Source organism: Bacillus vallismortis (genome assembly GCF_004116955.1).
Classification (GTDB): domain Bacteria; phylum Bacillota; class Bacilli; order Bacillales; family Bacillaceae; genus Bacillus; species Bacillus vallismortis.
Genome location: NZ_CP026362.1, coordinates 1439218 through 1554560 on the forward strand (window position 1 = coordinate 1439218; position 115343 = coordinate 1554560).

Below are 115343 nucleotides of genomic sequence, written 5' to 3' on the forward strand. Positions count from 1 at the left end.
CTCTTTATCCGGGTACGCAGAAACCAAGAGCGGAAAAACCCTTGTGTTCTCTATTCTTCTAAACGGATTGATTGATGAAGAGGAAGGAAAAGATATTGAGGACCAAATCGCTGTGATCTTGGCAAATCAATAAGCGCAGCAGACCTGTTTTCCAAGCCGAAAACAGGTTTTTTATGTCTGCCATCTTGACCTGACGCAACCGCACATTTGCACAAGCGAAAAAGTAGTGTGTAAGGCCTGACAAAAAACGATACTTTTATCACTTCCAGTTCAAAAAAATGATAAAAAAAGAAACGAAAACTAAAGAAATAATACTATATTCAAGAAAATGTTATAAAAATTTAATATTTTTTATTGTACTTTAAAAAATATCCGTTAATATAGTGCATATATGGATTATATAGTCATATAATTTCTTTTATCGTCATTTTTCTGCTTTTTTCTTATCCTCTTAATATGAGAACTGGAGGGAATCCGTTGAGCGAACATACTTATTCTTTAACCCATGCCCAAAAGAGAGTGTGGTTTACCGAACTGCTGGAGCCAGGCACCGGCATTTGCAATCTCACGGCCTGTGTGAAATTCAGAGGCAATATTGATCATGATGCTTTAGAAGAAGCGTTGAATCATTCCATCTCCCGCAATGACGCCATCAGGTTTCAGCTGCTAGAAGGAGAGGAGCTTGAACCGCGACTCTACCTTGCCGAATATCAATATACTTCACTTGAAACAACAGACTTTTCAAATGTTGAAATGATAGAAATAGAGCAATGGATACAAGACCAAGCAAGAATTCCATTTCAACTGTTCAACTCGCCCCTTTACCAATTTTCTCTCCTAAGAATCCACTCTCATGAGGTTTGGCTGTTTGCAAAATTCCATCATATCATTATGGACGGCATCTCCTTAAACGTAATGGGAAATCAATTGATAGATCTTTATCAAAAAATAAAAAAGCAAGATCCTTTACCCGATCAGCCTGAGCCTTCTTACTTGAGCTACATCGAAAAAGAAAGTCAGTATCTACAATCTTCACGTTTTGCAAAGGACCGTTTATTTTGGACTCAAACCTTTCAGCAGCCGCCGGATTATCACTCGTTAGCCGGCCAGACGTCCTTCCAAAAACAGAGCACATCCGCATCTAGAGATACCATCACACTTTCACCTCATCTAGGGCAAACGATTCGAATCTTTTGCGAAGAACAAAAGATCAATATCATTTCCTTATTCATGGCTTCATTTTACATATGCATCAGCCGGCTCACATCTAAAAAAGATCTTGCCATTGGCACCTACTATGGCAATAGAGGGTCAAAGGCTGAAAAAGAAATGCTCGGCATGTTTGTCAGTTCTCTCCCCATCAGAATAACAGTTGACCCTGACGCGGACTTCTTTTCCTTTGTCCGCAGAGTAGGCAGGGAACAGCTTTCCGTTATGCGTCACCAACGGTTTCCTTATAATTTACTGGTGAATGAATTAAGAAAAGACCAGAAAAAATTACACAACCTTATCGGTATTTCTATGCAGTATCAGCCGCTCCAATGGCATAATGCAGACGGTTTTGACTATGAAACGGCGCTTTATTTCAGCGGATACACCGCGAACGAGCTTTCTGTTCAAATACAGGAGCGTATAGACACTGGAACCATACAATTAAATTTCGACTATCAAAATATCTTGTTTTCTCTTGAGGATATTAAACGAATACAGCTCCATCTGCTTACGTTACTGGAAAACGCCGTTCAACATCCGTACAAATTTATAAAAAAATTAGATATGACTAATGTAAAAGAAAAACAAAAATTGTTGTATGGGTTTAACAAGACGGAAGCTGTTTTGCCTATAGCGCCAAGCCTTCACGGGCTGTTTGAACGACAGGCGGCTTTCACACCGGAACGGCCAGCCATACGCTTTTCCGGCGGTTCACTGACGTACGCTGAGCTTGACATGTATGCCAGCCGTCTGGCTGCCCGCCTCGCGGCACGCGGCGTTACGAAGGAAAGCGTCGTCGGTGTCCTGTCTGAGCGGTCACCTGACATGCTGATCGCTGTCCTTGCTGTCTTGAAGGCAGGCGGGGCGTATTTGCCGCTTGACCCTGCGTATCCAGGGGAGAGGCTGAGCTACATGCTGAAAGACAGCGGCGCAGCTCTCTTGCTGACACAGCCGGGATGCTCCGCGCCGAACTTTTCTGGCGAAACGCTTGAAGTTGACATGACATCTCTTGCGGGCGAAAAAGCAGAAAACCTTGTGTTTGCTCCTGCTGACAGCGATTCTCTCGCCTACGTCATCTATACGTCGGGCTCCACCGGGCAGCCAAAAGGAGTGGCCGTTGAGCACCGCCAAGCTGTTTCCTTTCTGACCGGCATGCAGCGCCAGTTTCCGCTTCAGGAAGATGACATTGTCATGGTGAAAACCTCTTTTTCCTTTGATGCATCTGTCTGGCAGCTGTTTTGGTGGGCGCTTTCCGGTGCTTCGGCGTATCTGCTTCCGCCCGGCTGGGAGAAAGATCCGGCATTGATCGTCAAAGCCATTCATCAGGAGCGTGTTACAACGGTTCATTTTATTCCGGCTATGCTGAACAGCTTTCTTGATCAAGCGGAAATCGAAAGGCTGAGTGACGGGACAAGCCTGAAGCGTGTATTCGCCGGAGGTGAACCGCTTGCGCCCCATATGGCAGCCCGTTTTGCTTCTGTATTGCCGCAAGTCTCGCTGATCCATGGATACGGGCCGACAGAAGCAACGGTAGACGCGGCATTTTACGAGTTAGACATAGAGCGGGACAGGGATCGCTTGCGGATTCCGATCGGAAGGCCCGTACCCGGTGCGCGTTTGTATGTGTTAGATCCGCAATTAGCCGTACAGCCTTGCTGTGTCGCCGGCGAACTGTACATTGCCGGCGCAGGTGTTGCCAGAGGCTATTTAAATCGGCCGTCCTTAACGGAGGAGCGTTTTCTTGAGGATCCGTTTTACCCGGGCGAACGCATGTATAAAACAGGGGATATGGCACGCTGGCTCCCTGACGGGAATATGGAATTCCTCGGCCGGTTGGATGATCAGGTCAAAATCCGCGGCTACCGGATTGAGCCGGGAGAAATTGAAGCGGCACTAAGAGGCATAGAAGGCATAAGGGAGGCAGCCGTGACCGTACGGACAGACAGCGGCGAGCCGGAATTATGCGCGTATATAGAAGGGCTCAGAAGAAACGAAGTGCGGGCGCAGCTTGAAACGCTTCTGCCCGGCTACATGATCCCATCCCATTTGATAGAGATGGAAGAGTGGCCGATTACGCCGAGCGGAAAGCTGGACCGAAACGCCCTGCCAGCTCCTGGCGGAGCTGCAGATGAAAAGGCCTACTCAGCGCCGAGAAATGTGACCGAGATGAAGCTCGCCCAGCTATGGGAGGACGTCCTGAAAAACGGCCCTGTCGGGATTCACGACAACTTTTTTGACCGCGGAGGACATTCTCTAAAAGCAACGGCGCTTGTGTCCCGGATTGCCAAAGCATTCGATGTACAGGTGCCGCTGAAAGATGTGTTTGCCCATCCGACGGTAGAAGGGCTGGCTTCCGTCATCCGTGAAGGAACGGACAGTCCATATGAAGCGATGAAACCGGCGGAACAGCGGGAGACCTATCCGGTTTCCTCTGCCCAAAAGCGGATTTATGTCCTTCAGCAACTGGAAGACGGAGGGACCGGCTACCATATGCCGGCTGTATTAGAACTGGAAGGGAAGCTTGACCCAGAAAGGCTGGACAGGGCTTTCAAAGAGCTGATCAAGCGCCACGAGTCGCTTCGGACATCCTTCGAACAGGACGAAGGAGGCGAGCCGGTTCAGCGCATCCATCCCGAGGTGCCGTTTACATTACAAACAGCAGTTCTCGGCGAACAAACCGAACAGGAAGCCGCAGCCGCGTTTATTAAACCGTTTGATTTCAGCCGAGCACCGCTGTTTCGTGCCCAAATTGTAAAGGCATCAGTGGAACGGCACCTGTTGCTGGTTGATATGCACCACATCATATCAGACGGTGTTTCCGTCAACATTTTGATTCGGGAATTCGGGGAGCTGTACAACAACCGGACCCTTCCGGCGCTTCCCATTCAATACAAAGACTACGCCGTATGGCAAGAAGGGTTTAAAAAAGGGGACGCATACCAGACGCAGGAGGCGTACTGGCTGAAGCAGCTCGAGGGCGAGCTGCCGGTGCTGGATCTCCCGGCTGATCATACCCGCCCGCCGGTGCGGAGCTTCGCGGGGGACAAGGTCTCGTTTACGCTTGATCAAAAGGCGGCATCAGGCCTTCATAAGCTGGCACGGGAGAATGGAAGCACACTGTACATGGTGCTTCTGGCAGCTTACACAGCGTTATTGTCACGCTTGAGCGGACAGGAAGAAATCATTGTCGGCTCGCCAATTGCCGGCCGGCCGCACAAGGATCTTGAGCCGATACTCGGCATGTTTGTGAACACGCTGGCGCTTCGGGCACGTCCGGAGGGCGGGAAGCCGTTTGTGCAGTATTTGCAGGAAGTGCGCGCCACTGCATTGGAAGCCTATGAGCATCAGAATTATCCGTTCGAAGAGCTTGTCGACAAGCTGCAATTAACGCGAGATATGAGCCGGAATCCAGTATTTGATTCGATGTTTATCCTTCAAAATGTGGAAAAGCAGGACGTAGAACTGGAAGAGATAAAAGTCCGGGATGCCCATTTCGCGCAACACATTTCTTTATTCGATATCACGTTAATAGCAACGGAAACAGATGGTGCCCTTTGCTGCGAATTGGAATTCAGTACAGAAATATTTCTGAAAGCTACGATTAAACGCTGGGCATTTCATTTTATCGAATTTCTGCATGCGGCCATTTCTAATCCTGAAACAAGACTTTCACAAATAAACATACTTAGTGAAAAAGAAAAACAAAACATACTCACTGAATTCAACAAAACTCAAGTTGAATTTTCTCAAAAAGATGTTGCATTTCATCGCATATTTGAAGCAAGAGCTGAAGAAACACCTGAACATATCGCTGTTATTGATGACAAAACACAAATTAGCTATCGGCTTCTAAACGAAAGAGCCAATCGCCTGGCACGGACATTGCAAAAAAGAGCAGGGACGAAGCCAACAGTGGCTGTTTTAGCCAAGCGCTCCATTGAGGCAATTGTTGGCGTACTGGCAGTGATGAAAGTCGGCGGAGTGTATATCCCAATCGATTCACACTATCCAAAAGCTCGCATTGAATACATTCTTCGTGATAGCGGTGCAGATATTCTTCTTTTACAACAGGAATTGAAGCATTTGATTTCAAACTCACCTGAATCTGAGATGTCTCACATCTGTCTTGAGGATGAAGCCTCATATGAAGAAAATAGCAGTAACCTTACCCTATCACCTGCTCTTGAAGACGCAGTATATATCATTTATACGTCAGGAACTACAGGTGCGCCTAAAGGTGTTATTGTCACCTATCGTAACTTTACTCATGCTGCTCTTGCGTGGCGTCAAATTTATGAACTGGATCAGAAGCCTGTCAGACTGCTTCAAATCGCAAGCTTTTCATTCGATGTCTTCTCAGGAGATTTGGCAAGAACATTGACCAACGGCGGGACTCTCATCGTTTGCCCAGAGGAAAAACGGCTGGAACCTGCTGAAATATATAAAATCATGAGCTCTAAAAGAATCACGATGATGGAGTCCACACCTGCTCTCATTATTCCAGTGATGGAGTATGTATACCGTAACCAGCTCAAGCTTCCTGACCTAGACATACTGATTCTTGGTTCTGACATGGTGAAAGCTCAAGATTTCAAAACATTAACAGAGCGCTTTGGCCAAAGCGTGCGCATCTTCAATAGCTATGGTGTCACAGAGGCAACGATTGATTCGAGCTTTTATGAAACAAGTACGGGAGAAGACTGGACGGGAGATAACGTACCAATCGGCAGCCCGCTGCCAAATGTACGCATGTACGTACTCAGCCAGACGGATCAAATTCAGCCGATTGGCGTTGCCGGCGAACTGTGCATCGGCGGGGCAGGTGTTGCGAAAGGCTATCATCATAAACCTGACTTAACACAGATGAAATTTACAGAAAATCCATTTGTCTCAGGAGAAAGACTGTACAGAACCGGTGATCGAGCCTGCTGGCTTCCAAACGGAACGATCCGGCTTCTTGGCCGAATGGATGATCAAGTGAAAATAAATGGATACAGAATTGAAACAGAAGAAATTGAAAGTGTTCTTCTTCAAACGGGGCTTGTCAGAGAAGCTGCTGTTACCGTTCAGCATGATAAGAATGGACATGCTGGTTTGGCAGCATATATTGTGCCTTCAGATGTCAATACAAATGCTCTCCGTGCTGCTTTAACAAAGGAGCTGCCGGCGTATATGGTTCCTGCGCATCTGATTCCTTTAGAAAACATGCCGCTGACCTTAAACGGAAAGCTGGACAAAAATGCATTGCCGGCTCCAAGTAATGTGTTGTCGCGCCCATATACCGCACCAGTTAACGACATACAAAAAACGATGGCGTCTATATGGGAAGATGTACTGAGCATGTCACAAGTCGGCATTCACGATTCCTTTTTTGAGCTTGGCGGAGACTCAATTAAAGCATTACAAGTGGCAGCGCGGCTGGCAGCTGAAGGTTGGAGCATGACAATACGCAACTTATTCCGTTATCCAACAATTCAGGAACTAAGCGGACATATCACACCATTGGCATCTCAAGCGGATCAGGGGCCTGTGGAAGGTGAAGCTGACCTCACCCCGGTTCAGCGAAGATTTTTCGGACAGGCTCATGCTTTTCAATGTCACTACAACCAGTCCGTCATGCTTTTCAGTAAAAAAGGATTTAATGCTAACGCGCTTCGTCTAGCACTACGTAAAATAATCGAGCATCATGACGCCATTCGCATGGTTTTTCAACAAGACCAGAGGGGCCATGTCATTCAGTATAATCGCGGAACAAATCATGAGGACCATGAACTGTTCAGCCTTCACCTCGCAGACTGGACAAAAGAGGCACAGGAAAGTACGCATCTTACTGAAAAACTAGCCGCTGAGGAGACCGTCATTCAAAGCAAAATGAATGTACAAAAAGGACCTCTGCTACAAGCGGGTTTGTTTCAAACGGCAGAAGGGGATCATCTTCTGATTGCACTTCACCACCTTGTGATAGATGGCGTTTCATGGAGAATTCTGCTTGAGGATTTAGCGGCAGCATACCAGCAGGCTTTAGAAAACCAAGAGATCCAATTGCCGCCAAAAACGGATTCTTATTTGTCCTACGCCAATGGTCTTGCACACATAGCTGAAAATAAACAATTGCTTGCAGAAAAACCGTATTGGCAAACGATTTTGGACGCTCATAATGCTTTTTTACCTAAGGACACGGAAAATATGCCGGACAGACTGCAATTGAACAGTGATAGCTCGATGTTTGCACTATCCGGAGACTCGACTGAAAAATTGCTGTTTGAAACTCAGCAAGCCTATGGCACTGATGCCAACGAACTTTTGCTTACGGCTTTAGGATTGGCGCTTTCTGAATGGACAGGGCACGATCAAATCGTGATCAGCACTGAGGGACACGGAAGAGAAGGGCATCTTCCAAATATTGATATTTCACGTACGGTTGGCTGGTTTACTTCCATTTATCCTATTCTGCTGGACATGAGTATTCCCGAGCTTTTCGAAGATCAGCTCGCTTACCGAATTAAGACGACAAAAGATATGCTGAGAAGAGTGCCGAACAAAGGAACCGGCTACGGATTGTTAACACAAATAGGAGAACTGCGGCATAAAGATCCTGAGGTCAGCTTTAATTATCTCGGCCAATTCAGCGAAGAGAAGGAAGCTGAAACATTTCAATTATCATGCTACCAGCCTCGTTGCGAAATAGCGGGTGAGAGAGATCGAGAATATGAGCTGGACATCAATGCTCTCATTACAGACGGACGGCTTCAAGTAAAAGCGGTATACACCCAAGTGTTCAGCAAACACGCAATTGAGTGTTTTATGGATCGTTTTAACAGGCATCTTATCGAGATCATTGAACATTGTTCGCAGAAAAAAACACGCGAAAAAACGCTCAGCGATTTCAGCAATAAGGAATTAACGTTGTCTGCATTATCTAGCATTGAAAATCTTGTGAAAGATCTTTAACTTTGAAAAGGTGTGTGGAATTGATGGCACAATCGGCAAAGATTCAAGATATTTATCCGTTATCGCACATGCAGGAAGGAATGCTGTTTCATTCACTCATGGATTTCAGCTCAAAAGCCTATGTTGAACAGACCTCGTTTACCATTACGGGAAATCTATGTATCGACTCGTTTCAAAAGAGCTTAAACCTGCTTGTTTCCCGCTATGATATTTTCAGAACGATTTTTATTAAAGAAGTACCAGACCTTACAGGACCGCAGCAGGTGGTCTTATCAAACCGCGAATTGACAGTGCACAAAGAAGACTTTTCTCACCTGACCGATCATGAACAGCAGGCTCTGATCGATGCTTTTATGATCAAGGATCGGGAAAAAGGATTTGATTTGCAAAAAGATTCATTAATGCGGCTTGCCCTTTTTGATAGAGGAAACAGCCAATATACATGTGTCTGGACACATCACCATATCATCATGGATGGCTGGTGTCTCGGCATTATTCTTAAAGAGTTTTTCAGCATATATGATTCACTCAGCAATAACAGACCTGTGCAGCTTGGTAGCACGGTGCCGTACAGCCGTTATATCGAATGGCTTGGAGAACAAGACCAAGAAGAGACTGCCGCTTACTGGAGTCGATATTTGGAGGAATACGGCAATACCGCTTCTATTCCCCGGATAAAGAACCGCTCAGCGGACGCGGATTATATAGCCGCTCAGGTCCGCTTTTCTTTAGCGCCGGAAATGGTTGAGAAACTGACAGAGGCCGCCCAAAAATGGGGGGTCACATTAAATACGTTGTTTATGAGCATATGGGGCGTGCTTCTGCACCGATATAACGCAGCTGATGATGCAGTTTTTGGTTCCGTTATTTCAGGACGTCCGTCAGCGATTGACGGGATTGAATCAATGGTCGGCTTGTTTATTAATACGGTTCCAGTACGAATTCGATCTGCGGAGGGCATGACGTTTTCTTCTCTGGTCCAAGCCGTGCAGGAGGATGTTTTATCATCTGAACAGCATGGGTATTACCCGCTTTATGACATTCAAAACCATAGCCCATTGAAGCAAGGTTTGATCGATCATATTTTTGTCTTTGAAAATTATCCTATACAGCTTGATCAGGCATTACGCATGGAGAGCGAAAATGAGGAAAATGCGTTGAAGCTGGGTGATATTTCAATGTCGGAGCAAACCAATTACGACTTTAATATCGTTGTCGTTCCGGGAGAATCATTTTATATCAAATTCAGCTACAACGCAGCCGTTTACGAACAAGAGGAGATGCTGAGGATTCAGGGGCATCTAAAACAAGCGCTGGATTGCATTTTGGCGAATCCTGATATTGCCGTCAGTGACATTGGTATCGTCCCGCCGGAGGAACAAAAACTTATCCGATTGTTTAACAAAACAGAGTGTCTTTATGAGAACAAAACGACAGCTCGATTGTTCGAGGAACAAGCTCGCAAAACACCTGATGCTGCTGCATTGAAAATGGGGGATGAATGCTGGAGCTATCGCCAATTAAACATAAGAGCCAATCAAATAGCGCACGCCTTAGTAGAAAAGGGAGTTGGAGCCGGAGATATCGTGGCTGTGATGATGGGCCGGTCAATGGAATTGCCTGCAGCTCTGCTTGGAATTTGGAAAGCGGGCGCCGCTTATATGCCGCTGGATCCACATTTTCCAACAGAACGTCTTTCTTTCCTGCTGAAGGACAGTCAAGCGGCTCAATTGTTGATAGAAGAAGACCTTATGCCATTCATCCCGCCGCACTATGAAGGAAATTTGATAACGATAGAACATACAGAAAATCAGCAAACAGAAACTCCAGATGTTCCGCTTGGCGATCTCGCCTATTTGATCTATACATCGGGAACGACAGGGCGTCCTAAAGGTGTTCTGGTTGATCATCAAGGCGTTGCCAATACATTGCAATGGAGACGGGAAGAGTATGGAATGACTGAACAGGATCTTTCCCTCCATTTATTTTCATACGTGTTTGACGGTTGTGTGACGAGCCTGTTTACCCCGCTGTTATCCGGTGCGTGCGTACTGCTAACAACGGATGACGAAGCGAAGGATGCTCTAGCCCTTAAGCGGAAAATAGCCGGTTATAAGGTCAGTCATATGATCATTGTTCCTTCCCTGTACCGGGTGTTATTGGAAGTGATGACTGCTGACGATGCAGAAAGTCTTCGGATTGTGACATTTGCGGGTGAAGCGGTTACGCATGACCTGCTTGAGATGAGTAAAAGAATTTGTCCTTCTGCAGAACTGGCAAATGAATACGGGCCCACAGAAAACAGTGTGGCAACAACCATATTGCGTCATCTGAATGAAAAAGGCCGGATCACGATTGGACACCCGATTGCAAACACGAAAGTAGTTGTTTTACACGGAAATCAACTGCAGCCGATTGGCGCGGCGGGTGAATTGTGCATTTCCGGCACGGGGCTTGCCAGAGGATACTACAAACAGCCAGAGCTGACAGAGAAAGCATTTTCTGATCACCTATTCCTTGAAGGGGAGCGGATATACCGAACAGGTGACGCAGGCCGCTTTTTGCCGGATGGAACGATTGAATATATTGGACGTTTTGATGATCAAGTGAAAATGAGGGGTTACCGCATTGAACTGAGAGAGATAGAAACAGTTCTTCGGCAGGCACCGGGGGTAAAGGAAGCGGCGGTATTGACTCGTAATGCTTCTGCTGAGGACAAGGAGCTGATTGCTTATATCGTTCCGAAAAAGGGTAACAGTTTCACCGATTTGCACCGGCATCTTGCCGGGGCATTGCCGCCCTATATGATTCCAGCAACTATCATGACCATCAGCCGGATGCCATTAACATCCAGCGGAAAGCTTGATCGGGCAGCCCTTCCTGAACCAGAAAGCAATGCGAGCCTCACCTTTATGCCGCCCCGAACTTTAATGGAAGCTGACCTCGCACACATTTGGGAAAATGTGCTGAATAAACAGCGAATCGGTATTCGTGATGATTTCTTTCAGCTAGGCGGACATTCCTTAAAAGCGGCCGTACTCGTATCAAGGATACATAAAAAGTTTCATGTCGAGCTTCCGCTCAGTGAGGTTTTCTCTCACCCGACAATTGAAAGCATGGCAGTCAAATTGATGAGCTTAAAAGAACATGCTATTAATCAGATTGAGCCTGCGGATCAAAGAGATGTCTATCCACTGTCTTACTCGCAAAAACGTATATATGCTCTTCATCAGCTGGCAGATGACAGCACAGGCTATAACATGCCCGCTGTACTTGAATTACGCGGAAATCTGGATCGCCAGCGTTTAAGAAGCGTTCTCGCAGAACTTGTGAATCGGCATGAAGCATTGCGGACTGTTTTTTTGCTTGACAGTGGAGAGCCCGTGCAGATCATTTATCCAGAGATAGCTTTTGATTTGAGAGAGCTTGAAATGGAATCAGAACAAATGCTTGAGTCTGCAATCGAATCCTTTATCAAACCGTTTGATCTTTCGTCCGGCCCTCTATTTAGAGCATGTGTGATTACAATGGGCAATAAACGCGGTTTTTTCCTCCTCGATATGCACCATATCATTGCCGACGGTGTCTCGATGAGCACGCTAGTCCAAGAGTTTACTGACTTATATTGTGGAAAGAAGCTGCCAGTGTTAAACCTGCATTATAAGGATTTTGCTGTTTGGCAGCAAGAGAAGTTTCCGAGAGAGCTATACAAAAAACAGGAGGCCTACTGGCTCAATCAGCTAGGCGGGAGTCTTCCTGTATTAGATTTACCGCTTGATAAAACAAGGCCGCGACTCCCTGATTTCAGCGGCGGAACAATCGAAGTAACTATTGATAAAGACACGGCGGACGAGCTGCACCATTTAATGGCTGAAACGGGAACAACGTTGTACATGATCCTTCTGGCAGTGTATTCTATTTTGCTTTCCAAGCTAAGCGGGCAAGAAGATATTGTTGTCGGCTCGCCTGCTGCCGGAAGACCGCACACCGATTTGGAGGGCGTCATCGGGATGTTCGTCAATACATTAGCAATGCGCAGCCAGCCTGAGGGCAACAAAACGTTCAGCTCGTATTTGCAGGACATTCGCCACCTGGCTCTGACGGCTTATGAGCATCAGGATTATCCTTTTGAGGAGCTGGCAGATAAGCTCGATACACATCGAGAGGTAAACCGGAATCCGCTGTTCGATGCGATGCTCGTGCTTCAAAGCAGTGAAGATTTTCAGTTCGAAGTGCCAGGTTTATCGATTTCGTCTGTCACTCCAAAACATAATATATCTAAATTCGATTTGACATTTCACGCTGAGGAGCATTCGGGCGGAATTCGCTGCCGTTTTGAATACAGCTCTGCTCTTTTTGAAGAAGAGACCATTGCGCGTTGGGCATCCTATTTCATTGAGCTGTTAAAAAGGGTACTGGCGGATAACGAGATGAGAATTTCGGATATGCAATTGCTTCCTGCTGCAGAGCGGAATGTGCTCCTTGAAGAAATGGGACAGTATGCGGCGTTTCCGAGAAACGAAACCATTGTAAGCTTATTTGAAAAAAAAGCCGCTGAGTATCCAGAGCATCTCGCAGTGGTGTGCGGCAACTCTCAGCTTACCTATCGAGAGCTGAATGAAAAAGCGGAGCGGACAGCTGCTATGCTCATCAAACAAGGAGTCAGCACTGGAGATATCGTCGGTTTGCTGCTCGATCGGTCACCAGATATGATCATTGCCGTTTTATCGATTCTAAAAGCTGGAGGGGCCTACTTGCCGATTGATCCTGAATATCCACAGGAACGTATCAGCTTTATGCTTAATGACAGCGGGGCAGACCTATTGCTGACAGAGCGCGGTCAAATCAAACCTGCAGACTATAACGGTCATATGTTGTATATCGATGAAGGCGAAAACGACTCAATTCTAGCTGATTTAAACATTCAAGAAACCCTAGCGGATCAGCCGGCATACGTGATATACACATCCGGAACGACAGGCCAGCCAAAAGGTGTCGTTGTCGAGCACCGCAATGTAATCAGTCTGTTAAAGCATCAAAACCTGCCCTTTGAATTTGGCCACGAAGACGTCTGGTCGTTCTTTCATTCATACTGTTTTGATTTCTCTGTATGGGAAATGTTCGGTGCGTTATTGAACGGAAGTACACTAGTCGTGGTTTCTAAGGAAACAGCCCGTGATCCCAAGGCATTCCGATTATTGTTAAAAAAAGAACGCGTCACTGTACTCAATCAGACCCCGACAGCTTTTTACGGCCTGATGTATGAAGATCAAAACCATTCGGATCGTTTAAACATCCGATACGTCATTTTTGGCGGCGAAGCTTTACAGCCCGGCATGCTTCAAAGCTGGAATGATCAATATCCACATACTGATCTGATCAATATGTACGGTATTACAGAAACGACGGTGCATGTGACATTCAAAAAATTGTCCGCAGCTGACATTGCAAATAATAGAAGCAATATCGGGCGGACGCTTACAACTCTGCAGGCTTATGTAATGGATGCTTATATGAATCTGCAGCCAATCGGTGTTCCAGGGGAGCTTTATATAGGCGGTGAAGGTGTGGCACAGGGATATCTCAACAGAGATGACCTGACCGCTGACCGTTTTATGCCCAATCCTTATCTTCCGGGAGATAGATTATACCGGACTGGAGATCTTGCGAAGCGCCTGTCAAATGGCGAGTTGGAATATGTAGGCCGCATTGATGCTCAGGTTAAAGTCAGAGGGCACCGTATTGAGTTAGGCGAAATCCAAGCGGCGCTTCTTCAGCTTCCAATTGTTAAAGAGGCGGCTGTCATCACAAGAACAGATGAGCAAGGGCAAGCAGCTATATATGCTTACATGGTAACAAAAGATCAACAGGCCGCGAACGAATCAGACGTCCGGGCTTTTCTAAAAACCAAGCTGCCTGACTTTATGCTTCCCACCCGTTTCATACAGATTGATCGCATCCCGCTGACTGTTAACGGAAAACTCGATCAGAAAGCCCTGCCGGAACCTGAAAAAAACGCTTACCCTGCTGATGATATTAGCCCAAGAAATGAGATTGAAAAGGTGATGGCTGACATTTGGGAAGAACTTCTTGATGTGGATGAGCTGGGCGTAAGCGCCAATTTCTTTGAACTTGGCGGAGATTCTATTAAAGCGCTGCAAGTTTGTGCCAGGCTGAAGCAGCGTGGATTTGAAACGACTGTACGTGAGATGTTTGAACATCAGACTCTTGGTGTACTGTCCGCTCGGGTTCGAAAAGCCGTGCACGTCATTGACCAAGGACCGGTCGAGGGCGAGATCACTTGGACGCCTGTCCAGGAATGGTTTTTCTCTCAATCTTTGGAAATCCATCATTTTAACCAGTCCGTTATGCTTTACCGGACAGAACGATTTGATGAGATTGCAGTGAGAAAGGTGCTAAAAAGCCTGGTGATTCATCATGACGCACTGAGAATCGTCTGCCGGTATGAAGATGGCAGGTTGATACAGATGAACAGAGGGATAGATCTGCAAGATGAAGAGTTATATGCTCTTGAACTGTTTGATGTAAAGGGTAACTTAACAGAAACACGTAACACGATTGAGGAAGCGGCCAGCCAGATGCAGGAGCACTTTCGTTTAGAAACCGGGCCCTTGCTTCGCGCTGCATTGTTTAGAACCGAGAATGGTGACCATTTGTTTCTGACGATTCATCACTTGGTTATTGATGCAGTTTCATGGCGCATCTTGTTCGAGGATTTTTCAACAGCTTACAAACAGGCAGTCACAGGAGAATCTATTCAACTGCCGCACAAAACAGATTCATATTTAACGTATTCACAAAGAATAGCTGACTATTCTAAAAGCCGCCAGATGCAGCGTGAAGCAGCGTATTGGGATGAGCGTGAGAACCGTCACATTGAAGTGATTCCTAAAGACAATGAAACAGCGCCTAACACATTCAAAGACACAGAAGTGATTGATTTTGAGCTATCTCGCTATCACACTGAACGCTTGTTAACGGCTGTACATAAAGCGTACAGCACGGAGATGAATGATATCCTTCTGACAGCTTTAGGCCTTGCTTTGCAGCAATGGACGGACTCTGACCGGTTTAAAATCAGCATGGAGGGCCATGGAAGAGAAGCATATCTTGAGGACATTGATATTAGCAGAACTGTCGGCTGGTTCACCTCGATTTATCCGATATGGCTTGATATGAGCGATTCTGAACATAAGAACAAAGATGAACGGCTGGGCCACCTCATTAAACAGACAAAAGATATGCTGCACCGTATACCGCATAAAGGCGCCGGCTACGGTGTGCTGAAATATATCAGCAAAAGATGGGGCTCTGAGACAAACAGCCCGGAAATCAGCTTTAATTATTTAGGCCAGTTTGATCAGGATATTCAATCAAAAGCCTTTGAGGTTTCTGACATCAAGCCAGAAAATGAGATCAGCCCGAACTGGGAGCGGCCTTATACACTGGATATCAGCGGCGCCGTTTCTTCGGGGATTCTAAGCATGCACATCATCTATAGCAGCCTTCAATTCGAGGAGAAAACAATCCAAACATTTGGCGGGTATTTTAAACAGGCTCTGGAAAACATCATTGAGCATTGTACGGACAAAGAAAACCGAGAATGGAGCGCTTCTGATTTCACTGATGAAGATTTAACGCTTGATGAATTGAGTGAAATTATGGGAGCCGTCAACAAACTATAGGGAGAGGAGATTCACACTGATGCCGCAGCAACCCGAAATACAGGATATATATCCTTTGTCATTTATGCAGGAAGGGATGCTCTTTCACTCGCTGTATGATGAACAGTCAAGAGCATATTTTGAACAGGCTTCTTTTACGATCCATGGACAGCTTGATTTGGAGCGTTTCCAGAAAAGTATGGATGCTGTTTTTGACAGATATGAAATCTTCCGAACGGCGTTCATCTATAAAAATGTAGCCAAACCTCGTCAAGTCGTACTCAAGCATCGTCATTGCCATATTCATTTTGAAGATATTTCTCATCTCAATGAGAGAGATAAAGAACATTGTACCGAGGCATTCAAAGAGCAGGATAAATCAAAAGGCTTCGATCTCCAAACGGATGTACTGATGAGAATATCTATTTTAAAATGGGCGCCTGACCGGTATGTCTGCATCTGGAGCCATCATCATATTTTAATGGATGGCTGGTGTTTAGGCATCGTCATTAAGGATTTTCTTCACATTTATCAAGCACTGGATAAAGGCAGGCTTCCTGATATGCCTCCCGTACAGCCGTACGGGACGTATATTAAATGGCTGATGCAGCAAGATCGGGAAGAAGCGGCTGTGTATTGGAAAAAAAGGCTTCAGCATTTCGAAAAAGCTTCGCCTCTGCCAAAAAGAACAGATCAAATGCCAGATGGGACATTACAACAGATCACATTCACCATTCCTGAAAAAGAAACCTCCGAATTACAGAAAATCGCAGCAGCTTGTGGTGCGACACTCCCCACTGTTTTCCAAGCTCTATGGGGAATCATGCTCCAAAAGTTCAATTGCTGTGGCGATGCTGTGTTCGGATCAGTTATATCAGGCAGACCTTCTGAGCTAAACGATGTGGAAAACATTGTCGGACTGTTTATCAATACCATTCCTATCCGAGTCCAAAGTGATTCTCTTTCTTTTTCTGACTTAGTCAGCAGGATGCAAAGAGACATGACGGAAGCAGAAGCATATAGTTACTTCCCTTTATATGACATTCAGGCACAGAGCGCTCTTAAACAAGAACTGATCGATCATATTATCGTCTTTGAAAATACACCTGCTCAACAAGAGATTGAAGGGCTGAAACAGGCTGGATCATTTGATTTCTCCGTGGAAGATTTCGAGATGGAAGAACTGACCAACTATAGATGCAGTGTCAAAGTGATCCCAGGTCGGACCATGTACGTTCGGATTCATTTTCATACTGGCGCTTATCAGCCAAACATGATGTCCGAGATAAAAGATTATGTACAGCACATGATCTCTGACGTCATATCTGATCCATCTCTGCCTGTGTCAAAGATGACATTGCTAGATGAAAACAAAGCACGGGAAATGGTTTCTCAAAACAACAGGACAGTATCTATTTCGCCTGAATCCCTAACCCTGCACGGGCTGTTTGAACGACAGGCGGCTTTCACACCGGAACGGCCAGCCATACGCTTTTCCGGCGGTTCACTGACGTACGCTGAGCTTGACATGTATGCCAGCCGTCTGGCTGCCCGCCTCGCGGCACGCGGCGTCACGAAGGAAAGCATCGTCGGTGTCCTGTCTGAGCGGTCACCTGACATGCTGATCGCTGTCCTTGCTGTCTTGAAGGCAGGTGGGGCGTATTTGCCGCTTGACCCTGCGTATCCAGAGGAACGGCTGAGCTACATGCTGAAAGACAGCGGGGCAGCGCTCTTGCTGACACAGCCGGGATGCTCCGCGCCGAACTTTTCTGGCGAAACGCTTGAAGTTGATATGACATCTCTTGCGGGCGAAAAAGCAGAAAATCTTGTGTTTGCTCCTGCTGACAGCGATTCTCTCGCCTACGTCATCTATACGTCGGGCTCCACCGGGCAGCCAAAAGGAGTGGCCGTTGAGCACCGCCAAGCTGTTTCCTTTCTGACCGGCATGCAGCGCCAGTTTCCGCTTCAGGAAGATGACATTGTCATGGTGAAAACCTCTTTCTCCTTTGATGCATCTGTCTGGCAGCTGTTTTGGTGGTCGCTTTCCGGCTCTTCGGCTTATCTGCTCCCACCCGGCTGGGAAAAAGACCCCGCATTGATTGTAAAAGCCATTCATCAGGAAAAAGTGACAACGGTTCATTTTATTCCGGCTATGCTGAACAGTTTTCTCGATCAAGCGGAGATCGAAAGGCTGAGTGACGGGACAAGCCTGAAGCGTGTATTCGCCGGAGGTGAACCGCTTGCGCCGGGCACGGCAGCCCGTTTTGCTTCTTTATTGCCGCAAGTCTCGCTGATCCATGGATACGGGCCGACAGAAGCAACGGTAGACGCGGCATTTTATGTGTTGGACCCAGAGCGGGACAGGGATCGCTTGCGGATTCCGATCGGGAAGCCCGTACCCGGTGCGCGTTTGTATGTGTTAGATCCGCATTTAGCCGTACAGCCTTGCGGTGTCGCCGGCGAACTGCACATCGCCGGCGCGGGTGTTGCCAGAGGCTATTTGAATCGGCCGGCCTTAACGGAGGAGCGCTTTCTTGAAGACCCGTTTTACCGGGGTGAACGCATGTATAAAACAGGGGATATGGCACGCTGGCTCCCTGACGGGAATGTTGAATTCCTCGGCCGGTTGGATGATCAAGTGAAAATCCGCGGCTACCGGATTGAGCCCGGAGAAATTGAAGCGGCGCTTAGAAGCATAGAAGGCATAAGGGAGGCAGCCGTGACCGTACGGACAGACAGCGGGGAGCCGGAGCTATGCGCGTATATAGAAGGGCTCCGAAGAAACGAAGTGCGGGCGCAGCTTGAGAGACTGTTGCCGAGCTACATGATCCCAGCCCATATGATAGAGATGGAAGAGTGGCCGATTACGCCGAGCGGAAAGCTGGACCGAAACGCCCTGCCAGCTCCTGGCGGAGCTGCAGATGAAAAGGCCTACTCGGCGCCGAGAAATGTGACCGAGATGAAGCTTGCCCAGCTGTGGGAGGACGTGCTGAAAAACGGCCCGGTCGGGATTCACGACAACTTTTTTGACCGCGGAGGACATTCTTTAAAAGCAACGGCGCTTGTATCCCGAATCGCCAAAGCATTCGATGTACAGGTGCCGCTGAAAGAGGTGTTTGCCCATCCCACGGTAGAAGGGCTGGCTTCCGTCATCCGTGAAGGAACGGACAGTCCATATGAAGCGATGAAACCAGCGGAACAGCGGGAGACCTATCCGGTTTCCTCCGCCCAAAAGCGGATTTATGTCCTTCAGCAGCTGGAAGACGGAGGGACCGGCTACAATATGCCGGCTGTATTAGAACTGGAAGGGAAGCTTGACCCAGAAAGGCTGGACAGGGCTTTCAAAGAGCTGATCAAGCGCCACGAGTCGCTTCGGACATCCTTTGAACAGGATGAAGGCGGCGAGCCGGTGCAGCGCATCCATGACGAAGTGCCGTTTACATTACAGACAGCCGCCCTCGGCGAGCAAACCGAACAGGAAGCCGCAGCCGCGTTTATCAATCCGTTTGATCTCAGCCAAGCGCCGCTGTTCCGCGCACAAATCGTAAAGGCATCAGTGGAACGGCACCTGTTGCTGGTTGATATGCACCACATCATATCAGACGGTGTTTCCGTCAACATTTTGATTCGGGAATTCGGGGCGCTTTACAACAAACGGAATCTCCCGGCGCTTCACATTCAATACAAAGACTACGCCGTATGGCAAGAAGGTTTTAAAAAAGGAGACACGTACCAGAAGCAGGAGACGTACTGGCTGAAGCAGCTCGAGGGCGAGCTGCCGGTGCTGGATCTCCCGGCTGATCATACCCGCCCGCCGGTGCGGAGCTTCGCGGGGGACAAGGTCTCGTTTACGCTTGATCAAGAGGCGGCATCAGAGCTTCACAAGCTGGCACGGGAGAACGGAAGCACATTGTACATGGTGCTTATGGCAGCTTACACAGCGTTATTGTCACGCTTAAGCGGACAGGAAGAAATCATCGTCGGCTCGCCAATTGCCGGCCGGCCGCACAAGGATCTTGAGCCGATACTCGGCATGTTTGTGAACACGCTGGCGCTTCGGGCACGCCCGGAGGGCGGGAAGCCGTTTGTACAGTATTTGCGGGAAGTGCGCGCCACTGCATTGGAAGCCTATGAGCATCAGGATTATCCGTTCGAAGAGCTTGTCGACAAGCTGCAATTAACGCGAGATATGAGCCGGAATCCGCTGTTTGACGTGATGTTTGTTCTTCAAAATATGGACCAGGAATCGATACGGCTAGATGAACTTCGTCTCAAACCTGCAGCAAACAATGGGCATCAAACGTCAAAATTTGATTTAACCCTGTATGCTCACGAACAGCCCCAGGGTTTGCTGACGTTCCAAATGGAATTTAGTACGGACTTATATAAGAAAAAAACGATAGAAAAGTGGCTTCACTATTTTATCAATATGTTACTCTCCATCATCCAAGACAACAAAGCCGCTCTCGGATCAATAAATATACTGAATGAGGATGAGACCCATTACCTTATCCATGAGCTGAATCGTACAAAAATAGAATATCCAAGAAATGAAACCATCAGCAGACTCTTTGAAATGCAGGCGGAACAAACGCCTAATGCCATAGCAATTGTCAGCGATACACAAGAGTTAACTTACGCGGATCTGAACAGCTGGGCAAATCAAATTGCTTTACTTCTACGGAGAAAGGGAGTCGGTCCTGATCGAGTCGTAGCCTTGCTGACAGGACGAACGCCAGAACTCATAGCCGGAATGCTGGGTATTCTGAAAGCCGGAGGAGCCTATTTGCCTATCGCTTCTGATCTGCCTGTTGAGCGAATAGCTTACATCCTGTCAGACAGCGGAGCGACATTCCTTCTTCAATCTGAAAAAGTCGACAAACGGCTATTAGACATTGAATGCGAACAAATCATAATCGAAGACATTCAAAAGCAAGGAGAAACAAAGAACATTGAATCTTCAGCAGGGCCGCATTCGCTCGCTTATACCATTTATACCTCTGGATCAACCGGTAAACCAAAGGGTGTCATGATTGAGCAGCGAAGTGTCATTCGCCTTGTTAAAAACAGCAATTATATTGCATTTACACCTGCAGACCGTCTTCTCATGACATCATCTATCGGTTTTGATGGTACGACATTTGAAATATTTGGACCGCTGCTAAATGGGGCAGCTTTGCATCTGTCCGAGAAACAGGCATTTCTCGATCCCCATCAGCTTAAGAGATACATAGAACATCACGGGATCACAACGATGTGGCTGACATCTTCTCTATTCAATCATTTGACAGAGCAAAATGAGACAACATTTTCACAGCTGAACCATCTGATTATAGGCGGAGAAGCTTTGTCGGTGAGCCACATCAATCGAATTAAAAATGTGTGCCCGGAAGTATCAATATGGAACGGATATGGGCCAACCGAAAATACGACTTTTTCGACGTGCTTTCCCATTCAAAAAACATATGAACTTTCCATTCCGATCGGGCGGCCGATTGGTCATTCCACCGCTTATATCTTAAATAAATGGGGAATGCTGCAGCCGATCGGAACTGTTGGCGAACTTTGTGTCGGCGGAGATGGCGTCGCCAGAGGATATTTGGGCCGTCCTGATTTAACGAGAGAGAAATTTATCCCAAATCCATTTGCGTCTGGCGATCGACTGTACCGCACAGGTGATCTGGCGCGCTGGCTTCCCGATGGCACAATTGAGTACGTTGGCCGTATTGATGATCAAGTAAAAGTCAGAGGCTACCGGGTGGAGCTTGGTGAGATCGAATCAGCGCTTCGCCAAATAGACGGGGTCAAAGAAGCCGCTGTGTTGGCACGTACAGGCCAGACAGGAAGCAAAGAGCTGTTTGGCTACATCAGTGTGAAAGCAGGCACGAATGCTGAACAAGTGCGTTCTCTTCTCGCGCGTTCACTGCCAAATTATATGATTCCGGCGTACATCATTGAAATGGAGACTCTTCCGCTCACATCAAACGGCAAATTGAACCGGAAAGCACTGCCTGAACCAGATGTTGCATCTAAACAAACGTACATCCCGCCTCGCAATGACCTTGAAGAGCAGCTGGCGTTGATCTGGCAGGAGGTTCTCGGCATCCAGAGGATCGGAATAGAGGATTCATTTTTTGAATTGGGCGGAGATTCAATCAAAGCGCTTCAAGTTTCCGCACGCCTTGGACGCCATGGGCTAAGCCTGCAGGTAAGTGATTTATTCCGTCATCCAAAGATAAAGGACCTATCACGATGTATTCGTAAGACAGAAAGAATCATCGAACAAGGACCCATTCAGGGAAATGTTCCATGGACACCTGTTCAGCGATGGTTTCTTTCACAAGAGATTGAAGAACGACATCATTTCAATCAGTCTGTCATGCTTTTCCACTCTGGTCGTTTGTCTGAAGACGCTCTTAGAGCATCCTTAAAGAAACTTGCGGAACATCATGATGCGCTTCGGATGGTTTATCGTAACGATGACGGGCAATGGATACAAATCAATCAAGGCATTCATGAATCACAACTATACAGTTTAAGAATAACTGATTTTTCACAGTCAGAAAGCGGTTGGGAAACCCAAATCAAACGAGAAATTGAAGATCTTCAGCAAAGCATCAATTTGCAGGAAGGACCGTTGCTACATGCCGCTTGGTTTCAAACAGTGACCGGAGATTACTTGTTCCTTGCGATCCATCATCTTGTCGTTGACGGTGTCTCATGGCGGATTTTGCTGGAGGATTTGTCAGCCGGATACCAACAAGCGTCTTCAGGCCAGGCGATCCAGCTTCCGCCTAAAACTGATTCCTTTCTGGAATACGCAAGACGGCTACAGGACTATGCCCAAAGCAGCAAGCTGATTCGCGAGGAGGCGTATTGGCGGAGTGTAGAGGAACAACAAGCTGCGGAACTGCCATATGAACTGCCGCATCATGAGAACAACGACTTCAGCAGGAGGGACACGGTAAGTTTTTCACTCACTGAAGCAAATACCGCCACCTTGCTGCAAAACGTCAACCATGCCTATGGGACAGATACACAAGATATTCTGTTAACCGCGGCATCTTTGGCGATTCGTGAGTGGACAGGCGGAAACAAAATCCGCATTGCACTGGAAGGACACGGGAGAGAACACGTGTTGCCGGAGTTCGATATCAACAGGACGGTTGGCTGGTTTACATCTATATACCCAGCTCTCATAAGCTTTGAACATCATGGGGATGAGCTCGGAACCGCAGTAAAAACCGTGAAAGATACACTGGGCCGGATACCAAACAAAGGGGTGGGTTACGGTATGCTGAAATACGTCACACACCCTGAAAACATAAGCATTGCGTTTTCAAAAATATCCGAAATCAGTTTCAACTATTTAGGCCAGTTTAACGACATAGAAAGACAAGGTAACTTCCGTCCATCAAGCCTTGGAAGCGGAAAGGACATCACTCACACATGGAAACGTGAACAAATCATCGAGATGAGTGCAATGGCAGCAGGGAACAAGCTTCATTTCAATCTCAGTTATCCGCCAACACGCTTTCATAGGAACACGATGAAGCAGCTCATCAACAGGATCGAACACTTTTTGCTGGACATCATGACACACTGCGCCGGTAAACAAAATACAGAAAAAACACTGAGCGATTTCAGCAGCGAATCATTAACGGCAGAGGATTTGGACAGTATATCCAGCTTGGTGGAAGAATTGTAGAAAATCGTGACAGGGAGACATGAACATGACAAAAGCGAATTCAATTCAGGATATTTATCCGCTGTCTTACATGCAGGAAGGGATGCTTTTCCATTCCCTCTTGCAAAAAGATTCACAAGCATATGTCGAGCAAGCTTCTTTTACAATAGAAGGGAAAGTCAACCCGAAGTTTTTTCAAAACAGCATTAACGCCCTTGTAGCAAGACACGATATTTTCAGAACGATTTTTATCAGCCAAAATGTTTCCTCTCCCCAACAGGTTGTCCTGAGAGAACGGAATGTCATCGTACAGGAAAAAGACATTACACATTTAAACGATGTGAGGCAACCACAATTTATTGAGCAATGGAAAGAAGAGGACCGTGCTCAAGGGTTTCACTTGCAAAAAGATATGCTCATGCGTATCACTCTGATTCAAACAGGAGAGGGCCAGTACACTTGTATTTGGACCTTTCACCACATCATGATGGACGGCTGGTGCCTCAGCATTGTGTTAAAGGAGTTTCTCCATATTTACGCATCTTATATATATGGATCTCCAATAGCATTGGAGCCGGTCCAGCCATACGGAACGTATATCAAATGGCTGATGGAACAAGACAAAGAGCAGGCAGTTTCTTATTGGGAACATTACCTATCTGGCCATGAACAGCAAACGATACTCCCGAAGCAGAAAAAAACAAAGGCGAGAAGCAGGCAGGAGCACGTTACGTTTTCATTCTCTAAGCAAGAAAGCAGCAGGCTTTCAGAGCTTGCGGCAAGAGAAGAAGTAACACTCAGTACGATTTTTCATACCATTTGGGGCATTCTGCTTCAAAAATACAATCATAATGATGATGCCGTATTTGGTTCTGTCATGTCAGGAAGGCCTGCAGAAATCGAAGGCATTGAACATATGGTCGGTCTTTTCATTAACACGATTCCAGTTCGGGTGCAGGGAACAAAAACGCCATTTCTTAAGCTCATAAAAGACATGCAAAAAGACCGTCTTGCCGCTGAAACATACAGCTATCACCCTTTATATGAAATTCAAGCCCGTTCGGCGATTAAGCAAGGATTAATCGATCATATTCTCGTATTTGAAAATTATCCGGTACAGCAAGAGATTCATATGCTGAACCAAGAGGAGCATGCTTCTGATCTTTTTCAAATTCATAACTTCACTGTGGCAGATGAAACCAACTACAGCTTTTACCTTATGGTGGCGCCAGGGGAAGAAATCCATATCAAAATGAGCTATGATGCGGAGCAGCATGATCGGTCTTTTGTGTTTTCTGTCAAGGAGCATCTTCTGAATGTTGTATCGCAAATTGTAACTAATCCCAATCTTCCGCCTGAAGAAATCGACATCACGACCGATATTGAAAAGCAGCAATTGGTTGGAAAAAACACAGATGAAACCCCAATTTACGAAACCATCCATGCTATGTTTGAAAAACAAGCGGAAAAGACACCGGATACTCAGGCAGTAATAGATCAAGTCTGCTCGTTAACGTACCAAGAATTGAACAACTCGGCAAACAGATTGGCGCGGCAATTGAGAATGAAGGGTGTTGCGAGACAGGAGCCTGTCGCGATCATGATGGAGCGATCTGCGGCGTTTATCACCGGTGTTCTTGGCATCTTGAAGGCAGGCGGCGCCATTGTTCCGATTGACCCGCATTATCCAGCTGACAGAATCCATTATATTCTAAATGACTGCGGCTGTTCGCATGTTGTTTCACAAGCCCATCTTTCCGCATCGCTAGAAAGCAATTACCTTATCACTCTTGTAGAAGAGATTGAAAGCAAGGAAGACGGCAGTAACATGAAGTCAGTCAACAATGCGGACGATCTGCTGTATATCATTTATACATCAGGTACAACAGGTAAACCAAAGGGCGTTCAATTTGAACATCGAAACATGGCGAACTTGCTGAAGTCCGAATATACTCGCTCTGGCATTGACTTTGAAGCAGATGTTCTGCAATTTGCGACTTCTGCCTTTGACGTGTGTTATCAAGAAATTTTTTCTGCGCTTTTGAAAGGCGGCACGCTGCACATCGTGCCAGAAGCCCTAAAAAGAGATGTGCCTCAGCTGTTTGCATTTATAAACGAGCATCAGACGAATATTGTGTTTCTCCCAACGGCTTTTATCAAAATGATTTTCAGCGAGCGGCAATTTGCGGACATGTTTCCTGATGGCGTCACACACCTGATTGCTGCTGGAGAACAATTAATCATTTCAAGCCTTTTCCAAGAAGTATTACGTAAACGCAGCATTCACCTGCACAATCATTACGGACCTGCAGAAACTCATGTGGTATCTACGTATACCATTCATCCGGGAGACCCTATTCCTGAGTTTCCTCCTATCGGTAAACCGATAGGCTATACTAATCTATATATTTTGAATCGTCAAAAACAGCTTCAGCCCTGCGGCGTACCAGGTGAACTCTATATTTCCGGCGCGAGTGTTTCCAGAGGGTATGTTAATCACGATAAACTGACACGCGACAAATTTTCACCCGACCCATTCAGGGCCGGTGCGGTCATGTACCGTACTGGTGATTTGGCCAGACGGCTTGAAGACGGCAACATCGAATATATCGGGCGGGCAGACAATCAAGTGAAAATCAGAGGGTATCGAATTGAGCCCCAAGAAATCGAAGTCACATTAATGAATCATCCAGACATTAAAGAAGCTGCCATTCTCGTCAGGCAAGAATCAAACGGTGATCATGAATTGTGCGCTTACTATTGCAGTGTACAAGGGGTGAATGCAGCAGATCTACGCCGCTATATGGCAAGTGAGCTTCCAGCATACATGATTCCGGCGAAATGGGTTTGGGTTGACAGCATACCTCTTACCCCAAACGGAAAAGTAGATCAATCAGCACTTCCAGAGCCAGATGCTTCAATCATCGGGACACCGTATACTGCCCCTCGTAATCTGGTAGAGGCAAAGCTTTCGCAGCTGTTTGCAGATGTGCTGAATAACAGTCATATAGGCATCCTTGACAACTTTTTTGACCTTGGCGGCCACTCATTAAAAGCAACGGTGCTTATGTCACGGATCACAAAGGAATTTCATGTACAAGTTCCGCTCAAGGACATCTTTGCCCATCCGACAGTAGAAGGATTGGCTTCAATCATTCGAGATGCAGAGGAAAATCCGTATGCAGCAATTGAACCAGCGGAAGCAAGGGAGACATATCCTGTATCTTCGGCTCAAAAAAGGATCTATGTGCTTCAGCAGCTTGATGAGGGTGTCGCCTACAACATGCCTGCGGTCTTAAATCTGGAAGGGGCACTGGATGTCGCTAAATTATCTGCTGTATGTAAACAGCTGATCCGTCGGCATGAGCCGCTTCGAACTTCCTTTGTATCTGGCGCCGATGGCGAGCCGGTTCAGCGGATCCATGACGAAGTGCCGTTTACATTAAGCCAAGAGGCCGCTATCGAGGGTTTTGTCCGTCCTTTTGATCTCAGTCAGGCGCCGTTATTTAGAGCGGGCCTTGTAAAAGTGGCAAACGAGAAGCATGTATTGCTGGTGGACATGCATCATATCATTTCAGATGGCGTATCCGTCCAGCTCTTAATCCGAGAATTCACCGATCTTTATGCAAATCGGCAACTTAAGCCTTTGCGAATCCAGTATAAAGATTATGCCGTTTGGCAACAGCAATTTAAACAAGGTGACTCGTACCAAAAGCAGGAAACTTACTGGCAGCAGCAGCTCAGCGGGAACCTTCCTGTCCTAGAGCTTCCGACCGATAAACGCCGCCCGGCAGAACAGCAATTCACAGGCGGAAAAGTAACTTTTCAGATGGATAAAAAGATTACAGCCAGGATAAAGCAGATCGCCCGTCAAAACAAAAGCACGCTTTATATGACGCTAGTCGCTTTATATTCAGCCTTTTTGTCTCGGGTAAGCGGTCAAGATGATATCGTGATCGGTTCGCCTATCGCCGGCCGGCCCCATGCCGATCTTGAAGCAGTTCTCGGAATGTTCGTCAATACATTGGCTCTCCGGACACGCCCGGCCGGCAATAAGACATTTGAAGAATGTCTGAAAGAAGTCAGGCAGACGGCACTGGAAGCATATGAGCATCAGGATTATCCGTTTGAAGAGCTCGTGGATAAAATCGGCGTACAGCGGGAAATGAGCCGGAATCCATTGTTTGACACAACGCTTGTCCTTCAGAATATGGAACAGCAAAAGTTGAAAATGAAAGAGGTAAAGCTTCATTGGAACGATATGCAGCATCCAATATCAAAGTTTGATATTTCCCTGTATGTGACAGAACACGATTCCGTGCTTTTCTGTCAGTTTGAATACAGCACAGCTTTGTTTGAGAAAGAAACGAGCCAAAGGTGGGCCAATCTTTTCACCACGCTTGTGGAACATATAACTGTCAGTCCTAAAACAGAATTGGACGATATAGCGATCCTAACAAAAGAAGAAGAGAAAGCCTTCATTGAATCATGCCATCCGTTTCAGGATACAGGCTATTCGGTGAATCGAACTCTCCATTATGCACTCGAAAAGCAAGCTGCAAAAACGCCTGATCAACCAGCCATTATCTTTGAAGATGGAGGAATGACCTATAAAGAATTGAACGAACAGGCTAACCGTATCGCCTGGGAGCTCATCGGACGAGGCGTGAAATCGGAAACAATCGTTGCCATTATAGGACGGCGTTCGCCTGAAATGGTGATTGGCATTTATGGCATTCTTAAAGCCGGCTGTGCTTATCTGCCCATTGACCCGGATTATCCGGAAGAACGAATCAGCTTTCTGTTGGAGGACAGCGGTACAAACATTCTCCTGCTTCAGCCTGCCGACCTGCCTGTTCCGGCATTTGCAGGAGAGATTGTTTATCTCAATCAGACAAATAACAGGCTGGAACATCATTTGGCCAATCCGAATGCGGACGTTCATCCGCAATCTTTAGCCTACGTCATCTATACATCCGGTTCTACCGGTAAACCAAAGGGTGTTGAAGTTGAACATCGATCAGCGGTGAATTTTTTGAATTCCCTTCAGTTCCGTTATCAACTGAACCAATCAGATGTGATTATGCATAAAACATCTTATTCATTTGATGCTTCAATATGGGAACTGTTTTGGTGGCCTTATGCCGGTGCCTCTGTTTATTTGCTTCCTCAGGGAGGCGAAAAAGAACCCGAAATGATCGCAAAGGCCATAGAAGAACAAAAGATCACAGCTATGCATTTTGTGCCTTCGATGCTCCATGCTTTTTTAGAACATACAAAACATCGTGCTGTACCGATGAAGACAAACGGACTCAAGCGGGTGTTTTCCGGGGGAGAACAGCTGGGGACCCATCTCGTCTCCCGATTTCGCGAGTTGCTTCCAAATGTTACATTAACCAATTCTTACGGACCAACGGAGGCAACCGTAGAAGCTGCGTTCTTTAATTGTCCGCAGCATGAAAAGCTTGAGCGGGTTCCAATAGGAAAACCTGTTCATCATGTCAGATTATATGTTCTTAATCAGAAGCAGCGGATGCTGCCAGCCGGATGTATCGGCGAATTGTACATCGCCGGCGCGGGTGTTGCCAGGGGCTATTTGAATCGGCCGGCCTTAACGGAGGAGCGCTTTCTTGAAGACCCGTTTTACCCGGGCGAACGCATGTATAAAACAGGGGATATGGCACGCTGGCTCCCTGACGGAAATATGGAATTCCTCGGCCGGTTGGATGATCAAGTGAAAATCCGTGGCTACCGGATTGAGCCCGGAGAAATTGAAGCGGCGCTTAGAAGCATAGAAGGCATAAGGGAGGCAGCAGTGACCGTACGGACAGACAGCGGCGAGCCGGAATTATGCGCGTATATAGAAGGGCTTCGGAGAAACGAAGTGAGGGCGCAGCTTGAAAGACTGCTGCCGAGCTACATGATCCCAGCCCATATGATAGAGATGGAAGAGTGGCCGATTACGCCGAGCGGAAAGCTGGACCGAAACGCCCTGCCAGCTCCTGGCGGAGCGGCAGATGCGGAGACATACACGGCGCCGAGAAATGTGACCGAGATGAAGCTTGCCCAGCTGTGGGAGGACGTGCTGAAAAACGGCCCGGTCGGGATTCACGACAACTTCTTTGACCGCGGAGGACATTCTTTAAAAGCAACGGCGCTTGTGTCCCGGATTGCCAAAGCATTCGATGTACAGGTGCCGCTGAAAGATGTGTTTGCCCATCCCACGGTAGAAGGGCTGGCTTCCGTCATCTGTCAAGGAACGGACAGTCCATATGAAGCGATGAAACCGGCGGAACAGCGGGAGACCTATCCGGTTTCATCCGCCCAAAAACGTATTTATGTCCTTCAACAGCTGGAGGACGGAGGGACCGGCTACAATATGCCGGCTGTATTAGAACTGGAAGGGAAGCTTGACCCTGAAAGGCTGAACAAGGCTTTCAAAGAGCTGATCAAGCGCCACGAATCGCTTCGGACATCCTTCGAACTGGACGAAGGAGGCGAGCCGGTGCAGCGCATCCATGACGAAGTGCCGTTTACATTACAGACAGCCGCCCTCGGCGAACAGACCGAACAGGAAGCCGCAGCCGCGTTTATCAAACCGTTTGATCTCAGCCGAGCACCGCTGTTCCGCGCCCAAATCGTAAAGGCATCAGATGAACGGCACCTGTTGCTGGTTGATATGCACCACATCATATCAGACGGTGTTTCCGTCAACATTTTGATTCAGGAATTCGGGGAGCTGTACAACAACCGGACCCTTCCAGCGCTTCCTATTCAATACAAAGACTACGCCGTATGGCAAGAAGGGTTTAAAAAAGGGGACGCATACCATACGCAGGAGGCGTACTGGCTGAAGCAGCTCGAGGGCGAGCTGCCGGTGCTGGATCTCCCGGCTGATCATACCCGCCCGCCGGTGCGAAGCTTCGCGGGTGACAAGGTCTCCTTTACGCTTGATCAAGAGGCCGCATCAGGCCTTCATAAGCTGGCACGGGAGAATGGAAGCACATTGTACATGGTGCTTATGGCAGCTTACACAGCGTTATTGTCACGCTTAAGCGGACAGGAAGAAATCATCGTCGGCTTGCCAATTGCCGGCCGGCCGCACAAGGATCTTGAGCCGATACTCGGCATGTTTGTGAACACGCTGGCGCTTCGGGCACGCCCGGAGGGCGGGAAGTCGTTTGTACAGTATTTGCAGGAAGTGCGCGCCACTGCATTGGAAGCCTATGAGCATCAGGATTATCCGTTCGAAGAGCTTGTCGATAAGCTTGGAGTGACGCGGGATATGAGCAGAAACCCGCTATTTGATACCATGTTAGTTGTCCAAAATAATGGTTACGAGCCATTGCATCTGCATGATTTGCAAATGAAGCCGGCAGAAGTTTCTCATCTCGTTTCAAAATTCGATTTGACACTACAAGCATCTGAGGGTGACGGGAACATTCATTTTCTTTTTGAATATTCAACCGCACTGTTTGAGAAAACCACCATGGAACGCTGGGCATCTCATTTGACAAATGTACTTCGCATCATCGGAAAAAAACCAGAGGTGACACTCAACCGTATCGACATCCTGACCCAAGAAGAGCGGAACCAGCTGCTCAATGAGTTTAACATCAGGAAAGCAAATCAATACGAAGAACAAACAATTAGTCAATTGTTTGAGCAGCAAGCTGCACGAACACCAAAAGCCTCTGCACTTGTCATCGGAGACAAAACACTCACATATCAGGAGCTTGACGAGTGGTCCAATGGAATCGCACACACATTGCGCAGCCGAGGTGTTAAACCGGACACACCAGTAGGCATCATGATGCCTCGTTCGTTCAGCATGGTAGCAGCCATACTTGGTGTGTGGAAAGCTGGCGGCTGCTATGTTCCTATTGATCCGGAATACCCGGCGGAACGGAAGCACTATATCCTCAGCGACAGCGGAACGAAACTGCTTATGACAATAAATGAAGCGGATCGGGGAACACTTGCTGACTTTAAGGGAAGGATATTAACCATACAGAACACGGAGGCCTACGACAAATCACCGCTACCGCAAGTATCATTTGCTCATCATTTGGCTTATATCATTTATACGTCAGGAACGACAGGCCGTCCAAAAGGGGTGATGGTCGAGCATAAAGGCGTTGCCAACACTCTTCAGTGGCGGCGAAATGCGTATACTTTCAACGAGACAGACACCATCCTGCAGCTCTTTTCCTTCTCGTTTGACGGCTTTTTAACAAGTATGTTCACACCGCTTTTGTCAGGTGCAAAAGCAGTTTTGCTTCATGAAGAGGAGGCGAAGGACATTCTGGCTATTAAGCATCAGCTGTCCCATCACCGGATAACACATATGATTATTGTGCCTGTTTTATATCGAGCGCTTTTGGACGTATTGCAGCCGGAAGATGTAAAGACGCTTAGAATCGTCACTCTGGCGGGAGAAGCAGCTGATCGGGAATTGATCGACCGCAGCATGGTCATATGCCCGCATACCGAACTCGCCAACGAATATGGGCCGACAGAAAACAGTGTGGCTACCACCGTCATGAGACATATGGAAAAGCAGAAACACATAAGCATCGGCCAGCCGATTGACGGGACCCAAGTGCTGATTTTAAATGGCAATCAACAGCTTCAGCCAATCGGTGTTACCGGTGAGCTTTGTATTGCGGGAACAGGTCTTGCAAGAGGGTATGTCAACCTTCCGGAACTGACAGAGAGGTCATTCGTCCAGAACCCATACCAACCCGAAACTCGAATGTACCGAACAGGAGACGCCGCCAGATGGATGGCCGACGGAACACTTCAATATCTGGGAAGAATTGATGAACAAGTCAAAATAAGAGGCTATCGTGTAGAAACGAAAGAAATTGAATCGGTCATTCGTTGTATAAATGGTGTAAAAGATACCGCAGTACTCGCTCATGTAGCAGCATCGGGACAAACCGAGTTAAGGGCTTATGTTGTGACAGAATCAGCGTTGAGCACAAATACGATACGCTTAGAATTACAAAACAAGCTGCCGGTGTTTATGATCCCTGTGTTTATTGAAAAACTGAGTTCACTTCCATTGTCACCAAACGGCAAGTTGGATCGTAAAGCACTTCCAAAACCTGAATCCAAGGGCGAAGCTGTACGTTCATTCCGATCACCAGCCAGTAAGATGGAACAAATACTGGCGGATTTATGGAAAGAAGTACTAGGGACAGAAAAAATCGGAACAGCTGATTCATTCTTTGAGCTTGGAGGAGATTCGATCAAAGCCTTACAGGTATCAGCACGGCTTCATCGGATAGGCAAGCAAATGGCAGTAAAAGATTTGTTTAACCATCCTACCATTCAAGAATTCGCAGCTTATATCCGGGATTCAAATACAAGTTCCAGCCAAGCCCCGGTTGACGGAGACGTACAATGGTCGCCTGTTCAGAGATGGTTTCTTTCTCAAGATATAAAAGAAAAACACCATTTTAATCAGTCCATTATGCTACATCGAGGAACCCCTATACAAGAGGACGCACTGCGTAAAACCTTAAAAGCAATAACGTGTCATCATGATGCGCTGCGGATGGTATTTTCACAGAATGAACAAGGATATTGGAATCAATATAATCGGCCGATCAGTCATTCGGACGATGCACTGTATGGCCTTCAGATGATTGATTTATCAGTTCCAGAAGACACGAACGGAAATAGAGCGTATGAGCCTATTATCAAACACCATGTACGTGATATTCAGCGGAAAATGGATCTGAAGAATGGTCCGCTGCTGCAAGCCGGTCTTTTCCGCACAACTGACGGGGATTTCTTATTTTTATCGGCTCATCACTTCGTCGTTGACGGCATTTCATGGCGGGTTCTGCTTGAAGATTTGTCTTTAGGGTATCGCCAAGCTGCTGGCGGGGAGGATATCAAACTGCCGCCTAAAACAAGCTCGTTTAAAGCGTACGCGAAAAAGCTTTCTGGCTATGCAGAAAGCCAGCAGCTTATAAAACAGCTCAAGTATTGGCGCGAAACCGAAGAATATCAAACAGAAGCACTGCCTTTTGATCAATTCGACGGACCCATAGCAAACGAGAGAAAACGATCCACCATTTCGTTTACATTAAATGATAAAGAGACAGCTGCGCTTTTAAAAGATGCCAACAGCGCATACAACACAGATACTCAGGATTTGCTTCTCGCTTCTGTCATTCTCGCGCTGCGCCATTGGACCAATCAATCCGCCTTCAAACTATCATTAGAAAGCCACGGGCGAGAGGATGTATTAGACGGGGTTGATGTGAGCCGTACGGTTGGATGGTTTACCGCCATTTATCCGTTATTGATTAACCTGAACGCAGACTTGCCAGATTCGACAGAAGGCATGGTTCATGTGTTAAAAACAACAAAAGATACACTGAGACGTGTACCGGACAAAGGATTCGGCTACGGTGTCATCAAATATTTGACGCCGCCTGACAAAAAAGACATCAATTTCACAGGCGCGCCAGAAATCAGCTTCAATTATTTGGGGCAATTTGAAAGCGGCAGCCCAGCTGAAGCACCTGAGGAGGACGCCTTCTCATTCTCTCCGTTTGGTGCCGGGGATGATATCAGCACAACATGGAATCGTGAACAGTCGCTGGATATCAGCGCAATCGCTGCAGAAGGAAAACTGACTGTCAATATGACCTATGACAATGCCCGCTTTCAGCGCAAAACCATCGAACAGCTTAGCGAAACATGCCGTCAATTTTTATCACAGCTGATCGAACACTGCCAGAACAAAAGCGAAACAGAAAAGACCATCAGTGATTTTGATGATCAAGAACTGACCGAGGACGCGCTGCAAGAGATTGCTGATATGCTCAGTTTTCACTAATGAATCCGTGAAGAAAGGTGCAGATACTATGGATATCATCAAAAAAATCAAGAACATTTATCCTCTGAGTCATATGCAGGAAGGAATGCTGTTTCATTCCTTCCTCCGTAAAGAGGAGGGGGCATACGTTGAGCAGTCGCTCTTCACCATTAAAGGGAGCCTCAGTTATGAATGGTTTCAGCGCAGCATTCAAACCATCATCGACCGCCATGATATTTTTAGAACCGTGTTTTTGCCGCACGTCCCGCATTTGTCGGGACCTCGGCAAGTCGTGATGACAGAACGCGAATTCCATTTGTACAGCGAAGACATTTCCCACCTGCCAATAAACGGCCAGAAAGAGTATATTGAATGCTTTAAGGAGAAGGACAAGCAAAAAGGCTTTGATTTGCAAAAAGACATGCTGATGCGGATTTATCTATTCAAAACAGCTGAAGAGGAGCATGTTTGCATCTGGAGCCACCATCACATTTTAATGGATGGCTGGTGCCTTGGCATCGTTCTTCAGGAATTTATGCGGATTTATCAATCGATCTATGCAGGAAAACCGCTTTCTTTAGACCCTGTCCGTCCGTACAGCACCTATATTTCCTGGCTGACAAACCGTGACAAAGAAACAGCGGCGAAGTACTGGGATTCCTATTTAAAAAACTACAGCACCCCATCACCGCTGCCTCGTGTGTCTGATGAAGAAACAAAAGAGGGTTATCAACGTGAAGATTTGATATTTTCATTAAATAAACCACTGACAGACAAGCTCAAAGAGACTGCTAAACAACATGGGGTCACGCTTGCCACCTTTATTCAGGCAGTTTGGGGTTTGATGCTGCAGCAATATAACCGCACTGACGACGTTGTATTTGGCGCGGTTGTCTCAGGCAGACCGTCAGAAATTCCGGGTGTGGAACAAATGATAGGATTGTTTATCAATACCATTCCGGTTCGCATTAAAACATTTCAAGGCGAAACGTTTCAGGAGCTGGTCAGACGATGCCAGAAAGAAATGCTGGAAGTTGAGCCGTTTACCTGCCAGCCTTTATTTGATATTCAGGCAAACACCGCTTTAAAACAGGAACTGATTGATCACATTATCGTTTTTGAAAACTACCCGATACAGCAGAAAATCGCCGATTCAGCCGATCAAACCGATTCACCGCTGCAAATCGATCAAGTGAAGGTATCTGAGCAATCAGGATATCACTTTAATCTTGTCGTTGCTCCCGGCGAAGAACTGATCATCAAATTCAGCTATAATGCGTTCATTTACGATGCTGCCTGGATCAGCTGTATCAAAAGACAATTTACACAAGCGCTAGACACAGCGGCGCATCACCCTGACATTCCCATTGCTGATTTTTCTTTTCTTGATGCAACAGAAAAAGAGTTGATTGTCACACAGTTCAACAATACAAAAACAGAATATCCAAAGAATCATACAATTATAGATTTATTTCGTGAACAAGCAGAAAAGACGCCAGACCATATCGCACTTGTGTGTGGGAATTTGACTTTTTCGTATAAAGAACTTGATCAACGCTCTAATTCACTAGCCAGAGCGTTATATAAAAAAGGGTTTCGGAAGAACGAGACAGCCGGCATATTGGCTGCTCATTCTCCTGAATTCATCATTAGTGTGCTTGCCGTTTTAAAAGCAGGGGGAGCATACCTCCCGCTTGATGCCGAGCTTCCGCCTGAACGTGTCAGCTTTATGCTTGAGGAAACGCAGGCAAAAATGCTGATTATTCAAAAGGGGCTGGAGCAAAACGCTGCGTTCTCAGGGACATGTATCATTTCAGATGCGCAGGCATTGACGGAAGAGAATGATATCCCAATCAATATCACCTCCAGCCCGGAGGATTTTGCATACATTATGTACACCTCAGGCTCCACAGGCCGGCCAAAAGGCGTCATGATCACCAATCGCAATGTCGTGTCCCTTGTCAAAAACAGCAATTACACGTCTGCGTCCGTTGATGACCGGTTTATTCTGACTGGATCTATCAGCTTTGACGCCGTCACCTTTGAAATGTTCGGGGCGCTTTTAAATGGCGCAAGCCTTCATATCATTGATAAATCAACAATGCTGTCACCTGATCGGTTTGGGGCGTATTTGCTTGAAAATGGCATCACAGTGCTCTTTTTAACAACGGCTCTTTTTAATCAGCTGGCTCAAGCTCAAGCAGACATGTTTCGCGGGCTCCATACGTTTTATGTCGGCGGAGAAGCACTCTCGCCCGCCCTTATCAATGCTGTCAGACACGCCTGTCCAGATCTGGCACTTCATAATATTTACGGGCCTACGGAAAACACGACATTTTCAACATTTTTTAAGATAAAAAGAGACTATGCAGGGCCGATTCCGATCGGAAAACCAATCAGCAATAGCACCGCATTCATCTTAGATACACAAGGACGCCTTATGCCAATAGGTGTTCCCGGCGAGCTTTGTCTCGGAGGTGATGGGGTTGCAAAAGGCTATTTGAACAGAGAAGACCTGACAAATGCTGTTTTTTCTCCTCACCCTTTCTTGTCTGGAGAAACAATCTATCGAACCGGTGATTTGGCGCGCTGGCTGCCCGATGGAAATGTAGAATACATCGGCAGGATTGACAGGCAGGTGAAAATCCGCGGAAAACGAATCGAGCCCGCCGAAATTGAAGCGCGGCTTTTAGAAATAGAAGGCGTGCAGGAAGCGGCAGTGACATTGAGAGAAAAAGATGGAGAGGCAGAGCTGTACACTCATTACGTCAGCGATGGCAAACGAACAGAAAAGGTGATCCGTTCCGATTTGGCCCGAGTGCTCCCAGACTATATGATCCCGCAGCACTGGGTGCGTGTGGACCAGATGCCGCTCACCGGAAACGGAAAAATAGACCGCAGTGCCCTTACTATTCCAAAAACCAAACCTGACAAACGCCAGAACATCACACTGCCCAGAAACTTAGTTGAGAAAGAGTTGGCGAACATTTGGAAACATGTTCTCGATGTCCAGACCATCAGTATTGATGATGACTTCTTTGCTCTTGGCGGACATTCACTAAAAGCACTGCAAGTCATACACAAATTGAAGCATCAGCAGCAAATAGACATACCGATAGATCTCTTGTTCGAATATCCGACAATTGCTCAGCTTGCCGAAAAACTTTATTCCAAACAGCTGACAGCGGCAGATGAACAACATGTGATCAAATTAAATCAGCAAGGCGCGCAAAACCTTTTCTGCTTTCCGCCGATATCTGGATTTGGCATTTATTTTAAAGATCTTGCATTATTGCTGAATGACAAGGCGTCCGTATACGGCTTTCACTTTATTGAAGATGACACCCGCATTGAACATTATGTCAATAGCATCACAGACATACAGCCTGAAGGCCCTTACGTTTTATTAGGCTACTCCGCGGGCGGAAATCTGGCTTTTGAAGTGGTACAGGCAATGGAGCGCAGAGGATTGGAAGTCAGTGACTTCATGATCGTGGACGCTTATCTAAAAGAACAGCCTATCCCTATCGATGCTGGAAATGACGAATCTGCATCATACTTGCCTGAAGCGGTCAGAGAAAAGGTGATGAAGAAAAAAAGAAACTATCAAGCATATTGGGCCCAGCTACTGAATGAAGGGCACATCAAAGCAAACATTCATTTCATTGAAGCTGGAATTCAAACCGAAACCGGGCATACAGGCTTAACGAAATGGAAACGCGCCGCCTGCGGAAACTACAGCGAATACACTGGTTTTGGCGCTCACAAAGACATGCTGGAAGGCACATATGCTGAAAAGAACGCTGACATTATCCTCGACATTTTAGACAAGATCACTTCAAATAAAGCACTGCTGCACAAACGATAAAGCGATTTAGCGGACAGAGGCATTCTCTGTCCGTCTTTCTTTTTACATCAAGAATGGATAAAGAACACTAGGGAATGATAACATCATCCTTTTTCTTGGAGGCTTGTCATGGATCGTCTTTCTTTGCTTACTTTTATCATGCTGATACTAGCCAGTTACAGGCTGACACATTTAATTGTATTCGATAAAATCACGGAATTTATCCGAAAACCTTTTATGAAAAAGAAAAGGATCGTTGATCAAAATGGTCATATAGATGAAAAAAGCGTGCCGGCTTCTAATTTTGGATACATGCTCAATTGCTACTGGTGTGCCGGCGTTTGGTGTGCGATCTTGATCGGATTGGGCTATCTCTTTTTGCCTCGTATTGCAGTTCCAGTCATCTTTATTTTAGCCATCGCAGGAGCACAAGCGATTCTTGAAACAGCTGTCGGTGTCGGCGTAAAACTCGTTGATGTGTTAAAGAGCCTGCAAACCATGATAAATGATAAAAAGTCCTAAAGCAGAGCAAATATGCTTCAGGACTTTTTTCGTTTATCTGGTGATATAGACGTAAATCCTGATTTCTTCAAACCGATTAAGCACCCTTTTGCAGCCCGGGAATACCGTAATAGCGAAAAGTGAAAGTGATGTAATGGGGGAGAAGAAACAGAATGAAGGTTCGCCAAAAGCCGATTGTCCGTTTCCTTGTCAGCTTGATCATCGGAACGTTTGTCATCTCCGTTCCGTTTATGGCCAATGCGCATCCTGACAGGGAACTAAGAGCCGTATGGATTGCTTCCGTTTTAAACCTTGATTGGCCGTCAAAGAAAGGTTTAACAACGGAAGAACAAAAACAAGAGTATATCAAACTGCTTGACGATGTACAGACAATGGGAATGAATGCCGTTATTGTTCAGATTAAACCGACGGCAGATGCCTTTTATCCGTCCGCTTACGGACCTTGGTCTGAGTACTTAACCGGTGTCCAAGGCAAAGACCCGGGCTATGATCCGCTAGCATTTTTGATTGAAGAAACCCATAAACGAAATTTGGAATTTCACGCATGGTTTAATCCTTACCGTATTACGATGAATCATACGGATCTCGATAAATTGTCTAAGGATCATCCGGCACGAAAGCATCCAGAATGGGTTGCCGCTTATGGAAACCAGCTTTATTACCATCCGGGCATTCCTGAAGCGAGAGATTTTATCGTGAAAAGCATTGAGGAAGTCGTAAAACATTATGATATCGATGCTGTTCATATGGATGATTATTTTTATCCCTATAAAATAGCGGGGCAGGAGTTTCCTGATCAAGGACAATATGAACAATATGGAAAAGACATGTTTTCCAATATTGATGACTGGCGGCGTGATAATGTGAACCAGCTAGTCAAACAAATCAACCAAACGATCAAGGCCGCGAAACCCTACGTCAAATTCGGCATCAGTCCATTTGGTGTATGGAGAAACGCTGCAGATGACCCGACCGGATCAAATACCAAAGCAGGCGTCAGGAACTATGACGACCTATACGCCGACACAAGACATTGGATTCAAGAAGGAGACATCGATTATATTGCGCCGCAAATCTATTGGAGCATCGGCTTTAACGCAGCGGCTTACGACGTGCTGGCTGATTGGTGGAGCAATGAAGTCAACAATAGGCCTGTTCATTTATATATTGGGCAGGCAGCTTATAAAATCAACAACAACTTTGATCCGCCATGGTCCGACCCTGAGGAGTACGTAAGACAAATCACCTTAAACCGTCAGCTTGAGCTTGTAAAAGGAAGCATGCACTTCAGTCTCAAAGACCTCAACAAAAATCCGCTTGGCATTAAAGACAGGCTCATCACCGAGCTTTACAGCAAACCGGCATTGGTTCCGCAAATGCCTTGGCTTGACAGTGCCGCACCAAAAAAACCAAAGCTTACGAAGGTCACCAAAGACAAAAACGGAAACCTGCTGCTCATTCAAGACCACCCGTCAAATCAAAAAACGAAAGAAACTACCTATTATGCGATATACAGAGCCGAAGGGGAATCGACCAAAACATTGCTGGGAACCGTGAGAAAAACAAATGGGCAGCAAACCTTCTTAGATGAAACAGCAGACCCAAACAAGAAGTATACGTATTATGTCACTTCAGCAGACCGGCTCCATAACGAAAGCAAGGCTTCCAAACGAAAGACAAAATAAGAAGTGAGAAGGACGGCTTTCAAAGTCGTCTTTTTTTAAAAAGTGATGTTGGAGACAGGATTCTTATGATAAGCCGCTGAATTTGTTAAAGAAAAAAAGCAAGGGGAGACTCACATGAATATGGAAGCGGTTTTTGGACATTTCCCAGTATTGGAATCTGAGAATCTAGTTTTAAGTAAAATTGAAGAGATGCACGTACAGGATGTATTTTCGATCTATGATAATGTCAAAGTATTTGAATACTGTGGGATCATCCCAAAACATAACTTACAAAACAGTACATAAAATGATTGGCCATTTTGATCGGGATTACAAGAAAAAAAGCAGGATCAAGTGGGGAATTTTTCCGAAGAGCCAAGAGAATGCACTGGTTGGGATTATAGAAGCGATGGATTTTAACCAGAAAGCAAACATGGTAATAATTGGATACTACTTAGCTGAAGCATACTGGGGGAAGGGCTTTGCTACAGAGTCCGTCCGCATGCTTGCAGCTTTTTTATTTAAAAACGTCAATGTAAACAGAATTCAAGCTGAAGTCATGCCTGAAAATGAAGCTTCAAAAAACGTCCTCTTAAAAAAACAATTTTACAAAAGAAGGATTGCTCAGACAGGCTACCTATTGGTCAGGGAAAGGAGTTGTTGATGTAGAGATATACGGCCTTCTTAAGAATGACTACATATAAGTCTTTCTTTTTCAAATACGATTCGAATATCAATGTCTGACAGAGGAGCTCACTCAATTGCGGGGTGAATTCTGGTTTAGGCGCTGCACTATTTTTTGTCCAGTCTCAAAATATTAATCGGTTACAGTACGCTGTGATATAGCTCGGTTTATGAGAACAGCCGTCGGTTGATTGATTGACACGTTCCCACTTGGAATCACCCTATCATCTCTTTCCGGACACTGCTGAACAGGCAAATCAATGCGTTTGCGATATGATGATGTCCGCCTAAATTTGATCAACCCGTTGATATTTTCACATAAAAATGATTTGGTTTTTAATTTTCAGACTTCTTCTCTCAGGGAATGATTACAGAACTCGCCTAATAGGATGTTACAAAGATGTGAAGGAGGAAACCATGTGAATTTTGAGCTGACAAAAGAACAGCAAATGGTACGTGAAATGGTAAAGGATTTTGCGAAAAAAGAAATCGCTCCTCACGCTGAACATGTAGATCAAACAGGCGAGTTCCCGATCCAAACATTCAAAAAAATGGGTGACATCGGACTGATGGGCATTCCATTTCCGGAAGAATACGGCGGATCAGGGGGCGACACGATTTCATATGCCGTAGCTGTTGAAGAGATCGGAAAAGCCTGCGGCAGTACTGGATTGAGCTATGCAGCGGCGGTCTCGCTCGGCGCAAGCCCGCTTTATTACTTCGGAACAGAAGAACAAAAACAGGCGCATTTGACTCCGCTGGCTTCGGGTAAAGCACTCGGGTCATTTGGCTTAACGGAACCAAATGCAGGCTCAGATGCAGGAGGCACTCAAACGAAAGCCATGACAAAAGGAGACGATTATGTCATCAACGGCGAAAAATGCTGGATCACGAATGCAAGCTACGCACGCACGGTGATTGTAACCGCAGTAACAGGCAAAAACAAAGACGGAAAAAACATCATTTCCGCTTTGATCGTGCCCACTGACACACCCGGACTTACGATTACCAGCCCGTACGATAAAATGGGCGTTCGCGGTTCAAACACAGCAGAAATTTTGCTTGAGGATGTCAGAGTGCCTGCGGGCAACTTACTCGGCGACCCAACAAAAGGGTTTAAGCAGTTTCTATACACGCTGGACGGCGGGCGGATCTCCATTGCTGCTCTTGCAGTCGGCATCGCTCAAGCGGCACTTGAAGCCTCATTGGCATATGCGAAAGAACGGAAGCAGTTCGGAAAGCCGATTTCTTCCTTTCAGGCGATTCAATTTAAGCTTGCTGACATGGCGATGGAAATTGACCTTGCCAGACAAATGGTGTTAAAAGCCGCTTGGCTGAAAGACCATCACCGCCCGTTCACAAAAGAAGCGGCGTACGCCAAGCTGTTTGCATCTGAAATGGCGACAAGAGCATGCAATCAAGCCATTCAAATCCACGGAGGTTCAGGCTACATGAAGGAATATGGGGTGGAACGGATGCTGCGGGACGCAAAATTAATGGAAATCGGTGAAGGCACATCTGAAATTCAGCGTATCGTGATCGCCAGACAGCTTTTAACATAAAAATGTAAACGCTTTCTCATTGCGTAGAAAGGTGGAAAAGTGCATGGCAGAACTCATCCATTCCACAATCGGCAGACTGCTTGAACAAACCGCTGCAACCTATCCCGACCACGAAGCGGTTGTTTATCCAGACAGACGTATCCGCTATACGTACGCCCAATTTGACTGTCTGTGCCGTCAAACTGCTAAAGGACTCATGCGGATGGGGATCGAAAAAGGAGACCACGTAGCCATATGGGCTTCGAATATTCCCGAATGGCTTGCCGTTCAGTTCGCCACCGCAAAAATCGGGGCCGTGCTCGTGACTGTCAATACCAATTACCAAGCACACGAGCTCGATTACTTGTTAAAACAATCGGATGCCGCGGCGCTTATTGTTATGGATTCCTACCGGGGCACTTCTTACACAGACATCTTAAACAGCCTTATTCCAGAGCTGCAAACCGCTGAGCCCGGCAAGCTGACATCAGAACGCTATCCCTTTTTAAAAACGCTGATCTATATTGGCGAAAAACGTTTGCCGGGCATGTATCATTGGGACGATACAGAGATACTGGCGAAAACAGTGACGGATGCTGAGCTGGAATCTAGAATGAACAGCCTTGAAAAAGATGATGTGATTAACATGCAATACACTTCAGGAACGACAGGCTTTCCTAAAGGAGTGATGCTGACCCATTTTAATGTCATCAATAACGCTTCTAATATCGCTGAATGTATGGCATTAACCTCTCAAGACCGCCTGTGCATTCCGGTCCCGTTTTTTCACTGCTTCGGATGCGTGCTTGGGGTTTTGGCGTGTGTGTCCGTTGGGGCAGCCATGATACCTGTACAAGAATTCGATCCCGTTACCGTCCTTAAGACAGTCGAAAAAGAGAAATGCACAGCGCTTCACGGCGTGCCGACCATGTTTATCGCCGAGCTGCATCATCCGGATTTTCATGCATATGATTTATCGATGCTTCGAACAGGCATCATGGCAGGCTCTCCCTGCCCAAGCGAAGTGATGAAAGCTGTTATTGAAAAGATGGGCATGAAAGACATTACGATCGCCTATGGACAAACCGAAGCTTCACCAGTCATTACGCAAACGAGGGCAAATGATTCCTTCTTAAGGAGAGTCGAAACAACCGGCCGCGCCCTGCCGCATGCAGAAGTGAAAATTGTAGAACCCGGGACATGTCAAGAAGTTCAAAGAGGCGTGCAGGGAGAGCTTTGCACCCGCGGCTATCACGTTATGAAAGGCTATTATAAAGACGAAGAAGCGACCAGAAAAGCAATCAATCCCGATGGATGGCTGTTTACCGGAGATCTTGCTGTCATGGATGAAGACGGGTACTGCCGCATCACCGGAAGATTAAAAGACATGCTCATCAGAGGCGGTGAAAACATTTATCCGCGGGAGATCGAAGAATTTTTATACCGGCATCCCGCTATTTTAGATGTACAGGTCGTTGGTGTGCCTGATACTAAATTCGGAGAGGAGGCCGCAGCCTGGATTAAACTGATAGACGGGAAAACCGCTTCACCTGAAGAAATTAAGGACTATTGCAAAGGGAAAATCGCCCGCCACAAAATTCCGCGTTATGTGATTTTTACAGACGAGTACCCGATGACGGCTTCAGGCAAGATTCAAAAATATAAACTGCGTGAAAAAACAATTGAAATGTTCAACTTATCATGTCAATGAGGTGAAGTCATGTTTACAAAAGTACTGATCGCTAATCGCGGAGAAATCGCAATGAGAATTATCCGAACGTGCAGCCGTCTCGGCATCAAAACGGTCGCGGTTTATTCAGAAGCAGACAAAGACGCCCCCCATACAAAGGCGGCCACAGAGGCTTATTTCATCGGGGAATCAAGAGTCAGTGAAAGTTATTTAAATAGAGAGAGAATCATAGAAACAGCGAAAAAAGCAAACGCCGATGCCATCCACCCGGGATACGGGTTATTATCAGAAAACAGCCGATTTGCTGAACGCTGCAAACAAGAAAACATCGTGTTTATCGGCCCTGCACCCGATATCATCGCAAAGATGGGCAGCAAAATTGAAGCCCGTAAAGCAATGGAAGCGGCAGGTGTCCCTGTCGTTCCCGGTGTTTCCGAATCCCTCGGAGACATTCAGGCAGCCTGCCGCACTGCAAGCCAACTCGGCTATCCTGTCATGCTGAAAGCTTCAGCGGGCGGGGGAGGCATCGGAATGCAGCTTGTTCAAAACGAGGAAGGATTAGTAAAGGCGTACGAGGGAAACAAAAAGCGCGCCGCAACTTTTTTCGGCGATGGGTCAATGTATATGGAGAAAGTCATTGAGCATGCCCGCCACATCGAAGTTCAGCTTTTGGCCGATCAGCATGGCCATACAGTACACCTGTTTGAACGCGATTGCTCAGTTCAAAGACGGCATCAAAAGGTCATTGAAGAAGCGCCGTCTCCATTTGTAGACGATGAACTGAGAATGAAGATTGGGCAAACAGCCGTAAAGGCAGCAAAAGCGATCGGTTATACGAACGCAGGCACCATCGAATTTTTAGTTGACCAGAATCAAAACTTTTATTTTCTCGAAATGAATACGAGATTGCAAGTTGAACACCCCGTGACTGAAGAAATAACAGGCCTGGACTTAGTGGAGCAGCAGTTACGGATTGCCGCAGGCCATACTCTTACACTCTCCCAAAAAGAGATCAAACGAAACGGGCATGCGATAGAGGTCAGAATATACGCGGAAGATCCGAAGACCTTCTATCCGTCACCAGGTACGATCACTGCGTTTTCACTCCCTGACCAAAAAGGGGTGAGACACGAATGCGCGGTAGCAATAGACAGCACCGTTACCCCTTTTTATGACCCGATGATCGCCAAAATGATTGTCAAAGGCCAAACCAGAGCGGAAGCCATTGCAAAGCTGGAGTCAGCGCTCCGCGACTATCGGATAGAAGGAATCAAAACAAATCTACCTCTTCTCATACAGGCTGCAGGATCAAAAGCATTTAAGGAAGGGGATATCACGACTGACTTTTTGAAACAGCACCTATAAAGGAGGCAGTTGCTATGACGGTTATGATACAAATGGCGGGAAACCTGTGGAAAGTCCACGTTAAAGCCGGCGATCAAATTGAAAAAGGCCAGGAAGTTGCCATTTTGGAATCAATGAAAATGGAAATCCCGATCGTTGCAGACAGAAGCGGAACCGTAAAAGAGGTCAAAAAACAAGAGGGGGATTTTGTAAATGAAGGAGATGTGCTGCTCGAACTAAGTGATTCCATTTAATGTTGGGGAGGCAGACCATGTCATATCCTAAAAAAGTGACCATCAAAGAAGTCGGCCCGCGTGACGGCTTACAAAACGAGCCCATATGGATACAAACAGAAGATAAAATCGCTTGGATCAACCAGCTATCCAAGTCAGGGCTTACTTACATCGAAATCACATCCTTCGTTCACCCGAAATGGATTCCCGCGCTTCGAGATGCGATAGACGTCGCAAAAGGCATCGACCGTGTAAAGGAGGTAACGTACGCGGCACTTGTTCCGAATCAAAAGGGACTGGAGAACGCGCTTGAAGGAGGCATTGACGAAGCTTGCGTCTTTATGTCCGCCAGCGAGACGCACAATAGAAAAAACATCAACAAGTCCACTTCTGATACTCTTCACATTCTCAAACAAGTAAACGATGACGCAATACAAGCAAACCTCACAACAAGAGCCTACCTCTCAACCGTTTTCGGCTGTCCGTATGAAAAAGATGTTCCCATTGAACAAGTGATTCGCCTTTCTGAAGCCCTATTTGAATTTGGAATTTCTGAACTGTCGCTTGGAGATACAATCGGAGCGGCAAATCCCGCCCAAGTTGAAACCGTGCTTGAAGCTCTTTTGCCACGATTCCCCGCCAATCAATTGGCCCTGCATTTTCATGATACGAGAGGAACCGCTCTGGCCAACATGGTCACAGCGCTCCAAATGGGCATCACTGTGTTCGACGGCTCGGCAGGCGGGCTTGGAGGCTGTCCATATGCCCCAGGGTCATCAGGAAACGCCGCAACTGAGGATATCGTATACATGCTTGAACAGATGGACATCAACACAAATGTCAATCTTGATAAACTGCTATCCGCAGCCAAATGGATAGAAGAAAAAATGGGCAAACAGCTGCCAAGCCGAAATTTACAGGTATTTAAATCATCTTCATAAAAGAGAGGGCAAATACAATGGGAGAATCGATTCTTTTTACTGTCCAACATGAACATATTGCGTTGATCACCTTAAACAGGCCTGAGGCGGCAAATGCTCTTTCAGCGGAAATGCTTCGAAACCTGCAATTGATTCTTCAGGAAATTGAATTCAACGCAAACATCCGCTGCGTCATCCTCACAGGTACCGGCGAAAAAGCGTTTTGCGCGGGGGCAGACTTAAAAGAACGGCTAAAGCTGAAAGAAGATCAGGTTCTTGAAAGTGTATCTCTCATTCAAAGAACCGCGGCTTTGCTTGAAGCCCTGCCGCAGCCGGTTATAGCTGCGATAAACGGAAGCGCATTGGGCGGCGGTCTTGAATTGTCATTGGCATGCGACCTTCGAATCGCAACTGAATCTGCCGTGCTGGGCCTTCCGGAAACAGGGTTAGCCATTATCCCAGGCGCTGGAGGAACCCAAAGGCTCCCGCGGCTGATCGGCAGAGGAAAAGCAAAAGAATTAATTTATACAGGCAGACGCGTAACTGCACACGAAGCAAAGGAGATAGGCCTTGTAGAGCATGTCACGGCACCCTGTGACCTCATGCCAAAAGCAGAGGAACTGGCCGCAGCCATTTCTGCCAACGGGCCGATCGCCGTCCGCCAAGCTAAATTCGCGATCAATAAAGGGATGGAGACAGAGCTTGCTACAGGTCTCGCGATTGAACAAAAAGCATATGAACATACCATTCCGACAAAAGACAGAAGAGAAGGGCTTGAAGCGTTTCAAGAAAAAAGACGGGCCGTATATAAGGGCATATAAAGGAGGCAATGTTCATGGATTATGAAAAGGAACGAACAGAACGGGCCGATCGGATACGACAAGGCGGGGCGGAAAAGTATCATCAGAGCAACCAAGAAAAAGGCAAGCTCTTTGTCAGAGAGCGGCTTGCTCTTTTGTTTGACGATGACATCGAGCTTGAAGACGCTTTTTTTGCGGAATGCATGTCAGACGGGCTTCCCGCTGACGGAGTCATTACAGCCATCGGAAAAATCGGCGGCGAAACCGTTTGCGCCATGGCCAATGACTCAACGGTAAAAGCAGGCTCATGGGGAGCAAAAACCGTTGAAAAAATCATCAGAATTCAAGAAACAGCGGAAAAATTAAACTGTCCGCTCCTTTATTTAGTCGATTCAGCAGGCGCCAGAATCACCGACCAAATCAATGTATTTCCAGGGCGGAGAGGTGCGGGAAGGATTTTTTACAATCAAGTCAAATTATCAGGACGCATTCCGCAAATCTGCCTGCTTTTCGGGCCATCTGCGGCAGGGGGCGCTTATATCCCGGCCTTCTGTGACATTGTCGTCATGGTAGACGGTAACGCCTCCATGTATTTAGGCTCACCGCGGATGGCGGAAATGGTTATCGGCGAAAAAGTGACTCTCGAAGAAATGGGCGGCGCCCGTATGCATTGCTCAATTTCCGGCTGCGGAGATATTCTAGCAGAAACAGAGAAAGAAGCCATACGTCTGGCACGGACTTATTTGTCTTACTTCCCGGCAAATTATCAAGAAAAAGCACCTATGCAAGAGAAACGCCCGCCAAAACACTTCGACTCCCAGCTTGCCGACATCATTCCGCAAAACCAAAATGCGCCTTTTGATATGTATGAGCTCATAGAGCGGGTCATTGATGAAGGGTCTTTTTTTGAAATCAAAGCTTTATTCGCACCTGAATTAATAACGGGCCTCGCACGAATTCACGGGCAGCCTGTCGGCATTGTTGCCAATCAGCCGAACATAAAAGGCGGTGTCTTATTCCACGATTCGGCAGACAAAGCGGCTAAGTTTATTACCTTATGTGACGCGTTTCATATCCCATTGCTGTTCCTAGCGGATATACCCGGCTTTATGATCGGCACAAAGGTAGAGCAAGCGGGCATTATCAGGCACGGCGCTAAAATGATTTCAGCGATGTCAGAGGCAACTGTTCCTAAGCTCTCTGTCATCGTCCGAAAAGCATACGGAGCGGGGTTGTATGCAATGGCAGGGCCGGCATTTGAACCGGATTGCTGCCTGGCGCTCCCAACCGCCCAAATCGCCGTCATGGGCCCAGAAGCAGCTGTAAACGCCGTCTATGCAAAAAAAATTTCCGAGCTGCCGAAAGAAGAGAGGGCGCCGTTTATCAGCAGCAAACGGGAGGAATACAAAGAGGACATCAATATATACCGCCTGGCTTCAGAAATGATCATCGATGCCGTGATCCCGGCCAATTCGCTGCGCGATGAACTGGCCAAACGGCTCAAAGCATACATGACAAAGGAAATGACATTTACGAATCGAAAGCATCCGGTTTATCCGGTATAAAAAAGCAAGGACTTTAGGGAGCGCAAAAAAGCGTTCCTTTTATATATTAACAATAATAACATTATGTTAACTAACTAACTTTGCATAAAACGCGATGTTTTTTAGAATAGTAAATAAAGGCTGCCGCTTCTCTAGCGGCAATTGTCAGTTCATCATAAAAAGGGGCCTACATGATGTATCATTTATATTCACATAACGACTTAGACGGAGTAGGGTGCGGAATCGTAGCAAAATTGGCATTCGCAAAAGATGTTGAGGTCCGGTATAACTCTATCAACGGCTTAAACGCTCAAGTGCAGTACTTTTTAGAAAAAGCGAAAGAGAACAAGAGACAAGACGCATTATTCATCACTGATCTCGCCGTCAACGAAGAAAACGAAGAGAGATTAAATGAGTATGTTCATGCGGGCGGAAAAGTAAAGCTGATTGACCATCATAAAACAGCGCTTCATTTGAATGAGCATGAATGGGGATTTGTCCAAGTGGAATACGATGATGGAAGGCTCTCATCGGCCACATCGCTTTTATATGGCTATCTCGTTGAGAATGGTTTCATGAAACCGACAAATGCCTTAGATCAATTTACAGAGCTCGTCCGCCAATATGATACATGGGAGTGGGAGCGGTATGATCAAAAACAAGCGAAGCGGCTTAATGATCTTTTCTTCCTGCTGTCAATTGATGAATTTGAACAAAAAATGATTGAGCGTCTTTCTGCGCATGATGAATTTTTCTTTGATGATTTCGAAGAGAAACTGCTTGATTTAGAAGATGCAAAAATCGAGCGCTACCTACGCAGGAAGAAAAGGGAAATGGTGCAAACGTTTGTTCACGAACACTGTGTGGGCATCGTTCACGCAGAATCTTATCATTCTGAGCTTGGTAACAGGCTTGGAAAAGAAAATCCGCATCTTGATTACATTGCGATTTTAAGCATGGGATCAAAGCGGGTCAGCCTGCGCACCATCCATGATGACATCGATGTGTCAGAAATCGCCGGCCGATACGGAGGCGGCGGGCATGCTAAGGCGTCCGGCTGTTCCATCACCGATGAAGTATACGAATTGTTCGTTGCTGAAGCATTCCGAATCGATCCTGTCCGACCAGATGCTTTCCGTAATATCTATAATCTAAAGGGATCGGCGAACGGATCACTGTATGAAAATCGCGCACAAATGAGACTTTTTCTGTTTCCTTTAGACAACGAGTGGAATATCCAGATTAACGGGGAAACACAGGAAGAAACATTCGCATCTTTTGAAGAAGCAGAATGGTTTATCAAAAGAAATTATGCGGCATCACTCGTGCGTGATGAAGGATTTGTCGCATTTTTAGCGGAGCATTTGAAGCTGGCAAATCAGCATCGCCGATAAAAAAATATGCATAGGGAATCAACCATCCCTATGCATATCAGCTAGCTATCGTTTAAAGATAACTGCACGTTTTTTAATCACAAAGTAAAGGGCAATCACGACAATAGCCAGTATCATAATCGGCGTTGTATAAGTGCCCGCAATGTTCTCAACGTCATCCCACTGGCTTCCGAGCTGAATGCCTAAATAAACAAACAGAATAGACCACGGAATGATCGCAAGTACAGTCAATACGACAAATTTGAGAAACGGCATTTTCGCAATGCCTGCGGGAATGGATATCGCATGTCTGACAACTGGGATAAAACGTGCCGAGAAGACAACCCCCGTGCCGTATTTTTGAAACCAGTTTTCTGACATGTCAATATGATGCTTTTTAATCAATAGGTACTTCCCGTATTTGTCCAAAAACGGTCTGCCGCCATAGCGCCCGATCCAATAAATAAAGATTTGGGCAATGGTGCCGCCGATAACACCCGCAATAATGGCGCCAATAAATCCAATCGTGCCCTCCGATACCATGTAGCCGCCATAGGCCAATACAATTTCACTCGGAATGATTTCAATCATTAAGCCAATCGCAATGCCCGCATATCCCATATTCGTCAGCCATGCTAACATTTCGCTTATCAAACTGCCCACATTCTTCACAACCTGTCCTAATCTTTTTCACTATTATATGACTGATGAACGAATAAGATGGTTACATTTTTTTTAACGCAGCATGTCTTTCGTTTCCCGTTTGATCACATCTTCTAAATAAGCCAAAAGTTGAGATCGCATATCGGGGCGCATTAAACCGATTTCAGTGCTCGCTTTAAAACAGCCCAGCTTATCGCCAATGTCATATCGATTTCCTTCCAGCCAGCAGCCGGGCATGGATCGGCTGCTTACAGCAAACCTCACGAAGCGCATCTGTAAGCTGAATTTCATTTCCCACGCCTCTGCCAATTGACTTCAAAACGGGGAAGATTGATGAATTCAGCACATAACGTCCCATTACGGCGATTTCGGAAGGCGCTTCATCAAGTGAAGGCTTTTCTACTACATCCTTGACCTCATACACATGCCCATGAGTTCCAGATGTATTTATAATACCATATTTGCTGACATCCTCAGGGAGAACCGACTGGACACCGATAACTTCTGTGCCGTAAGCATTGTATACATCCATTAGTTGCCGAAGAGCTGTTTTTTCAGACACCATAATATCATCGCCTAAGAGAACGGCAAAAGGCTCATCGCCGATAAAATGCTCCGCACCCAGCACCGCATGGCCTAATCCGAGCTGTTCTTTCTGGCGGATGTAATGAATGTTGGCCAAATCGGCAATCTGCTGCATTTCTTTAAGCGTCTCCGTCTTGCCTTTTTCCCGCAGATTGAATTCCAAATCCGCCGACCGGTCAAAATGATCTTCAATCGAGCGTTTGTTTCTCCCTGTAATAATCAGTATGTCTTCAATTCCTGATTCTACGGCCTCTTCAACAATGTATTGGATTGCTGGTTTATCGACGATCGGGAGCATTTCTTTCGGCTGCGCCTTTGTCGCCGGCAGAAATCTTGTTCCTAAACCCGCTGCGGGAATGACCGCTTTTCTCACTTTTTTTCTCATTCATCTTCACTCCTGATCCTGTATGTTTTTCAGCGAATCTCCAAATACCCAGATTCGGTTTCCGATAAAATTCACCATCATTCCGCCGATAGTGGCGGCGAGCTTACTCACCAAAAGCGTACAACCGCCTTTTTGAAACAAATAAAGCAGCAAAAAGGTGATCCCCGACGCGGCGATATTCATCATGAGAAAGCGCACGATCTCTTTCCCGCCGGCCTTACGTTTTACACGAAACGTCCAACTCCGGTTCCACACATAGCTGTTGATGATACCTGCAGAATAGGAGCAGATCTGCGCCGGCAGATAAGGGACATGACAAGCGGTGAGAAGAAAGAAGACACCAAAATCTATCAGCGTATTGCCGACGCCCACGGTGCAAAAACGGCCTAATGTCTTTATTTTTTCTTTCAGCATAACGGCACCCGGCTTTACCTCCCTTCACAAAAGATGCGGATGGCTGTCATATTTGTTGATATGGAGTACTCTACCGGACAGTGTTGAATAAACAATTACTAAAATATGAACAAAACATGAAAAAGCAAGCATACCGCTCAATAGTTCTTATACTCTTTTAAAAACAGATGCATTGAACGGCTGTTTTTTTGGTGCCTGCCTGTTATATAAGGGGGAGAAAATAGAAGAGTTCCGAAGGGGGGAGGGCGGAATGATAAGAAGTGTCTGACAAAGAAGAAAACAATGTTAACAACATCAGGAGAAAAAGCAGCCGGAATTCGTTTCAAGCCTTGATTCCCTATCAGCAGAGATGTCTATTACGTCAATAGCTCTAAAACAACGAAAATCAAGGGAACGGCGTCGGTAACAGCCGTCTATGTCAGCCCCATCTTATCAATGAATAAATGTATCCAGTTCCTTTGTAGAACCGAACACGAATTCCTCCAAAAGTATTCTATACACAATATTTTTCATGATGTAGGATGTTAGATAAAGGGATATTTTGGATAAATATGCATCTCTATTCAACGGAAGTAGAGGGGGCTCATGAACAATCCTGCCATTTTATTTTCTGGACAATGGTCGCTAGGCATGGGGGAAATTTTCTAGATTGATCATGTAGAAATAAGCGGTGCGATCTTCATGACCTGTTGTTAGCAAATTCCAAAAGAACTCCCCATTTTAAGGAAAAAGGAGGATGTGAAGTGATGTTTAAAAAGTGTAGCGTATGCTTATGGGTTCTTGCTTTACTATTGTGCTGCTTCTCTGCGAAGTCTGCGTATGCTGCCACCAGTACTACAATTGCAAAACATATAGGGAATTCAAACCCGCTGATCGATCATCATTTGGGAGCAGATCCGGTTGCGCTGACCTATAACGGAAGAGTCTACATTTATATGTCAAGTGATGACTATGAATATAATAGCAACGGAACGATTAAAGATAATTCATTTGCCAATTTGAATAAAGTATTCGTCATATCTTCAGCGGATATGGTGAACTGGACAGACCACGGAGCCATTCCGGTAGCAGGTGCCAATGGAGCTAATGGAGGCCGTGGAATTGCAAAATGGGCAGGTGCGTCCTGGGCCCCGTCAATCGCAGTTAAAAAAATCAATGGCAAGGATAAATTCTTTCTCTATTTCGCAAACAGCGGCGGAGGTATCGGCCTTCTCACCGCAGACAGCCCGATTGGTCCATGGACCGACCCAATCGGAAAAGCGCTCGTCACGCCAAGTACACCAGGAATGGCTGGTGTTGTATGGCTTTTTGATCCGGCAGCATTTGTAGATGATGATGGCACAGGTTACCTGTATGCCGGAGGAGGCGTTCCTGGCGGTTCAAATCCAACACAGGGACAATGGGCCAATCCTAAAACGGCAAGAGTCATAAAATTGGGGCCTGATATGACGAGTGTTGAGGGAAGTGCATCTACAATTGATGCGCCTTTCATGTTTGAAGATTCGGGATTGCACAAGTATAACGGAACATATTACTATTCCTATTGCATCAATTTCGGCGGCACACACCCGGCCGATAAACCCCCAGGTGAAATCGGCTACATGACCAGTTCAAATCCCATGGGTCCCTTTACATATAGAGGGCACTTCCTGAAAAATCCGGGTGCATTTTTCGGAGGTGGCGGAAACAACCATCATGCTGTTTTCAAATTTAAAAATGAGTGGTATGTAGTGTACCATACTCAAACTGTCAGTTCCGCTTTGTTCGGAGCTGGCAAAGGATACCGTTCTCCCCATATTAATAAGCTGGTGCATCATGCAGATGGCTCCATTCAAGAGGTTGCGGCAAATTATGCAGGTGTAACACAGCTTTCCAATTTGAATCCATATAACAGGGTAGAAGCTGAAACGTTTGCCTGGAACGGACGCATTTTGACCGAGGAATCATCTGCACCCGGCGGGCCGGTCAATAATCAACATGTCACAAGCATTCATAACGGAGACTGGATTGCTGTAGGAAATGCAGATTTCGGGGCGGGCGGTGCCAAGACGTTTAAAGCACATGTAGCATCGGCTATAAGCGGGAAAATAGAAGTGCGTCTCGATAGTCCAAACGGTAAGCTTGCAGGAACCCTGAATGTACCTTCAACAGGTGGAGTGCAAACCTGGAGAGAAATAGAAACTGCGGTAAGCGGCGCAACCGGTGTGCACAACGTTTTCTTTGTATTTACCGGAACTGGTTCAGGAAATTTGTTTAATTTTGATTACTGGCAGTTTACGCAAAGGTAGGAGAAAACCTTTCATTTGCAATATAAAAAGAGACAGTACCGTAAAAACCATATAAGGGAGAGGGGAAAAATGGTTTCATGCGTAAAAAAAACAATTTGTGTATTAATGGTATGTTTCACTGCGCTGTCAGTCATGTTTACCGGGCCAGGCGCTACTGAAGTTTTGGCAGCAAGTGATATAACAGTTAATGTATCTGCTGAAAAACAAGTGATTCGCGGTTTTGGAGGAATGAACCACCCAGCTTGGATTGGAGATTTGACAGCAGCTCAAAGAGAAACCGCTTTTGGAAATGGGCAAAATCAGTTAGGTTTTTCAATGTTAAGAATTCATGTGGACGAAAATAGAAATAATTGGTACAAAGAAGTAGAGACGGCAAAAAGTGCGATCAAACATGGGGCGATCGTTTTTGCTTCCCCCTGGAATCCGCCAAGCGATATGGTTGAAACCTTCAATCGTAATGGTGACACATCCGCTAAACGGCTGAGATACGATAAATACGCCGCATACGCGCAGCATCTTAACGATTTTGTTACCTACATGAAGAATCATGGCGTGAATCTTTATGCGATTTCTGTTCAAAACGAGCCTGATTACGCACACGAATGGACATGGTGGACGCCACAAGAAATACTTCGTTTCATGAGAGAAAATGCCGGTTCTATTAACGCACGTGTCATTGCACCAGAATCATTTCAATACTTTAAAAATATATCGGACCCGATTTTGAACGATCCGCAGCCGCTTAGGAACATGGATATTCTCGGCACTCACCTGTACGGTACTCAGGTCAGTCAGTTTCCTTATCCTCTTTTCAAACAAAAAGGAGCAGGGAAAGAGCTATGGATGACAGAAGTATACTACCCGAACAGTGACAATAACTCTGCGGATCGCTGGCCCGAGGCATTAGGCGTTTCAGAGCATATTCACCATTCAATGGTAGAGGGAGATTTTCAAGCTTATGTTTGGTGGTACATCCGCAGATCATACGGTCCTATGAAAGAAGACGGTACAATCAGCAAACGCGGTTACAACATGGCTCATTTCTCGAAGTTTGTGCGTCCCGGCTATGTAAGGGTTGATGCAACGAAAAATCCTAATCCGAACGTTTACGTATCAGCTTATAAAGGTGACAACAAGGTTGTGATTGTTGCCATTAACAAAAGCAACACAGGGGTCAACCAAAACTTTGTTTTGCAGAATGGATCTGCTTCCCGCGTATCTAGATGGATCACGAGCAGCAACAGCAATCTTCAACCTGGAACGAATCTTAATGTAACGGGCAATCATTTTTGGGCGCATCTTCCAGCTCAAAGTGTGACAACATTTGTCGTAAATCGTTAAAGGCACCTAAGGCAAGCGTACCGCGTTGAAATTGAGCGATTTTTCCGATCGGAAAAATCGCTTTTTTGTCTGAAGCACGCCGCATAAAGGCTGAATGGTCAAAAGGGAAGATGACAAATGATGTGTACTGAATGATGTCGTTCGATTTCTTAGTTTACATAATATATATTCTAGGAAGTAAATGAAATTAATAAATTCCTGTCTCAATATCAAAGTATACTTAAGTTAGTGAGACAGAAATGAGAATTTTACTGCTGGAGGTTTAATCAAAAAAATGGCGTAGTCAATTCATCATAAACTGCTTCTAAATCTTCGAGCGTCAAATCGCCATATGCACATTTGATAACTGAGTCAGCAAATACATCGTAGTCATAATCCGTAGAAAAACGTTGCTGCAGCTTTGTTTCGTAAGATTCGAGCTGTTCTTTTTGATGTTGAATATCTGTTTCCTTCTCTGGATAGTCCGGACCATTTATCGCATTATTTATTTTTTTGAATAGCATCATATATTGCTTCAGTGTTTCATCCACAACCTAAACCTCCTTGTTTTCCTTTTGAGATGATGAAAACGGACATCATTGCTGATGCCCGCCAAAAGCTAAACTATTTGGGTTCTGTTCCCCAAATCAGTTTTCCGTGATTATATAATGTGATTTTTTTCGTTGGTTTAAACGTATTTGTTTGGAAAAAGGAATAATCCCCGCCTTGCGCATAATTGCTCCAGTCATCATTGTGAAGACGAATCTGAATCTCCCCTGTGCTTGCTCCCGGTGACAGCGTTCCGTTTTTAAACCCTACTTGCAGATAGGTATCTGCGCCTTTCTTAGGTTTATGTAGCGCCGTAAACTTGTGGGTCACATTTTCGCATCCGATCTGCGCGTAGTCACAGTCAAAGTTTTGGCCTTTGTTTTTCGCGTTATACCAGTAACGCACAGTGACATCTTGTAAATCAACCGCAGTGTTGCCATTATTTTTGATGTGAAGCTGCGGGCGGATTTGGTTGCCATTCACACTTCCATCCCCTGCTCTGTATTGCACAGAGAGGCTCTTTTCCTGTAACGGTTGATCTTGAATCGGCGTTTCAGGTCTGTCCTTCACCGAATCTTTGCTGCCGAGAATATTTTCTCTTACAAATGTTCCTGAAGCGGATAAATCTGACAACGGCCAGCCGCCTGTTTTAGATGCTCCCGGCTTTAATGCTGAAGATGATTCCTGCTTATCAGAAAGATTCCAGTTGACCCAGCTGATGTACTTGCTGTCGAGATAATTCAGCCATTCCCGGGACTGGTCTAGAAATACTCCGCCATTTCCCGAAGCATCGCTTGTCCCCCATTCCGTTACAAAAATAGGCGCTCCTTTGCTGAGGGCATAGTTTGCTTTATCACGTAAAAACTGGCCGTGTGTGCCGGCATAAAAATGAAGTGCGTACATGGTATTCTGATCCGCAAGCTGATCATCGGCAGCATCATTCACATCCTGGCTCCATGTACCTGTTCCGACAATGATGATGTTATCGGGATCGTTTTTACGGATGACGGAAATGACTTCTTCCGCATACGGTTTAATATCACGCTTCCAGTTCACATCGCCGTTTGGTTCGTTCGCAATTTCATAAATGACGTTTGGTGTGTTTCCATAAAGGCTTGACATTTCATTAAAGAATTCTTTTGCTTTCTCTTTATTTTGATTTGGGTTGCCGTCATTTAAGATATGCCAGTCAATGATGACATATATCCCAAGCTCTTTTGCCGCTTCAACCGCTTCTTTCACTTTGTTTTTCACAGACGGATTATCGATATAGCCGCCGTCTGCCGTATACATCGCCGCTCGGAAAACCGTAATGCCCCAATCGTCCCTCAGCCATTTTAAGCTGTCTTTATTGACAAAATCGCCAAACCATTGCAATCCGTGTGAACTGATCCCCTTCAGCTGCACCGTTTTGCCGTCTTGATTGACTAGCTGCGTGCCTTTTATGCTTAGCTGGCCATTGATTGATACTGGCGTTTTTGCCCCTGCGGCAGATGCTTTTGGAGCTGTTAAGCCGCCTGTTGCTAGTAATGTAATAAATAAACATACAATGAAGATAGAGACTGAACGTTTCATATCAGACATTTTTTCCTCCTTCAATCGTTATGTAAAAACAATGCCTAGTATCTTACCGCTCTCCTCCCTTCGCTTTTGTACCACGGACTCATTGTAAAAAGCTTTCTCATGTTTGTCTATCAACCTAATTTCTTGTTTTTAGCCAGCTTAAAAGCCTGTCTATTTGCTCTTTTCGAGTTATGTCAGATACTGCTGACACATGAGGGAACAAAGATAAAAGCATATAATCAGGACTTTACACATGATTATTTTATCAAATCAAAATATTCCGCTTCTTTCAGGCAAATAAAAAGCTGCATTCATTGAAGTGAATGCAGCTTTGTTTTTATGCTTCTTGTCTCTCATCTTCCCATGTTTCAGCGTTTTTCAGACCTGGGATGTTCTTCGATTTGAATACAGGATCAAGTCCTTGTTTACGCTGACTCGCATAATCTTTATACACTTTATAAGCTACGTTGGACAAGAGCGTAATCACAACTAAGTTAATCAGCGCCATAATTCCCATAAAGAGATCCGCCATGTCCCACACAATCTGGAACCCTGCTACACACCCAAAGACAACCATTGCAACAACCGCGATACGGTAAATGTTCAGCCATGTTTTGCTTGTTTTAATAAATTCAATATTTGTCTCACCATAATAGTAGTTTCCGACAACTGAACTAAAGGCGAACAAGAACATTGCGATGGCTATGAAACTAGGAGCCCAGCCTCCAATATGGTGGCTCAGAGCAGCCTGTGTAACCTGGATGCCGTCACCCTTTGGTGTTACACTGTACAGTAAAATGATAAACGCAGTAGACGTACATACGATAAATGTATCGAAAAACACGCCTAATGTCTGAATAAAGCCTTGTTTTGCCGGATGCGAAACATGAGCTGTCGCAGCAGCATTTGGCGCGCTACCCATTCCTGCTTCGTTAGAGAAAAGTCCGCGCTGTGCACCAATGACGATGATAGCTCCCAGTCCTCCGCCGACAACTTGATCAATTCCTAAAGCGTTTTTAACAATAATCGCAATAACACTTGGGAATGCAGAAATATTTGCAAATACAACATATAGCGCAATTAAAATATAAAGTCCAGCCATGACCGGAACAATCAATTGTGTCACAGCGACAACACGTTTTAAACCGCCAAAAATAATAAAGGCTGTTAAAACAGCAAGAACAATGGCGACAACAGTTTTATTCACATGAAAAGCGCCTTCTAACGCTCCTGCAATTGTATTGGATTGAACAGCGTTAAAAATTAATCCGAATGATACGGTAATTAAGACAGCGAATACGATCCCAAGCCATCTGACTCCAAGGCCTTTTTGAATATAGTAGGCCGGACCGCCGCGGAAATCGTCTCCGTCCTTCACTTTATAAAGCTGTGCCAACGTACTCTCAACGAAGCTTGAAGCCATGCCTACAGCAGCTACAACCCACATCCAAAAGACAGCCCCTGGGCCGCCCGTCGCAATGGCTAAGGCTACACCTGTCAAATTCCCTGTACCGACTCGGGATGCCGCCGAGATAAAAAACGCCTGCATAGATGAGACGCCTTTATTTCCATCAGGCTTCTCTCCTACTATTCTGAACATTTCAATAAAGTAACGGAATTGGATAAAACCAAAACGAAGTGTGAAAAATAACCCAAGCCCTACTAAAATATAAAACAAATATTTCCAAATAAAAGCACTTGGAATATTGATTAAGCTATAGAATAAAGACTCCATATTGCCCTCCCGTTTCATCAATTCTTAGTAAATTCAATTTTGATGTTAGATTTTTTAACATGCTGAGTCTTATTATATCACAATATGTCGAATTAGGAAGTTTTTTCGCGAAGATTATTGTCTAGATTGATACTTACTCCTTCGTTCCGCCTTTCTATTATTTTCCTATAAATAAAAAATTTAAGATAAACTTGCATGGAAAAAGTGTTCTCTATTAAAAAGTAAGAATGTTATCTTGGCACTTTTATAAATAAAGTGATAAATCCTAAACACCGAACATATCATTTAAAATGTGTTTTTATTCACATCTCAGAGCGGGTATACATACACTAATAAAAGCAATTTCTCTTTCAAAAGTAAGCAAAAAGATATATACTTAACAAAGTGAAATTTATTTTTAAATTTAAAAAATCAGGTTTACTTTCAGATTGGATTAGGGTATTATTATAAGAATATTCAGTATATTAAAGGGGGGAGATCATTTGAAAAAAGTAACGATACTGAAAGCGTCCATCTTATTCTTGGCGATTGCCAGTTTTCATTTGTTCTCAATTCCCCACGCCTTTGATATCGGCCATCATTATAAAGCTGTAGCCGACCAGCAGGAAATGCATGAGATGAAAACCGGCCAAAATGCTGATGATGAGAAGAAATCCATCACAGGAGCAATTGCGCTTATCGCTTTATGGGCAATGGCTGTTCTGCTTCTGACCGCTGAAAGCAAAGATACGGGTGACTCCCGCAGGCGCCAGCGGAAAAAAAGCTTTATCCTGGCTAAATTTTATCAATCATCTTATTTCGGCAAACTTCATGTTCAACATCACCCGATTATATAACGAAAATATGAGGAGGCTGTTAAACATGTTGTTTATCTTAAGAATGGTGATTTTAGGCTTATTTTCTTTCACAGCGCTGAATTTATTTGTATGGCAAGGAATTGAATTTATTCATGCCTTTACAGATCTTTTCACAAGCCATGAAAGCTGATTGAAAACAAACGAAACCCGCTCGCATCATGTGAGCGGGTTTTTTGATGATTTATTCTGTTTGAAGGCGCCAAACAGCTGTGACCCTGCCTGATTCCTCTTCATCAATAAAGAAAGAGCCATTGCTGTATCTGTCGTTTGTCCGCAAGTCTTTTGCCTGAAGTTCCTTTCTGTCGCCTTTTTCCGTTTCCGCCATCAGCCGCTGATTCAAACCACAAGTGAATACTGATACGACACGGTGAGGGTTCTTCTTCAATTCCCTCAGCATCACAACACCGCGTTTTGCACGGGACGTTTTTTCAAACTCGGCAAGACTCATGCGTTTGACCGCTCCCCGTTGTGTGAACAATACGATGGAATCAGATTCCTGAAGGATCTCTCCGGAAACCACAAAGTCATCTTCTTTTAAGTTAATCCCTTTGACACCTGCCGCACGCGCGCCAACTACATTTACTTCATCTTCTCCAAACCATAGGCCGTACCCAAGCTGAGTGGCTATAAAGATCTGGCTTTCCCCATTTGTCACATGTACATTGATCAGTTCATCTTCACCCTTCAGATTTAACGCCACAAGCGCTTTAGAATAACGCTGTGCTTTATAATGGGTGAGTTCTGTCTTCTTCACCATGCCGTTTTTCGTAAAGAACAAAAGATACGCCGATGGATCAAATTCTTTTATCGGTATTGCTTTTACAATCGTTTCATCACCATCAATGCTAATCACATTTGAAAAATGCTGGCCCATGTCCTTCCATCTGATATCAGGCAGCTGGTGAACCGGACAGTAGATATAGCTGCCTTTGTTCGTAAAGAGCAGCAGTACATCCGTCGTATTCATTTCGAACTGATGCAGTATCCTATCCGTATCCTTCATTCCAAAATCCTGGCCATTGGAAGCGGCAAATGAGCGCTGACTCGTCCGTTTTAAGTACCCATCCTTCGTAACGGTCACATATACATCTTCAGACGCAACCATGACTTCAAGGTTAATTTTAATTTCCTCAATTTTCTCTTCAATCACAGAGCGCCGTGTGTCTGCATATTTCTTTTTCAGTGCTTTTAAGCTGTTTGTGATCACTTTTAAGAGCTTTTTATCATTGCTCAGAATGGATTCGAGCTCTTCAATTTTTTTATCTAGCTCTTCCGCCTCTTCCTTTAGCGCTGTGATATCTGTATTGGTTAAACGATACAACTGCAATGACACGATCGCTTCAGCCTGAGACTCTGTAAATTCATATTTCTCTATCAAATTGTTTTTAGCGTCACGTTTGTCGCTTGAAGAGCGGATTGTTGCAATGACCTCATCCAAAATGGATAATGCTTTCATAAGCCCTTCTACAATATGATGTCTGTCTTTTGCTTTTTGAAGCTCATAAACGGACCGGTTTGTAACAACTTCCTTTTGGTGGCCAATATATGCATCCAAAATAGCAGGCAGAGTCATCAGCATGGGACGGCGGTTATGAATGGCCACCATATTAAAGTTATAAGTGATCTGTAAATCGGTATTTTTATATAAGAAATTTAAAATGCCCTTGGCATCCGCTTCTTTTTTCAGTTCAATAACCACTCTCAGCCCTGTTCGGTCTGTTTCATCGCGAACCTCTGAAATGCCCTCAACCTTTTTATCAATGCGGAACTCGTCCATTTTCTTCACAAGGTTCGCTTTGTTTACTTCATATGGAATCTCGGTAATGATAATTTGTTCACGTCCGCCTCTGATTCCTTCTATTTCAGCTTTACCGCGGATAATGATTTTTCCTTTTCCGGTTTCGTAAGCTTTTCTTATTCCGTCAACACCTTGAATAATACCGCCTGTCGGAAAATCAGGCCCTTTTATGACTTCCATGAGTTCATCAACAGAACAAGATGGCATTTGGATGCGTTTTATAACAGCATCAATGACTTCTCCGAGATGATGAGGAGGAATGTCGGTCGCATATCCCGCTGAAATCCCGGTAGATCCGTTGACCAATAGGTTAGGAAACATCGCTGGAAGTACGACAGGCTCCTTGCTTGTATCATCGAAGTTCGGGACGAACTCAACCGTATTTTTGTCAATATCCCGAAGAAGCTCAGATGCTATCGGAGATAATCGTGCCTCTGTATAACGCATGGCTGCCGGGGGATCTCCGTCGATGCTTCCGTTGTTTCCATGCATTTCGATTAACACATTTCGCACTTTCCAATCCTGGCTCATCCGCACCATTGCTTCATAAACCGAACTGTCACCGTGCGGATGATAGTTACCGATGACGTTACCGACCGTTTTGGCCGCTTTTCTGAAGTTTTTATCAAACGTGTTTCCATCCGTATGCATCGCATACAAAATTCTGCGCTGTACCGGCTTTAAGCCATCTCTCGCATCCGGAAGCGCCCTGTCTTGAATAATATATTTACTATAGCGCCCAAACCGGTCGCCGATCACCTCTTCTAATGGTAAATCATGAAATAATTCTGGCTGTGACAATCATTAAACCTCCTCAGCGACCGATAAATTTTCATTTTCTAAAATATTGCTTTCTTCATCTAAGCCGAAAGCGACGTTTTTCTCAATCCACTTTCTGCGCGGTTCCACTTTGTCTCCCATTAACGTCGTCACACGTCTCTCTACGCGCGCCGCATCGTCGATTTTAACCCTTACAAGCGTGCGGGACTCAGGATTCATCGTCGTCTCCCACAGCTGGTCTGCGTTCATCTCTCCAAGACCCTTGTATCGCTGAATGGTATAGCCTTTGCCGACTTTTTTCAGGACATCATCCATCTCTTCATCAGACCATGCGTATTCAATGATTTCCTTTTTCCCGCTTCCTTTGCTGACCTTATATAAAGGAGGCAGCGCAATGAACACCTTGCCATGCTCAATAAGCGGCTTCATATAGCGATAGAAAAAGGTGAGAAGCAGCACTTGAATATGAGCGCCATCCGTATCAGCATCGGTCATAATGATGATTTTGTCGTAGTTGATGTCATCGATTGAGAAATCCGCTCCGACTCCGCCGCCGATCGCATGAATGATCGTATTGATCTCTTCATTTTTAAATATATCAGCAAGTTTTGCTTTTTCCGTATTAATGACTTTACCGCGCAAAGGCAGAACCGCTTGAAATCTGCGGTCTCTCCCCTGTTTGGCTGATCCGCCTGCAGAATCTCCCTCAACGAGATACAATTCATTTTTTGCCGGGTTTCTCGAACCAGCAGGCGTCAGCTTTCCGCTTAATGTCGCTTCAGACTTTTTGCGCTTTTTGCCGCTTCTTGCTTCTTCACGGGCTTTGCGTGCCGCTTCGCGTGCCTGGCTCGCTTTGATGGCTTTTTTAACAAGGAGTGTTGCGGTATCCCGATTTTCCTCTAAAAAGTAAGCAAGCTGCTCTGAAACAATCGCATCAACCGCTGACCTCGCTTCACTTGTACCTAGCTTTCCTTTTGTTTGACCTTCAAATTGAAGAAGCTCTTCGGGAATGCGGACAGAGATAATGGCTGAAAGCCCTTCCCTTATATCCGTTCCTTCAAGGTTCTTATCCTTTTCTTTCAGCAAAGCCACTTTTCTCGCATATTCATTAAATGCACGTGTCATCGCTGTTTTTGCACCAGACTCATGAGTACCGCCGTCTTTTGTTCTCACGTTGTTTACAAATGACAAGATGTTTTCAGAATAACCGTCATTAAACTGGAACGCAAAGTCGACTTCTATTGAATGATGTTCTCCCTCAAAAGAAACCACTTCAGACAAGGCGTCTTTTTCTTCATTTAAGTAAGCGACAAACGCTTCTATGCCGTTTTCGTAATAAAAGACCTCATGCTGGTCATTGCGCTCGTCAATCAGCTCAATCTTTAATCCTTTTAACAAAAACGCAGATTCTCTTAAGCGCTCAGAAAGCGTTTCAAAATTATAAGTTGTTGCACTGAACATCGTTGGATCTGGCTTAAAGTGCGTAAGCGTTCCTGTCTTTTTTGTTTTGCCGATTTTTTCGAGAGATGTAACCGGTTTTCCTCCATTTTCAAACCGCTGCTGATAAATGAAACCGTCCCGCTCAATGGTTACCGTCAGCCATTCAGATAAAGCGTTTACGACTGATGCACCAACTCCGTGCAGCCCTCCGCTCGTCTTATAGCCGCCTTGGCCAAATTTTCCTCCGGCATGAAGCACCGTTAAAATCACTTCAGGGGTTGGTTTGCCGAGCTTATGCATTCCAGTTGGCATGCCGCGGCCTCTATCCTGTACAGAAATACTGTTGTCTTTATGTATTTTGACGATGATGTGATCTCCATGGCCCGCAAGCACCTCGTCGACAGAGTTATCTACGATTTCATAAACCAAGTGGTGCAAGCCCCGCGCGTCAGTAGAACCAATATACATACCCGGCCTTTTCCTGACGGCCTCAAGGCCTTCGAGCACCTGTATGGCATCTTCGTTGTAATCAAATTGCTGTTTTCTAGCCAAACGTACAAACCCCTTTCAAAAACTACATTGTCTTTCTCTTTTTTTCAGTGTTGCGCATCAATTGTATAAAATATGTTTTATAAACCTCGCCTTAAGCCGGTACTGCTTGGACTCCTCATTATAACCAATATGTTTGCGATCGCAACATAAAGCCAACGAATCAGTTTGCAAAACATCGGTAAGTGCTGTTTTCACACCATGAGAACGTATGTTTGTTTATTATATATAAAGCAGCAGACCTTCGCAAATCGAACGGCCGAAACCCAGTTAGACAAGGTATTCAAAAAAAGCTGTTCAAGCTTTATTGTATCTGTTTCATCGCAATACGCAAACAATATCTTAAAATTAAAAAGCAAAAATCCTTGAATTCACAAGGATTTTTGCAGTTCTGCACCTATTTTGTTACTGCGTGCGCCACTTTTATGCACAGATCCATGATAACGGTTCTGTCTTTTTCCTTTAGCATCTTGTAAGCTTCATCGTTGACCAGCCCTTGCTGTGCCCAAAATACCGGAGCATCTGTCTCCAAAAACTCTTCCGCAACGCCTGGCAGCTGTTCTGAGCGCCGGAATACATTGACGATGTCAACGGGACCGTCAATCTCTTTTAAAGAAGAAACGGCTTTGACACCGAGCGCCTCATCAATTGTCGGGTTGACAGGAATGATGTCATAACCCGCATCCTGCATCGCTTTTGAAACCATATGAGACGTTCTATCCGGCCGGTCTGAAAGCCCGACTACCGCTATTCGCTTGCTTCTGTCAAGAATCTCTTTTATTTCCGCTTTGGTAGGGTTTTGCATCCTGTACCACTCCTTTTTTATCTATTTTACACGATCAAAATGAAAGAAATCAAAAGATGATGCATGTTTGTGTGGATTTGTAAGCAAACTTTACAAAAAACTTGTCATCAGATCATGACATCTCGTGTTAAAATAAAAAGAAGGGACTTTGAAAAAGGAGAAATGTAGATGTTAATTGCTTTATTGATTATTTTGGCCTACCTGATAGGCAGCATTCCATCTGGCTTAATTGTGGGCAAGCTTGCCAAGGGAATCGATATTCGGGAGCACGGCAGCGGCAACCTAGGCGCAACCAACGCATTCCGTACACTGGGCGTAAAAGCTGGTTCCGTCGTCATCGCCGGAGATATTTTAAAAGGGACGCTGGCAACTGCATTGCCTCATCTCATGCATGTTGATATTCATCCGCTTCTTGCAGGAGTGTTTGCAGTTTTAGGCCATGTGTTTCCTATCTTCGCCAAATTTAAAGGCGGCAAAGCCGTGGCAACGTCCGGAGGCGTTTTGCTATTTTACGCACCTTTGTTATTTATTACGATGGTCGCGGTATTTTTCATCTTTTTATACTTGACTAAATTTGTTTCCCTGTCATCGATGTTAACAGGGATCTATACTGTGATATATAGTCTCTTTGTCCATGACAAGTATTTATTGATTGTTGTTACCCTGCTCACTATTTTTGTGATATACAGACACCGGGCGAACATTAAACGAATTATCAATAAAACAGAACCTAAAGTAAAGTGGTTATAAACGTAAAAACCTTCTCTTTTGACACAGAATAGCCTAATACGTTTATAATAGAGAAAATTCAAATGAAGAACAAAGGGGTGTTCTGTTATGAATATGACAATTAAAGAAGACGCACTGAACTGGTATAAAGAAGAGCTTGATTTAGAAAGCGGAGACCAGGTTCGCTTTTTCGTCCGCTACGGCGGCTGCAGCAATGTACAAAAGGGATTTTCCCTCGGTGTGGCGAAAGATGCCCCACAAGAGGCTGGAGCCACTGCAGAAGCCGGCGGCATTACCTTCTTTATTGAAGAGAGTGATCTATGGTACTTCGATAACCACGACCTTCTAGTCAGCTACTCAGAGGACGCTGACGAACCGGTTTTTGAATACCAATAAAAAGGAACGCACATCACGTGCGTTCCTTTTTATATATATGAAATCTTTTAAGATGATCGGTCAGGTTCTCTTGTTCCAAGATATACTTCTGTGTTTCACCCAGCAAATCAAAGTGAGGAAATTCACTTTTTTTATGTATCCATTCTTTTTTTAAACCGTACGCCGCTCCCCATTGAATCAGCTTATCAATATCTGCACAGCCTGCTTTTGTCACAGTCTTTGCTTCCGGAAACCGGTCATCCAGCCAGTAATGTGTTAAAAATGCGATGTCTCCTCTTTTCACTGCTTGTTTCCACCGGTTGAGTTCCTCCCGCTTCACACCAAACGCCATTTTTCGTTCACTTCCCTATTTTCTGGCCTTTTCATATGCTGCGTGCCAATCAGGGAAAGCTTTACGAAACTGAATAGGCTTAAAGCTTTCTTTATCCACACAAATATGAGATGAGGTGGCTTCTATAGAAAGCTCACCGGCCGGATTATAAATATGATAACCATAGACGGTTTTAAACCCGTTGTATTCCTCTATCCATGTATGCACAACCGCGGTTTCTCCGTAATGAAGCGGCTTTTTATAGGAAATATTGATATCAACGACTGGTGAGAGGACGCCTCTCTTTTCCATATCACTGTACAAAAAGCCTAAATCTTTAATGAGAGCCGTTCTGCCGACCTCCATCCACACAAGATAATTTGCGTGATAGACAATCCCCATTTGATCTGTTTCTGCATAACGCACTTCTATTTCTTTTTTTGATACCTGCAAGATTACTCTGCTCCCTTAACGTCAATTTAGCCTCATTTTACCATAATCAAATCAGAAAGAAAAAAACCAGGTTTCCCTGGTTTTTATGAACGGTATCCGTTTTGTCTCGCTGCGGATTCGTCTTGAATTTCATTGCGAAACGCTTCAATGCTCTGTTCGCGTCTAGCGTTTTTTTCTTTGATGTGCTGCTTGTCTTCTCCTGAAGCAAATTCCATTGATGCTTCTGCTTCTTCCATGTTTTCGATTGTATTTTGAACCATATCCTGCAGTTTTTCTACATTATCAGAACGATCATCAGGATTAGGGTGCTGATATTGATTTTGGTTTTTTGTCATGTGGATGAACCTCCTAAATATATACTCGATTCGCGCTACTCGCCTTTTGTCTGCATGATGATCGGCTGCTGTCCGGACTTATCCTGCATTTTTTCCCCTTTATTGGCTCTATATTTTACAGGCTTCGTACCCAAGTGGCTTGGAGCAAATTGAGGCTGACCGTTTTTCTTGTTGTTTCCCATGTTTATCCCTCCTCAATAGATAGGATTCTCAAAAGGAGGGGTAAACATGAATACAATTTAAAGGTTATTTTTGCTTAAATCGCTGTTCAAGCTTTTCCTCAAGCTGATGTAAATACTCTGTATTGGTCATCAGCTCTTTTTTGTTTTCCATGACGAGCTCATGAAACGAACGCTTTCTCATCTTCTTCACTCTTCTCACCTCCGCATATTCATTTATTTTTTCCAATTCTGAAAACTTGTAAGCATGCCTGAACATAAAAAAACTGAATCTAATCAAGATCCAGTTTTTGTTTCATTTCTTTTTTTGTCATGGTGCCGATATGGATGTCTTGAATCATGCCATTTTCATCTAAGATATATGTTGTTGGGTATGACATCACGTTATAGTCAGCATTGATCCCTTTTTTATCAATCAGAATAGGAAATGTTAATTCATACGTATCAGCAAATGCCTGAACCTGTTTCACGCTTTTCTCAGCTGAAGTGAAATTAACCGCAACAACCGATAGTTCGTCAGCGTGTTCTTTTTGCAGCTGTTCCATCGCTGGCATTTCCTGACGGCAAGGTTTACACCAAGTTGCCCAAAAATTAAGGAGGACTTTTTTGCCTTTTGTGTCTTGTAAAGAGCTTCTCTCTCCTGATAACGTTTTCAAAGAAAAATTGGGTGCTTGCTGTCCCTCTTCAATTCCGACTTCTTTTTTGCTGTATGTTTGATACAAATTCCATCCCGTATAACCGGCAAGCATAATGAGCAAGATCCCTGCGAGCCATTTTTTCATCATATGCCACCTCCGCAGCACACTTTGTCATAAAAAGAAGAGAAAGCGACATGCCTTCTCTTCCTATCAATTCATTAGGACTGTTTCATTTTTTCACGAAGCACCATTTGCAGGATGCCGCCATGGCGATAGTAATCAATTTCAACTTCACTATCAAAGCGGACAAGCGCTTCAAATGTTTTTACATTTCCAGCTTCATCAATCGCTCTTACCGTAACGATATCACGAGGACGTACGCTTTCATCAACATCTACCTCGATCACTTCTTTACCGGTTAAGCCGAGAGTTTCCGCATTTTCACCTTGCTTAAACTGAAGCGGCAGCACACCCATGAATACGAGATTGCTTCTGTGAATTCTTTCAAAGCTCTCAGCAATGACCGTTCTGATGCCGAGAAGATTTGTTCCTTTTGCCGCCCAGTCACGCGAAGATCCCATACCGTAGTCTTTTCCAGCTAATACGACAAGACCGGTTTTATCTTCTTTGTATCTCATGCACGCATCATAGATTGATGTTACTTCACCAGTCGGCCAGTACGTTGTAAATCCGCCTTCGGTACCCGGCGCGATTTGGTTTTTGATGCGGATGTTGGCAAATGTTCCTCTCATCATGACTTCATGGTTTCCGCGGCGGGAGCCGTAGGAGTTAAAGTCACGAGGAGAAACCCCTTTCTCTTGCAAGTACTTACCGGCAGGCGTGTCTTTTCCGATTGCCCCCGCAGGAGAAATATGGTCCGTTGTGACGGAATCGCCAAATTTACCGACAACACGCATACCTTTCAATGGTTCAACCTTGCCTGGTTCAACAGACATTTCTTCGAAGAATGGCGGGTTCTGAATGTATGTTGACTCATTATCCCATTTATATAACGCTTCATCTGTCGTTTCAATCTCATTCCAGCGCTTGTTGTCGTCAAATACCGTTTCATACTCTTTGCGGAAGAGCTCAGGTGTCACAGTTTGCTTAACAAGTGAATTAATTTCGTCCATTGACGGCCAAATATCGTTAAAGTATACGTTTTGACCATCTTTGCCCACACCGATCGGATCGGTTTTCAGGTTAATATTCACCGTTCCAGCCAGCGCGTATGCCACAACAAGCGGCGGAGAAGCAAGATAGTTGCCTTTAACAAGCGGGTGAATACGTCCTTCAAAGTTACGGTTTCCGGATAGGACCGATGTAATCAGAAGATCGTTTTTCGCAACCGCTTCTTCGATTTCTGGTGAAAGCGGACCTGAGTTTCCGATACATGTTGTACATCCGTACCCAACCAGATTAAAACCAAGCTCTTTCATGTATGGAAGAAGGCCTGAATTCACAAGATATCCTGTAACGACTTTAGAACCCGGTGCAAGTGACGTTTTCACGTAATTAGGTACCTTAAGCCCTAATTCAACCGCTTTTTTCGCCACAAGTCCAGCTCCGATCAGAACGTACGGGTTTGATGTATTCGTACAGCTTGTAATTGCGGCAATGGCAATCGCACCCGTTTTCATCACTGTTTCTTCGCCGTTAAGGAGTTTAAACTGAATTTCTTTGTCTTCTTCTTCAGCTTGTAAACCGAATCCTTGGTTACCCGCAGGGCTGACCAAATGTTTTTTGAACGTTTCCTGCATAGCAGAAAGCGGGATTAAATCCTGAGGGCGCTTTGGACCTGATAAGTTTGCTTCAATTTGAGACAGGTCAATTTCAACCACATCAGTAAATTGAGGTTCTTCGGCATCTGGAGTGTAGAACAAGCCATTGCTTCTGCAGTATGCTTCGACGACATCAATATGTTCAGGATCGCGGCCTGTCAGGCGCATGTAGTTGAGCGCTTCTTCATCCACTGGGAAGAATCCGCATGTCGCCCCGTACTCCGGAGCCATGTTCGCAATTGTTGCACGGTCTGCAAGCGGCAATTCAGCAACTCCCGGTCCGAAGAATTCAACAAACTTGCCGACAACGCCTTTTTCACGCAGCACCTGTGTCACTTTTAACGCCAAGTCAGTAGCTGTTGTTCCGTTCGGAAGCTTTCCGACAAGTTTCGCGCCGATTACCTCAGGAACAGGGAAGTAAGAAGGCTGTCCAAGCATTCCCGCTTCAGCCTCAATTCCGCCGACACCCCATCCGAGAACACCGATACCGTTAATCATTGTTGTATGTGAATCTGTTCCGACAAGTGTATCAGGATACGTGACAAGCTCGCCGTCTTCTTCAATGGCATGGACGACACTTGCCAGGAACTCAAGGTTTACCTGGTGGACGATACCTGTTGCAGGCGGCACTGCCTGATAATTATTAAACGCTTTCTTCGCCCAGCTCAAAAATTTGTAGCGCTCTGCATTTCTTTCGAATTCCAAGTCCATGTTAATCGCTAACGCATCTTCCGTGCCGGCTTTATCAACCTGTACAGAGTGGTCGATAACAAGATCAACAGGAATTTCAGGATTGATTTTATCAGGATCTCCCCCGACGGCTGCCATCGCTTTACGCAGTGAAGCTAGGTCTACTACTGCCGGAACCCCTGTAAAGTCTTGTAAAATAACACGAGATGGTTTAAACGGAACGTCGATTTCCTTTAATTCGGCAGTTCCCCATTTTGCCAAATTTTCCACATGTTCTTTTTTGATCACGAATCCGTCAACTTGACGCAAAACAGATTCTAAAAGAACTTTGATGGAATAAGGAAGCTTCGAAACCTTCCCGACCCCTGCATCTTCCAGTGCTTTTAAAGAGTAATAATGATATGTTTTCCCATTTGTAGTAAACGTTTTTCTCGCTTGGAAAACGTCTTTTGCCGCAGTTTTTTGCTCGTTTGCCATTCTCCAAAATCCCCCTTCAGATCAGATCATTCTCAGATGAACGTAAATTCCATCACAATTTTCTCACAATTTCATATTAAAACAAAATCATACATAAGTAAATATCAATGTTTTTATTAAATACAATAAGTTGGCCTTATCGGCCAAATGTACCGGTAATTATTGCTGTTTATGATCTCTCATAGAACGCAACAAAAGAAGCCATATTATGACGGAGGTGATAATGGTGGTCAAAAGAAAAGCGAATCACGTCATTAACGGAATGAATGACGCTAAAAGCCAAGGCAAAGGCGCCGGCTACGTCGAAAACGACCAGCTTGTACTGACTGAAGCGGAACGCCAAAATAATAAGAAAAGAAAAACCAATCAATAACAACGAACTCTTTTCAGGAGGTTCTCATTTTATGACCAATAAAAATACTAGTAAAGATATGCATAAGAACGCCCCTAAAGGACACAATCCAGGCCAGCCGGAGCCGCTTAGCGGAAGCAAAAAAGTGAAGAACCGGAACCATACCAGACAGAAGCACAATTCAAGCCACGATATGTAAAAAAAGCAGACCTCAGTGTCTGTTTTTTTATGTGTTCACCCATTTCTGATCCGCCGCATATGATGGAAAGCAAGGTTGATATGTGGAGGAATGCTTCCATGACCCATTCGAAACGTAATGACGCTAATGATTTCGATAGTATGGATGAATGGCTTCGGCTATTCTTTGAAGACCCCTTCGCCTGGTACGACGAAACATTGCCTATTGATTTATATGAAACAAGTCAGCAATATATTATTGAAGCGGATTTGACTTTCTTGCAGCCAACACAAGTAACCATTACCTTGTCTGGATGCGAGTTCATCTTAAAGGTTAAATCGTCAGGACAGACCTTTGAAAAACAAATGGTGCTTCCTTTTTATCTAAATGACAAAACCATTCAAACTGAATGCGAAAACCAAATACTCACAGTTGCCGTTAATAAAGAAACAGAAAAGGATTCTTCTTTTTCTCTTCAATTTCCTCTTAGCTAACATAAAAAGTCACTTTCATCCCCTATTATGAAAGTGACTTTTTTCCGTCCGTTTATCGTCAAATACCCTCTAGTGCCTCTCCCATGGCCAAATAGCAGATTCACTATACAATAGAGTATGATCTACTATCTCTTTTGACTAGACGTCTATCACTTTTTTCTATTCTTTTTTTCCTGTGTTCTTCTAATCTCTCTTCGTATACAATATGGTTAGAATAAGGGGGTATGATTGATGCTGGAAGGCTGGTTTTTGTGGTTTATTCTGTTTTGGGTGATCGCGATGGTTGTCTTATTATCAATCGGCGGCTTTTTTATGTTTCGAAAGTTTTTAAAGCGTTTGCCAAAAGAAGACGGCAGGTCAGAGCTCGATTGGCAGGATTACTATATCGAAAAGAGCAGGCACCTGTGGAGCAATGAAAACAAACAATTTCTTAATGAATTGGTTTCTCCGGTTCCGGAGCTGTTCAGAGATGCAGCAAAAGCCAAAATCGCGGGTAAAATCGGTGAGCTTGCATTAAAAGAAAAGGCAGCAAAGATTGATCAGCAGCTTATGATCAGAGGCTATATTCTCGCAACTCCTAAAAGAGACCATACCTTCTTAAAAAGGCATCTGAGAGACAAAAAAATCGATCTCGAACCATATCAAGCTCTTCTTAAATAAAAACCTTTCCTGACAAGAGGAAAGGTTTTTTAATTCATTTGAATATTAGCTGACTGCAGCTCATTATGAAGTTTTCGGTATGACAAGTACATGGCGATTCTCCACGGCACAATCATACCGAAAGCCAGAATCCAGAACATTCCGCTCAGGGCGCCGTAATCAATTGATGTGCTCAAGATCGACTTCATCACGATTCTGATCACCAAAAGGCCGACCAATATAAATACAAATGCTTTCGAGCGTTTCATGTAAATTTCATTATTTTTAATTTCAAATTTAGACGTTTTAATGAGAAAAATAGAGAAAATCACGCCTAAAGTGATTGATTCTAAAAACTCTGCTCCAGTTACCCAAAATACCGGAAATAAAAACATTAACGCCCCCGTGCTCATAAAAATCGGCGGAAGAATGATCTTTTTCGGCGATACGGGCTTATCAGAAGACTTTATTCTGACCACCATCACAGCTACAGCCATTAACACAGCAAGAATCGATGAAACTATAATCATCATATTTATCATTCCTTTATTTCTAGGAGTGTTGATACTATATACTATACTCCAAAACAATATAAAAAACCATTTGAAAAGAAATGACGTTAATGTCCCATAACGCGGCTGACAGCTTCTAGCACTTTTGTTTCCTCGAACGGCTTGACAATAAAATCTTTTGCCCCTAGTTCAATCGCTTCCGTTACAATTCTTTGTTGGCGCATAGCGGTGCACATGATAACCTTCGCTTTAGGATCGAAGGTTAAGATATCACGAAGCGACTTAATGCCATTTTTCACTGGCATTGTAACATCCATTGTCACGATGTCCGGCCGCAGTGTTTTATACAGGTTCGCTGCTTGCTCGCCGTCCGCCGCTTCACCTGCGATTATGTAATTTGCCTCCTCCAAGATCTCTCTGAGTTTCACTCTCATGAACTTGGCGTCGTCTACAACTAAAACTCTTGTCATATTCCCCTCCAAAACTTGATTTCCACAGATAATAGTCTTATTGTACCAAAAACAACAGCATGAGTAGTAGTGCGAAAGTAATTTATCTCAAAAACCAGTAAATCCTCCAAATAGATCCGACAGCAAAATAATGATCAGGCTCATCCAATTAAAGAATAATAGCACCCCGATCACAATCATCAAAACGCCTCCTGCTTTCATGATCAAAAGCTGGTTCTTTCTTATCCATTTCAGCTTTGTGATAAAAAAAGACATTAAAAGAAACGGAAGAGCAAAACCGAGTACATATAACATCATGTACGGCACCGCTGAGTCTGGATTTGTGTTTGCAAGCGTGATAACAGCCGCTAATATCGGACCGGTACATGGCGTCCATCCCGCCGCAAATGCCATTCCGATTAAGATGGAACCTAAAAAGCCGCCTGGCTTATGCTTAAAATGGATTCGCCTCTCTTTCATCATCGCCTCAGGCCGGAACACGCCAAGTGTAATGAAACCGAACAAAATAATAAGCAATGCGCCAATTTGCCGAATCGCATCGTGATAATCCCTAAACAGGCTGCCAATAAAAGATGTTCCATAGCCTAAAGCAATAAAAATGACTGAAAAACCAAGCAAAAAACACAAAGTATGAAACAAGCTTCTTCTCTGCAGCAGCAGCTTTTCTGTTTTCACATCATCCATGCTGACCCCTGTAATATATGACAAGAAAGCCGGGTAAAGCGGCAGGCAGCAAGGCGAAATAAAAGATAAAAATCCCGCTCCGAATGTCAAAAAATAATTCACGTCTCCCATGTCATCATCCCTTCACGATTTGACACTCCTTCAAATGACAAAATCATTTCATTTTTTTAACACTTTCACTTGAAGGATTTCTATTTTTAGAAAAAACTTATATAATTTAATTTGACATTGAGATATTGTACTCCTTCTCATTTGAAAATTAGTATAAAAATGGATATAATATAAACATTCACTTTGAAGATCTAATGTATGAAAGGATACATCCCTGTGATTAAAGAGCATCTATTAAATGAAATCGAAAAAAAAAGAGCAGAGCTGCTGCAAATTGTCATGGCGAACGGAATGACATCTCATATGACGATAGAGCTCAGTCAGGAGCTTGACCATCTTCTCATACAATATCAAAAGCAGCGCCTTCGAGCAGTAGCGGGTGACGAATGATTGCAAAATAAAAAACCCGTTAAGGGTTTTTTATTTTATAACCATGTTTCTCTATATCATAATCTTTACGTATTATTTCGTTTGATTATTCATGGCTTTCATCATTTGATTAATTTTCTTTTGAGAAGGTTTCATTCCCATTTGCATCATCATCATGCGTAACATTTGTTCATTAATAGGCGGATTCTTTTTAAGATAGCTCATCATATATTTACGAGCAATAAAAAACCCGAGTGCAACACCTATGAGCAATGCAACAACGCCCACTAGGATGCCAACCCATAAAGTCATTTTATTTCCTCCTTCATGTTGTCTAGTTTAAAGTGTACTAAACCAAAAGCTATTATACAACATTTACATCTCTTTTTCTTCGGTTTTAGACAAAATTTCTTTCTTTCACCGGATTTAGCCATCCATAACGCTTCGAATTGAAATCCATTGCCAGAAAGCACGGGCTTACTTTCCTCAACACTTCAAAGAAAATCGTTTCTGCCTCGTAATGTCCCGAAGCCACAATCTCTATCATGTTCTCTTTCATCATTAACGTCGCGTGGCCTTTTGCTTTCGGCAAAGCTAATCTATAAATATAATCCAGCTGCCTGTACTCCACATTGCTTAAATTCATTTTTAACCGCTGATGCATATGTAAAATCGGGATTGGCTGTGTAATATATTGAATCTGTTTCTCTGTCATTTCATATCGCTGCTTTGTTAGGCTTGTCCAATGATAGTCTTGAAACAGCTCAAACATAACCGATTCCCGTCCGAAATAGTGGTTGGCAAATTCCTCTTTTATCAGGTACGTATAGTAGTGACGTTCCATCTTTTCATCCCCTTTTCCAGCAGCAAGTGATTTGCACTCTATTATACATAAGAAGAAAAGAAAGAATTGTCTATTACTGTTAAACAGCCAATACTATTTTTGTCGGATATACAAGAAAAAGAGGATGATTTGACTCATCCTCTTTGAAAGACTTACTTATTGAGTAGTGCTTTGACTCGGTTCACTACGTTTGGAACTGAGAAGCCGTATTCATTGATGATGGTTTCACCAGGAGCGGATGCACCGAATCGGTCTATGCCGAGCACATCTCCCTCAAGTCCTGTGTATTTGCCCCATCCGAATGATGCGCCCATTTCAATTGCAAGACGTTTTTTCACATCTGCAGGAAGGACGGCGTTCTTGTATTCGATTGATTGTTTGTCAAAACGGTCCATTGATGGCATGCTGACAACAGAAACATCGATATTTTCTTTTGCCAATTCAGCCTGCGCTTCAATCGCAAGACCTACCTCAGAGCCTGAAGCGATGAGAAGAGCGTCAGGTGTTTCGTTTTTAGGTTTAGAAACGACATACGCACCTTTTTCTACTCCTGCCAATGCTTCTTCAGCTGTTTGGTCAATTGTCGGAAGGTTTTGGCGTGTCAATACAAGCGCTGTTGGCTGTTCAGTGCTTTGCACCGCGAGCTTCCATGCAGCCGCTGTCTCATTGCCGTCTGCAGGACGGATCAAGGAAAGATTAGGCATCGCACGGAGTGAAGCAAGCTGTTCAACAGGCTCGTGTGTCGGGCCGTCTTCACCAACCGCAATACTGTCATGTGTGAAGACATATGTGACAGGAAGACCCATTAATGCTGCAAGGCGAATCGCCGGACGCAGGTAGTCAGAGAAGACGAAGAAAGTTCCGCCGAATACACGAAGTCCGCCATGGAGCGCCATGCCATTTAATGCTGCACCCATCGCAAATTCACGAACACCAAACCAGAAGTTTTTGCCTGAGTAATCAACCGCTGTAAAATCACCTTCATTTTTAATTGTTGTTTTGTTTGAACCCGCCAGGTCAGCAGATCCTCCAACAAAGAAAGGAATTTTTTTCGCAAGTCCGTTAAGAACTTCACCGGATGATGCACGGGATGCCAAGCTGCTTCCTTTTTCATAAACAGGAACCTCTTGATCCCAATCCTTCGGAAGCTCTCCTTTGATTGCCAGTTCAAGCTGTTCAGCAAGTTCAGGATAAACTTCTTTATATTTATTGAATTGGGCATTCCATTCTTGTTCCTTTTTCTCGCCTGACTCTTTAACCGCTTCAGCGAAATGCTCATAAACTTCTGAAGGAACGTAAAAATCTTCTTCATACGTCCACGCGTATGCTTCTTTTGTTAATTTGCTTTCCTCTTTACCAAGCGGAGCACCGTGAACACCGGATGTGCCGGCACGGTTAGGTGAACCAAATCCGATCGTTGTTTTCACTTCGATTAATGTAGGTTTCTTTTCATTTTGGCGTGCTTTTTCAATAGCCGCTGTTAATTCTTCAATATTATTTCCATCCTCAACATAAAGAACTTCCCAATTCATTGCTTCAAAACGCTGCTTCACATTTTCAGAGAATGAACGGTCGAGATCTCCATCAAGAGAAATGTCATTAGAATCGTATAATACGATCAGACGGCCAAGCTGAAGGTGGCCTGCAAGTGAAGCTGCTTCAGAAGAAATACCTTCCATTAAATCACCATCACCGCAGATACTGTATGTATAATGATCGACTACGTTAAATGAATCGCGGTTGTAAGTTTCCGCTAAATGGCGTTCAGCGATAGCCATTCCGACAGCCATGGCAATTCCCTGGCCGAGCGGACCTGTTGTCGCATCAACACCGGCAGTATGTCCGAATTCCGGATGTCCAGGTGTTTTGCTGCCCCACTGGCGGAATCCCTTAAGATCTTCGATGCTCAGATCAAACCCGCTTAAATGAAGCATGCTGTATAAAAGTGCTGATCCATGTCCGGCAGATAAAACAAAACGGTCACGGTTAAACCAGCCAGGGTTTGACGGACTTACGTTCAAAAATTTTGTCCATAGTGTGTATGCCATTGGAGCTGTCCCCATTGGCATCCCTGGGTGACCAGAATTTGCTTTTTCAATAGCGTCTATTGAGAGTGTGCGAATGGTAGCAACCGATTTCTTTTCAATTGTATCCATAAAAATCCCCTTCCTTATGTGTTGTACCCTTACATCATAAATGTCTGACGACTTTTTCTCAACTGTTTCAGCTTAAAATTGAGAGAAACTTGTTGAAATTTGTAACATAAAAGTTTTGCTTATAGTATATGCAAAAGAGGAATACGTTATTGCCGTATTCCTCCTATATTAGTGAAGTTTATTATTTCTTTTTTCTTTTTTAAGTTTTTCTGGTGTAACATCATTGCCTTCTGGGTCAATGATTTTCACACTTTTTAATGTGTTTTTCATAGAAGAGCGAAAACCTTTCAGGTACTCTTGACGGAGCTTTTGCTGTTCGGCTTTTTCTTCTTCTGTTATAACGCCAGCTTTGGCTTTGGCAGCAAGTTCATTAATTCTGGCAATTTTTTCGTTTGAAATCATGTTAAACTCCTTTATTGCATTTTGCCTATATACTACTAGATCAAAAAGAGTTTTACAACTGATTCAATCGGCTGTATCGTCATTCTCTATGTATTCCTGAAACCGCCGGTGGACTGTCGCTTTAGACACATCATAGCCAAACCCCCTGAGCGTAGCCGCAATTTCTGCGAACGTCAGTTTATTCGCCCTTAAGCGGACAATCTCTGAGATGGGCACCTCTATTCTTTCTTTTCCGCTGTTTTCATGTTGGTTTTTCAGGTTTTTTTGCGGTTTAAAACCGTTTTTCACTGCGCGTTTCATGCCCCGCTTGATTTTCATGTTGTGAATTTTCCGCTGGTACTCTTCCACAATGCTGACGATCTCCAGCACCATCGAATCAGCCTCCGATAACTCCAGTTCGCCTTTGTGAGCGGTTGTATAGACTTTCACACCTTCTCTATAGATGCAATGAAGCAGTGCGATTTTTGCATTTCCCCGTCCGAGCCTAGTCTCATCCTGAACCAAAATGACATCAATTTCAGAATTCTTGATCTCATCAAGCAGCTCAAATACACCATCCCGATCCATTTCATATCCGCTTGCTTTTTCGGAAATCACTTTGACGACTTCCATGCCGTTCTCGGCCGCAATGGCCGTAAGCTCCTCCTCCTGCCGCTTTAATGACGTCTCCTGCTGTTCTTTATTTGTGCTTACGCGGGCATAAATGAGTGCTTTCATTTTTTCTATCTTTCCTCTCTATCTTACAGTTGCCAATTCATATGCATCCTGATGCTTTTTTTTCAACGGAATCACCAATTCATCTCCCGGCTGGATATCAGTCGTCTGAAGATAATTTTTATCAGCTACCCATTCAATAAAATCTTGTTTGTTCATTTTCTTTTTATCTGTTACCTGGTCAGCTATAGACCAAAGTGTATCGCCTTGCTGGACTTCTATTTTAACATACTGATTAAGCTCCTGGCCGTTGCTTGAATATGACAGCAAAAGGATAACCGCGCTCAAAATCACTGTGAACAGACCGACAAAAATAATAGATTCTTTACCCATGATCATAACCTCCAACAGGAATGTTTGTTCGCTTTTTATAATTTCAGTATATACGAACAAATGTTTCTGTCAATTGTTTTTTCGAACCTATGTTTGTACTGTCAGGAAAATCATGCTATAATCTTCTTAAAATCGACGTTTTGAGGTGCGAAAAATGACGAAGCTATCAAAAAGGCAACTTGATATCCTCAGTTTCATTAAAGCAGAGGTTAAATCAAAAGGATATCCGCCTTCCGTAAGAGAGATCGGAGAGGCTGTCGGGCTTGCGTCCAGCTCAACTGTCCACGGCCACTTGGCCCGTTTGGAAACAAAAGGGCTGATCAGACGAGATCCGACAAAACCAAGAGCAATAGAAATTCTTGATGAAGAAGTAGACATTCCGCAAAGCCAGGTCGTTAATGTACCGGTCATCGGGAAAGTCACGGCGGGATCTCCTATTACAGCAGTAGAAAATATTGAAGAATATTTTCCGCTTCCCGACCGTATGGTTCCCCCAGACGAGCATGTGTTTATGCTTGAGATTATGGGAGACAGTATGATTGATGCAGGTATTCTCGATAGGGATTATGTCATCGTTAAACAGCAAAACACAGCGAACAACGGGGAAATTGTCGTTGCGATGACAGAAGATGATGAGGCTACGGTAAAACGTTTCTATAAAGAGGATACTCACATTCGCTTACAGCCTGAAAACCCAACGATGGCACCGATCATCCTACAGAATGTCAGCATTCTAGGGAAAGTGATTGGTGTGTTCAGAACCGTCCATTAATCTATTGAACTATCAAATGATGAAATAACCCTCTCTTCCTCGATGAAGAGGGGGTTTCTTGTATAAAAAAAAGCAGGCTCGCCCTGAATTTTAGGTGCGAGCCTGAATAGGAGGAAAAAGAACATCATGTTTACACCACAATTATCCATCAATTGATTGTTGAAGTCAAGAAATATTCTTTCCCTCAGGAAACTTTTTATCAAAATGCTGTCTATCAAATATAGACGTAATCTGCTTAAAAATGTTTCATGTTTAGGTCGGGGAATGATATGGCCTCAGATATTATCGAGGGAGCGCGGCGATTAAATTAATATGAAAATTTAGCACATAGTTTAGTTAGTTCTTTTTAATGTAAAAAAACAGCTCACCTTATGATCATGAGCTTCAATCAAAATGAAAATATTGAATACCATAACTCCCTTTTACCCGAACATTTGTACAGTTTTCCGAATGTTCTTCTGCAAAGATACGGTATCGATGAAATGGATCAATTGAAATCTTATCTTGAGCACTAAAATCAAACCAGTTGCCTCTGAATTGTTTCGTGCTCAGCGTGGTATATTGCCCGGTAAGCCCCATCCGTTGAAGTTTAAACTCAATCGAACAACTTTTAGCTCCCAAGATCGTAAACTGATAGCCTAAAAAATACTCGATAGCCGGAACATCACTTATGTTTTCCAAAACAAACGACTTAGTGTTGTCATTTAAAGTAAAGTCGGTTTTGTGATCAAACTCTAATGCTGACGCATGTGTACAAATGCCTAAAAAACACGCCAAAACTGCCGTTAAAACCACTATTTTCATTTTCAATCAAACCCCTCCCTTACCATATTTTACTCTTTCCTCACGTTTATGTATATGTTCTTTGGGAAATCTCGAGGACGCTTCAATCATAAAATTTCATATGTGTTTTTTCCTGTTTATAAAACTGAAGTCTGTCTTGAAGGCTTCCAGTATGAAATTCAAATTTATGGCCGTCAGGGTCGGTAAAATAAATAGACTTTCGATCGCGTTCATTTCGTTCTCTGCCAGGCAGAATATTGACATGAAGCCTTTTTAATTTTGCTAATATGTCTTCAAATTCACGATCTTGAATAGTAAAAGCAATATGTGTATAAGATGCCTTGATGTCATTTCTCGGAATGTCAGGCTCTTCATTAAGTGCAAGCCAGATGCCATTCAAATCAAAATATGCTGTTGTTCTTCCCTTGACCAGCAGCTTGGCATCAAACACTTTGCAATAAAAATCGATCGATGTGTCCAAATGAGAAACAGAAAATAACAAATGATTGATTCCTTGTATCTCCACAATAAAATCCCCCTCTAAGGCTGATCAACCATATGTACGTTTTTGCACCAAGAAAGTTTCATGCAACAAGAAAGTTTCATGCAACAAGAAAAAAATACCAGTGTAAACAAAATCGGATTGTTTAAAATAATGACTGTTAAATGGGTTCAACTAAATTGCTTAATGTGTTTATCATTCATTTACTGCAAAGGTTTTTTCATAAAAATAACAATGTAGGTGATCAAATGAAACATCTCATTGCACTAGCCTCAAAGATTGCTTTCACTCTCGCCCTTTTATATGTGATATTAGACAGGGTCTACTACGCATCGTTTTTAAGTGTGATGTTGATTGCGATTTTCTTAGGTTTTGTCTCATATCTTTCCGGTGACATGCTCGTTCTTCCAAGAACAAACAATATTACAGCTTCATTAGCTGACTTTGGACTTTCATTCGTTTTGATTTGGGTCTTTGCTTTAACCCAAACAAGAAATGATTTTTCACCGTTTGCAGCCGCTCTTCTTTCCGCTGTCTGCCTGACTGTTTTTGAATACTTTTTTCATCGGTATTTACTGAAGAATGTGCTGGATGAAACATTCCGAAATGAACTGACAGCCAGAGATAACACTCTACAATATCAAACAGAAGCCGCTGATGAGATGTATCCTGACGTTACAAACGAGAAGCATGAGGAATAGGAGGCCGACTTATCGCCTCCTATTTTTCAGTAGTTACTTTTCAGAAAACGGGACATTACTTCTGTAAAATCATAAAATCTCTCATTTTGAGTAACAGATCTGCTTTTTAAAGAAAAAATGCCGAACAAAGATCTTCTAAAACCTGTGCTCATTTCGATCTGGATACTCAGCCCTGTTTTTGATTTATTTGCAATGTTATTCGGACTAACGCCTGCATGCGGGTGGTCCGTACTAAGCAAGACAGCAGGAAAACCTGCATTTTGCAGTTCTTCAACTAAACCTGCAGCTCTTTCGCGATCTGTACCGCCAACTTCAATCTGCTGATCTTCTTCTGCATACCCGTGCAATGAAATGACATATTCGTGGTTTTTCGTCATCCTCAAGGCTCTGGGTTCATCAAAATGCGTGCTCGTAATATGCAGTGCAAAATTTCCTGACGATTTTAAGCCTTCAAATACATACATCGAATACTCTTTGCTCAGCTCTCTGGCTACTTCACTTGTCCCGCCTTCAATCCCTCCTCCATGAATGGCTAACACAAGGACAGGGTGTCCGGCTTCTTTCGTTACAATACGGTAATCCGAAGGCTCTTCATTGTTTTTTAATTCCTCAAAATTCTGATAGACATCTTCAGCGTAAATTGAAGAAATGGGAATGAACATCACAAAAACAATCAATAATTTAACAATTTTAAAAGTTGATGGGAAACGTTTGACTATGTTACAATCAACATGCTTCAGGGAATGGAGCAAACGGCGGAGCAGGGATACTTTGGCCGGTTTCATCTACTCCGCCTCTAAGTCCAAATCAACAGGATGTCGGTTTCTTTGAGGCTTTCGCACGAATTCTCTCGTCCTCCTTGTTAAATTTTTGTTAAATTCACAATATTATATACCATTAGCCCGGGCGCTGTTCTTCCCATTTCTGAATTTATGAAAAGGAATTGGCCCCGCTTGTTTCCCAATTCCCATATCTAACACAAAAAAAACGCACCTGCTCTTGGCTTGTGCATTTTTTATTTTCTATCGCTTCTTCGTTTCTTTGCTTTATTCAATTTCATAATGTTTTTTTCAATTTTTCTTATTTTTCGCCTTTGCGGGATTGTTTTCACTTCATAATAAACAGCGATAAATCCGCTTAAAGTTACTGCTGCGATGTAAAGAAAACGGCGTTTGATAAATCGGCCAGCGCGTCTGTGATTCCCCTTCTCTTTTTCCAGCTGTTCGATCACATCTTGATCGAACAGCTGATCGACATACACTTGTTTCATTCCCACTGCAAATCCAGCAGCCAGCCAAAGAACCAGAAATAAACTGATATAAAACATCATTAATCCCTTCCTTTCCCGTCCAGATGCGGCGCAGAATTGGAATGTAACTGATGGAATCGTTAAACAGCTGTCAGACGAAGTCACTTCCTGGTGTTAGGTTCTTTCATTTGAGCGAATATATGTAATGATGTAATGGACAGTTAAAAATTTCAATCCAAACAGCCACATGTGATGAACAGCGGTTAATCTGTTGTCATGTGCAGCTTCTATCAGAAAGGTCTCAGATAATGGAAGCGGAAATGTCCCCGCTCTGGTTTGCAGATAAATCCCCTCATCCCCAGCTCTGTTTTTTCTCCGCTTGCTTGTCAAAACCAGTTTTTCCTGATGATGATAAGGCTTTAAAATGCCTGTCATGCTGCTGAATGGGAGCGGGAGAGAGATGTTCATATATCCCTCTTCATTTGAGCGATACACAGAATACAGAGCGGTAAAAATGGTTTCGTTTTTTTCGTTTGTTCTGATCCAGGCCCGCACTCTTTTTCTGCCGTCTTTTTTCGAATGAACACCCTTTATCTTGCTGTACATTTTATACCAGTCAGGGTTCGTCGACAAATGAATTTGTCCGGTTCTTTTGCTAATCCACTCGTAAACAACAGCAAGCGGCCGAAACCACGTGCTCCACGCCACTTTTGCCTTCACATCATACTCAACGGTTTGTTCATAAAACGATAGAATGAACGGCGCCAGTTTTTCAGGTGAAAAGTCTTTTGAGCGAAGGCTTCTCATATCATCCACAAGCCCTCTGTATTGGACGTTATTTTCAGCTTGAATATGAGCTAAAAAGTCTTTTCCAATCTTTCTTTTTCCGTAGATACGACTGAACGTCTTTACACTGGCCGCATCAAAAGGCTTCGGGCCTTCTATTCTCCATCCGATTAGTGCAGGCAATATCACGGCAAATGCGTTGACAAAACCGTGAATCCAAATCATCTGATTGATGGTCAGTGTCACTTCCTGCCGAAATACACCAAGTGAATAAATCATCGAGAATGTGATTGTCACCATTAAAACGGCAGAAGAAAGCCGAATAAGGATTTTCCCAATCTTATTGCGAAAAGCTGTGGTGAGCACCAAATATGCTTGAAGATAAAGCGCCGCCATATAGAGGCCAACTGCAATGACATCAAGTATTTTGGAATATGAAATCCCAAGCGCGATAAGAATGGGTGAAAACAAAATCACCCATGTCATCCAACTGTACAACAGCCGATTTTTTCTGGTGATTCTCCCGAGCAAGCCGTTAAAGATGGGGATCAGAAAAGCTGAATAGTGGAAGTGGACTGCAGTCAGCAAAATGATGAGAGGGCTAAATTGCATGAATTGCAAATGTGCAGCATAAGCAAAAAACCAAAACCCTCCGCCCGCCAAATAGATAAGCCCGAACAAAATTGATGTCTCTTCGATTCTATGTATCTTTGTATCCCGTAACCGAAGGAGCGCGTACAACGCCAAAAAAACGGTGTAGATCCACCAGACCAGAGCGAACCACCCGACGTCTGTCACTAGAGCCAGCACCGCAAAGAAAGCGGCTGCCGGATAGCATCGCACGAAGCCACATTCCAGAAATTGAACAGCCTTAAGCGGCGATTGATGAAACACAAAAGGAAAAATCCCCGGCACAAAAAATAGGATGGATAACAATACAAGTGCCTCAGCCACTGATAAATCGGGTGCTTCCGCAGCAAGAAATCCTATAAATAAAAGCGTACTGATCATGCCATTTAGTTTTAACATGATTTCTTCGCTTCTTCCTGAAATGTTCCTTTATAAAAGAAAAGAGTGCCGAGAATTGTATTTTGCACATGTACTTGAATGGTGAAGCAATTCTTGCTTTCATCAAACGATTCGGAAACAACAGATGTCCCCGTCAGCCATTTTGGCAGCGGTATTCGTTTTCCGCATAACAACAGCCATTGCTTTCCCGATGTAATTGTCAGAGAGCCGTCAAGAGCAGCCTCAAACGCTAAAACAGAGAGCAAAAGATGAGGACTGCCGAAGAAATCGAGTATTCTGTCGTCTTTTTCGTCATATACCATGATCGCGTCAAAGAAACGTTTTTTGCCTTTAAAGAAAAATGTACGGTTCCATTCTATTCCGATGGTGTCCCGATACAGAAGACTAGCTTTATTTTGTATCGTAAAAGGGATGTCTTTGCCTCTTTCTGAAAAGAAGCACCTGAAAAAAACACCCAGCTTTAACAGCATTCTGACCAGAAAAGAGCCTCCGCTTATTTCTGACATCGTTCCTGTTCCGCTGAATGTATGAGATTCGTCTAATTGATATCGTTTTTGCAATTTGGGATGCAGCAAATGATAGTTCTTGATCGTTTTTTCATAAATCGAGCTCACAATGTCACTTCTTTCTTTTTCGTTTTGTGTGACGGGCACTGGGGAGCTGAACACTAAGAACGCCGCTTGCCGCAGAACACACACTCAACAGGATTGATAATAATACCTCGGAATGTAAAAAAGCGAATCCAGCAAAGAGACCAGCCTGGACAGCATGAAGGACCCATTTTCTCTTTAAGGGAATAAGCCACAAAATACCCAATCCTATCTTCGCTGTTCCTGTAAAAATACTAGTTTCAAAACCCGTAAAGCCCTGATGAAACCAAAACAGACTAAAAATTAAACACATCAAAACATAGACAATAGCAGATCGGATGAAGTGTTTCGGATGTTTATTTTGAACAATCCAAAGCCTTAATGCGTCAAAGCTCCATGCAGTCACCCAGCCAAGCAGCGGCCGAAAAAACAAACGATCAATCCATCTTCCAGGCAGTCCGTAGGCTGTTTTGTACTGGTACTGTGTTAAAAATGTCATTTTCCCGTTGTCTCTTTGTATATACTTCCAGTAGCCATTCCCGCGCCGAATCAGGGATAACGGATGATCAGAGCCAAAAGCCAGTGAGGACACTCTTTCAGATGAACATTTGTCGAAAACACCGACTGTTTCTCCTGTACCCGATACCTTTAACCCAAAGCCTACCCTTGTTTCGTAAAGAAACTTCTGCTTTTCGTCTGGCTGCTTAGGCAAATATGTGATATTTGAAAACCGGAGATCCCATTCTTTATGCAGTGCTGGGGTTTGCGTATATTCCCAGAGCTTATCCAGATCAGATCTCATTTCGATTTCTACATAAATCGGTTTCTGTCTCGTCTCACAGCCCCTCCTCCCTTCTATTTCAAGCAATTCTATATTAGCATATTGATCCTTTTAAAAAAGGGACATATCCCAAAAAAAGTATTTTCATCCTGAAAAATGCATAAGAAAAAGAAGAGATGTTTTCTTCTCTTCTTTTTAAAGAGCTATGTGATCCATTACTGGGTTTTAACCGTTCCATAATGAGTAATTGTGACGTTGACGCTGTACGTGATCGCAGCCTTACTGAAGGTGTCTTCCCAGTTCTTTTTCACCTTTTTCCATAAGTCAGGATGTTCCAGTCTTAATGATTCGTCAAAACCCGCAACATCAGCTTTATACTCTTTCTGGATTTTTTTTAATACATGGCCGACTATTTTTTTCACTTCGTTTTCAATATTCGTCTCAATGCGTTCTATAAACTGGGTGTCCAACGTTTCATTGGTTTTCCAGTTTTCAACCAAGTCCCCTTCTGATTCAATGTCAATATGGAATGAGATATCCGTTCCTTTTACGATAGGCTTGATTTTGCTTTTTATATCATTGATATCGTACGCAATAATCTGCCCGCTCTTTTTATCATGGGCTTTGACAACTCCGCCTTTGCCTTCCCCGGCTATCCATGTAATCCCCTCCGTTTCATACTCATCTAAAGAACCGATCATTTTTTTTGATTTCCCATTAATGACCGTTGCTCCGGAATACTTGACCGCTCCATTTGCCGAGACCACATTTTGCAGTAAAAAGCTGCTGCCAGAATGCAGTTTGCCGATTAGCTTCGCAAGTGTTACAGGGCGCAGTATTCTGGAAACTTTATGTTCATTCTCAGCTAATCCAGTCAGCCGAAATGCCGGAATCTCACCACTCTCTTTCAGCTGGAGGGCATCTCTCGCCTTCCCTTTTGCAGATAAAACAAGACAGCTCAGCCTAATTTCATTATCACGAACAAATTGATCCAGCATTTTGTCCATCGGGTATGTACGCAATACATCTTCACTCATCACAACCACTTTTAAATGCGGGCTGAACACTTCACGGTCCCTTCTTAACGCAACCTCGCTCCCAATCTGCTGTAACGAATCCCCTGTTTCACTAATATTTTGATACGCTTTTTGCGTTCCTTGTCCGCCACCGCCTCCTCCGCTTTGTCCCGCGCCGGCCACTTTTTCATTAACAAATTGATAAGTCAGCGTCATGTTGTCTTTTTTCGGGTAGCTCCCCCCCTCTTCTTTTAGCTCTTTCTCAATATTTGTTTCCTTTCCTTTATCGATTGCGATAGCGAATGTGAGACCTAGCTCTTCTATTTCCCGGCTGCTCCAGCATCCTGTTGCAAAAGTCATTAGCGAACAAACTATGACAATAGCGGTTACTGGGTGTTTGAGTTTACGTTTCACCTCTTTTCCTCCATTTCGATATGACTAAAAGCAAAATCGGCAAAGCGCCAAATATATACAAAGCTAGATGACTGACCAAATCGCCCAAAATAAACACATCATTTTCATTTTTGGGCATGCAAGAAAGAATAAAAACAACAGGAAGCAGCCCAAACATGCAAGAAATCGGTTTCTTTTTGAAAACTTGCGAGACACCCAAGGAAGCTGCATAAAAAGTGATAGTGAACGTGGCGAAAAGCTGCATAATCCAAATGACCAGAAGGAATGATTCGAACCGCTCAAATATTAAACCAGATATTTCAAAGCTTCTCATCAGGTCAAGCGCCGGCCATGTTCTCGTTACAACACCATCAACAGATATGGCACCGATCACCATAACCACGGTAATAATATAAAAACATGTCACAACGCCTGTCCCGATTATAACCGCTTTCACTGCTTTTTTCGGTTTCTTCATAAACGCTACTAAAATGAGCATAATTTCAGAACATGTAAACGAAAGGGCCGTTGTTTTCACTCCTTTGAGAACCGGCATGATTCCATCTCCTAATACAGGGCGTAAATTGTTAACCTCAAATATGCCTATACTCATAAGAGCTACAGTTAAAAAGATGATGACCGTAACCGGAAAGATCATTTCAAACAGCCGGGCAATAGGATCAAGACCTTGTGTAATCGAATATAGCCCGATCCAAAGAACCGTCATGACAATGGCCCACGATGGAGTCCCTTCAAGGAGAAAAAACACAACAATTTCTGACATCACTCTCACTTCAAAGGCACTGAGAGTTAAAAAATAAGTAATGAAAATGAGACTGATGAAAGCACCGAGCCATTTGCCCACAATATGGCCGGAATATTCATAAAACGTCTCCTTAGGATACTGCTGGCTTAATTTGACGATGACTATTCCGGCAATGATCGCGATACCCCCGCCTAATAAAACGGAAATCCATCCATCAGGGGATTTTGTTTGTTCTGTCACTGTCCGAGGGAGCGTAAGAACTCCTGCAGCGAGCATATAATTAATGATGATCACCGTTGCTTGTGCGGTAGTAATTTTACTCTTTGGGCTGGACATAAGCTTAGCACCATCCTGTCGAGGTCATCATTTCACCCGTTTTGCATTATCTGTATTCATGATTTTCGGCCTGCGCTTCATGACTAAGAGAGGCATTCTGATGATAAAATCCTTCCAATCTTTCACATAATAAGGGACCGCTGGGCTTGCGTATGGAAGGCCAAAGCTTTTCAATTTTACGACATGGCTGCTTAAAAGCAGATAATACATAATGACACCAAATAACCCAAACACCGCCGCGCAAAACATCGCGCCAAACCGAAGCACCCGAAGCGCAATGCCTGTACTGTAATGCGGGATGGCAAATGAAGAAATGGCTGTGAGCGCAACGACAATGACCATGATTGGGCTGACAATACCCGCTTGCACAGCTGCTTCCCCGATAATTAACCCGCCAACGATGCCTATTGCAGGTCCGATGGGCTTTGGCAGACGAAGCCCCGCTTCCCGTAAAATTTCGATCGCAATTTCCATAAATAAAGCTTCAATGAGTGAGGGAAACGGAACACCCTGACGCGTCCCGGAAATTGAAATGGCCAGTTTGGTCGGAATTAACCCCGGATGAAAAGAAATAAATGATATATATAAAGCCGGTGCAAATAAGGTTATGATTGCCGCAATGAACCTCAACAATCTGATGAACGAGCTTGGGAACCACCTTTCATAATAATCTTCAGGCGATTGAAGCACCATGCTGAAAGTAACCGGAACAAGCAAAGCAAACGGAGTGCCGTCAAGCAGAATGGCTACTCGCCCTTCCATTAATCCGCTGATGACGCGATCAGGCCGTTCTGTACCTTGTACTTGCGGAAAGGGACTGAGATAATTGTCCTCGATTAGCTGTTCAACATAGCCAGATTCCGGCAGATGGTCGATCTCGATTCCTTTCACTCTTTTTTTTACTTCCTCGACCACTTCTGGATCTGCTATGTCATTCATGTAAGCGATGATTAAATCCTTTTTTAGCCGTGTCCCTACTTCAAATTTCTGAAATGTCAATTGATCATTTTTCCCTTGCTGCCTTAAAAGAGCTGTATTCGTACTCAACTCTTCTGTAAAGCCCGTCCGCGGCCCTCTGACAAGCGCTTCTGAAAGCGGCTCCTCAATGCTTCGATTTTGTTTTTTTACGGTTCCCAGAAGAAAGGCCTGCGGCATTCCATCGATAAGAAGCGCTGTGGAACCCATGAAAACATTCAACACGATAGCACTGATTTTTTCCGACTCTGCGACATCACAAATTGATCCGATTTGATTCTTGATATCCTGCGAAGTGAATTTGCCTTTACCGGGTTGAGAAATGTCCTCTCTTGCTTGATGAGGCTGATTCATGACTAAAGCAGATATCCCTTTATTAATCAAATCCTGATCAGACAGTCCATCAACAAAGATCAATGCCGCTTTCACATGTGAATGATTGATTTCAAATTCCCGGATATGAACGTCTCCGTTATGCCCGATTTTTCTTTTCACTAGTTCAAGGTCGTCCCCGAAATGACCGGATAATACTTCTTGGTCCGTTTCAGCTTTTGATTGATCTGAGCCTTGATGCTGCTTCTTTGTTTTGTACTGATGGTTCCGCCATCTCATAATTGCACCTTCTTATATATCAATCCAAGTAAATACCTTATTGATTGCATATGGAACGAGGAATACAACTAACGCTTGAAGCCATAATGTCCAGTCAGTAAGTGTTAATATCACATTATCCATCTGTCAATCCCCTTCACTCTAATAGGATTATTTTTCCCGTACATCTCTTTTTTATGTTCATCTTTTTTCACAATAAAAAAAGCGTGATGAATGTTTCATCACGCTTTAGAGATATCTAAGTTAAAGAAGGCTCAAAAGAAAGCCGCCAATCACACCCGTGACTACAACAACCCACGGAGGCAGTTTCCAATAAGCAAGCATACTGAACAGTACAGCCGCAAACGCAAAATCAATCGGATTCAAAATCGCACTTGTCCAAATCGGAAAATAAAAAGCTGAAATCAAAATTCCGACTACCGCTGCATTCACTCCTGCAAGAGCTCCTTTTAGATGAGGATTTCTCCGCAAAACATCCCAATAGGGCAGCGCACCTAAAATCAGCAAAAAAGCAGGCAGGAAGATGGCAATAGCAGCTAACATGCCGCTCTGCCAGCCGCCCATGACCGCACCAAGATAGGCGGCGAATGTAAATAATGGCCCCGGCACAGCCTGTGCTGCGCCATATCCTGCTAAAAATGCTTCTTTACTGACCATTCCGGCCGGTACAAATTCCTGTTCCAATAACGGCAAGACAACATGTCCCCCGCCAAAAACCAAGGAACCAGCCCTGTAAAAGCTGTCAAACATAGAAAGCCACCGCAAGTCCGCAGCTTCTCGAAGGACGGGCAGAAGAACAAGCAACCCGAAAAATACAGAAAGACACACTGTTCCGAATGTCTTAGAAATTGGAAAACGGACAGCTGATTCTTTTTTGCCGGCAGACTCTTTAAACATTAGAAAACCAATTGCCGCCGCAAGGATGATAATGCCAGCTTGCGTATACACGGTTTGCCATAAAAGTGCGACAATCAATGCAAACAATGCAATCGTTTTTCGTTTGGCATCGGGCGTCAGTTTTTGAGCCATTCCCGCTATAGCGTGGGCAACAACAGCGACCGCTACGATTTTTAAACCATGAATCCAGCCGGCTTGCTCTACATTGGTATGTTGTAACATAAGAGCAAATATAATCAATGCCAAAACAGAGGGCAGCGTAAAGCCGAGAAATGAAACGATCCCGCCAAGTAACCCGCCACGCATCACACCAATCCCTATCCCAACTTGGCTGCTCGCTGGACCAGGCAAGAACTGGCACAATGCAACTAAATCGGCATAGCTTTTTTCATCCAGCCATTTTCTTTTGCGAATATATTCTTCATAGAAATAGCCCAGATGAGCAATGGGACCTCCGAATGATGTAAATCCAAGTCTTGTTGAAATAATGAAAATTTCTATCAGCGTTTTAAAGCTGTTGCTTTTATGTTCGTGCATTGCTTCCTCCCATGTTCTCAGCATTTTAATAAAGCAGAAATACTCCACTTTAGTATAAAAAACTGAACCATGTTTGCAAGCGCTTGTTTAAAAATGATAACGAATCTTAACTTTCATATAATAAAAAAGCTAAACATTGAGCCTTTTCGCCATTCAGAATCAATTAAAATTCCAGTTTGAAGCTTTCTGCCTGATCTGACACTTCCACAGGTATTCCCATAATCGTTTTCGGTATAGAAACGTAAACAAAGCGCATCTCTTTCTCTAGTTGCTGAAACGCTTTTTCACTGACTACAATCCTGGCCGGTTTTCCCGGGCTGTTATCAATGGCTGCTTTGATTTTTCCTAGCATAAACCCCCCCCTGTTTTAGATTCTAACTCATAGATAGAACCATCATGAAATTGAGTACAGCTAAAACTCCTGAAAAAAATGCGATCCCTTTGCTCCGCCTCCAGAAAAACAGTACGTTGGCTAATAAAACAAAACTGATAAACCCATCAAATCCGCGCAGAACAAGTTGGCTGAACTGGATTTCTTTTTCAACAATAACAATTGCAGCTGCACAAACAATCATAAATAAAAAGACGAAAATATACACTTTCCACTCTCTCACTGTATTTTCTTTCTCATACATGCAGTACTCCCCCCTTTAACAGAAATGTTCATCGACAGAATGCACAATAAATCATGTAAACGACGGGCATGATCCCATTAATTATTATTATATGACTTAATTGATAAAACATCATGTGTCAAGAGGTAAACGAATGGATCTTAATCGCAAAACGCGAAAAACATTACTCTGAAAGCGCCTTTTCAGAAAGTCTGGGAGAAAGCCTTCGCTTTAGAAGGCATCGATTTCATTTCGCCCTGCGGTGTAGAAAAAGTGATTCAGAAACATAGAAGACCACTAATATCAGAAAATGATGTGGCTCGCTGAAAAACCGGATGTTTTTGACTTGTTTCCATCCCCTCTTTTTTTAGAGATTTTGGACAGCCCTTTTTTTCTTCTATGGTTGTAACTGTCCAAGCCGCACGACCAATACGCCATATAATATAGCGTATTAACAATAAAGGAGGAGTATATATGGGTTATTACAAAAAATATAAAGAAGAGTATTATACGGTCAAAAAAACGTATTATAAAAAGTATTACGAATATGATAAAAAATACTGTGATCACCATGATAAAAAAGACTATGACAAAAAATATGATGACTGCCATAAAAAACATGATGACCACGACAAAAAAGACTATGATTATGTTGTAGAGTATAAAAAGCATAAACATTACTAAACTCCATTAACATCTCCTCATTTTCCACTTGTTCCCCGGCTGAATGCCGGGTTTTTTTGATCTGCTATTGCTGGTATAATTTGAAGTTTACTTTCTTATTAATTAGCCTTAATGACAGAATTTAAAATCATATTGAATATTTAGTACATAGTTTTATTAGTTTATAAAAGTGTTTATAAGTATTTGCAGTTATAAAGAAAATTTTATAGCCATAAAAGGTAAATTTTTGTTCTAAAACATAGTATTTTATCTCATTTTTCTCTGTCTATTTGTATCAATCGCCATGAAAAGCTTTGAGGTCATAAGATCGATTGCCAATGTGGTCTGCTTACTTTTTGTTTTGTTCTATGTTAAAGAGGAACTGAAAATATATACACACAAAGCGCTGACGTTCCCCATCATTTGTTTTCTTTGCTTGTCTGTACCTGTACTTTTGTTATTTTGCAGGGGCAAACATATATGAATAGCCCCCTCTTCGTTACCGGCTGGGAAATGATCGCTGTCACACTTTTGATTATCGTTTCTTTACTCATTTGTGTATTTATGTTGAGGAGGATTTCAACTCATTTAAAACAGCTGTGAGCAAATCCTTTTAGAGGAACAGTTTTTCCACATAGAAAAATATAATAATAAAATGAAAAATTTGTCGATTTATATACATAAATTGAGTTCCAAAATAAGGTATAATAAATGATGAAACCATTGCAAAAAAGGGGGAATTGTGTTGAAAAAAGTATTGATTGCAGGAGCAGTAGGAACAGCGGTTCTTTTCGGAACACTATCATCGGGTATTCCAGGTTTGCCCGCGGCAGACACTCAGGTCGCAAAAGCAGCCTCCCAGCTGCCTAAGGGAATCGGCGGCCGCGCCTATCTGAACAGTACAGGCGCTGTTTTCACAGCTAAAATCAAGCTTCCCGACACCGTAAAAAATGATGACTCAGTCTCTACTCCGTATATTTATTCAGGATTTAGCGCAAAAAGCGGAACTGAGGCAGATCTCGGGCTTCAGTACAGCAAACAATACAATGTCTGGAAGCCTCTCATGAAGGTCGGATCCAAAAATAATGAAACGTATATCGAGGGAAAAGATAAATTCACATATACCAAAGGTTTCCGCCCTGGTAGCACAGTCCAAATGACAATCTATAAAAATTTGAACGGAAATACACGCATGACCCTTTGGGGAACGAACAATGACGGGTATACGGGCCGGATTATCACAGAAATCCAAGGAACCAATATCGGCACAATCTCAAAATGGAAAACTCTTGCTACCGCGGCTGTTTCGTATGAAAGTCAGCGTTCTGCCATCAAAGCAACCTTTTCGACAGCTTTCAATAACATCACAATCGACAATAAAGCCGTCACCCCTGTAGTAGATACACAGGATTTCGCAAAGGTTGTCGTTTCAGGAAATAATGTGACGATTTCTCTTAATAAATAAACAAAGCAGCAAAAGACCGCCGGCATTGCCAGGCGGTTTTGCTCAGCATATTCGTAATAATCATCAGAATTTACAGCTCTTGTGTTTGCTTATCTTATTATATTATAGGGTGGAAATTGGTATGAAATCTGGAAAAACAGGTCCTTTTGGAATGATTTTGGTTATTATAGCTCTTTTAATCTCAATACATTTTATGTTTAACACAAAAGCATTGATACCTGCTGGGTATGATCTGGCTATTCATGGAATTGTGATATCAAGAACTTTAATGATCGCTTTTACCTTGTATCTAGTTACAAAATTAGGATACTTTCTTCTGAATAAAAAAGATTAGCTTGCAACGTTAATCTTTTTTATAATGAGTTTTTAGAATATATGTATTATCTTTTTGCTCAATTTTATACAGCTTCATGATGTTTTTCTTACTAAAATGAAGGTTGGCACCAAACCAATCAGCGATTAATAAAGAGGCAGCATTAAACCGCTACCTCAAATAAAAGCTTGTCGCCATGCTTATAGTTGATTAACTTGAAATCATCAATGGTAAAGTCATAAAAATCTTTGACTTCGGGATTGATCCATAATTCAGGGGCTTCAAACTGCTCTCTTTCCATTTGAACTTTCAAATTGTCGATATGACGTGTGTACACATGGCAATCACCAATGTTAAAGATATATTCACCAAGCTCATAACCAGTCACCTGAGCAATCATGCGCTGCAACACATTATACTGAAATACATTGAATGGATTTCCCAACGCCATATCATTGCTCCGTGCTCTTACCTCAAGGTGGAGTTTACCTTGCTTCACATACCATTGTGTCTCGTATACACAAGGTGTTAAAACCATTGAATCTAATTCATCAGGATTCCACAGCATTGTAATATGTCTGCGTGAAGATGGATTGCTTTTCAATTGATGTAGAAGATAGTCAACCTGATCTACTTTTTCTCCATTTAGATTTCTGTTTTTCTTGCCCAGCTGGAAACCATAGGCTTGTCCGATGGTGCCGTCTTCTTGTTTCCATTGATCCCAGATATGTACGCCCATTTTGTTTAATTCTGTAACATCGTTCGATTTCAGCTGCCAAATCCAGAGCAGCTCTTTAATCGCTGTTTTCCAGGCAACTTTTTTTGTTGTTAAAATAGGAACTTCTGAGTTGTCGAATCTCATTTGCTTGCTGATGATGCTTAGTGTGTAAGCAGGTGTTCCATCAGAGTCCCACTTGGTTCTTACATTACATTCTTCATCTGAGATTCCATCATTCATGATATCCTTTATAATTGAATTGTATTGTTTGTCGAATTGTGTCATGTTTACCCTTCCTTTAACCGTTATCAGCCATGTGATGCCATCATCTTAACATAAGTTTGTGCTGCCTTTATCTCCAATTTTGTATTGTAACACATTAGGTTTACAGCAAGCATGTCAGTTACATTCACCCTTCTACATTTTTCTTAAAGGCAGACTCAACTCTATTTGCATTAAGTATAAAGCTTCTACACTTCCTCTGCTGTTCCATCAAAGTAATGGCAGCTCAAATTTAAACCACATCTCCTTTTATTCAATGATCAGCAACAAACCTACCTTTAATTATGTTCGCCAATGTTCCAATACCTCTTACAATTTTTTCTGCCAGTTTTCTTGCTAGCATGACAGCATAATCACTAAGGATTGTTCGTCAATCTCTTGAAATAAAGAAAACCCTTCTTCTAGTATTACTCCCATTCACTGTGATGGAATCCGTTCTCCTAACTAATTAGTAACAGATGTATCAGAAACAGCCCTATTTGTAAACTATTATTAAATTTGACCATACCAAATGATTTAAACCACATATATTAATTTCGAGTATAACAAAAGGAGGAATTTAAGTGGGGTATTATAAAAAATATAAAGAAGAGTACTACACTTGGAAGAAAAAGTATTACAAAAAGTATTACGACCATGATAAAAAGCATTATGATCATGATAAAAAGTATTGTGATCACGACAAAAAGCATTATGACCATGACAAAAAGTATTGTGATCACGACAAAAAGCATTATGATCATGACAAAAAGTATTGTGATGAACACGATTATCATTATGACAAAAAATATTATGATGACGATGATTATTATTATGATTATGTCAAATCGTATAAAAAATATCACTAAAACTCTTACACATCTATTTCCTTCCTCGGTGACAGACCGGGGTTTTTTTTATGATATTTGTCGAGGATATCAGTATGGATTGGTCAGTCTAGCATTATTTCATCTTGTATGTTGAACTTGGCTCAATGAGTTCAATGACTAAAGAATACATCTCATTTAACAACTTGGCTTGTAATTAGTATTATTGCTAGTATTTAGTGAACCACCCCTACTATTTAAAACTATTTTTTTGTAGAGATGCTTAATCCATCGACATTTTTATCACAAAATGGTAAAATTAATATTAAAAATGTGAATATTCAAGAAAGGAAGCGTTGATATGTATATGAGTATTATCATATTAGCATCTATGCTTTTATGGGGTGCAGTGATCCATGAACTAAATAAACCTTCAAAAACGCAAAGCACCCGAAAAATTGTTTCTTTGACATCTTTAGGTTCTTTATCAACTATAGTTATTACGATTTCACTTTTTCAAAACTTCCCATTTTAACATTATAATACATTATTCATTTTTGAATACGATAAGGTGTGCCTTGGCTAACCTCCATGAATCCTCCTTCAGAAAATCAGCCAAGGTTATTGCTTTTACTTCGTTCCCGTAGAACCGTGTCCGCCTCTATCTACATTACCTAAATGCTCTACTTCAATCAATTCAACTGCTGGCATCTTTTTCATGATTCTGAACTGGCAGATCCGATCTCCTTTTTTCATTTCAGTATCCCGTAACGCATAAGCGGGGAAAAACCAGAAATCGCCGTCACCCTTGTATGACTCATCGATAACACCCATTGAGTTTGTTTGAATAACGCCAAAGTTTTTATATGTACTTGAACGGGGAACGACATGTGCTTCGTAGCCTTCGGGCAATTCCATAGCTACACCTAATGGGACAAGTTTAAATTCACCTTTTTTCATTGCAACATCTTCAGCTGCTCGAAGATCAATCCAATCTCCTTGCTCAATTTTGCTGATTCTTGTTTGTGTTTCATCTAGATATTTGATTTTTATTTGCATTGACATAAGTATGACTCCTTTAGGATTATTTAGTTACCACACGGTAATTTTTCAATGGCATTTCTGTCTTTGCAATATATTTCAACATAGCTGCTATCTGCCAACAATAGGACAAGTTCGCAATCACTGTCAACAAACTCCTCATATGTCTCGACTTGATCAATTGTTTTCCCAAATGGAAATGCTTGCAGATTTGTTTCTAACCGATTCGCAAAGTCAGTCCTTTCAACAATTGCGTAATCATTAAAAAGCTCCTCATTATCTAGCTCTTCGTCTATAACAAAATAGGATTCTCCACTCGTAAGCCACATATAATTAGATATGTCTAACGGCTGAAGCATCTTCCATAGTTAAACACCGTATTCATTCGGTATTTGAAAGTGAACTCCCCTTAACATATATACTCCTCTCTTACAATTACTGCATTGTTAGGCGTTTTACACGAAATCGACTGCCATTTGATCCCGATCTTCTTTCTTCTGAATACTCATTTCATAAATTTTCGCGCCTGTAACAAAAGGGCGCCCCGTATTCTCCTGGTTTTTATCAATAAGAGCCAGTCGTACTCTTTATGGGGGGATTTCCCATTAATGAAATCCTTCTGGAGCCAGCGTCGGCATTGATAAGCACCTTCTTCTCTATCATAGATTTACTATTGAATGATTTCAAATGAAGTTGAATAAAATAAAATTGAACGTATCCAACAATTAACAATTTATGTTATCGCTATATGCGTTTTTTATTATTCCATAAGAAAGAAGGAAACCTTGATGACAAAGCTTTGCCGAGAAGTTTGGATCGAAGTCAATCTTGATGCCATAAAAAAAAACTTGCGAGCGATTCGCCGCCATATTCCTAATAAGAGCAAAATTATGGCTGTCGTAAAAGCAAACGGTTATGGCCATGGATCTGTAGAAGTGGCGCGCCATGCTCTGGAACACGGAGCGAGTGAGCTCGCTGTTGCCAGCGTAGAGGAGGGAATCGTTTTACGAAAAGCGGGCATTACAGCACCTATCCTTGTGCTTGGTTTTACATCCCTTAGTTGTGTGAAAAAATCAGCAGATTGGAATATAGAGTTAACCGCATTCCAGGCTGATTGGATTCAAAACGCGAACAAGATATTGGAAAACGAAGATAGTGCTAATCGATTGGGTATTCATATTAATGTAGACACCGGAATGGGACGATTAGGTGTACGCACAAAAGAAAAACTTTTAGCAGTAGTGAATGCAGTAACAGCAAGTAAATTCCTAAGATGGGCAGGTATCTATACACATTTTTCAACAGCTGATGAACCAGACACTACACTAACCAAGCTGCAGCACGATACCTTTATCAGTTTTCTCAGCTTCTTAAAAAATCAAGAAATTGAATTGCCCACCGTGCATATGAACAATACGGCTGCGGCGATCGCTTTTCCTGAATATAGCGCTGATATGATTCGTTTAGGCATCGGCATGTATGGCTTATACCCTTCAGACTATATTAAACAACTAGGCCTCGTGAAGCTTGAACCTGCATTAAGTTTAAAAGCGCGAATCGCTTATGTAAAAACCATGCGGACAGAACCCCGAACCGTTAGCTATGGGGCTACATATATAGCAGAACCTGACGAAGTCATCGCCACATTGCCGGTCGGGTATGCTGACGGTTATTCTCGCGCCCTTTCCAATCGCGGGTTTGTTCTTCATCGCGGAAGACGAGTGCCAGTTGCGGGGAGAGTAACAATGGATATGATCATGGTCAGTTTAGGAGAGCATGGTGAAGGCAAACAAGGTGAGGAAGTCGTAATTTACGGTCAGCAAAAGGGAGCTGAGATCACCGTTGATGAGGTTGCTGACATGCTTAATACGATTAACTACGAAGTGGTGTCAACATTAAGCCGCCGCATCCCTCGTTTTTATATAAGAGATGGTGAGATTTTCAAGGTATCAACCCCAGTAATGTACGTGTAGGGTTTTCTTGCGTTTTTTGCAAATACGTTATGCTGACCAAGATTCCTCTAACGGGGGAATTTACTTTTCAAACCCCCCCTATAACAGAGAGATGTAATGCGCCGAATTAATGTTTGATATACCTCAAGGACTGATTTTTCATGGTATTTTTATCGTGTCGACAACGAAAATGCTCTTTGCGTTCTTTACATGTACGCCCCTTCGTTTCCGGCATGAATTTCTGCAAAAACCATCACAAAGTTTGATATCCAAAGGAAAAACACTTATCCCAGAACTAAGTTCTCTTCATCTTCGAGGAAATGTTTCCGCTAGGTAAGACCGCTCTCCTTGTCTGATCCCTTGCCTAGTTGTGTGTTTTTTTTGCCTCTGCACGCTTATCTTCTTAAATTTGTTTAAGACATATAACGTCTCATTGATCAAAAGGGATTAGTAGATGTTTTATAATATTCTATATTTTTTACCTGTTTTAGTAACCCCCTTATATAGAGTCAAACATGCTTTTTAAGCTTGTTGAATGATATAGAAACATCATAAAAACACCCCTTACGGTAACGTGAGGGGCTTATTTGTTTCCGTTTTCTTCGTGAACCAAAAATTTAGACGGATACCAAATCAGGTTTGAATCACAAAACAAAATGGATTATCTGCTTTTCCCTCCAATAGCCAGTACATTCGTCGTTACGTTAGCACTGCCATTACTTTGATATCCTCTACCGTAAGCGCGGTTTCATACATCTTTCCTAAGCTTTCCCACTTCTTGAAGTGTTCGCTGACAGATACAGTTCCGCTCGTTCGTTTTGTCTGCCGGACACTCCCATACTGTTTAAATATTGCGAAACCTATACATAGAAGGTTGGTTCATTCATAATTGTTTCATTTGGTACTTACCGTGATGATTTGTTTATCTCATCATCTTTCAAAACAAGGAAACAAATTATATTGTTCTTTCGTTAATCTCCTGACAGAAAATACACTTTTTACGTCCCACACTTCTCATTAGGCTTTTCGAAAGCTCTTCAAAGCCGAATTGAGATCCTTTGTTTGGCTGTAAATTTTCTTATACAAATCAAATAGTGTTTTATATTTTTGAACATTTTGTTCCTTTGGGTAAAATACAGCAGCCTCACGAATGAACTGCTCTGCACATTCTTCAAGGGATTCAAACCACCTACTTCCAAAAGCAGCTAACATAGCGGCCCCCATGGCTGGGCCCTGTTCATTTTCTAACTGAATCACCCTCGCATTGAAAATATCTGCCTGCATTTGAAGCCACGTTTCATTTTTAGCTCCCCCACCGATAGAAACAACAGTATGAATTGATTTTCCCGATTCGCGAAATAGCTCAATTGATTCATGTAAAGAGAATGTGATGCCTTCCATTACTGCCCTCACAAAATGCTCTCTTTTATGAGCTCCATCCATTCCGATAAAACTTCCCCGAATAGAAGAATCCGCATGCGGCGTTCTTTCACCAACCAAATAAGGAGTGTATAATAGTCCATTTGCTCCTATCGGAATGGATTCCATCCCCTGCAGTAATTGCTCAAACGATTCGTTTGGTGCAAACGTTCTTTTAAACCAATCCAAACTGTATCCTGCAGCAAGCGTGACTCCCATCGTATAAAAAGAATCCTTTTTTCCATGATGAAAAAAATGCACTTTCCCTTTAAAATCTCTTTCATTGCCTTCTTCGCAGGAAAGTATGACCCCTGACGTCCCAATACTGCATAGTGTTTTTTCTGATGAGAGGATACCGGCTCCGATAGCACCGCAAGCGTTATCTGCTCCCCCAGCGTACACTTTTGTTTTTTCCAATAGCCCCGTCTCCGCCGCAACGTTGGGAAGCAGCGACCCTACACATTCATGAGATTCAACAAGCGGAGGACAAATAGCTGCAGAAATACCAAATTGGTTGCAAATATCATCACTCCACTCCCTGCGAGTCATATGTAAAAGTAAAGTTCCTGCCGCATCGGAGTAGTCGGTGTGAATCGCACCAGTCATACGGAATCTCACATAGTCCTTCGGAAGCAAAAAAACAGCAGTTTTTTTAAAAAGTTCAGGTTCATGTTCCTTCACCCATAGCATTTTTGGTAATGTAAACCCTTCTAGAACACGGTTTTTTGTGATGTCAAGCAGATGATCGCCGCATTCCTCGGTCATCCTCTTACATTGAGGTGTCGTTCTGGTATCATTCCAAAGAATGGCATGACGTAACACCTGTTTATCTTGGTCAAGCAGGACCAACCCATGCATTTGTCCTGAATAGCTTATGCCGTCAATGTCCTTGGCTTCAACGTTAGATATAGAAACCAATTCAGCCAATGCAACAATTGTTTGCTGCACCCAGTCTTCAGGATTTTGCTCACTATATCCCGCCTTCTCTTGAATGAGCGGATAACTTTTGGACGTTTCTGCACAAACCTTGCCGTTTTGATTGACTAAAATCGTTTTAACAGCACTCGTTCCAAGATCTATTCCAATGACATACTTCATGTTTTCACCTCTTACCCTTGTAAAAAAACATTCACTCTAGATAAATGCCCAGTTATAGAAATGACCCGTCATAACAATAAACAATAGTTAAGGAATCATGACGGGTAGTCTCAAGTATTGGCTATCATGCTATACCTTTTTATAGCGGTTCTCTTGATCTGTTATACTTCTAAAATGTATTGGTTCAATACCGCTTTTAATCGCTCCTGTCTTCCTGATTCGTTTTTAATCGCTTTATGATTTAGCGCATATTGCTCAAGAGTATGGAAATTAGCTCTTCCTTCTATAATTTCAAGACCAATTCCTTCAGTAAAGCTGCGATAACGATGTTGAATCACATCATCAAACACACGATCTTCGATTAATTTATGGGCTACTCTCAATCCTCTTGCAAATGCATCCATCCCCGCAATATGGGCATGCACTAAATCATCAGGCTCAAAAGAAGATCTGCTGACCTTCGCGTCAAAGTTTAATCCGCCGCTACCAAGGCCGCCATTTTGCAGGATCTCGTACATTGCTAATGTCGTAGAATATAAATCTGTCGGAAATTCATCCGTGTCCCAGCCTAAAAGAGGATGACCTTGGTTCGCGTCAACAGAGCCAAGCAGACCATGTACTCTTGCTATGCGTAATTCATGTTCAAATGTATGTCCGGCTAATGTGGCATGATTGGCTTCGAGATTTAATTTAAAATGACTGTCTAAGCCATATTGCTTTAAAAAGGCAATGGTTGTTGCTGCATCTGTATCATATTGATGAGTGGTCGGCTCTTTTGGTTTTGGTTCAATCAAAAACTGCCCTGTATACCCGATTTCCTTCGCATAATCCACTGCCATATGCATAAATCTGGCCAAATTATCAAGCTCTAATTTCAAATCGGTATTTAACAGTGTTTCGTATCCTTCACGGCCGCCCCAAAACACATAATTCTCGGCGCCAAGTTCTTTTGCTGTTTCTAGCCCTTTTTTTACTTGTGCTGCAGCATACGCAAACACATCTGCATTGCAGGAAGTCGCGGCACCATGGACGAAACGGGGATTCGTGAACATGTTTGCAGTATTCCATAATAGCTTAACGTTGCTGGTTCTCATGTATTCTTTCAACATGCTCACGATACTGTCTACATTTTGATTCGTCTCTTTTAACGTACTTCCTTCCGGTGCAATATCTCGGTCATGAAAAGCAAAATATGGTGCATCCAGTTTTTCAAACAGCTCAAATGCTGCATCTACTCTCGCCTTGGCCAGATCCATTCCTTTATACTGATCCCACGGTCTTTGCATCGTAGCCGCTCCAAAAACGTCTGTGCCATCAGCGGTAAATGTATGCCAATAAGCAATCGAAAAACGCAAATGCTCTTTCATCGTTTTTCCGCCGATTACTTCTTTAGCATTATAATATTTAAATGCTAAAGGATTAGTGGAGTCTGTCCCTTCGTAAACCACTTTGTTTACGCTTTCAAAATAGTTAACTGAACTAGAATGAGAGTGAACCATGTGATTTCCCCCTTAAAAATAAATTCAGGCGCATTTTATGTCATATGGTAAGCAAGTTATTTATTAGTTTGTTGACTAAACAAACTAACTTATTTTCATCTTATATAACCTCATCCGTATTTTCAATATTTTTTTCGTTTTTTATGAACACATTAGATATAATAAGGGTAAGATTCGATATGTACCATGTTTCATACTGAACACATAAAATGTCAACTTAATTTATAGGTTATACAAATGGAGTGGATGAAGTGGATATCGCAGATCAAACCTTTGTCAAAAAAGTAAATCAAAAATTATTATTAAAAGAAATACTTAAGAACTCACCTATTTCAAGAGCAAAATTATCTGAAAAGACTGGATTAAATAAATCAACTGTTTCATCACAGGTAAACACATTAATGAAAGAAAACCTTGTATTTGAAATCGGCCAGGGCCAATCAAGCGGCGGCAGAAGACCTGTCATGCTTGTTTTTAATCAAAAGGCGGGATACTCCGTAGGGATAGACGTTGGTGTGGATTATATTAATGGCATTTTAACAGACCTTGAAGGGACGATCGTCCTGGATCAACACCATCATTTGGAATGTCATTCTCCAGAAATAACGAAAGACATTCTAGTGAATATGATTCATCACTTTATGACACATATGCCACAATCTCCGTACGGGCTTATTGGTATAGGGATATGCGTTCCTGGGCTCATTGATGAAAATCAAAAAATTGTTTTCACTCCGAACTCCAACTGGAGAAATATTGACTTAAAACCTTTCATTCAAGAGACGTTCAATATTCCTGTTTTTATTGAAAATGAGGCAAATGCCGGTGCATATGGAGAAAAAGTATTCGGTGCTGCAAAAAATCACGAAAACATTATTTATGCAAGTATCAGTACAGGAATAGGGATCGGTGTCATTATCAACAATCATTTATATAGAGGGGTAAGCGGATTTTCTGGAGAAATGGGACATATGACAATAGATTTTAATGGACCTAAATGCAGTTGCGGAAACCGAGGCTGCTGGGAATTGTATGCCTCCGAGAAGGCTTTATTAACAACTCTTCAGACGAAAGAGAAAAAAGTGTCCACTCAAGATATCATAGACCTCGCCCATCTGAATGATATTGGAACTTTAAACGCGCTACAAAATTTTGGATTCTATTTAGGCATAGGCCTTACCAATATTTTAAATACGTTCAACCCACAAGCCATCATTTTAAGAAACAGCATCATCGAATCGCATCCAATGGTTTTACAATCAATTAGAAGTGAAGTGTTATCTAGGGGTTATTCCCAATTTGCCAATAGCTATGAGTTATTGCCATCTTCCTTAGGAAAGAGTGCACCTGCATTAGGAATGTCTTCTATTGTGATTGAACATTTTCTAGATATCGTTACATGATGAATTGTACAATACGCTATGTTCTATGCTCATCTTCGAAGATGAGTTTTTGTTTTGTTGATTTCATGATGAATAAGACCATTTTATTAAGGATACCTTCTCCTATGAAAAAGGAGTTCTTCACTAGAAGTCTCCTTTTTCACGTGTATATTATTTTTCTTTATAACGAAAATATCTAAAGTCGGCCGGAATATGATTTCCACTTGTATCTTGACATTGCATTCCTACAAAAGCACCTGTGAAGAAGCCTCCTCCACGAATATAATCATCTGATAATTTTTTCGATTCCAATGCAATGTCAATTTTTCTCCAATCTTCTTTGTTAAACGAATAGAAATAATAATAGTTTTCCTTTTCAACGCTTACTCTTAGATAGATATACTTTACCTCATGAGGAATCACAATTTTATTTTTCAATGGCTGTGAAAAAGAGAAGTTATCACATATTGTTAATTCAAGAATACGGCCAAGTTCTTCATCATGCGTGACTTGAAGAGCCGTCCAGTTTTCGGTATTGTAGTAGTTCACCAATCCGGCGGCTTGTTGAAAATTCTCCGGGTAAAACTCAACTGCAGTTTCCGCTTCAAAATGGAGACTTTGCCAGCGTCTGGCGACAAATGCCTGAGTAAATGTCGAGGTTAATGATTCATGACCGTATAATCGCAAATGATTTGGCACTTGAGTCAACGAGCCTAATTCATTTGTAAATGGGATCCTTAACGTTTGAAAATGAATATTTAATGTTGGATCTACGAATTCATCAACTTCCGGGCAGGTTGCTGGAAACACCTTTTCTGATACAGCCGGGGCTTCTACCTCCAAGCTTCCTTCTTTTCCACCTGCTACATAAGGCCATTCATCTTTCCAATAGAGTTTTTGAATAGCTGTTTCTCTGCCCAAAGGACAATATCCTCTCTGCTGAAAAATGGAATCATCGTCAGGATGTATGGGACGCCCTGTTAAATGAGCTAAATACCACTCACCTGTATGTGTTTGAACAATGGAGGCATGTCCACATTTTTGCAGCGGATTTTCTGGGTCATGCCACGATGTTAAGAGTGGATTATCGGGATGAACTTCATATGGCCCTTCAATATTTGCAGAACGGGCAATTGTAGCAGCGTGTTCGAACCGTGTTCCTCCTTCTGCAGTTAATAAATAATAATAGTTCCCGATACGATAAAGGTGCGGAGCTTCTGTCAGTTTTCTATCCGTTCCTTTAAATATAACTTTCGGTTTACCAATTAATTTTTGCTCCTTATCAGAATACTCTTGTATGACTATTCCTCCAAATGAATGCCGATCAATACGCTGATCCCATAACATATTTAATAAATATTTTTTCCCATCTGTATCATGAAATAAAGATGCATCAAACCCCGAGCTATTTAATGTAATCGGTTCTCCCCAGTCACCATTAACCGTTTCACAAGTCACCAAATAATTGTGACAATCTTTCCAAGCGCCATCTACGACCTTAACATCCGTATAGACGAGCCAAAACCTTCCGTCGCTATAACTTAAACATGGCGCCCAAACCCCCCCTGAGTTAGGGTTTCCTTTCATGTCTAATTGTGAAACTCTCTGTAATGGATGTGCAACTAAGTGCCAATTCACTAAATCTTTTGAGTGATGTATCTGTACTCCTGGAAACCACTCAAATGTAGATACAGCGATATAATAATCCTCTCCTACCCTACAAATACTTGGATCGGGATTGAATCCTTTAAGTACTGGATTGATAATCTTCATTTGGGACTCCTCCTCAGTTTATTTCCTTTTTTAAGCTTTGAAATCATCAATATGATCCAAATAAACTTTGTCTCTATTCTCTAATTCTCGAAGCATATTTTTATATTTTTTCTCATCTAAGTTATAGAAATGAATATCGATCATGGCTAAAACAAGCAAAATCGCGGGAATAATGGTAGTTGTAATTAAAATGCCCGTTAATGCCTCGGGCGTTTGTGCCTGGTTTGCCACATATCCAAACTTATCAAGAACCAATCCCGGTACGCCCCCTCCCAAGGCCATGCCAAATTTAAAGAAAAACCCGATGATAGCATATATGAGCCCGCCCATTCTTTTCCCAGTCCTATACTCGCCATATTCTATTGTTTCAGGAATGAGCGCCCACATATATCCCCCGGCAGTGAGGCTTCCAGCAGCAGCGATTAATCGAAAGAAGAGTATGAGGTATATATTACTTGGCGGAACAAACAGTAAAGCTAGGAGGCCGATTATATTCAGTAATAATGCATAGTTTAGTAATTTCTTCTTCCCCAATCGCTGATGAAGCTTTGGAATAAAAGGTAAAATGACCAATGCAGGCAAGCTTCCTATCAAACCGTACCACTTCACTAAATCCTCTCTTCCTAAGTTATACGTCACGTAATAAATGCCTACTGAATTACTGATTGAATTCACTCCGAAAATGATAATAAAGAAAATACTTAATACAACAAGGGGACGATTCACATGAAATTGCTCAAATATATCGGAAAATTTAATTTTTTCGTCAGATTTTTGAAGAGTGACACGCTCTTTTGTGCTTTTAAAACAAAAGATTAAAAGGAACGCGCCTATCATACCCAAAATACCCATGGTTAGTTGCCAGCCAAGAGATTCGTTACCGGAAATATCGCTTAAATAGGCAGCCAGTAAGGGAACAAAAAAAGCAACGACAAGTCCTCCAAGATTTGCAAATAGCATGCGAACGGATGTTATGCTAACAACTTCTTGATTATTTCTAGTCATTGCAGAAGTTAACGCGCCATATGGAACGTTTATCATTGTATATGTAAGCGACAAGCCAACATAGGTGATATAGGCATATATTAATTTCCCCATATCCGAAAAATCTGGAGTTGTAAAACAGAGTATGGCCAGTATGACAAATGGGAAAGCTCCGAATAATAGATACGGTCTAAAGCGTCCAAATCTGCTGTTCGTTCTGTCTACTATTGTTCCAATAAAAGGATCAGCGAGAGCGTCAATTATTCTAACCACTAAAAACATCGTGCCGGCTGTTGCCGCCGATAAACCAAATACATCTGTATAGAAGAACAAAAGATAAGTAGACACCGTTGCATAAATTAAATTACATGCGAAATCCCCGGACGCATATCCAACTTTTTCAACCATCCTAATCTTCTTTACATTTTCACTGAGCATGATTACTCCCCTTTTCGATCCTTTAATATGGAACAGTAAGAAATGGAAAAATCTCTTCAGACTTATGCCCAGTGTTTATAAAAGCGCTTTCAAAAAGGTGTTGAAAATCTTAGTGGTTACTTTACTGAGCATTATCATCCTCTAAATCGTGATCAGCAAGCAGTACATTCATCTGTTGGTCGTCGAGCCTCTCCCCCTTTTAATCCGTATTGAATAAGAACTTATCTTATGGACAACTGTAAGTTCATTTCATTAGTTTGTTGATCAAACAAACTAACTTGGTTTAATATTATAAAATCCTTTCAGCTTTTTCAACGTTTTTTTCAGATAAATCAAATTGCGCTGAGATAAATCTTGATTTGGGGCTTGTTTTTTTATATCGTTTCTCAATATGTAAGAAACCTCATCATCAATTCATGTATTTTTGTTGTTTACTAAAGGAATTGGTAAGCGGGAAGTAGAGTTTGGTACATATGATCGCAGAGATAATTGGAAGGCTGTTAGCTACCGCTTATGTCAAGTCTGTTGACGGGTATCTGAATAATGGCCGAGGAGCTAATCACAGGGTTAAACAGAAACACACAATGGTTTAAATCAGGTAAGCACCAAGTGCAAAATAAAAGAAACCGAAGTTCGTCCTCCCCAACATCAACTGAGTAACACAAACGTTTACACATTGTATTGAGATAGGAAGAACTATCCGATTGGCTATCCAAAATGAACTAATGTTTGTCGTGCAGAAAAAATATCAGGGCCTCTTCCATTTCCTTTTCTAAGTCATTATTATTTAAATCGAATAATGTTCCACAACCGCTTCCTATAAATCCACCGTAGTAATACCATAAATCAATTGTAAAAGCGTCTACATCTTCATTGGCAGTTACAGTTCCAAAATGAATTGTGACTTGGGAACGGTATTCTTTTTCCAAGCACCTCTCAGCTGTTAAATCACTTATCACATCTCCATCTATATCTCTACAAATTTTAATGCTGAGGTTACGTTTGCCATGACCTTCAAAAACATCTGTATATTTACGCTGCAATTTTTCTCCCACTACTTCCCCTAAGTCTTCCAACGCAGATATTTTTTGTTTTAATTCTAGATTTATATCCTTCTCTAGAATATGCAAATAGCCATCAGCGTCTGGACTATGATTTTTCTGTATCTTGAATCGCATATTGTTCGTTCTTGTCTCTAAGTAGTTCGAAATTAATGAACGGTATGTATAAATCTTTGTTTGATAAATTTAATTTGTTTCTAAAGTATTTAATCGCTTCATCCTGTTCTTTAGAAATAATGTTTGGCATTTTTTCAATCTCCTTTTTGTATAATGTTTTAATACACACTGAATTGGGTAAAAATCTGTAGAGGTGATTTCTTTGAATAATGAACATAAAGTTACTCATTACTCTTCATTTGTTTTTTCAACAATTATGGTTTTGCTGGTTGCTATCTTTCCACAATACACTTCTTGGTTTGTAACACTTTTCTTCCTTGGTTTTGCACTTATCTATACATTCCAAAAACATAAAACAAGCTCTTCAAAAACAATTTCTTATACTTCGTATTTTTTATTTATCGTTTCATTGACTTACACTTTAGTCAATATGTAATATTAATCCTCCCTTTCTGGGAGGATTTTTTTGTTTAAACTTATTTATCAGCAGCTTTTGGGCCACCTCTATCTGTAATGATAAAGCTATCTGAGCTAATTTTTTTCTTGCGATCTTTGTCTTCATAAATTGTAACATTGTGGCGTGTCATTAGTGTCGCCCCGGCCATTTTAAACTCTTTACGATCTTTAAAATAAACAACAGGATATTCACCTAAAATAACCATATTGGCTAAACCCGCTAAGTAAGATGACCATCCCCCTGAAGGAAGATTTAATGCAAATCCTAGTGTCTGAACAACTGCAGCTAAAGAATATTTTTCGAATTTTGTGCTTCCGTACTCGGTTCCAGCTGATTCCCAGTCATCAGCAGTTGGTTTACTGTTTTGACTGTTAAGCACTGAGGCTGTTTTAAGTACATTAACTGGTTGATTAACACTTAATGTAGTTGTTTGGTTTTTTCTGGATTCTTCTTTAGCTTCCGCCCCAGTCGCAAAAGGAGAAAGCAACCCGCCAATGGACAACATTCCAACAATACCAACCTTACAAATCGTAGAGTTCATGGTAATCCTCCTCCAAATGTAAAATTTTGTGTACATTCGGCTATTAACCCATATATATCCATTTAAACTATAAAATAATATTTTTTAACTAATCTGTCATAATTGTTCACTCATATAATCAACCCATTCAATAAAAGCATTAATTATAGGTTGTGTATTGCTGTATCTGCTTTTTATTTCCAGACTCATTCTCATTGTATCAACAGACATTGTATGTGCTTTAACTGCCTATTAACATGCTTATTCAGCAACATAACTAAAAAACAAACATTCCCCTGTCTCGATAAAATATCGTTTTTATTGAATGTTTAATTTTATTTTTACTCCAGTGCTATTTTATAATCTTCATTAAGCCATTTGAGTAGTAATCATATCTTTCTAGTCTATAAAATGACTTGTTTAAATACCAGCTATAAAGTGAATTAGTTCCTTTGCTTGAATTGCATGATTTACAAGCAGGAACATTATTACTTAAATCGTTTGCACTACTAGGGTCAACATGGTTTAGATGGAGTTTTTGATTGTTAACTTTAAAATGATCTATCTCCGATAATCTACAATAGGCACAACTGTAGTAAAAATATGATTTACACCTGTCTCTCTCAACCTCAGAAATTTTGTGTTTTTTCTTTTTCCTTTTTAACTGGTAAAACTTTATTTTTTCTTTATTGAACCTTTGGTATTCTTTTATGGAACCGTTTTGAGTTCTCTTCTTCCAAGCTATATTGTTCCGTTCTCTTCCTTTATCACTCTTAGCATATTTTTCTTTCATGATTCTAGAAGATTCTCGATTATTAATAGCCCATTTATGGGCTTTATTGATAGCGCATGATTTGCAATATGGGTATAATCCAACTACGTTATTACTTTTATTTTTATAGTACATATCTGTTAACTGCCAATCATTGCATATTGAACAAAGCTTGTATTCAACTTCATTGATTGTTTTGTGCGTTTTATTGTATTTGTCCTTTTTCCTTTGAATTGCTCTTCTATCTTTCTCTTCTTGTGTTAACCCGATCACTTTTACACTCCTCTAATTTTATTTTTATCCAACAAATCAATTATGTAAGTCTCGTACATGTCATCCCAATAAGGGTCTGTTCTTGCTATGTATTTCTTTACTCTTCCGTTCTCCTCAATCTTAAAGGTTTGTCCCTTTTGAATATCAGTGAACTTTTTTTTCTCCAGATTCCTCTGATTAATATTTCAACTTCTTTAACCTCAACTGTTTGCTGCATCACATTCCTCCTTTTTGATTTTCATGTGTCAACACTGTAGATAACTATACTTTTTAGAATGGTAGCAAAATCGAATCCCATTAAGTACCACCGCCATATCGCTTTATATATCACCTTCGCTTAGCTAATATGTTCTAAGTAGGAGGTGATATTTTGTTTGTATCGCCAATGCTATTGCAATCGATAAAGGAACCATTAGATGACGAGAACTATATCACTAAGCTCAAATTTGATGGAATCAGACTCATCCTTTCTAAATTTGATAATCAGATAAAGCTATATACTCGTCACAACAACAAAGTAACAAGCAAGTTTCCAGAACTCTTGGACTTAGATATTCCAGATGGAACCGTACTCGATGGTGAAGTCATTGTAGCTGCCCCAGATGGTGCTCCTAACTTTGAAGCTGTAATGGAACGTTTTATGTCCAAAAAATCAGTCCACAACATCGTTTACTGTGTCTTTGATGTTATCTACAAAGACGGTCAGTCAATTGCAGCTAAGCCGCTCATCGAACGAAAAACAGTTCTGAACTCACTTGAGCTAAATCATCCTAATATCTTTGTAATTGAAGGAATTCAAGGTAACAGCCTCGCTTACTTCAATCTGGCCAAAGAAAAGAATTTAGAGGGAATCGTACTCAAAAAAGCTGACTCCCCTTATGAGATCATAAACGTTCACATAATTGGCTGAAAGTGATCAATTACGATTACACCGAAGTTCTTATTACCGGCTACACCAAAAAGGATATAAAATTCCTTCTATCCTATCCCGATGGAACTGCAGCTGGATTTATGGAATTCATGCCACATGCAGAACGTGGCAAGTTTCATTCTATGAAACAAGTAAAGTCTGAATCTGATGAATATGTATTTATTGAGCCTATTTTATGTAAGGTTAAGCACAGATTTAAGACTAGGCACGACAAACTTCGCATACCTTCCTTCGAATCCTGGAGAGTATAATTTCTCCGTTACATTAACTCCTTAGCACCAAGTAATTAAAAAGCTAATGAAAATTTAGTACATTGGTCATTTAGTGTTTTCTAACGGAATTATATTCACTTCTCTCTGTACTAGGTGTTTTTGATGGCAACTTGGACATGAAACAGTTGTTACAATTGAAGGTGGATAGAAAATCACTTCATTACAGCTTCTGCAAGTAAAACAATCCTTTTTTCTTACCATAACTAGATCACCCACATCCTATAAAATAAATATTTTATGCAGTTTCTTTTTTGAGAGTCACCTTATACTTCACAGCCATATCTTTAACAATCGCTAAGAAAATCTCTGTAAGCTTTGGATCTTCTACTTTTGTTTTAGACGCTCCCTCTTTTTTTCATGTTATTTCTTTTATTATCAACTCTTCTTTGCAGATTACATTTCCCTCGAGTTTCTAAGGTTTTGTAACTCTCAGACCATACTGCCGAGTGACTTAACCCACTTTCTTTTGCTATTAATCTAATAATTTTGTTGATTTCTTTTCTCCAATTCGACGGATTTAATCCAATCAAATCAAAGATCCTCTTTTGCTCATTTTCAATAACAGTTATTCGTTTTTCTTGTTGTACCATATTATTAACTGTTGCAGCTAAAACCTCTAGCTCTGTTTTTGGCTGCATTAACTCTTTTTCCATTCGATTAAACGCTTTTACATATTGAGGTGAAAAGATAATACCTTTCTCACCAATCATATTATTGGCAACCATTTCACAGCCCATTTTGTAAGAAGATAATGTTTATAACTCTTTCCTGTTCCTGACTGATATGTACTTTAACGAAATATTCGTCAGCCCCCAAAGTTAGGGTTTGACTCAAAACCGTAACGTATCCTTCAATGTCACGAAGTAAATGATCATGACGCTTACCGATCAACTCCGCCACTTCACGACTATCCACCAAAAATTGTCCATCCTGGTCTGTTACTGTTAAGTTATATTCCAATAAAATTCCTCCATTAATTTATTTTCATTAAAAACTATCGTTTATTTAGACTTCATCAGGTTGTCTAATAGTGTCTAACAATTCTTTCTTCTTGAAATATGTCTTTTCCAAACGATTTACTTCCTTTTGCAATTCAGTAGCAGCATCATACTTAAGGATCCATTCTCCTACTCCACAGATTTCTCTTTGTTCTATCTCAAACGTTTTTATGTGATGGCCTTCAAACCAAATCCATACTCTTGTTCCGTTTCCAAATTCATTATTAAAAGCAGCTGCTTTCTCAGTTCCCGCATAAAT

85 protein-coding genes and 10 pseudogenes (2 of these 95 only partly in view) are annotated in these 115343 nt (G+C 43.0%); 40 read left to right on the forward strand and 55 right to left on the reverse strand.

Annotation, left to right across the window (positions count from 1 at the left end; translation table 11 throughout):
- The 18 genes and pseudogenes from dacB to nrnB form a co-directional block, all read left to right on the forward strand.
- A protein-coding gene (gene dacB / locus BV11031_RS07885; RefSeq protein WP_010330626.1) for a D-alanyl-D-alanine carboxypeptidase/D-alanyl-D-alanine endopeptidase crosses the window boundary here: on the forward strand, positions 1-133 show its end. Its footprint begins 1343 nt before the window's first position; the window shows 133 of its 1476 coding nt (coding positions 1344-1476); its start codon lies beyond the left edge, outside the window; its stop codon occupies positions 131-133.
- 344 nt (positions 134-477) lie between these two features.
- The gene (locus tag BV11031_RS07890; RefSeq protein WP_010330627.1) at positions 478-8163 is read left to right on the forward strand and encodes a non-ribosomal peptide synthetase; all 7686 of its coding nucleotides are present in this window, start codon (positions 478-480) and stop codon (positions 8161-8163) included.
- 23 nt (positions 8164-8186) lie between these two features.
- Positions 8187-15869, forward strand: coding sequence for a non-ribosomal peptide synthetase (locus BV11031_RS07895; protein WP_129550718.1), 7683 nt, complete (start codon positions 8187-8189; stop codon positions 15867-15869).
- 19 nt (positions 15870-15888) lie between these two features.
- Positions 15889-23556, forward strand: a complete 7668-nt coding sequence (locus tag BV11031_RS07900; RefSeq protein ID WP_010330629.1) for a non-ribosomal peptide synthetase — start codon at positions 15889-15891, stop codon at positions 23554-23556.
- A 25-nt stretch (positions 23557-23581) separates the two neighbouring features.
- Positions 23582-34393 carry a non-ribosomal peptide synthetase gene (locus BV11031_RS07905; RefSeq protein WP_010330630.1) on the forward strand — a complete coding sequence of 3604 codons (10812 nt, stop codon included), beginning with the start codon at positions 23582-23584 and terminating at the stop codon, positions 34391-34393.
- A 7-nt stretch (positions 34394-34400) separates the two neighbouring features.
- Positions 34401-38240 (forward strand): non-ribosomal peptide synthetase, encoded by a 3840-nt coding sequence (locus BV11031_RS07910; RefSeq protein WP_082246384.1) that lies wholly within the window; start codon positions 34401-34403, stop codon positions 38238-38240.
- Positions 38241-38348: 108 nt separating this feature from the next.
- Positions 38349-38741 carry a DUF1360 domain-containing protein gene (locus BV11031_RS07915; protein ID WP_010330632.1) on the forward strand — a complete coding sequence of 131 codons (393 nt, stop codon included), beginning with the start codon at positions 38349-38351 and terminating at the stop codon, positions 38739-38741.
- 152 nt (positions 38742-38893) lie between these two features.
- A complete protein-coding gene (locus tag BV11031_RS07920; protein WP_010330633.1) occupies positions 38894-40426 on the forward strand; it encodes a glycoside hydrolase family 10-like protein in 1533 nt (510 codons plus the stop codon).
- A gap of 114 nt (positions 40427-40540) precedes the next feature.
- A pseudogene (locus tag BV11031_RS22895) lies at positions 40541-40645 on the forward strand (GNAT family N-acetyltransferase); the annotation flags it as partial.
- A gap of 4 nt (positions 40646-40649) precedes the next feature.
- Entirely contained in the window at positions 40650-41069 is a 420-nt protein-coding gene (locus BV11031_RS07925) for a GNAT family N-acetyltransferase (RefSeq protein WP_241210326.1), read from the forward strand.
- Between the two features lie 439 nt (positions 41070-41508).
- Positions 41509-42651: an acyl-CoA dehydrogenase family protein gene (locus BV11031_RS07930; RefSeq protein WP_010330635.1), complete on the forward strand. Its 1143-nt coding sequence runs from the start codon at positions 41509-41511 to the stop codon at positions 42649-42651.
- A 43-nt stretch (positions 42652-42694) separates the two neighbouring features.
- A complete protein-coding gene (locus tag BV11031_RS07935) occupies positions 42695-44341 on the forward strand; it encodes an AMP-binding protein (protein WP_010330636.1) in 1647 nt (548 codons plus the stop codon).
- A gap of 9 nt (positions 44342-44350) precedes the next feature.
- A complete protein-coding gene (locus BV11031_RS07940; RefSeq protein ID WP_010330637.1) occupies positions 44351-45685 on the forward strand; it encodes an acetyl-CoA carboxylase biotin carboxylase subunit in 1335 nt (444 codons plus the stop codon).
- A 14-nt stretch (positions 45686-45699) separates the two neighbouring features.
- Positions 45700-45918, forward strand: coding sequence for an acetyl-CoA carboxylase biotin carboxyl carrier protein subunit (locus tag BV11031_RS07945; RefSeq protein ID WP_010330638.1), 219 nt, complete (start codon positions 45700-45702; stop codon positions 45916-45918).
- A gap of 17 nt (positions 45919-45935) precedes the next feature.
- On the forward strand, positions 45936-46838 hold the full coding sequence (gene ldeG / locus BV11031_RS07950) for a hydroxymethylglutaryl-CoA lyase (protein WP_010330639.1): 903 nt from the start codon (positions 45936-45938) through the stop codon (positions 46836-46838).
- Positions 46839-46855: 17 nt separating this feature from the next.
- The gene (locus BV11031_RS07955; RefSeq protein ID WP_010330640.1) at positions 46856-47638 is read left to right on the forward strand and encodes an enoyl-CoA hydratase; all 783 of its coding nucleotides are present in this window, start codon (positions 46856-46858) and stop codon (positions 47636-47638) included.
- A gap of 8 nt (positions 47639-47646) precedes the next feature.
- On the forward strand, positions 47647-49182 hold the full coding sequence (locus BV11031_RS07960; protein WP_082246381.1) for an acyl-CoA carboxylase subunit beta: 1536 nt from the start codon (positions 47647-47649) through the stop codon (positions 49180-49182).
- Between the two features lie 173 nt (positions 49183-49355).
- Entirely contained in the window at positions 49356-50555 is a 1200-nt protein-coding gene (gene nrnB, locus BV11031_RS07965; protein WP_010330643.1) for an oligoribonuclease NrnB, read from the forward strand.
- Positions 50556-50600: 45 nt separating this feature from the next.
- Here the strand turns inward: nrnB and uptA are convergent, their stop codons facing one another.
- The 3 genes and pseudogenes from uptA to BV11031_RS07980 form a co-directional block, all read right to left on the reverse strand.
- The gene (gene uptA / locus BV11031_RS07970) at positions 50601-51197 is read right to left on the reverse strand and encodes an undecaprenyl phosphate transporter UptA (protein WP_010330644.1); all 597 of its coding nucleotides are present in this window, start codon (positions 51195-51197) and stop codon (positions 50601-50603) included.
- Positions 51198-51269: 72 nt separating this feature from the next.
- Positions 51270-52167, reverse strand: a pseudogene (galU, locus tag BV11031_RS07975) (UTP--glucose-1-phosphate uridylyltransferase GalU).
- Between the two features lie 6 nt (positions 52168-52173).
- Positions 52174-52631 (reverse strand): annotated as a pseudogene (locus BV11031_RS07980) (GtrA family protein).
- A gap of 696 nt (positions 52632-53327) precedes the next feature.
- Between BV11031_RS07980 and BV11031_RS07985 the strand changes: the two are divergent.
- Both BV11031_RS07985 and xynC read left to right on the forward strand, forming a co-directional pair.
- Positions 53328-54869, forward strand: coding sequence for a glycoside hydrolase family 43 protein (locus tag BV11031_RS07985; RefSeq protein ID WP_010330647.1), 1542 nt, complete (start codon positions 53328-53330; stop codon positions 54867-54869).
- Positions 54870-54938: 69 nt separating this feature from the next.
- Positions 54939-56210, forward strand: coding sequence for a glucuronoarabinoxylan endo-1,4-beta-xylanase XynC (gene xynC / locus BV11031_RS07990; protein WP_010330648.1), 1272 nt, complete (start codon positions 54939-54941; stop codon positions 56208-56210).
- Positions 56211-56476: 266 nt separating this feature from the next.
- Here the strand turns inward: xynC and BV11031_RS07995 are convergent, their stop codons facing one another.
- The 3 genes from BV11031_RS07995 to BV11031_RS08005 form a co-directional block, all read right to left on the reverse strand.
- Positions 56477-56740 (reverse strand): YnfE family protein, encoded by a 264-nt coding sequence (locus tag BV11031_RS07995; protein ID WP_010330649.1) that lies wholly within the window; start codon positions 56738-56740, stop codon positions 56477-56479.
- 73 nt (positions 56741-56813) lie between these two features.
- Positions 56814-58313, reverse strand: coding sequence for a cellulase family glycosylhydrolase (locus BV11031_RS08000; protein WP_010330650.1), 1500 nt, complete (start codon positions 58311-58313; stop codon positions 56814-56816).
- 325 nt (positions 58314-58638) lie between these two features.
- A complete protein-coding gene (locus BV11031_RS08005) occupies positions 58639-60036 on the reverse strand; it encodes an alanine/glycine:cation symporter family protein (RefSeq protein ID WP_010330651.1) in 1398 nt (465 codons plus the stop codon).
- A gap of 482 nt (positions 60037-60518) precedes the next feature.
- Between BV11031_RS08005 and BV11031_RS08010 the strand changes: the two genes are divergently transcribed.
- A complete protein-coding gene (locus BV11031_RS08010) occupies positions 60519-60872 on the forward strand; it encodes a hypothetical protein (protein WP_010330652.1) in 354 nt (117 codons plus the stop codon).
- A 25-nt stretch (positions 60873-60897) separates the two neighbouring features.
- Entirely contained in the window at positions 60898-61023 is a 126-nt protein-coding gene (locus BV11031_RS23170; protein ID WP_010330653.1) for a hypothetical protein, read from the forward strand.
- A gap of 51 nt (positions 61024-61074) precedes the next feature.
- Here BV11031_RS23170 and parC read toward each other — a convergent pair whose 3' ends face one another.
- The 3 genes from parC to BV11031_RS08025 form a co-directional block, all read right to left on the reverse strand.
- The gene (gene parC, locus BV11031_RS08015) at positions 61075-63492 is read right to left on the reverse strand and encodes a DNA topoisomerase IV subunit A (RefSeq protein WP_010330654.1); all 2418 of its coding nucleotides are present in this window, start codon (positions 63490-63492) and stop codon (positions 61075-61077) included.
- 3 nt (positions 63493-63495) lie between these two features.
- Positions 63496-65463 (reverse strand): DNA topoisomerase IV subunit B, encoded by a 1968-nt coding sequence (gene parE, locus BV11031_RS08020; protein ID WP_121642660.1) that lies wholly within the window; start codon positions 65461-65463, stop codon positions 63496-63498.
- Between the two features lie 394 nt (positions 65464-65857).
- Positions 65858-66265 carry a CoA-binding protein gene (locus tag BV11031_RS08025; protein WP_010328566.1) on the reverse strand — a complete coding sequence of 136 codons (408 nt, stop codon included), beginning with the start codon at positions 66263-66265 and terminating at the stop codon, positions 65858-65860.
- A gap of 168 nt (positions 66266-66433) precedes the next feature.
- Here BV11031_RS08025 and plsY point away from each other — a divergent pair, with 168 nt between their 5' ends.
- Together plsY and BV11031_RS08035 are read left to right on the forward strand one after the other, a co-directional pair.
- Complete coding sequence (gene plsY / locus BV11031_RS08030; protein WP_010328565.1) at positions 66434-67015, forward strand: glycerol-3-phosphate 1-O-acyltransferase PlsY; 582 nt, start codon at positions 66434-66436, stop codon at positions 67013-67015.
- Positions 67016-67102: 87 nt separating this feature from the next.
- A complete protein-coding gene (locus BV11031_RS08035) occupies positions 67103-67390 on the forward strand; it encodes a HesB/YadR/YfhF family protein (protein ID WP_010328564.1) in 288 nt (95 codons plus the stop codon).
- Positions 67391-67403: 13 nt separating this feature from the next.
- Here the strand turns inward: BV11031_RS08035 and BV11031_RS08040 are convergent, their stop codons facing one another.
- The 7 genes from BV11031_RS08040 to acnA all read right to left on the reverse strand — a co-directional run bounded on the left by BV11031_RS08040 (position 67404) and on the right by acnA (position 72253).
- On the reverse strand, positions 67404-67721 hold the full coding sequence (locus BV11031_RS08040) for a hypothetical protein (RefSeq protein ID WP_010328563.1): 318 nt from the start codon (positions 67719-67721) through the stop codon (positions 67404-67406).
- Positions 67722-67736: 15 nt separating this feature from the next.
- Positions 67737-68153 carry a YbgC/FadM family acyl-CoA thioesterase gene (locus BV11031_RS08045; protein ID WP_010328562.1) on the reverse strand — a complete coding sequence of 139 codons (417 nt, stop codon included), beginning with the start codon at positions 68151-68153 and terminating at the stop codon, positions 67737-67739.
- An 83-nt stretch (positions 68154-68236) separates the two neighbouring features.
- Positions 68237-68488, reverse strand: coding sequence for a small acid-soluble spore protein Tlp (gene tlp / locus BV11031_RS08050; RefSeq protein ID WP_010328561.1), 252 nt, complete (start codon positions 68486-68488; stop codon positions 68237-68239).
- Positions 68489-68523: 35 nt separating this feature from the next.
- Positions 68524-68670, reverse strand: a complete 147-nt coding sequence (locus tag BV11031_RS08055; RefSeq protein ID WP_010328560.1) for an acid-soluble spore protein N — start codon at positions 68668-68670, stop codon at positions 68524-68526.
- Between the two features lie 64 nt (positions 68671-68734).
- The gene (locus BV11031_RS08060; RefSeq protein ID WP_003328742.1) at positions 68735-68860 is read right to left on the reverse strand and encodes an FbpB family small basic protein; all 126 of its coding nucleotides are present in this window, start codon (positions 68858-68860) and stop codon (positions 68735-68737) included.
- Between the two features lie 79 nt (positions 68861-68939).
- Positions 68940-69452 (reverse strand): redoxin domain-containing protein, encoded by a 513-nt coding sequence (locus BV11031_RS08065; protein WP_010328559.1) that lies wholly within the window; start codon positions 69450-69452, stop codon positions 68940-68942.
- A gap of 71 nt (positions 69453-69523) precedes the next feature.
- A complete protein-coding gene (gene acnA / locus BV11031_RS08070; protein WP_010328558.1) occupies positions 69524-72253 on the reverse strand; it encodes an aconitate hydratase AcnA in 2730 nt (909 codons plus the stop codon).
- 226 nt (positions 72254-72479) lie between these two features.
- On the opposite strand from acnA, the gene sspO reads away from it, so the two are divergent.
- From sspO to BV11031_RS08090, 4 genes are all read left to right on the forward strand, one after another.
- Positions 72480-72626 carry a small acid-soluble spore protein SspO gene (gene sspO, locus BV11031_RS08075; protein WP_003221239.1) on the forward strand — a complete coding sequence of 49 codons (147 nt, stop codon included), beginning with the start codon at positions 72480-72482 and terminating at the stop codon, positions 72624-72626.
- A gap of 31 nt (positions 72627-72657) precedes the next feature.
- Complete coding sequence (locus BV11031_RS08080) at positions 72658-72804, forward strand: small acid-soluble spore protein P (RefSeq protein ID WP_003221237.1); 147 nt, start codon at positions 72658-72660, stop codon at positions 72802-72804.
- An 80-nt stretch (positions 72805-72884) separates the two neighbouring features.
- Entirely contained in the window at positions 72885-73277 is a 393-nt protein-coding gene (gene cotM, locus BV11031_RS08085) for an outer spore coat protein CotM (protein WP_129551021.1), read from the forward strand.
- A gap of 231 nt (positions 73278-73508) precedes the next feature.
- On the forward strand, positions 73509-73937 hold the full coding sequence (locus BV11031_RS08090) for a DUF2621 domain-containing protein (RefSeq protein ID WP_129550719.1): 429 nt from the start codon (positions 73509-73511) through the stop codon (positions 73935-73937).
- A gap of 29 nt (positions 73938-73966) precedes the next feature.
- On the opposite strand, the gene BV11031_RS08095 is transcribed toward BV11031_RS08090, so the two are convergent.
- The 3 genes from BV11031_RS08095 to ccdA form a co-directional block, all read right to left on the reverse strand.
- Entirely contained in the window at positions 73967-74458 is a 492-nt protein-coding gene (locus BV11031_RS08095; RefSeq protein WP_082246301.1) for a CcdC family protein, read from the reverse strand.
- A 77-nt stretch (positions 74459-74535) separates the two neighbouring features.
- Entirely contained in the window at positions 74536-74898 is a 363-nt protein-coding gene (locus BV11031_RS08100; protein ID WP_010328597.1) for a response regulator, read from the reverse strand.
- Between the two features lie 87 nt (positions 74899-74985).
- Entirely contained in the window at positions 74986-75693 is a 708-nt protein-coding gene (ccdA, locus tag BV11031_RS08105; protein ID WP_010328596.1) for a cytochrome c-type biogenesis protein CcdA, read from the reverse strand.
- 216 nt (positions 75694-75909) lie between these two features.
- On the opposite strand from ccdA, the gene ynzD reads away from it, so the two are divergent.
- Positions 75910-76083, forward strand: coding sequence for an aspartyl-phosphate phosphatase YnzD (ynzD, locus tag BV11031_RS08110; protein ID WP_121643736.1), 174 nt, complete (start codon positions 75910-75912; stop codon positions 76081-76083).
- A gap of 72 nt (positions 76084-76155) precedes the next feature.
- Here ynzD and BV11031_RS08115 read toward each other — a convergent pair whose 3' ends face one another.
- From BV11031_RS08115 to yneA, 6 genes are all read right to left on the reverse strand, one after another.
- Positions 76156-76374, reverse strand: a complete 219-nt coding sequence (locus tag BV11031_RS08115) for a YneF family protein (protein WP_003221221.1) — start codon at positions 76372-76374, stop codon at positions 76156-76158.
- Positions 76375-76459: 85 nt separating this feature from the next.
- Complete coding sequence (gene sirA, locus BV11031_RS08120) at positions 76460-76906, reverse strand: sporulation inhibitor of replication protein SirA (RefSeq protein WP_010330657.1); 447 nt, start codon at positions 76904-76906, stop codon at positions 76460-76462.
- Between the two features lie 152 nt (positions 76907-77058).
- Positions 77059-79062 (reverse strand): transketolase, encoded by a 2004-nt coding sequence (tkt, locus tag BV11031_RS08125; protein WP_129550720.1) that lies wholly within the window; start codon positions 79060-79062, stop codon positions 77059-77061.
- Positions 79063-79230: 168 nt separating this feature from the next.
- The gene (locus BV11031_RS08130; RefSeq protein ID WP_010330660.1) at positions 79231-79464 is read right to left on the reverse strand and encodes a DUF896 domain-containing protein; all 234 of its coding nucleotides are present in this window, start codon (positions 79462-79464) and stop codon (positions 79231-79233) included.
- A gap of 63 nt (positions 79465-79527) precedes the next feature.
- Entirely contained in the window at positions 79528-80181 is a 654-nt protein-coding gene (locus BV11031_RS08135; RefSeq protein ID WP_010330661.1) for a YneB family resolvase-like protein, read from the reverse strand.
- 18 nt (positions 80182-80199) lie between these two features.
- Entirely contained in the window at positions 80200-80517 is a 318-nt protein-coding gene (yneA, locus tag BV11031_RS08140; protein ID WP_082246385.1) for a cell division suppressor protein YneA, read from the reverse strand.
- Between the two features lie 148 nt (positions 80518-80665).
- Between yneA and lexA the strand changes: the two genes are divergently transcribed.
- Entirely contained in the window at positions 80666-81283 is a 618-nt protein-coding gene (lexA, locus tag BV11031_RS08145) for a transcriptional repressor LexA (RefSeq protein WP_010330663.1), read from the forward strand.
- A 384-nt stretch (positions 81284-81667) separates the two neighbouring features.
- Here lexA and BV11031_RS08155 read toward each other — a convergent pair whose 3' ends face one another.
- The gene (locus BV11031_RS08155) at positions 81668-82087 is read right to left on the reverse strand and encodes a hypothetical protein (protein ID WP_041952603.1); all 420 of its coding nucleotides are present in this window, start codon (positions 82085-82087) and stop codon (positions 81668-81670) included.
- A gap of 82 nt (positions 82088-82169) precedes the next feature.
- Complete coding sequence (gene fosB, locus BV11031_RS08160; protein WP_010330665.1) at positions 82170-82592, reverse strand: metallothiol transferase FosB; 423 nt, start codon at positions 82590-82592, stop codon at positions 82170-82172.
- Positions 82593-82816: 224 nt separating this feature from the next.
- Between fosB and BV11031_RS08165 the strand changes: the two genes are divergently transcribed.
- On the forward strand, positions 82817-83269 hold the full coding sequence (locus BV11031_RS08165) for a YndM family protein (protein WP_026014541.1): 453 nt from the start codon (positions 82817-82819) through the stop codon (positions 83267-83269).
- A 26-nt stretch (positions 83270-83295) separates the two neighbouring features.
- On the opposite strand, the gene BV11031_RS08170 is transcribed toward BV11031_RS08165, so the two are convergent.
- The 11 genes from BV11031_RS08170 to BV11031_RS08220 form a co-directional block, all read right to left on the reverse strand.
- Positions 83296-84054, reverse strand: a complete 759-nt coding sequence (locus BV11031_RS08170; RefSeq protein WP_010330667.1) for a poly-gamma-glutamate hydrolase family protein — start codon at positions 84052-84054, stop codon at positions 83296-83298.
- A gap of 230 nt (positions 84055-84284) precedes the next feature.
- Entirely contained in the window at positions 84285-84599 is a 315-nt protein-coding gene (locus tag BV11031_RS08175) for a hypothetical protein (RefSeq protein ID WP_026014542.1), read from the reverse strand.
- 93 nt (positions 84600-84692) lie between these two features.
- Positions 84693-86333, reverse strand: coding sequence for a YndJ family protein (locus BV11031_RS08180; protein ID WP_129550721.1), 1641 nt, complete (start codon positions 86331-86333; stop codon positions 84693-84695).
- Entirely contained in the window at positions 86327-86947 is a 621-nt protein-coding gene (locus BV11031_RS08185; RefSeq protein WP_010330669.1) for a DUF4166 domain-containing protein, read from the reverse strand. Before BV11031_RS08185 ends, BV11031_RS08180 begins: the two co-directional genes overlap by 7 nt.
- A 4-nt stretch (positions 86948-86951) precedes the next feature.
- Complete coding sequence (locus BV11031_RS08190) at positions 86952-87725, reverse strand: hypothetical protein (RefSeq protein WP_041952602.1); 774 nt, start codon at positions 87723-87725, stop codon at positions 86952-86954.
- Between the two features lie 194 nt (positions 87726-87919).
- Positions 87920-89134, reverse strand: a complete 1215-nt coding sequence (locus tag BV11031_RS08195; protein ID WP_010330671.1) for a Ger(x)C family spore germination protein — start codon at positions 89132-89134, stop codon at positions 87920-87922.
- Positions 89124-90215, reverse strand: a complete 1092-nt coding sequence (locus BV11031_RS08200) for a spore germination protein (protein WP_010330672.1) — start codon at positions 90213-90215, stop codon at positions 89124-89126. The genes BV11031_RS08195 and BV11031_RS08200 overlap by 11 nt, the downstream gene beginning before the upstream one ends.
- 27 nt (positions 90216-90242) lie before the next feature.
- Positions 90243-91805 carry a spore germination protein gene (locus tag BV11031_RS08205; RefSeq protein WP_129550722.1) on the reverse strand — a complete coding sequence of 521 codons (1563 nt, stop codon included), beginning with the start codon at positions 91803-91805 and terminating at the stop codon, positions 90243-90245.
- 240 nt (positions 91806-92045) lie between these two features.
- Positions 92046-93236, reverse strand: a complete 1191-nt coding sequence (gene chrA / locus BV11031_RS08210; protein WP_010330673.1) for a chromate efflux transporter — start codon at positions 93234-93236, stop codon at positions 92046-92048.
- Positions 93237-93399: 163 nt separating this feature from the next.
- Positions 93400-93588 carry a hypothetical protein gene (locus tag BV11031_RS08215; RefSeq protein WP_010330674.1) on the reverse strand — a complete coding sequence of 63 codons (189 nt, stop codon included), beginning with the start codon at positions 93586-93588 and terminating at the stop codon, positions 93400-93402.
- A 22-nt stretch (positions 93589-93610) separates the two neighbouring features.
- Positions 93611-93871, reverse strand: coding sequence for a hypothetical protein (locus BV11031_RS08220; protein WP_010330675.1), 261 nt, complete (start codon positions 93869-93871; stop codon positions 93611-93613).
- A gap of 453 nt (positions 93872-94324) precedes the next feature.
- On the opposite strand from BV11031_RS08220, the gene cotC reads away from it, so the two are divergent.
- The 4 genes and pseudogenes from cotC (at position 94325) to BV11031_RS08240 (ending at position 96312) form a co-directional block, all read left to right on the forward strand.
- The gene (gene cotC / locus BV11031_RS08225; RefSeq protein ID WP_121642642.1) at positions 94325-94534 is read left to right on the forward strand and encodes a spore coat protein CotC; all 210 of its coding nucleotides are present in this window, start codon (positions 94325-94327) and stop codon (positions 94532-94534) included.
- 238 nt (positions 94535-94772) lie between these two features.
- Positions 94773-95116 (forward strand): annotated as a pseudogene (locus BV11031_RS08230) (YoqO family protein).
- 139 nt (positions 95117-95255) lie between these two features.
- A complete protein-coding gene (locus tag BV11031_RS08235; protein WP_128568255.1) occupies positions 95256-95978 on the forward strand; it encodes a YrpD family protein in 723 nt (240 codons plus the stop codon).
- Between the two features lie 49 nt (positions 95979-96027).
- Positions 96028-96312, forward strand: coding sequence for a hypothetical protein (locus BV11031_RS08240; RefSeq protein ID WP_121643734.1), 285 nt, complete (start codon positions 96028-96030; stop codon positions 96310-96312).
- 142 nt (positions 96313-96454) lie between these two features.
- On the opposite strand, the gene BV11031_RS08245 is transcribed toward BV11031_RS08240, so the two are convergent.
- The gene (locus tag BV11031_RS08245) at positions 96455-97294 is read right to left on the reverse strand and encodes a thymidylate synthase (RefSeq protein ID WP_010330751.1); all 840 of its coding nucleotides are present in this window, start codon (positions 97292-97294) and stop codon (positions 96455-96457) included.
- 560 nt (positions 97295-97854) lie between these two features.
- Here BV11031_RS08245 and cotU point away from each other — a divergent pair.
- Positions 97855-98139, forward strand: a complete 285-nt coding sequence (gene cotU / locus BV11031_RS08250; protein ID WP_010330752.1) for a spore coat protein CotU — start codon at positions 97855-97857, stop codon at positions 98137-98139.
- 588 nt (positions 98140-98727) lie between these two features.
- Here the strand turns inward: cotU and BV11031_RS08255 are convergent.
- Both BV11031_RS08255 and BV11031_RS08260 read right to left on the reverse strand, forming a co-directional pair.
- Entirely contained in the window at positions 98728-99162 is a 435-nt protein-coding gene (locus BV11031_RS08255) for a dUTP diphosphatase (RefSeq protein WP_010330753.1), read from the reverse strand.
- Between the two features lie 38 nt (positions 99163-99200).
- Positions 99201-99497, reverse strand: a pseudogene (locus BV11031_RS08260) (DUF2691 family protein); the annotation flags it as partial.
- Positions 99498-99926: 429 nt separating this feature from the next.
- Between BV11031_RS08260 and alr the strand changes: the two are divergent.
- Entirely contained in the window at positions 99927-101111 is a 1185-nt protein-coding gene (gene alr, locus BV11031_RS08265) for an alanine racemase (RefSeq protein WP_010330755.1), read from the forward strand.
- Between the two features lie 119 nt (positions 101112-101230).
- Here the strand turns inward: alr and BV11031_RS23350 are convergent.
- From BV11031_RS23350 to xylA, 4 genes and pseudogenes are all read right to left on the reverse strand, one after another.
- Positions 101231-101340, reverse strand: a pseudogene (locus BV11031_RS23350) (hypothetical protein); the annotation flags it as partial.
- 411 nt (positions 101341-101751) lie between these two features.
- Positions 101752-101973, reverse strand: a pseudogene (locus BV11031_RS08275) (glycoside hydrolase family 11 protein); the annotation flags it as partial.
- A 134-nt stretch (positions 101974-102107) separates the two neighbouring features.
- On the reverse strand, positions 102108-103607 hold the full coding sequence (gene xylB / locus BV11031_RS08280; RefSeq protein ID WP_010330756.1) for a xylulokinase: 1500 nt from the start codon (positions 103605-103607) through the stop codon (positions 102108-102110).
- 161 nt (positions 103608-103768) lie between these two features.
- Complete coding sequence (xylA, locus tag BV11031_RS08285) at positions 103769-105106, reverse strand: xylose isomerase (protein ID WP_010330757.1); 1338 nt, start codon at positions 105104-105106, stop codon at positions 103769-103771.
- A gap of 251 nt (positions 105107-105357) precedes the next feature.
- Here xylA and xylR point away from each other — a divergent pair, with 251 nt between their 5' ends.
- Positions 105358-106509, forward strand: coding sequence for a transcriptional repressor XylR (gene xylR, locus BV11031_RS08290; RefSeq protein WP_010330758.1), 1152 nt, complete (start codon positions 105358-105360; stop codon positions 106507-106509).
- A 150-nt stretch (positions 106510-106659) separates the two neighbouring features.
- Here xylR and xynB read toward each other — a convergent pair whose 3' ends face one another.
- The 4 genes and pseudogenes from xynB to BV11031_RS22905 form a co-directional block, all read right to left on the reverse strand.
- On the reverse strand, positions 106660-108261 hold the full coding sequence (xynB, locus tag BV11031_RS08295; RefSeq protein WP_010330759.1) for a xylan 1,4-beta-xylosidase: 1602 nt from the start codon (positions 108259-108261) through the stop codon (positions 106660-106662).
- A 30-nt stretch (positions 108262-108291) separates the two neighbouring features.
- A complete protein-coding gene (locus BV11031_RS08300) occupies positions 108292-109683 on the reverse strand; it encodes an MFS transporter (protein ID WP_010330760.1) in 1392 nt (463 codons plus the stop codon).
- A 722-nt stretch (positions 109684-110405) separates the two neighbouring features.
- Positions 110406-110861 (reverse strand): hypothetical protein, encoded by a 456-nt coding sequence (locus BV11031_RS08305; RefSeq protein ID WP_129550723.1) that lies wholly within the window; start codon positions 110859-110861, stop codon positions 110406-110408.
- A pseudogene (locus BV11031_RS22905) lies at positions 110857-110991 on the reverse strand (hypothetical protein); the annotation flags it as partial. The gene BV11031_RS08305 and the pseudogene BV11031_RS22905, both read right to left, overlap by 5 nt.
- A 72-nt stretch (positions 110992-111063) precedes the next feature.
- Here BV11031_RS22905 and BV11031_RS23355 point away from each other — a divergent pair.
- Positions 111064-111297, forward strand: a complete 234-nt coding sequence (locus BV11031_RS23355; protein ID WP_010328345.1) for a hypothetical protein — start codon at positions 111064-111066, stop codon at positions 111295-111297.
- A gap of 40 nt (positions 111298-111337) precedes the next feature.
- On the opposite strand, the gene BV11031_RS08315 is transcribed toward BV11031_RS23355, so the two are convergent.
- From BV11031_RS08315 to BV11031_RS08325, 3 genes and pseudogenes are all read right to left on the reverse strand, one after another.
- Positions 111338-111859: a hypothetical protein gene (locus tag BV11031_RS08315; protein WP_010328346.1), complete on the reverse strand. Its 522-nt coding sequence runs from the start codon at positions 111857-111859 to the stop codon at positions 111338-111340.
- A gap of 331 nt (positions 111860-112190) precedes the next feature.
- On the reverse strand, positions 112191-112883 hold the full coding sequence (locus tag BV11031_RS08320) for an HNH endonuclease (protein WP_129550724.1): 693 nt from the start codon (positions 112881-112883) through the stop codon (positions 112191-112193).
- A 2-nt stretch (positions 112884-112885) separates the two neighbouring features.
- Positions 112886-113103, reverse strand: a pseudogene (locus tag BV11031_RS08325) (hypothetical protein).
- Positions 113104-113253: 150 nt separating this feature from the next.
- Between BV11031_RS08325 and BV11031_RS08330 the strand changes: the two are divergent.
- A pseudogene (locus BV11031_RS08330) lies at positions 113254-114065 on the forward strand (ATP-dependent DNA ligase).
- 356 nt (positions 114066-114421) lie between these two features.
- Here the strand turns inward: BV11031_RS08330 and BV11031_RS22910 are convergent.
- The 3 genes in view from BV11031_RS22910 to BV11031_RS08345 are tightly spaced (at most 45 nt apart) and all read right to left on the reverse strand, a layout consistent with a single transcriptional unit that may run on beyond the window.
- Positions 114422-114796 carry a Rha family transcriptional regulator gene (locus BV11031_RS22910; protein WP_129550725.1) on the reverse strand — a complete coding sequence of 125 codons (375 nt, stop codon included), beginning with the start codon at positions 114794-114796 and terminating at the stop codon, positions 114422-114424.
- Positions 114797-114812: 16 nt separating this feature from the next.
- Positions 114813-115046, reverse strand: a complete 234-nt coding sequence (locus BV11031_RS22915; RefSeq protein ID WP_010328569.1) for a Rha family transcriptional regulator — start codon at positions 115044-115046, stop codon at positions 114813-114815.
- Between the two features lie 45 nt (positions 115047-115091).
- On the reverse strand, positions 115092-115343 hold the 3' portion of the coding sequence (locus BV11031_RS08345; RefSeq protein ID WP_010328570.1) for a hypothetical protein. It continues 39 nt past the right edge of the window; only the last 252 of its 291 coding nucleotides appear in the window; its start codon lies off the right edge, out of view; its stop codon occupies positions 115092-115094.

Bases quoted from the DNA above. Each gene is read 5' to 3' on its own strand.
- cotC (WP_121642642.1), top strand. From the start codon at position 94,325: ATGGGTTATTACAAAAAATATAAAGAAGAGTATTATACGGTCAAAAAA.
- ldeG (WP_010330639.1), top strand. From the start codon at position 45,936: ATGTCATATCCTAAAAAAGTGACCATCAAAGAAGTCGGCCCGCGTGAC.
- BV11031_RS08055 (WP_010328560.1), bottom strand. From the start codon at position 68,670: ATGGGAAACAACAAGAAAAACGGTCAGCCTCAATTTGCTCCAAGCCAC.
- BV11031_RS08035 (WP_010328564.1), top strand. From the start codon at position 67,103: ATGAATATGACAATTAAAGAAGACGCACTGAACTGGTATAAAGAAGAG.
- alr (WP_010330755.1), top strand. From the start codon at position 99,927: ATGACAAAGCTTTGCCGAGAAGTTTGGATCGAAGTCAATCTTGATGCC.
- BV11031_RS07960 (WP_082246381.1), top strand. From the start codon at position 47,647: ATGTTCATGGATTATGAAAAGGAACGAACAGAACGGGCCGATCGGATA.
- xynB (WP_010330759.1), bottom strand. From the start codon at position 108,261: ATGAAGATTATCAATCCAGTACTTAAAGGATTCAATCCCGATCCAAGT.
- BV11031_RS08180 (WP_129550721.1), bottom strand. From the start codon at position 86,333: ATGTTAAAACTAAATGGCATGATCAGTACGCTTTTATTTATAGGATTT.
- BV11031_RS08080 (WP_003221237.1), top strand. From the start codon at position 72,658: ATGACCAATAAAAATACTAGTAAAGATATGCATAAGAACGCCCCTAAA.
- BV11031_RS08095 (WP_082246301.1), bottom strand. From the start codon at position 74,458: ATGATAAATATGATGATTATAGTTTCATCGATTCTTGCTGTGTTAATG.
- tlp (WP_010328561.1), bottom strand. From the start codon at position 68,488: ATGACAAAAAACCAAAATCAATATCAGCACCCTAATCCTGATGATCGT.
- xylA (WP_010330757.1), bottom strand. From the start codon at position 105,106: ATGGTTCACTCTCATTCTAGTTCAGTTAACTATTTTGAAAGCGTAAAC.
- chrA (WP_010330673.1), bottom strand. From the start codon at position 93,236: ATGCACGAACATAAAAGCAACAGCTTTAAAACGCTGATAGAAATTTTC.
- BV11031_RS08220 (WP_010330675.1), bottom strand. From the start codon at position 93,871: ATGTATGAGAAAGAAAATACAGTGAGAGAGTGGAAAGTGTATATTTTC.
- lexA (WP_010330663.1), top strand. From the start codon at position 80,666: ATGACGAAGCTATCAAAAAGGCAACTTGATATCCTCAGTTTCATTAAA.
- BV11031_RS07945 (WP_010330638.1), top strand. From the start codon at position 45,700: ATGACGGTTATGATACAAATGGCGGGAAACCTGTGGAAAGTCCACGTT.
- BV11031_RS07905 (WP_010330630.1), top strand. From the start codon at position 23,582: ATGACAAAAGCGAATTCAATTCAGGATATTTATCCGCTGTCTTACATG.
- BV11031_RS08090 (WP_129550719.1), top strand. From the start codon at position 73,509: ATGCTGGAAGGCTGGTTTTTGTGGTTTATTCTGTTTTGGGTGATCGCG.
- BV11031_RS23170 (WP_010330653.1), top strand. From the start codon at position 60,898: ATGTTGTTTATCTTAAGAATGGTGATTTTAGGCTTATTTTCTTTCACA.
- cotM (WP_129551021.1), top strand. From the start codon at position 72,885: ATGTGGAGGAATGCTTCCATGACCCATTCGAAACGTAATGACGCTAAT.
- BV11031_RS07915 (WP_010330632.1), top strand. From the start codon at position 38,349: ATGGATCGTCTTTCTTTGCTTACTTTTATCATGCTGATACTAGCCAGT.
- sirA (WP_010330657.1), bottom strand. From the start codon at position 76,906: ATGGAACGTCACTACTATACGTACCTGATAAAAGAGGAATTTGCCAAC.
- BV11031_RS08255 (WP_010330753.1), bottom strand. From the start codon at position 99,162: ATGTCAATGCAAATAAAAATCAAATATCTAGATGAAACACAAACAAGA.
- BV11031_RS08025 (WP_010328566.1), bottom strand. From the start codon at position 66,265: ATGCAAAACCCTACCAAAGCGGAAATAAAAGAGATTCTTGACAGAAGC.
- BV11031_RS08135 (WP_010330661.1), bottom strand. From the start codon at position 80,181: ATGAAAGCACTCATTTATGCCCGCGTAAGCACAAATAAAGAACAGCAG.
- BV11031_RS08100 (WP_010328597.1), bottom strand. From the start codon at position 74,898: ATGACAAGAGTTTTAGTTGTAGACGACGCCAAGTTCATGAGAGTGAAA.
- BV11031_RS08305 (WP_129550723.1), bottom strand. From the start codon at position 110,861: ATGCGATTCAAGATACAGAAAAATCATAGTCCAGACGCTGATGGCTAT.
- BV11031_RS08170 (WP_010330667.1), bottom strand. From the start codon at position 84,054: ATGAAACCGGCCAAAGTATCCCTGCTCCGCCGTTTGCTCCATTCCCTG.
- BV11031_RS08000 (WP_010330650.1), bottom strand. From the start codon at position 58,313: ATGAAACGTTCAGTCTCTATCTTCATTGTATGTTTATTTATTACATTA.
- BV11031_RS07940 (WP_010330637.1), top strand. From the start codon at position 44,351: ATGTTTACAAAAGTACTGATCGCTAATCGCGGAGAAATCGCAATGAGA.
- BV11031_RS07985 (WP_010330647.1), top strand. From the start codon at position 53,328: ATGTTTAAAAAGTGTAGCGTATGCTTATGGGTTCTTGCTTTACTATTG.
- BV11031_RS07920 (WP_010330633.1), top strand. From the start codon at position 38,894: ATGAAGGTTCGCCAAAAGCCGATTGTCCGTTTCCTTGTCAGCTTGATC.
- tkt (WP_129550720.1), bottom strand. From the start codon at position 79,062: ATGGATACAATTGAAAAGAAATCGGTTGCTACCATTCGCACACTCTCA.
- BV11031_RS08200 (WP_010330672.1), bottom strand. From the start codon at position 90,215: ATGTCCAGCCCAAAGAGTAAAATTACTACCGCACAAGCAACGGTGATC.
- BV11031_RS08245 (WP_010330751.1), bottom strand. From the start codon at position 97,294: ATGACACAATTCGACAAACAATACAATTCAATTATAAAGGATATCATG.
- BV11031_RS07925 (WP_241210326.1), top strand. From the start codon at position 40,650: ATGTCAAAGTATTTGAATACTGTGGGATCATCCCAAAACATAACTTAC.
- yneA (WP_082246385.1), bottom strand. From the start codon at position 80,517: ATGATCATGGGTAAAGAATCTATTATTTTTGTCGGTCTGTTCACAGTG.
- BV11031_RS08115 (WP_003221221.1), bottom strand. From the start codon at position 76,374: ATGACTTTATGGGTTGGCATCCTAGTGGGCGTTGTTGCATTGCTCATA.
- BV11031_RS07895 (WP_129550718.1), top strand. From the start codon at position 8,187: ATGGCACAATCGGCAAAGATTCAAGATATTTATCCGTTATCGCACATG.
- BV11031_RS07900 (WP_010330629.1), top strand. From the start codon at position 15,889: ATGCCGCAGCAACCCGAAATACAGGATATATATCCTTTGTCATTTATG.
- BV11031_RS08215 (WP_010330674.1), bottom strand. From the start codon at position 93,588: ATGCTAGGAAAAATCAAAGCAGCCATTGATAACAGCCCGGGAAAACCG.
- plsY (WP_010328565.1), top strand. From the start codon at position 66,434: ATGTTAATTGCTTTATTGATTATTTTGGCCTACCTGATAGGCAGCATT.
- BV11031_RS08165 (WP_026014541.1), top strand. From the start codon at position 82,817: ATGAAACATCTCATTGCACTAGCCTCAAAGATTGCTTTCACTCTCGCC.
- nrnB (WP_010330643.1), top strand. From the start codon at position 49,356: ATGTATCATTTATATTCACATAACGACTTAGACGGAGTAGGGTGCGGA.
- BV11031_RS07955 (WP_010330640.1), top strand. From the start codon at position 46,856: ATGGGAGAATCGATTCTTTTTACTGTCCAACATGAACATATTGCGTTG.
- BV11031_RS08040 (WP_010328563.1), bottom strand. From the start codon at position 67,721: ATGGCGTTTGGTGTGAAGCGGGAGGAACTCAACCGGTGGAAACAAGCA.
- BV11031_RS08315 (WP_010328346.1), bottom strand. From the start codon at position 111,859: ATGAACTCTACGATTTGTAAGGTTGGTATTGTTGGAATGTTGTCCATT.
- BV11031_RS08065 (WP_010328559.1), bottom strand. From the start codon at position 69,452: ATGATGAAAAAATGGCTCGCAGGGATCTTGCTCATTATGCTTGCCGGT.
- xynC (WP_010330648.1), top strand. From the start codon at position 54,939: ATGGTTTCATGCGTAAAAAAAACAATTTGTGTATTAATGGTATGTTTC.
- BV11031_RS08155 (WP_041952603.1), bottom strand. From the start codon at position 82,087: ATGAAAATAGTGGTTTTAACGGCAGTTTTGGCGTGTTTTTTAGGCATT.
- BV11031_RS08190 (WP_041952602.1), bottom strand. From the start codon at position 87,725: ATGAGATCTGATCTGGATAAGCTCTGGGAATATACGCAAACCCCAGCA.
- ccdA (WP_010328596.1), bottom strand. From the start codon at position 75,693: ATGGGAGACGTGAATTATTTTTTGACATTCGGAGCGGGATTTTTATCT.
- BV11031_RS08130 (WP_010330660.1), bottom strand. From the start codon at position 79,464: ATGATTTCAAACGAAAAAATTGCCAGAATTAATGAACTTGCTGCCAAA.
- xylB (WP_010330756.1), bottom strand. From the start codon at position 103,607: ATGAAGTATGTCATTGGAATAGATCTTGGAACGAGTGCTGTTAAAACG.
- BV11031_RS22910 (WP_129550725.1), bottom strand. From the start codon at position 114,796: ATGATTGGTGAGAAAGGTATTATCTTTTCACCTCAATATGTAAAAGCG.
- BV11031_RS07935 (WP_010330636.1), top strand. From the start codon at position 42,695: ATGGCAGAACTCATCCATTCCACAATCGGCAGACTGCTTGAACAAACC.
- BV11031_RS08005 (WP_010330651.1), bottom strand. From the start codon at position 60,036: ATGGAGTCTTTATTCTATAGCTTAATCAATATTCCAAGTGCTTTTATT.
- acnA (WP_010328558.1), bottom strand. From the start codon at position 72,253: ATGGCAAACGAGCAAAAAACTGCGGCAAAAGACGTTTTCCAAGCGAGA.
- BV11031_RS08300 (WP_010330760.1), bottom strand. From the start codon at position 109,683: ATGCTCAGTGAAAATGTAAAGAAGATTAGGATGGTTGAAAAAGTTGGA.
- BV11031_RS08175 (WP_026014542.1), bottom strand. From the start codon at position 84,599: ATGATGTTTTATATCAGTTTATTTCTGGTTCTTTGGCTGGCTGCTGGA.